Origin of the sequence: Nostoc sp. FACHB-892, assembly GCF_014698795.1 — a bacterium.
Taxonomy (GTDB): Bacteria; Cyanobacteriota; Cyanobacteriia; order Cyanobacteriales; family Nostocaceae; genus Nostoc.
In genome coordinates this window covers 230,687-346,029 of the sequence record NZ_JACJTR010000001.1, presented here as the reverse complement: position 1 = coordinate 346,029, position 115,343 = coordinate 230,687, and the positions used below count along the sequence as shown (strand labels likewise).

The window sequence follows — 115,343 nt, the reverse complement described above, 5'->3', positions numbered from 1 at the left end:
CGTCAATAATTAAATGACCTAATTCAGCAATTGTGGCGTTTAGCTTGTAGGCTTGCATACTTTTGCTCCTTTTTGTTTCTAGGATAGAATACTGCGTAAATTAAGTCCTAGTTGGGTTTCGTCCCTCAACCCAACCTACATTCTATTTACCAGAATCGATATCTCGTAGAAAATTACCTAGAGAGAATTTATTAGTTCTTGAATCAACGATCGCAGTTATAAGTGAATGTCTTGTCGTCACCAACATTACAACATTAAGTCTTAACGCTATAACTTTAAGGCTTAACGTTACGACATTAAGGCTTGACTGGTCTAATCATGTTACTAAAGCTCGCACTCGTACTAGTTCTTTTGCTAGATTGCTTGTTCATTGTGCTTAACTAACAAGTCCTAAATTCATGAGCATTTGTTCTTTAGGGACAGTTCAAACTGCCTTGGTCACAAATTTTCATGCTCAAAAAGTTGCGCTGATTTGAAGCGCACCTTTTTGAGAGGACTTATTGATTGTTCAAAACCAACCACAGTTGCTCCTTGTGGGGTAATACCTCCTATTCGCCAGATGTATCCTTAAAGAAGCCGGGAATCTAAGTAGGCGCGATTTCCAGTATTATAATCACTGGTCTGTTCGCAACTCGTCGGGGCCAAAGACCTCGGATGTACCCCTATCTTAATATCCCCCAGCACCGCGATCGCCTTGACCCAAGATCCTGGCGGTTGAATTGGTACATTCTCGCTAGGATGAGGGACGGACATTGGATATACGCCAGAACCGCCTCTACGAGAGGCTGCCGCCAACCGGCAGCATGAACGCAGAGAAAGCGCAGAGAGAAGAAAAAGATGCTTAACTTAACTGTATTGCCTTATAAAAATACTCAGTCTGCTTTATCTAGTCGGCATAGTGATTTCCCAAATTCCTTGATTTCCACCATATTCCAGAACATAAATCTTATTGCCGATAATCTCACTGTCAATGGGATTACTAAAACCTTCAACAATACGGGTAGCGTTAAGTTTATAGTTTGTATTTCCTACTTTAGTTAAGTTTAAATGCAGTAAATCTTGGCCGGAATCTTTAAAAGGGCCTGCTAGTGTTTCGCCAGTAGGGTCGCCTGTTGTAAAACTCAGCATGAATCCATCTCTGTTGAATTCTGGACTCAGTACTCCTTGTGTATCAAAAACTAAGCCCAAAGGAGAACGGTGCGATGTAAAACTGCTAAAAGGTTGCCCAAGAACACTAGCGTCTTTAACTTTGCCATCTACAGGATCACGGAAATTGTCTGCGTCCGGCCCGAAATTAGGAATTGGTTCAATCAAGTTTCCAGTAGGCCGAGCAGGAAAGGTTGGATCGTTACGAAAGTAGCCCCTTTGGACGGCATTAAATTTGGGGCTTAACAAAAGGTCTTTGGCAGGATCATAATTGGGAAATTGTTGTGGGTTGTCTGTCCCGCCAATCCGCCAGGGAAAGCCGTAATTACCACCTCGACGGAGCCAATTTAATTCTTCTGACATGTCGCGATCGGGGCCATTTTCTGTGCCAAATAAATCCCCATTGGGTGCAAAGGCCATATCGAAAGTATTACGTATTCCTTCTGCAAAAATATAGCCAGCTGTCTTTAAAGTTGCTCGATTATTTGCAAGAAAAAGATTTTTGCCTTGACTAGGAAGACGGAGTATACAGGCGGTTAATCCTACTTCGCGAGTATCAGGATATAGCCCATTAGCAGACTGAACCTCACCATGATCGGTACGAGAACCGCTATTCACATAAATAAAGTTACCATTCGGGCTAACAACCACGCCGTTGAAGCGATGATCATAGGCTGTTCTGCTTTTGGGATAGCCTGCACTCTTAGCTAAGGTAGACCAGATGCGCTGTTCTGTACCCGACTTAATTTCGCCTTTAACAATAATTCCTTTGGTCTGGTTATTCACAAGGTCTGCATTGCCAACTAAATAAATTGTGCCGTTAGGTCCAATGGCCATACCTTGAGTCTCACCGACATTATGATTATTAGAGTTGTACACAAGTGTACTATTAGATGAGCCTAAATTGACTCGATAAATATCACCATTCTGTTTGAGGTAATAAAGAGTATTATTTCGTGGATCTTTTGCAATCCGAACAGAAGGAGAAACCGATAATGTATTCATAATATTGCGAATCTGAATATCAGGACGCAAAGCTTTAGGTGCAGCATTTACTCCAGTAGCGCCATATGTTAATAGAAATATTGTAAATAACAGCGTTTTCGCGGCGAAAAAGCAATTTTTGAGAGCTAACTTACCGATAAATCTGCGTTGCTCTTGGTTAGATGAGTTAATGTTATTCATTATTATGTTCATAAAATAATCAGATGATTTTTTTGCTAAATCTTCTTGAGAAAGGAAACAGTTTTAGAGATTATGGGGTGAAATGATCAATGGGTACTAGCTTATAAATATTCTGTTTTTAGGCAAGGTGGGCACAGAATTGTCTCCCTTTAACTAGCACTAAAAGTATACTTAAATCAGCTTTACAATGCAGTACTATCTTAAGTTGCCAAACTGATTTTTAGCGTATAAGGAGCAGGGTTACTATCACTAGAGCCAGAGAAAGTTCCGCCATTTTCAGGGAAGAAAGCATATTTACTCATTGATATTGAGTAAGTTCCAGCACCCAGTGAAGCGGTGATTAATGACCCAAAGTCAGTGCCACTATCGTCGTCACTTTGTAGTAAAATCCCAGTATTGTTAAACAGTCCAATAACTGTATCATCGGTTGTAGCCGCACTAATAGTGATAGTTCCTTGATTTGCTAAAGAGAATGTAAAAAAGTCGAAATCGGGATTGTCCTCCGGTTGAGCTGTTACTAACTCACCTGAAAGATTAACGTCTGAACCTGATGATAAAGGACCCAATCCTTGAGCGCTGGCTAGTGTATTGTTTGTAGCTTGTCCAACGTTTTCTTGCTCATAGAAAAGGAAATCGTCACTATCAAGTCTGAGGTTTACTACCCTCTGCACAATACCAATGATCTCGTTTGGCTCTGCTCCAGGTTTGTCTAAAAATATTTGTGTAGTGGTTCCAGCAGATTGCAAGCGGTAGTTTTTTGGGGAGCCTTTGAGTTCTATTCGATCTTCACTAGTGTTGAAGTCAGTAATAGTAGCCAAGTCCCCAAAACCAGCATTGGTAGTGTTTTTATCGTCGTAGTAGACATTTATAGCGTCCCCAAGGATAAATCTATCTAGCCCAACACCACCGATTAAGGTGTCAGTCTCTCCTAATCCAGGTGAGAGTGGACTACCGGGCCAAACACCGATGAGGATATCGTTTCCAGACCCCCCATTGAGTCTGTCATTGCCGGGCCCGCCCTGTAAACTATCATTACCGTCGTCACCATTGAGGGTATCATTGCCCAAATTACCATCTAGGGTGTCATTGCCTGCTCTGCCATTCAAAGTGTTGTTAACAGTATTACCAAAGACTATGTTATTAAAACTGTTACCTGTCCCGTTGATAGGGCTAGTTCCGGTCAGTATCAGGTTCTCCAGATTGGCACCTAGTGTGTAGGCAACAGAAGACCGGACGGTATCTGTGCCTGAATTAGTAGCCTCTGTAATGGTGTCGGTAGCACTGTCAATGGTGTAAGTGTCGTCGCCTACTCCCCCATTTAAGCTGTCGACACCCAAGCCGCCATTAAGTGTGTCATTGCCAAGACCACCGATTAAACTGTCGTTTCCCGTCCCGCCAAACAGATTATCATTACCATCTGCACCATTGAGGGTATCGTTACCAGACAAACTATTGGCATTACCACTATTAGCCCAACCATATATTGTGTCATCTCCCGAAGTCCCATTTCTTGTGTCAGGAGATGTAGTGCCGTAAATAACTGCCATATTATTTTTCTTGAATTTCTAATTAATGCCTAACTTCGGCCCCAGTCAAATAACTTTTTATAAGTTCAATGCAGATTATTTAAAACTTCGAGTTTAAATACAGGTGCATTTGTTAACCTAATTAATACCAATACTACTTAGAAAATATTAATTTTGATTTGGTTAATTGATTATGCAAATGCTAAGTAGGTTTGTAAAAAATCATTTATTTTAATTATTTTTCTACTTACTTGTAACTACTTAATTATCATTAACGCTTAGGGTTACGTCAACTTCTTTAGCAAATCTTAAAAATGTAAAATTTTTAATTTCTAACTTTATATGCTTTTTTTAAGTACTAAAGCTTATTTTGGCAAAGAATGCCCCAAAATGCATAGTGCTAAATTTAAGCTTAATTAACCTAATTAAATCAACAGTGCCGAGTGATTTTACACTGCTAACTAGTTTAAACTCCAGCAAATGAATCTAAATGTTAATTAATTTTTCTAGTTAATTAATCGTGCCTTAAAGCGTCAGGCATAATTGCCTCCTGAAGATTTACGCCGCTGAGGTTAGCTCCCCTAATATCGGCTCCTCTTAGGTTAGCTCCTCTAAGATTCGCCCCTGCCAAATTCGCGCCTCTAAGGTTAGTCCAACTCAAATCAGCTTGACTCAAATCAGCTTCACTTAAGTTAGCCCGGAAAAGGTAAGCACCACTAAGGTGAGCTTTGTTCAGATTAGCTTTGTACAGTTCAGTTTTATAAAGATAAGCCCCCAACACTTCCGCCTCGTACAAACTAGCTTCGCTGAGGTCAGCCGCAATCAAGTTAGCTTCAATCAGGTTGGCAAAGGAAAGATTAGTCCGAATTAGTTTTGCTGCACCTAAATCGGCATATCTTAGGTTAGCGCCTCTTAAGTCAGTTCCAATTAGATTAGCATGAGCGATCGCAGCGCCTCTAAGATTCGCTTCACTCAAGTCAGCACCAATCAAATTGGCATGACTCAAATCTGCTTGCGTAAGTATAGCACCACTCAAGTTAGCCACACTGAAGTTAGCATCACTCAAGTTAGCTTCAACGAGCAAGGCTTTGTAGAGGTTGGCACTACTGAGGTCAGCACCACTGAGGTTTGCTCGCACGAGTAAAGCATTACCTAAATCCACCTTTCTCAAATTTACCCGCTGGAGATTTGCGCCTCTGAGGTTATCCCCTTGCAGATTTGCGGCGCTGAGGTCTGGTTCAATCTGAGGATGTTTGTTTCTCCACTCAATCCATGTAACTGCACCTGCTTTGAGTAAAGTTAGATGCTCTCGATTTGCCATTTTCTCTCCTTTACTCCTTACGCATACCTAGAGGATTTGCCCGACCAGCTACACTTTCAATTGCCGTTAATGCTCCCGCCGCACCTGCTAGAATATCTCGTTCATGTCCACCTAAGTAAAGCCTTCCAAAGCTACCTACAGCTTGAACCTCAAGGATGTTTATCGATGCTGCTTTTTCAGCTTCATTTGCAGCCAGTGCGGCGTAAGCAGCAGGCTCTACTTCTAATACATACAGCGTTTGCCCTGCTAGTAGTAGCTGCCCCCGTCGCGTTCGATTAATAAGTTGTGTTTGGTAAGCATCGATGTTGCGGATAATTTGGCTAGAAACAACACGCGGTTTGAGACATTCGTCTTTTCGGACTCCCAATGCAGCCAAAATGGCTTGCCCAGCAGCTCGCGTTTCCCCTTGGGAGCTAGAATGAACTTCCAATAGTCCGTACAGTCGTTCAACTACCTGAACTCCCGGACGGACAGAAGCAGCTTTAAGGGCTACATCCGTAATTTTATTAATTTCGATACCAGGAGAGATTTCAATCCACAGTGATGTATCCCCTGGTAATGGTAAGAAGCCTTGGGCTACTGTTCCCATATATGCTGCATGTTGAGGTTGCAGGCTGTCGAGAAATACGAAACTGCGTAGTTCTATTCCCAAGATTTTGCTCTCCAGTCATAAGGGTAAAAGTTATCTATTGCAAGATATGAGCTACTAACTTGGGGCATTTTTGCCACAAGTGAAGGATGGAAAAACACAAAGTATAAAAATTTTGCTGTCGATAAATCTTACACCTAAGAAGTATTCTGGCAGGAAAAACCGCCTTGACAATTGTACAAGCTTTATTACACACAAATCACTGCCTGCAATGCCTAACTGGTCTTGATTTACTAAAGTTGGTGTTACTAAAAAGCATTTAGCTAAACTGAAGCGGAAAAAGTTCACTGGATTCGTAAAATAAGATTGTTTTTTCTCAGCGCTCTCTTTGCTTGGAACGCTGAGAAAGTAATTTATTGAACCACAGAGACGCAGAGGGCACAGAGAGAAGAGAGACAAAAGAGCTTTTTGGAGTCACCTTGAAAGGGTTGGGTAATCACAAACTCAGTGTCTTCACCTGAGATTGAGTGAATTGCGATCGCTCCATCATGCTTGCTTTTTTACCACAATTTGATGAGCGATGGCTGATGACATTTAGCTTGTTTACAACAAAAGTAACCTAAATGGTAACAGTAAGAGTGTTTTAATCTTTCAAAGTGCAGTGTCTTTAAAAAAATGATGGATACATTCAAATAGTCACATATCTTTGAAAATTCCCATTGCAAAAAAATCTTTTAAAGAATCCGAAAAGCAGCAACTTTGGTTTGGAAATTAATGATACACCTACCAAAATGAAACGCACTCATTGCTAAGTCATGGTAAAAGTTCTACTCTCTTTTCCGTATGCTTAACGCTCTTTCATAACAATCCCAACTCTTCTGGAAAGCCTAGCATGATGTTTAAGTTTTGGATTGCAGCTCCTGATGCGCCTTTGCCTAAGTTGTCGAGACGAGCAACTAGCAACGCTTCTTTGGTAGTGTCATTGGCGAATACAAAAACCTGAACAATATTGGTGCCGTTCATTGCGATCGCATCCAAAAATATTCCGTCTCGCAGCAGAGTAAAATCTTGGTATGGAGCAACCTGGACAAATTTTTCACTTTGGTAGTAGTTAACAATTGTTTGATGAATAACCTCACCTGATGGTGGATTATCCAAACTCCCCAGAGGCAAAGGCACCTGAACCAGCATTCCTTGTTCAAAATCCCCTACAGCCGGTACGAATAACGGCGGCGATGCTAACTCTGAGTAATAATGCATTTCCTTGACGTGCTTATGTCCAAACTGCAAACCGTAGATGCCATAAGGATAGAGTGACTCTGTTCCAGCTTCCTGTTCGTGGAAGGTGTGGTATTGTTTGATCAGATTCTTTCCGCCACCAGAATAACCTGACACTGCGTTAACGGTGATCGGAAAATTACTCTTTAAAAGTCCCTTGGCAATCAACGGACGGATACAGGCTAAAAATCCTGTGGGATAACAGCCTGGATTGCTGACAAACTGCGCGCTGGCAATTTTCTTTCGCTGTTCTGGATTTAGTTCAGGAAAACCATATACCCAGCCATTAGCTGTGCGATGGGCACTACTAGCATCAAGGATTTTAACCGTAGTACTACTTACTAAGCTAACAGCTTCGTGGGCTGCATCATCAGGTAGACAGAGAATAACAACATCGACGGCATTGATTAGTTTAGCTCGCTCACTTGCATCCTTACGTTTAGATGCCTCAATGCTAACTAACTCGATATCATCCCGTTGATTGAGACGTGAGTAAATTTGTAAACCTGTGGTTCCTGATTCGCCATCAATGAAAATCTTAGGTTTAGCAATCATGCGTTCAGCATCCTTAGATGTCAGTGGTATTTAAAACAGCTATCAGTTATCAAACTTTAAGATGGGAATTTACACTCCAAATCAAACTTACCACGCAATAGTTGTGGGTAACTCTGACTCGCAACTGTTTACACCTTCTGAAAGATTTTCAAAAAGGCTTGAAATGACTCTTGCCCTATGCAGAAAAAGGATGGCTTCAATCCCTTAATTTCTGGAGCGAGAAAAAAGAAGATAATTACCTATTAAAAAACTCCGCAGATTTAACACTGAGGAGTCACACTTTCTAAGCATACCTAAGTTTATACACCAGTATCTTATCGCTTTCTATGTTTTGCGATCGCTTGCATAAGTGCTGCGTCAACATTAAATCTCTCCTCTCTCACTTCTGAGAGGCTTTGATTCTTGCTACCCTTCCGCTGGCGCAGTCTCTCGTAGAAAAGGTAGGGGTTGGGGTTGGGTTTGAGGCAAAGTTACACACGGCATAGAATTTGTTCCAAGTTGTTGGAGCGTAAATTACCAAAAATATTGCAAACGCATAGTTTAGGCTTTTTTTATAAAAATATTCTCTAATGATAATTTAAGTGTCACATCTGGGAACTATCTATGGAAGCAACTCAGGTTTTTGTTCGGTACTTACCACTTAACTAAGCGCCTAAAAAAGAATATAAATCGGTTTAAAATGCTGCCCAAACTTTCTCAAATCACCAGTGAGTAAAAAAATAGAAAATCTAAAAGTATAAAGCTATGTAAATCTGCGTATGTGGGTGGTAATAAGCGCTATTTGCTTGGCGATGTCAAGCTCTCGCTCAATTAAGGTTTATCACGGTCATTCTCCTATTCTAGGGAAACACGATTCCGACAGAGTCTGACGAAGAAGGGCAATAAATTACAGAAGCATTTATCGCTCGTCAGACTAGGGGATTGATTCCTCACAGCGTTATTTTTCAAATTTTGAATTATCTGAATGTGGCTTGAAAAAAGCCAGATTTTGACGTGCAAAAAATTACTTATTTACATTTGCAATATCTATAAAAAATGCTTAATTCTCAAATTCCAAAAGACCTTCGCCATAACTTGACTGTCAATATTACTGAAAGTGCATTTTTTGGTTTGGCAACTGGTTTTGCCTCCTATATCACAATTATTCCTCTATTTGTTAGCGGTTTTACCCATTCTGCATTGCTCATCGGTTTGATCCCAGCTATTCCGCGTTTAGGCTGGCAACTACCTCAGCTATTAACAGCTGAAAAAATAGCTCGACTACAGTATTACAAACCAACTGTAATGTGGTTGACAATTCACCAGAGATTTCCTTTTTTCGGTTTAGCACTGGTTGCTTTGTTACAGCTACAACTCAATAGCCAAATTCTTTTATATCTAACATTTGCCATACTCATTTGGCAGGGACTAGGTGGCGGATTAAGTGCTACTGCTTGGCAAAGCATGGTTGGTAAAATTATTCCCCCCGGAAGGCTTGGTATTTTTTACGGTGCTTTATCGGCGGCTGCTAATCTGATGAGCATTTTTGGTGCTTTGATAGCTGGTTTACTGCTTAAGCAAATTGCCCAGCCATTTAACTTTGCTCTCTGTTTTTTGTGTGCTAGCGTTGCGATGGCTCTATCTTGGTTTTTTATGTCTAGAACGCGAGAGCCAGTAAGCAACTCATTATCTACCATTGGAACTAGAAGTGAATTTTGGGCCAGTCTTAGTGTGATTCTCCGGTGCGATAAGAATTTCCGTTGCTTTGTGATTACACGTATGCTTTCACAATTAGCATTAATGCCACTTCCCTTTTATACACTTTATGCCGTACACAAACATGGGATGGGAGAAGAATCTATTGGATTAATTACTGGTCTGCTGATGTTAACGCAAACTATTGCTGGATTGGTTTTGGGTTGGGTAGGCGATCGCTGGGGTAATAAGTTAGTTTTGGAGGCTGGTTCTATTATTTGTGCGTTCAGTTCGGTTCTAGCTGGGCTAGCACCCAATGTAAACTCTTTTTACTTGGTGTTTATAGGAGCGGGTATAGGTATGAGCGCTCTGCAAAATATTGCTGCGGTAATGACCTTAGAGTTTGGTAACCAGCGCCAACGACCAGCTTATATTGGTCTTGGCAATACTCTTGTCGCCCCTGCCACGATCCTGGCTCCCCTTTTAGGTGGATGGATAGTGGACAATATTGACTATAAAACTGCTTTCTTAGTAGCAGCTATAGGTGGATTAATTACAGCACTTGTTTTGCACTTAGGAGTAACCGATCCACGCTATCTGGAACAAAATTTTACTAACCATTCAGTTAAAGCCTTGCCTGAGCAGTAAGCATTTAGGGAACTCCGAAAAATAAATTATCCAATTTCTGAACTTCACTATGACTTTCCCTCCCCCCTGCACTTAAAGCGATAGGATATTTTTTTATTTACAATTCCCTTACTCCCCCCAAGCGAGAGTGCGTTTCACTGCCTTTTGCCAAGTAGCAAAGTTGGACAATGGGTGATCGCTCCTCGGCTCAAACACACGTTCAATTTGCCGTTGTTGCACGAGCGCTTCATAGTTCTCCCAAAATCCTATAGCTAAACCTGCTGCAAATGCTGCCCCCTGAACGGTCGTATCGCGCATTATCGGCCGTTCAACTGGAATACCTAATACATCAGCTTGGAACTGCATTAGAAAATTATTCTCGCAAGCACCACCATCTACGGTTAATCGACCAACTGGAGTACTGCTAGATGCATTAATTGCTTGCACCACTTCCACAACTTGATAAGCGATCGCTTCCAATACGGCGCGTACTAGATGCTCTGGTTGTACACTGGCGGTAATGCCGAAAAAGGCTCCCCTAGCACTCATATCCCAATAGGGTGCGCCTAGCCCACTAAATGCAGGCACAAAGTAGACTCCGCCATTATCTGTTACTTGATTTGCCATCGTTTCACTTTCAGCAGCAGTTTTAATCAGCTTCAGGCGATCGCGTAACCATTGAATACAAGCTCCACTAGTAAACATACTCCCTTCTAAGGCATAGCCTATATCTAAAGTTCCCCTGGAATTTGCTTGTGTCCATGCCACCGTGGATATAAGTTGATGGTGCGAACGCACAATTTGCTCGCCTGTGTGAGCTACTAAAAAGCTACCAGTTCCGTAAGTACATTTAATCAAACCGGGGCGATCGCAGCCATGACCTAATAGAGCAGCTTGTTGATCTCCCAAGATGGCAGTAATGGGAATTTCAGCGCCCAACAAAGTAGTATCAGTAACTCCAAATACTCCTAAACTAGGCTGAATGTGGGGCAAAATATGCGCCGGAATCTGAAATAGTTCCAGTAATTTCTCATCCCACTCACAGGTTTTGAGATTCATCAACATTGTCCGGCTGGCGTTGCTGTGGTCAGTAGCATGGACTTTCCCACCTGTGAGGTTCCACAGCACCCAGGTATCAATAGTACCTACTAAAATATTGTTCAGGTCAACATCTGGAAACTTGTCTAATAGCCACCTGAGCTTGGTAGCAGAAAAGTAGGCATCAATGATTAATCCGGTGCGATCGTAAATTTCATTAGCATAGCCTTGCTCTTGTAATTGGTGGCAAAGGGGAGCAGTGCGGCGATCTTGCCAGACAATCGCTCTATGGAGTGGTTTACCAGTGGTTTTGTCCCAAATCAAACAGGTTTCACGCTGTACAGTTAGCCCCAAGGCTGCGATCGCTGATTGAGCAATCTGGGCATTCTTAATGGCGGTTTGCATCACCCAAGACGTATCTTCCCAGATTTGTTGAGGATCATGTTCCAACCATCCGGGCTGAGGATAATACTGAGTTAGTTCTTTGTACGCCTGACCAACAATCTTGCCGTCTGCGTTAAACACAAAAGCGCGGTTGCCTGTCGTCCCTAAGTCCAGCGCTAAGATGTAGCTTGATGATGGAGTTGTGTTGCCAAGTGTGTGCATAGCTGCTTTGACATGCTGCGATCGCGATTTTAGCAATACACGTCAAATTTAGATATACATTATTTTGGGTACATTTTTGAATACTGCGATGCCTCTCTGCGAGATAAGAAGATAAGAATAAGGTCACATTTTCTCATGGGATACCCATAAGTAATTAATCAAAATCTCTTAATATCATGTGTTTATTTAAGTCAAAACTGATTTTACCTTCCTCTTGTAATTTTCCGAGCAATCGTGTAATTGTTACTCTGGTAGTGCAGCAAGCGCTAGCAATATCTTCGTGAGTAAAGCGAACATTTAGGCGAGTTCCCCCCGGCACACTTTCACCAACTTCCTGTTTCAAAAGTTGTAATAGATGGTGTAAGCGCTCTTGTACTCGTCGTCTTCCACAAATGACTAAAAAAGATTCTGTTTGCCGTAAGCGTTGATTAATTTTTGGTAAAAGGATATGGCTCAGGTTAGGGGAAGCAGCTATCTCTGCTGCGTAAATTGACACTAGTTCAACATCAGAGAGGGCTGTGGCTTGGTAAATGTTTAGAGATGTCAAACTAGAGCCAAAAACCATTCCTGCTGTTGCCAATCCTATTAAAACTTCTTCACCCGTTTCACAATAGGTACTAAGTTTGACCAAACCCTGACAAACATATAAAATTACTAATGGGTTAAGGAGGATAGTTTCTCCTTTAGAATATTTTTGCACGGGACGATCATGAGAGAAGTCGCTATCATTTTTGACTACTGCCGATTCTACTCGCTTCCGTTCACTAATATTGCGTAATACCCAGCGTAGAGAAGTTGCTTTACCCTGTGGATTGCGGGCAACTGCCACTGTCAAAGCTGCATCAAAGAAATCACCATGACGTTGTTGCAAACGTATCAATAGCTCTTTAACTCTATCTGATTGAGACAGTTGGATGAGTTCGCTACGAAGGTGCTGACGTTCTTCTAGAGGGACGAAGCTAATTATGGGTTTGCCCACCAACAATTGCTTTGAAACATTGAGCAATTTAGCTGCGGTAAAGTTAGCATCTTGAATGATTCCTTCTATATTAGTCACTAAATAGGCTTCAGGCGCAAACTCGAATAATTCTTGATAGTATTGGCGTTCTGTTTCTAAGCAATTCCGTGTTTGTATTAGTTCCTCATTTTGCTGATGGAGTTCTTCTGCTGCTAACTGCACTACCTTTGAGGTGTTATAAAGTTCCTTAAAAGCATGCGGCAGAAGATCCGGTGAAATCCAAGGTAATACGCTAGCAGTTTGGTATAAATCTGCTAAACGATTGTGCAATGTTTCTGAGTGTTGGATAAATTTTTCTATGTTCACCTTAAATTCCTGCTACTTACTTGCAGAGTTTAAGCAAAAAATCTACTAGGTAAATTACTGAATAATAATTGCAGCATTTCTTGCATTGCTAAGTTCTAATTTTAACTAAATATATACTGGAATTATTATTCAATAAAACCTATAAGAGTACGTTTATTCTAGATTTTGGACAATTTATTATGTCCCATAACGCTACACGTGGTCTAGTTTTGTAATTGACACGTATTGCATTTAACCTAGATGCTCAAAGCAGATTGAATCTAGGGAATTAGAGAGTGTATATTGCACTCAGATGCTTTTTGTAAAAAAGCCTACGGCATTTTACTAAATATTACTTCTACCTTCAGTGGGAAGATTCGGTAAACTCAACTAAATACGAATGCAAAATCCGCTAACCTCAAATTATGCTAATTTGTAACTTAACTTACAAATCAGTCACAATTATATCTGGCAGAGAAATTAGATAAAACACCTCAGTCAGAAAACCCTGGATCTAAACCTTAAACCCCTATTTTTGTTTAAATTACTTTGCCATTATCCCAATGAATGATTTAGCTGCTAATAATCATTGTTTCCATAATTACTTAGCATAACTTATAATTTTTTCCCTAACTTCCATCACAGGCATCAAGCTAATACTACCAAAGATATATAATATAAGTTAAGTTTTTTTGTGCTTATGAATACATATTATAGTAACAAAAATATCTCAACTTGTTGGAAAAGTCGGTAATCTGAGCTTTTCGATTTCCACAATAAATCCATTAAGTAACTATCTGGCATAAACAAGAATAAGACTAATGGATATTATAAGTTAAAAGCATTTGTATATAAAATCACATAATAAACTTAATAATTATTCGCCTCTTTAGTTAGAGGATAAATCAAGTAGTAAGCTGTTGTAATTTAAAAATGCGTAACAGCTTATCAACGCGCAAACTATAAGGAGTGATGGGTGAGATGTAAATACTATAGAATCTCATCTCGTCACTTCTTTTTACTTACGTCAGTTAACAGCGCTTTTAAATAATTGGACTATACAACTCCCTGTTCTCTGTCTCAGTTGTAGTTTAAATACCTGAAAACTGCTGTATCAACTTAACGGATGCCAGTATACTTGCTCATTGAGCGCGTTTATACTGTTTGCTTACCCTGTGTGAACCATTAATGAATTTGGCTAGCCTGCCTCCTTCAAGAAAGCCACTGTATAAAAATCACGTTTTATTAAAACTTTATATATTGTTGGTTGTAGTTCATTAAATATGCGATTTAGCGGATGATTTGCTGAAAATTAGTTTTTTCACAAAGTTCAGTGTAATTCCTCATTTAAGAATAAGACAAATACAACTAAATTATTAATAGTTGTGCTGGCTTAATTGATGAATAAACGTCAATTATTCCAAGTGGATCTATTTGCAGACTCTCTATAATATTGATTCCGTAATTATACAATAAACTTTTTCTTAAAAGGAGAGTAGAGTTTAGCTTCTCCTTACCTTCTGAAAAAGGTAGCTGAAGGAGTTAGCTTTCATGAGTGAATCAATGTACTAAGCTGCATTCAAATCCAAAGTATACGTTACTAGTCTATTCATCTGCAAATCGCTGTAATCAGGTTTTCTCTAACAGCGAGGTGATTTATCTTGGAAAATCAAGATTTTATTTCCAACTGAGAACGAATACAACTTCTTGAAGCTTTAAACACTTATTAACCAATTTGAAAAATTCCCATGCGACAATATATTTTTAATCTGCTCATACTGGCATTAGGAACAAGCTCGGCTTTCATCATTACTCCATCTCAAGCTGAAACTCCGGTAAAATCTAACAGCCAAAATCTTGATAATATTACTTCCATATCTTCAAGTTCACCTTCGGCTATCCAATTGAGCGATTTTGCCAATTCTACTAATAGCAAACCACCTATCCTCTCTGAGGCAGCCAATAATTCTTCTGGTGCTAATGCCAATTTAGCTGATAATGCCAATATAACTGCAACTAAGCCGCAGCCACGGGTTCCTATATTCAGCAGAATTTTTCCCACACCTTCGATGCAGCAATAATCACGGGCTAAATATTTAGTTTATTTGTTTGGGCTAATTAAAGATGTACATTGACATATAAGATACATCAGTAACTGGTAAAAATGCTACCACAGTGAGAGAGAAAAATTAGAATCTCTCTCACTGGTGTGGGTTGTTCTTGTTAAGTCAATATTGGACTCAACTGAGAACCTCTATCCTCTATATATATGAAGTATACTCTGATTTGCTTTATGCTTGCAGTTGACAGAGTAATAAACCAAACCATTGATTTGGATCTGTCCATACATGAAGAGGTGATAAACCCTGTGCAGCGAGTTGCTGCTTGAGAGTATTGAGGTCAAATTTGCGGGAAATTTCGGTGAGGATAGTCTCACCTAATGCAAAATTAACCTTGAGATTAAGAGCGCGTAATTCTACAATTTGCGATCGCAGGCTGCGTAAATGCATTTCTATTTGATGCTCACTTTCATTGTAAAACGCCCAGTGTTCAAACTGGGTAGTGTCAAAATTCCCCTCAAACCGTTGATTTAAATGCTCTAGCATATTGACGTTAAATGCTGCCGTCACTCCCTGACTGTCGCTATAAGCTGGTTCTAAAATCTGTTTTGGCTTTCGTAAATCTACTCCCAGCAAGAAATACTCACCTACTTGTAGGGCTTCTGTAATTTGAGAGAAGAAAACATCACACTCACTAGGTGTAAGATTACCTAAACTGCTACCAATAAAACAAACCATTCGGCTGGGTAATTGCGTCGGTAGGAGTTTTGCAAGGGCTAATTCATAGGTTCCCGCTAAAGCATAAACTTGCAGTGAGGGATAATCTCTTAATAACTGCTTGGCGCTACTTTCTAACATACCTGCACATACATCAATTGGTAGGTAGTGCAGGGGATAGCCTAGCTGCTGGTAGGCATTTAGTAAAATGCGGGTTTTGGTAGAACTGCCACTGCCAAGTTCTACTAATTCACAAGCGCCAGTTATCTCGGCAATTTCGCCAGCATACTGCTGTAAAATCGTTGTTTCTGTGCGTGTGAGATAATATTCTGGTAAATCACAGATTTGCTCAAATAGCTCAGAACCACGGTCATCATAAAAGTAACAGGGGGGTAGAGATTTAGATGTTTGAGTTAATCCCTTTACTACATCACTCCCAGTACTAGGTGCAATTATTTGAGTCGCAGCTAGCAAACGCTGTATCTGCAAGCGTTTTTCAACGCTGCTTTGAGAAGTAACGTTCCTATTGGCAGCTTTAGATATCGACATTAAACCTCCGTATGCTTGGCGTAATAGATTACCTGTGATGGGACCTTTACCCTAATTAGTGAAACATATAGCCATAGCTAATAAAATCATGCTTGAGCCATATTGCTCAAGTTCTAAAGTTATTTTTAGGGATTTAGCGATTTAAATGACAATATGCCCCAATTACCAGCCAACAGCGGCTTAAGTCAGGATGAGGCTAACTATAGAATGTGGCTTCATCCATATCTTGGAATAGCGCAAAATTTTTCGGGCAATATTCATAGAAGGTTTGAAAAATAAACTTTTCTACACTAAATTTGCTCAATTTGGATCTCACCGTCTGTTCCCACAGTAATGATGCTATTTTCTGGGAAAGCTATCCAATTACCTATAAATAGTGGTTCGGATGCGATAATTACAGATTTTGAAAAAGCCAGAGAATCTCGTATCCAATAAAGAGATGGAGCTGGGGAGATGGTAGCAAAGCGAGAAGCTATCAGGCGATGTCCGTCACTAAAGATTACATTAATTGAGGCTTCTACTTGATAGCGCTTTGCCATCTCTAAGAGTGTTAATAATGTGGTACGTAAAGCATACTCTAGAGGTCGATGTTTGTTAATTTTACTTTGTGAAAGTAACAATGCAAAAATGTGTTCTGAGTCAGTACTACCATTAATTTTTTCATAAAAATCTTGAGTTAAAGTGCTGCGGATTTTTCTGTGTAATGTTTTGCGAAAATTTTGGATTTTTCCATCATGAATAAATAGCTGTTGTTGATGCTTAAAGGGCTGACAATTAGCAAAATCTACGGCTTGTTCGGATGTAGCACTGCGGACATAAGCAAGTACACACTTTGATTCAATGTAACGGCTGAGACTGGGTAAGTTTATGTCATTCCAAATAGGTAGGGTATTTTTGTAGGTAAAGGGTTCGATATCTTTTTGGTTATGATACCAACCCACACCAAAACCATCTGCATTTACTACCCCAGAGGGCATTTCGTGGGGTTGATAACTCTGGACTATCAATGAGTGCTCTGGTTTATACAGAAGATGCTCTAAAGAAACAGGCAAACCGAGGTAAGCAAGTAAACGGGACATGATGAATATTCCACCTTTAATTAACACAATTATTAGGCAACAGCCTTACCCGCTTTTATTCGCCATCATTAGTGGCTCTCACTTATATGGATTTCCGTCACCTGATTCTGATTATGACTTGCGTGGGGTGCATATTTTACCAGTTGAAGAAGTGGTGGGATTAGAAACTGGGGATGAAACTATTGAAGTTTCAGAAGTTTGTGAATCTTTGGAAATTGATTTAGTAACTCAGGATGTCAAAAAATTCTTTTTAATGCTACTTAAAAAGAACGGTTACGTGTTAGAACAACTATATTCACCTTTAGTATTAACAACTTCACCAGAACATGAAGAATTAAAATTTATTGCCAAAGATTGCATTACTTGTCACCATTATTACCATTATATTGGTTTTGCGGCAACACAATGGAAACTTTTTAATAAAGAACAGACGTATCGGCTCAAGGCATTACTTTATGTTTATCGAGTTCTCTTGACTGGCATTCATCTGATGCAAACAGGTGTAGTTGAAGCTAATTTAATTAAGCTGGATGAGGTTTTTAATTTACCATATATTCATGATTTAATCGTTCAAAAGTTAGCAGGTACAGAAAGGTCTATTTTGTCAAATGCTAATCTAGCTTTTCATCAAATAGAATATGAACGTCTGCGTAATAAGTTGCATGAGGCATATAAATCTAGCCCATTACCCGAAACACCTTCGGCGAATGCGGCTTTGCATAATTTGCTAGTACGCCTGAGAGTTAATACTAATTTTATGTGAGGCTGCGTTTTATTCACGCAGTGGCACTAGTTTAGTTGTGTTTTTATTGGTAATAAGATTATAAATTCTGTACCTTGTTCAAATTCTGAGATTACTTCTATTTTACCGTTATGTTTGTCAATTATCTGATAACAAATACTTAAACCTAACCCAGTTCCTTTACCAACTGGTTTAGTTGTAAAAAAAGGATCAAACAGTTTATTTTTAATCTCTTGTCGAATTCCAGAGCCGTTATCTTTGATACCTATTTTAATGTAAACATCATCTATATTGAATGTATTTATAATAATTTTTTTATTTTTATCTAAATCAGCTTTGTGATCTAGCAAAGCATCTATGGCATTATTTAGAATATTCATAAATACCTGATTTAGTTGTGCTGGATAACACTCAACTAAGGGTAAAATTCTATAGTTTTTAATTACTTCAATTTCTGAGTGAAGTTTGTGATTCAGAATTAACAACGTATTCTCAATTCCTTCATGAATATCTACCTCTTTCATATCAGCTTCATCTAATCGGGAAAAGTTTCGCAAAGATAATACGATTTCTCGGATGCGCTGAGTTCCAGTTTTCATGGAAGAAAGCAAGAGTGGCAAATCTTTATGAATAAACTTTAAATCAATTTCTTCGATTTTTTCTTCAATCAACCAGATGGGATCTGGATATTCTTGCTGATATAAACTCACTAAATTAAGCAAGTCTTGAGTATAGTCACTGGCACATTGAATATTACCATAAATAAAATTAGCAGGATTGTTAATTTCATGAGCTATACCTGCTACCATCTGCCCAAGAGAAGACATTTTTTCTGTTTGAATTAATTGCCCTTGAGTTTCTTTTAAGTCTTGCAAGGTTTTTTGAAGTTCTTGGGTTCGTTCTTCTACCCGTTTTTCTAAACTTTGGCGAGCTAGTTCTAGTTCTTGGGTTCGTTCTTCTACCCGTTGCTCTAAACTTTGGCGAGCTAGTTCTAGTTCTTGGGTGTAATCTCCTACCCATTCCACCAATTGATTCAGAGAATTAGCTAATATCCCTACTTCATCGTTGCTGGTGACATTAGCTCTGAGTTGGAAATTGGATTCTTGTGTGATTTTTATAGCAACGTTAGTAACTATTTGTAGGGGACGAGCAATTAACTTACTGGTATATATTGCTAGTATAGCTGCGATCGCAGCTGATAACAGCATACTTCCAAGGATAACTTTAATTCGCAGTTTTTGTGCCCTATCAAAACTAGCATATGCTTGCTTTTCTTGAATTTCAGCATATCCAATTATCCGAATCAACTCGTCTGAAAGTTTCTCAAATTCAATCGAAATATTAACTTGTTTTTTGAAAAAAAATAATAGCTCTTGCTGATCAACTTTTGTTTTTTTTGCTAACAATTGGTTTTGTTCAATCTGCTGCCAAAAGCTTTTTACTATCAAAGTATAGACTTTTGTAGTTTTTTTATAATTATCCAATAAATTTAATAAGTCTGTATTCTTTACTTTTGAATCATGAGCATAAATATTTACAAAAGTTTCGATTCTTGACAATTGCTGCTCAACTTGACTAATCTCATCTAAAAATCTATTTTTTTCAAATTCTAACCAAATAGAACTTTCTAATACGGTAACTAACCTTTGTGGGTGTAGCCGCACTCTAGTTATTGCATTTTCTAAATCTTTTAATAGAGATTGTTGTTGATAAGATAAATTTAATTTTTTCTGAGCAATTGTTTCATAATGGTATGCAAGTAACAAACCGCAGGTTGTACCGATAAAAGTAATACTAACTGCCAAAGCATAGCCATAACTAATTTTTTTAGATATATTCCAATTATGACTTAAGTGACTAAGTAAGATAAAAATCCTTTTTAAATAGTGTTTTCCATTAGCTATCATTTATTTATCAACTATATTGTTATAAAAAACTTCCTTGCCCAATTTTTTGATAGACTTCACGAATCATATTATAATCAGCATCATTTGCTATAACTAATTTACTTCCTTTATATTTTTGGTTTGCTTTAGTAGCCACTAAACTTTTAATTAGTTTATCCTGATGGTTCATCATGCGCGATCGCATATCTACTATAAAGCTAGATGCCAACTGATTACTAGCAACAAATACATCATGAGGAAGTAATGGCCCTTTAAAAATTACAACAAAATCTTCTTCAGATAAGCCCTCAGACTCTAGAATATTTTTGTATCTGTCAGATGCAGTTGCCCAAGCATCTACCTCACCTTTTTTTAAAGCTTGTACTCCCTTATCATCTAACATGACAGTTTTGAAGTCAGTTGTTGGATCTAATCCAGCATCTATCAGTAGCTTTGTAGGAGCAAGATGTCCAGACGTGGAGCCAATTTTCCTCATGGCTATTGTTTTGCCTTTCAATTGAGCTAATAATTTAATTGGACTATCAGCACGAACTACAATAATCGAATGGTAGTTCGTGCGCTCAATAGCAATTATAGGAATAGCCTTTGCCCTAGAATTTAAAATCAAGTATTCTGAAGGCCCTGCAAATACAATATCCACTTCCCTAGATAACAGTGCTGGTGCTGCTGCTGTGGTATTCTCTACAGGAAAAAACTCAATTTTTATGCCTAATATCTCTTCTAATGTGGTGCGAAAAAGTTCATAATCTTCTTGTAAGCCTTTAATTCCAATAACGTCTGTAACTGCAAATTTGAGATTTTTGGGTGGAGCTATTGTCATCGGTTCTGAACTATTAGTAGGAGAATTTACTCCTGTCGTGCAGCCAGCAGCAAACACGAGCGAATACCAAAGCAAGTTACGCCGTTTCATAAGTGCAAACGATATTACAAATGTAAAATTTTTAGCTGCTATTTAGTAATATACTTATGCAGTTTATTGCTTCTTTATATTAATGACTTCTGTAAATTTACGTAAATAATTTTTATTTGTAAATCCTATTTGAAAATATTTTTATTGCTTTCAAGACTGACTTCCAATGAAAAAAATATCCAATTTGTAGGATGCTTTCGATAGAAGGAGGTAATACACAGTAATACGTGAAATAAAGATGGAGCATTACACTTCATTAACGTATCCTACAAATATCGGATAATTAATTTTTTGGTATTCCTTTAACTCTTAATTTCTAACTTCTTACAACTTTAAAGTCCAAGCGGCAAAAGCCAAAGTACCCCAACCAGCAAGAAAGGCTGCGCCGCCTAGCGGTGCGATCGCTCCTAAAGATTTAATACCGGTTAAGCTAAGGGCGTACAAGCTACCTGAGAAAATAGCAATGCCAATGACAAACAGCCATCCACTGGCGACAAGAGTAGGTTGAGGAATTTCGGTGCGACTAATTAGTATTGCTACTAGAAAAAGTGCCAGAGCATGATACATTTGGTAACGAGCGCCAGTTTCAAAAATTTCTAGCGATCGCTCACTAATTTTTTCCCGCAAGGCATGGGAACCAAAAGCACCAGCAGCAACTGACAAACCGCCTAAAATAGCAGCTACGCTCAAAAAAATCTGCGTCATTAGACCTAGCCGTAAGTTGATTATCAGTCATTAGTCATTGGTCATTAGTCATTAGTTAATAACAAAGGACAAAGACTAATGACAAATGACGATTAGACATCAAAATGATATGATACAGCCCCTTCTTCGTTCACCTTAAAGTTTGCATTGAAGTCTTTAGCTTTTTCATCTAAATATTGTCTGGCATCGGCTGCGGATAGTTGTGACTGCATTGCAAAGCCTAAAACAGTAACGCGGCCATGATTTTTTTGTAGCATCTCATAAAAAATCGATTGTAGGCGATCGCTAACTTGTTGATTAAGCGCTTTTTTCTCCTGTCGGCTTTGACGGTACAATCCCAATGCTAACCATGTACCCAATGTTAGAGTAGGAACACCAAAAATTAGACCACCAACAGCATTATCATCTTTATAAGTAGTACTTGGTGCAGTAAAATCATACTCATCTGTAGGTATTATGATGGCTTTACGTGTAGCACATTTTTCAAATACGGCTGTTACTGATAGAGTTACAAACATGAATCCGAGTGTCAATAGCCAACCAGCAGCCAATTTTTCAGCAGTTTTCATAGTTCCACTTCAGATTTTAACTTTGCTAGCGATTTTAACCTGACTTTCGTAAAGGTTCTAGTATATCAATCTATTACTGCAAATTTAATACATTTATTAGAATAGACTATGGTTCTGGCTACCGCATATACTTTGGACAGGAAGGGCCAACAATTATTATTTTTTGGTGTGGTGTCAACTTTCCAAGCCATCGAACCAATGCCAAAAGGCAGACTTACAGATACAGTCTCTAAGGAAACGCGATGCCTACGGCGGGCTACGCCTACGCGCATATTCATAGTAGCAAATTTAACTAATTTATTTGTGTATTGGATAGTAAATAATGTTACCAACCTAAAAGTTGTTCAGAATTGTTTGCTATAATTATCAATCTTTTACCTAAACTTTTATAGTAATATCTGGATATTTTCAACTAATTCAGATAAACTAATACATTTGTCCGTTGCATCACGCTTCTTTTGTATATGTCCAAAACTTACACCGTAGAAATTGATCACCAAGGCAAAATTCATACCTTGCAAGTTCCTGAAAATGAAACGATATTATCATCTGCCGATGCTGCTGGTTTAGAACTGCCGAGTTCTTGCAATGCAGGTGTCTGCACAACTTGCGCCGGTCAAATAAGCGACGGAACTGTGGATCAAACTGATGGTATGGGCGTTAGCCCAGATTTGCAAAAGCAAGGTTACGTATTGCTTTGTATTGCCAAACCCCTTTCTGATTTGAAAATTCAGACGGAAAAAGAAGATGAACTTTATCAGTTACAATTTGGCAAAGGCAAATAATCAATGAACAGTTATCAGTATATCGGATGATTATTCATAACTGAATAACTGTTCACAGAGATTACCAAACTTGATAAATTACACAAGTATTTCATTAAAGATGAAATCAGCTATTCTAGAAACTACAAATCAACAGGATTTACCAAAATGACAACTCATTTTATTACCGCAGAAATTGATTTACAAGAAACTCCCGCAGAGTTACTAGAAGTAATTGAAACAGAGTTGAAGAAACAAGGCGAACCTCTGCGTTGGGCAGTTACTTCTGTGGATGCTGACGAACAAAAAGCTACAGTTGAAGCTGTGGTAACTACAGTTAAGAGTTAAAAGTTAGGAGTTAGGAGTTAGGAGTTAGTATTTGATGGCTTGTGATTCATAACTCATAACTCATAACTCAGCACTCAGCACTCATAACTTAAGATGAATCGTCCATATACCGCTATTTTAATTGTACCGACAGGCGTTGGGGCTGCCATTGGGGGTTATGCAGGAGATGCTTTACCTGTTGCCAAAGTTATAGCACAGGTTTGCGATCGCCTAATTACTCACCCCAATGTCCTGAATGGCGCAAGTTTGTACTGGAATCTCCCTAATGCTTTCTATGTTGAAGGTTATGGGCTTGACAAATTCGCTTCTGGATGTTGGGGTTTGCGTCCAGTCCGCAACAACAAAGTGGGTTTGCTTTTAGACCAAGCTATTGAGCCAGAGTTACGGCTACGACATATACAAGCCGCCGATGCAGTCAGAGCAACTCTCGGATTGACTTTAACAGATTATGTAATTACTGATGCTCCATTAAATGTAGAATTACGCACTACAGCATCGGGAGCTAGTTGGGGGACAATTGGCAACCCAGATAGTCTATTACGGGCGGCCGAGATATTAATTAAAAAAGCGGGGGCAGAAGCGATCGCAGTTGTTGCCCGTTTCCCCGATGATATGGATGAGGAAGCAGTACAAAAATATCGCCAGGGTGAAGGCGTTGATTCTTTAGCGGGTGCAGAAGCCGTAATTAGCCATTTGTTAGTGCGAACCTTTCAAATTCCTTGCGCCCATTCTCCTGCCCTTTTGAACGAACCTCCGCAGCCTGATTTATCTCCCCGTTCCGCCGCCGAAGAATTAGGCTATACCTTTTTGCCCTGCGTGCTTGTAGGATTAAGTCGTGCCCCACAATTTATAATAGAGAGAGGAGCAATCGGATCACAGCAAGGAGATATTTGGGCAAATGAAGTGGATGCTGCGATCTTACCTGCAACTGCTTGTGGTAGCAGTGCCTTACTGAGTTTAAGCCAAATACAATGCCAAATAATTACAGTAGAAGAAAATAAAACTCTGATAAAAGTTCCTCCCCAACCCTTGGGGATCAAAACTATACAGGTAAACTCATATTTAGAAGCAGTGGGTGTATTGGTAGCACATAAAGCAGGCATCAATCCTTCCGCTCTCCGTCCCAAATTATTACCTTTGCAGTCAGTAGTTAGGAGGCAGGAGGCAGAGGATCACTGAGCGCAGCCGTAAAGCCTGTGCGGCATAGCTACGCTTTGGGCGCAGCCTCTTGTAGAAAAGTGAGGCAGTAGTTAGGAGTTATATCATGTCCGCCAAATTACCCATAATAAAAGAACCCCACCCCCAACCTCTCCCCGCAAGCGAGGAGGGTAGACAAAGCACAGCTTTGGCAGGATGGGGTTCTTCGGGTTTAAGGAATCCAGCGGACATAATAAGCTAATCGTCATTTAAATTGCACCATTTTCATGGTGATAAAAGCTGCAAACCCTTTCCCTTGCTCCCAGCAAGAACTGCCCCCCTGCGATCCGAATGTGCTTTCTTATATGCTTAACAGCTTATTACTCCCCCCTGCTCCCCCTGCTTCCCCTGCCCCTTCCCCTTAAAAATCCGTGATTGAACAACAAAAGAAAGAGCCACAAATTCCATACTTGACGCGCATCCAAATACTTGGGGCGATGGGAGCGACTGCAATTATTTTGTTGATAGTCGCCAAACTTTCCTTATACTTAGGCAACTTTTCTCTACTTTCTTGGAAGTTGAACCAAAGAGAGTTGCTGTTGGGTGTAGGGTTAGGATTCGCCATTACCGCCTTAAGTGGCGTAGCTTATCGCGTTTGGATTCCCTACCGTAAAAGTGCAGATTATTATTTAGAAATGGTACTGAAGCCCTTAGCTTTACCAGACTTAATTTGGCTGGGGTTACTACCAGGGTTGAGTGAAGAATTGTTATTTCGGGGCGTAATGCTGCCAGCATTAGGCTTGGATCATTTGGCTGTCATTGTATCAAGTCTTTGCTTTGGCATCTTGCATTTTAGCGGTTCTCAACAATGGCCTTATGTGATTTGGGCAACAATTGTGGGGATGATATTCGCATATAGTGCCCTGCTTACTGGCAACTTATTAGTGCCAATTGTCGCTCACATTATTACCAATTGGATTTCTAGCTATTTCTGGAAAATGTCGCAATTACGACAATTAAAAAATAAATTTTGAGCTTGTAGGAATTAGTACGTAGGCGTAGTCCGCACTTCTCTACAAACGCGAACAGCGTGTCTAAGACAGACGCTGCGCGAATGATTTGGCAGTCTTCCCTATGGGACGCTACGTGAACAATTAATGGTGAGTTCAGAGCTAACACAAATTGTCTTTAATTTTTAATTTTTAATTGGAGCGTACTCTTTCAGAGAAGCAAGCTACGCGCAGCGTCTCGTAGAGAAGCGACTTGACAAGCTCAGTACAAGTTAGTGACTACCACAGGCATCGCACACTATCAACCATAGAGTAAATTACATGGTTTAAGCGCTCTGGCTAGATGCTTTTCGTGCAACACTTGTAAAGTGTGTTATGTAATTGCAGCTACAGAGATTTTTAGTCAAGTAAGCTACAATAATATTCATCTAATACCAATTCACGAAAATTCTGATATATAAATTTCTTGTAGGGGCATGGCAATGCCTATTGGTGTCAACTTAAGCATGAAACTCCTTTAAACCTCTTTTCCAGCCTCTGGCTGTAAATGAGATAATTTCTAAAAGCATATTTTAGGCTGGTTTTACATTAAGTTGACACCAATGGATAATGGTACACCCCTATCGGCATATTTGTGTAATTACTAAACCGAAATTGTATAAAGCCCAACTCATTCTCGCACTTCCTGCTACGTGAACGTAAAAAAGCGAGTAATAAGCTTCTCTTTTGTCAAGAGGCTTAAAAGGCAACAAAAGCGTTGTGGGGCATGATGTAAAAGGTTAGTGCCTCAAAATACTCCCAAAAGCCAGTCCTTGTTTAATAAGTTTTGTGTAGAATCTTGGTGGTGAGGCTATTTACTTGATTCTCAATTGCAGCAATTCAGGTTTCATTTATGAATCAGTCTTTTTCTCAAAACCAAGCAAGACGAAATCGTCAACAAAGGCTGTGGCAACAAAAATGGAATTTAAAGACTAAAGCAGTTGTTTGGGCACTAAGTATCAGTATTCTGCCTGTGGTTGCAATTGGAACAGCTACTTACTACTACGGCATTAATTTAATCACCAAACAAATTCCGCAAGCCAGACTTGAGAGTGCGGAAAGTTCAATGGAAACTGAACTTGCTCTACAGAGACAATTGTCACTGTTGTTAAGTGGTATGGGAGTAACAGCGATTTTGGCAGCTGCGATCGCTGTTTTTGTGACTAATCGAGCTATGAGTCGAGTCAGCAAGGCTGCTGCAACTTCTAATCTTATCAAAAACAAGCTACGTCCAGACAGTGAGTTTACTCAATATTTCATCGCTAACGAAGATGAATTAGTGATGTTAGAGAGAAACATAAACTTATTCACAGAACTACTTTCAGTTTTGATAAAGGAAAAAGAAGCCGAAGCTGATTACTCTCAACTATTGATGAAAATTACCCGGTGGGTTCGAGAATCATTCAATGAAGAAGACGTTCTCAAAACTACCTCAGAAGAAATTCGTAAAGCTTTAAGCATTGATCGCATAACCATCTTTTGCTTCAACTCCAACTGTAATGGAACCTTTATCGCCGAATCAGTAGCACCTGGTTTACCTAAAACATTAGGAATTACAGTCTCTGACCCTGATTTTGAAGCTGGGTATATAGAAAAATACCAAAATGGTTGCATCCGTGCTATTGATAATATTTATCAAGCTGATCTTAGTGATGCTGATATTGACTTACTGGAGCAGTTTGCTGTCAAATCTAATTTAGTAGCACCTATTATTAAAGGCAAACAACTATTCGGTTTATTGATTGCACATCAGTGTTCTAGAATTCGCTTTTGGCAGCAGTCTGAGATTGATTTGTTCGCTCAGATAGCTATACAAGTAGGATTTGCTCTTGACTATACTAAGCTTCTAGAACAGGTTGATACGAAGGCAGATATAGCTGAGGTATTTATTGAAATTACCCGCAGCATTCGGCAATCGCTCAACGAAGAGGATGTCATCAAAACCACCGTAGAAGAGGTTCGCAAAGCACTAAGTACTGACCGCGTGTTGGTTTACAGCTTTAACGCTGATTGGTCTGGAACTGTGATTGCAGAATCAGTGGTTCCAGGTTATCCAAAAGTTTTGCGGTCTGAAATCCAAGACCCATGTTTTGCTCACGACTATGTAGAAAAGTATCAGTCTGGTCGCGTTCAAGCCACAAACAATATTTATGAAGCAGGTTTGCGGGATTGTCATATTAACCTGCTCGAATCCTTTGCTGTTAAAGCAAATTTGGTCGCACCCATTCTCAAAGATGAACAGTTGTTTGGCTTATTAGTTGCACATCAATGCTCCAGGCCCCGTGATTGGCAACAGTCTGAGATTGATTTATGTGCCCAAATAGCTATGGAAGTGGGATTTGCTCTCGACCATGCAAGGCTCGTGCAACGAATCGAGGCTGAAGGTGTGCAGAGTCAGTTGCTAGCGGATACTATCGGTAGCATTCGTCAATCGCTCAACGAAGAGGATGTCCTGAAAACGACTGTAGAAGAGGTTCGTAAAGTACTGAGTACTGACCGAGTGATGGTTTATAGCTTCAATGCTAATTACTCTGGAACTGTGATTGCCGAATCAGTTGTTCTCACCTACCCAAAAGTTCTGCGATCTGAAATCCAAGACCTATATTTTGGTCAAGGCTATGTAGAAGACTATCAGTCTGGTCGTGTTCTAGCAATAAACAACATTTATGAAGCGGGTTTGGCTGATTATCAGATTAGTTTACTCGAATCCTTTGCTGTAAAAGCAAATTTAGTAGCCCCCATTCTTAAAGATGAACAGCTATTTGGCTTATTAATTGCACATCAGTGTTCCAAACCTCGTGATTGGCAACAATCTGAGATTGATTTATTTGGCCAAATAGCGATGCAAGTGGGATTTGCTCTCGACCATGCAAGACTTCTGCAACGAATCGAAGCTGAAAGTAGGCGAAGTCAGTTACTGGTGGATATTACCCGCAGCATTCGCCAATCGCTTAACGAAGAGGATGTCATCAAAACCACTGTGGAAGAGGTTCGCAAAGCACTGAGTGTTGATCGAGTATTGGTTTATACCTTTTACGCTAATTGGTTCGGAATTATAATTGCTGAATCAGTAGTTCCAGGTTATCCCAAAGTTTTGCGGTCTAAAATTTACGACCCTTGTTTCACAGAAAACTATATAGAAAAGTATCAGTCTGGTCGTGTTCTAGCAACAAACAACATTTATGAGGCCGGTTTAGCTGATTGTCACATTAACCTGCTCGAATCCTTTGGTGTTAAAGCAAATTTAGTAGCACCCATTATCAAAGATGACCAGCTATTTGGTTTGTTAATTGCACATCAGTGTTCTGGTCCCCGTGATTGGCAACAGCCTGAGATTGATTTATTTACCCAGATAGCGATGCAAGTAGGATTTACTCTCGATCATGCAAGGCTCCTACAAGCGTATCAAACTACTGAAGCGAACTCTAGTGTATAGCTTTGTAGAAGAAGCAAGAAGAAGCAAGGGGCAGGGGGCAGGAAGCAGGGTGTAAGGGTAAGTAAAAGGCTTGATGCAGGTTCTTTTTCCCCTTTTCTCGCTGCCCCTACCCCTTGTCCTCTTTCTCCCTGCCCCCTGCTTCTTGTCCTCTTTTAACCCAAGTGTATTGGCTTTAGTATAGTTTTTGACGAAGAAGCTGCTAGAGCGATCGCTAATGGTAAAATTCGATGTTCCTGAATTTGAATCCGGGCATGGAGTGTTTCTGGTGTATCATCCGGCAATACTGGTACTGCGGCTTGCATCAATATTGGGCCACTGTCCATTTCTAAACAAGCTATATGCGCTGTACAACCAGTGATTTTTACGCCTGATGCTAAGGCTTGTTCAACAGCATGGATTCCCTTGAAACTAGGTAACAAACTAGGATGGATATTAATAATTTTATCAGGAAAGGCATCCATGAAAACTGATGTTAACAATCGCATCCAACCTGCCAAAATTACCCATTCCACATCGTAGTGCTGCAATGTCTGCACAATTTCCTCATCAAACTCTTCTCGACTTTTATAGTTGCGGTGATTCAATAAAACAGCTTCTACACCTCTATCGGCTGCTCTGACGGCTGCTTTAGCCGAGGGGTTATTGTAAATTAAAACTTGAATTTGGGCATTTAGCTGCCCATCTTGGATAGCTTGGGCAACTACATCAAAATTGCTGCCATTCCCAGAAGCCATAATTCCCAGTTTTAAAGGGGCGACTAGTTGACAATCGCTAATACTGGGAGAAACCAAGCTAGGGGTAGAATCAGGGCGGAGGGTCATAAACAGCTAAGAGGAAAAATTATAGATGCCAAAAAAATATACTAAATCGTGGTTGGATAATGATACAGTAGCTGCCTGGGTTTTTCTCACACCAGCATTAATTTTACTAAGCGTTTTTATAATTTGGCCGATCGCCTATTTGTTTTACCTCAGTTTCACTGCTGGTAGCTTTACTCTAAAAGGTACTTATTGGATAGGTTTAAAAAACTACTGGCGCTTGTTAGCCAACCATGATTTCTGGCAAGTTCTGGGTAACACCTTTTATTTTACGGTTGCCACCATCATTCCCAGTTTAGTTATTTCCTTGGGACTAGCAGTGCTATTAAACCGCTCTATTCCCTTGCGAGGAATGCTGCGAAGTGCTTATTTTCTGCCTTCAATTATCTCACTTGTGGCAGCCGGTTTGGGATTTCGCTGGCTGTTTCAAACATCAGGGCCAGTTAACGAACTTTTAGCTTTTTTTAGCATTCCAGACATACCCTGGCTAGGAAACACATTTTGGGCAATGCCAGTACTTATTTTAATGAGTATTTGGAAACAATTAGGTTTCAATATGGTGGTTTTTTTAGCAGGGTTGCAAGCAATTCCTCCCAGCCGTTATGAAGCAGCAGATTTAGATGGAGCAAATGCTTGGCAACAATTTTGGTATGTTACTTTGCCCGGATTGCGCCCTACTATGATATTTGCAATCATCACTACCGCGATTTTTACATTGCGGAGTTTTGAGCAAGTTTATGTGATCACTGGTGGTGGCCCACTAAATTCAACTAACTTGCTGGTTTACTATATTTACCAAGAGGCTTTTGCTCAATTTGATTTTGGTTATGCAGCAGCAGCAGCAACGGTGTTGCTAGCAGTGACGCTGGTATTAGTTTATTTTCAACTGCAAACTTGGGGAGAGGAGTAGGAGAGGCGGGGGGCAGGGGAGGCAGGGGGAGGAGGGGGGAATTTTGGAAGTTGCTGAATCATTGCTTAGGCAAATATGCAACACCGAGTTTACAAGTTTTACTTCTTATATAAGCTCCGGTATTCCCAAGGATTAATAAATTTAGTATCGCTCCAAATACCAAGGCGTTGTTCCTTGGCTTTAGCTTCGGCTTGTTGAACTAAGTCTTTGCTAGGACACTTGTTTAAATAAGGACGATAGACTTTTGCCAATCCTTCTTGCAACAATACCTGTTGTACAAATGTGCCATTTTTTAAACGAACTTCAGCAATTTTGCGTCCATAGCGATCGCTATCGGTAATATTCAAAGTCACGCGATCGCCTGCTTGTTGCACCAGTTCTTGCACCCGTTCTTGAGCTTTCACACCCCAATTAAATTGATTGCGATCGCTAGTGCGTTTACTCTGTTTTTCTTTGTTAGTATGAGCTATCTCTGGCGCATCTACACAGGCAAAGCGGACTGTAAGATTTTTGCCATTAGCATCTTTTACTACTAAAGTATCGCCATCACTGACTCGCTCAACTGGTTCTCCAGAAGTACCGATACGGTCGCAGCCAATCAAACCTAAAATTAGGATAGTTGCACAAAGCCAAAATCGCACTGGTTTAATTAATCTCTCCATCCAAAGTTACCTGCATTACCGCATTACCTATGTGGGATGATACTAGCAAAATGCAAAGATATATTTGTTAAGCTTCGACATACTGCCACAGGCAATTCCAAATGGTAAGAGCCTCTGGCGGCACACTATAGAAAATGCGGATTAGTATAAGAATTGTAACCTTCCAATTGTCGGCGGGAATTTTTGATGAACTTCTTGACTCACGTTCTGCATCTAGCTGGTTCAGGTGCTTTTGCCTATTACTCTGCTGCTCAAATTCGTGATTCTAAAACCCGCCCTAACATCCTTGCGGGGTTTCAGTTGGCCGAATCTGGTTCTGTGCCGTTTTTATCTGCACTTAGCGATCGCGCCGCAGCCGAAGGTGATACATGGCTAGCCGAAAAACTAGCAAAACATGCATCAGATGAAACTAGGCATGGTAAAATTTTTGCCCACGCCTTACAACAGTTGAATAAACAAGTTATAGATTTCAAGGCTCAACCCCAAACTACATCTACAAAAAAATCGCAACAGCGTAGTCCGTTTTTCGCAGCATTCTTTGAAGGCTATACCCAAGAACAGCTAAAACCGGCCGTCATTGACTGGGATGTGTTTATGGCTAGCACATACATTCTTGAGTTAGATGCTAGTAAAGACTTTGCGCGAATGGCGAAAGCATTACCTGATAACGAGTCAACCGCTCGTAACTTGAAGTTAGGAATGCTTTGTATTGCCCAGGATGAAACTGGACATGCTGCTTATCTCTACGAAGCAATGATGCGACGGATGTCTGCGACTGAAGTGCAAAAACTTGTAGATATGTGGCGAACCCGCAAGGTAAACGCCTTGTTGGCAATGGTTGGCGGTATTCTCCAGCGTAATGGTGAAACGCGATCGCTAGTCCAAGATAGTGCGCCCTCAGAAATCGATTCTGAGTTGGTAGCTACGTAATTATAGAGCAAGCCTGAAAAAGGAAAGATTAAGCCTCCCTTAAAAAGGGGGGTTGGGGGTATCTTCCGGGGCAAAATATCACTATCCCAAGTGTATTGAATTATAGATATCCTTGAGTATCTAATGTTAAAAACTAACTATGAAAGCTGAAGCAGAAAATAATCTCAGACTGACTTGTGAAGTAGAAACTACCCTAAAGGTGATTGGCGGACGCTGGAAAGTTTTGATTATTAGGGAATTAATGACTGGCGTTAAACGTTTTGGTGAGCTGCAACGGGCTTTACCTGGAGTTACGCAAAAGATGCTGACTCAGCAACTTAGAGAAATGGAGGAAGATGGCATTATTCATCGAGAAGTTTATCCTCAAATTCCGCCCAAGGTAGAATATTCCCTGACACCTTTAGGAGAAACTTTACAACCAATTCTTTATGCTATGCATGAATGGGCTGTGCAACATTTAGCTATAACAAATCACCATCAACATTAATTATAGTTGGATTGTACTACTCCCTTTTGCAATAGGATTATCTTGACTCTACTAAACTTGTTAAGACTTGATTTTGGATCATATCTACAACTTCTTGAAGTGTTTTTTCAGAAGTATTTATAATCGGAATATTTTTTAACTGTGCCTGTTGGTATAGGAATTAGCCCAGTTTTGCATATTTACTGTTAACTAAGTCTGGTTGCTGGCGATTGTTAATTAAGCGATCGCGCATTAATTTTAAGCCTCAGATGCATCTGATAAAAAAGAATGCTTGGGTGGTAAAGCAAGATGAGTCTTTCTTGCATCCAAATCAATACACTTGGTTTAAAGATTGTTTGTGCAGATTTTATCCGGTTTTATAGCAAAATAAAAATGCGTTTTTATTTTGATTTTATTCCTTATTTATTAATCATTATTTTTTAAATATTCAATCGCCGCCTCTAATTTTGAAGAGTAACTTTCAGCAAACCTTTCAAACCAAAGCCCTTCAGACGAAAGTGGATCTACTTTGGCTAACCATTCTTTTGCCTGTACTTTTAAAACCTCTAATTGTTTGGCTTTGAGTTGTTCTTGTCGAATTCGTTCCTGTTCTAATTCTTGCTGTCTTTTTAACTCAATAGCAGCATCCTCTTCTTCAAAATTAGCCTTAACTTCTGCCAAAAGATTATCCATCAAAGACGCAGACTTTGGCGATAATGGAATAAACGATTTGGCTGTGGCTGATTTTGACTGTTGCTGTTGTGGTTTTACTTCTTTATATTCGGTTTGGAGTTCAGCTAACAGCTTATCAATGGAATCCATTTTTGTAATTCCTAATAAATGGTCTAGCTAGTCATTAATGGCATTCAGTAGCACTTCCGATAGACTCAAATCTTCCATATCTTCCATAGTAATGGTGTCACAGATATCAAACTTAGCACCAGCACTTTGAAGTTCATCGTCTAAGACTTTGAGAAAGCGGGTAGCTTGTGGATCTGTGCCGACTTGAATGAAAGAAATAGCTAATTCTTCATCTCTATCGATACGGCGAGAAGCTTCAATAATTACCTTCATGACTGCTTTGCGATCGTCTGGTTCACCATCAGTAACCACTAAAATTGTTTCACCATTTGGCTTTGTTTGACCAGCAGCTTTGCGTTGTAAGTAATCATCAGTTGCGTGTTTTAACACACTTGCCAAATCAGTTGTACCAGAGGGATCATTTTCTCTGAAAATTTGTCCTACTATACTGGATGTCACATTTTCGTATCGCTTAAATTTACCAGAGAATAAATAAATAGTAATGCCATCTGGATCAAATTGCTCACACTTACTAGCTAAAGCTAAAGTAGATTCCTGTGCTGCAAACCATCTACTTCTACCACCTTTTTGATCTTGGGTTGCCATGCTGCCGCTTTTGTCAATAATCAAGGTATAGTCACGATTTTCTAGCATTATTCATTTCTCCGTTTAAGAGCCAATATTTATTAGACTTTGGGCTGATAGATGCATTAGTCAGTTATTGCGTTTGTTAATACATCTACAAGGCTCATTTCTTCTAAGTCGTCTAAAGTAACTGTGTCGCAAATATCAAATTTAGCGCCGACACTTTGCAACTGGTCATCCAAAGCTTTCAGGAACTTAGTTGCTTGGGCATCTGAACCTACTTGAATGATTGAAATTGCTAGTTCTTCATCACGTTCCATCTGGCGAGTCGCATGAATAATTACTTCAAACACAGCTTTGCGATCGTCTGGTTCACCGTCGGTGATGACTAAAATCGTCTCTCCGTTTGGCTTGGTTTTACCAGCAGCTTTGCGTTGAAAGTAGTTATTAAGCGCATCTTGAAGTACACTTGCTAAGTTTGTTGTCCCAGCAGGGTCATTTTCGAGAAATATCTGTGCGACTTTGGCTGAGGTGACATCATCGTAGCGTTTAAATCTACCAGAAAACACATAAACAGTGATGCCATCGGGGTCAAACTGTTCGGCCTTTCTTGCCAAAGCGAGAGTAGACTCTTGAGCAATTTCCCATCTACTTCTACCACCCACTTGGTCAGGTGTGGACATACTACCACTTTTGTCAATGATTAATGTGTAGTCGCGATCGCTCATCATAATATTCCTATGATTGTTACCCTGTGATTCTAGTCTAGTCTACGAATTTGACGATACAGCAAGCCTTTTAAGGTTTCGTATCAATTCTATTAGTCAAAAAAACTACGCCACAAATGATGAATGCGTTGGCGTAGCCCGCCGCAGGCATCGCCTACCCTCTTTCTTCCCGCAGAGAACAAAAAAACAACTATTTGACCCCTTCTTTACCACTAAAGGTCAACATAATTCATAATTATTTCGTTAGCTAAATACCTCCACTTCTTCAGGAACCTTCATTTGGTCGAGAATTTTCCAAATTTCCTGTAACATCGGCTCTAACCCGGTGCGGGTAACTGCTGAAATCACAAAAACTGGCGCATAGGAGAGATGATTAAGTTGAGTGGCTAACGCCTCCAAATCGACAGTTTCCCGATCAACTGCATCAATTTTGTTCAGCGCTAAAATTTGCGGGCGTTCTGCTAAACCCCGTCCATAAGCTTTTAATTCTTCTTTAATTGTGTTGTAGTCTCTAACCACATCATCACTAGTGGCATCAATCAAGTGAAGTAGCACTCGCGTACGCTCGATATGGCGCAGAAAGTCATGTCCTAGCCCAGCTCCATGAGCCGCGCCCTCAATTAGTCCGGGAATGTCAGCGAAAACAGTACCATCACCAGTAGGTTTCCGCACTACACCCAAATTCGGGATCAAGGTAGTGAAAGGGTAGTCTGCGATTTTGGGACGTGCAGCTGATAAAGATGAAATTAAAGTAGATTTACCAGCATTTGGTAAACCAATAATTCCAACTTCTGCCAAAAGTTTTAACTCCAGGCGCAGCTGCTTTATTTCCCCTGGTAATCCTGGGAGGGCGTATTCTGGAGCGCGGTTACGGTTACTCAAGAAATGCTGATTTCCTAGTCCGCCTTTACCACCTTGAGCAATCAACAAAGTCTGCTTTGGCTCAATTAAATCCCCCAGCACTTCGCCAGTTTCAGCATCATAAATGGTTGTACCACAGGGAACTTCGATAATTAAATCCTTTCCTGCTGCTCCAGTGCAGTTATTTGGCCCGCCACGAGTCCCTTTTTCTGCCTGAAATCGATGGTTATATCTGAAGTCCAACAAGGTTTGTAGGTTTTCATCGGCAACGAAAAATACCGAACCGCCTCTTCCCCCATTACCACCAGAAGGGCCACCAGTCGGCACATATTTCTCTCGCCGGAAGGCGACAATACCATCGCCGCCCTTACCAGCTTCAACTTCAATTTTTGCTTGGTCGATAAATTGCATATTTAAGTAATAGTGAGAAGTGAGGAGTTAGGAGTTAAAAATTATAGCTCCTCACTCTCCACTTTAACTAAATATATGGTGAAACATCTTCACCGCATTTATCTGCCAGATAAGAGAGAGCGCGGAAACGTAAGCCCACTAGTTGCTCATACAAGGGGTTAATTTTACACATCGGCGGTATGTGGACAATTTTGCGCCCAAATAGGGTGACATCCCGCTCAAAGGGACACTGGGAAGGAATCATTTTACACAAAAAGCGGGCTACTCTTGGGTCTTGGATATCTAGCCCATCCAGCCAGTCTCGTAGGGGATGTAGTGCATCAATTTGACGTTTTGTAAGTGCAGGGCTGGGAATAGTAGAGGTGGTAACTTGCTGTGGATGTTCTAGGGTGTGGCGAAGGGCTTCTAGTAAATCCTCTGGCTGTCCTAAGACTTGGCAGAACTGATGCAGAACCTGATCTTCGCTGGGAGAGTAAGTACCATCTGCGATCGCTACCATCACTGCTGTCCTTAAAAAATTTTCCGCAGCTGGCGTACCTTTACCCAAGACTGCGGCTAATTCTTCTGGCGTAATTACCTCTAGTGAATCCCATTTAATCTTAGGAGCTAATTCATTTTTGGTGATGCTGGCAATTAATTCTTGTTCTTGGGCATCAAAATTACCATCTGCCCAAGCAATGGTGAGCAGCCCACGCAACCAAGCGGCAATCTGTTCGTTGCTGTAGGGGGATTGAACGGTACTTGTCATAAACTCACGTCTCAAGCTTTCCTCAGTCACTACTAAGCTACCCTACCCAGCGACTATGAAGATAGTGGGGGCAATACAGAATAATCAAGAAAGTGCTTAGGCGTAGTCAGTCGTAGGTATCGCTGCCTTAAGAAATAAACCAGAGAAGTTTTCAAATCGCAATAGTCGGTCTTGGGGTAAAATCCATCTAAGAGTAGTCTTGAGAATTTTTTCTACTTATGCTGAAAAAGAATATTTAATCTTGATTGTGGAGATATTTATGAATAAAACCAAAGTTCACCTCAGCATCATTCAAGAAACACTACCAATTCACTCTAGGCTAAAGTTTGTGAGTTTCAGGCAGAGTATATCCAAATTTTTATAGTAGATCCTAAATCATCTGAGATGATTGCAGCATTCCCGCTTCTCCTGTAGGAGGCGCTACGCGTAGCTTGCTTCCCTGTAGGGGTACGGGTTGCCCTAGGCATCGATTACTAATTTGATTAATTTACTACTGCAAAATCTTCTCAGATAAGCTGTTATAAGTAATTATCGTCCACAACTGGTTACGCATCTACACAATTAAGGTATACATAATGTTTTTATTTGGCATTGAGCATGAAGTCGCTTTTCTAAATAAAGAAGGAAAGTTTGCTGATTTTTCCCACACCAAATTTGCTGATTTCAATCAAATTATTGAAAGACTACCTACATACCTTAGCGATTATCCTCAACTGCGCGTTGGGGACGCTGGTATCAAAGAGAAGAGATGGTATATTGAGGGATTTGAAAGATTTACAGATTCTGACAAACCGATTGATTGTCTACCCAAAGGCATCGAAATTAGAACAACTATACACTCTAATATCGAAACTGTTATTACCGAATTATCAGAAAGTTTTCGCCTGCTACGCGAGGTTGCTGCTGACTTCGGTTTCTCACCGAGTTTAACCAGTTTTAATCCTTACAACACTATTTTTGAGCCTCAACCTTCATTAAATGATTATGAAATAATACGAAGACAAGCTTCCCCTGAAAAACAAACTGCCCACATTCCCATGCTTACTTATGGCCCGGATTTAAATATTTCAGTGGCAGATTTTTCTATTGAACGTGTGATTGATATAGGTAAAAAGTTAACTTTTTACAGTCCTTATATCGTACCTTTTAGTTATAGTTCCCCTTTTTATAAAGGAGGTTTATGGGATGGGTTATCAGTAAGGACATTTGTGAGAACAGGGAAAAGACCAGCTGCCCTAGTTTTTGTTCAAAAACAAGAACAATTGATTGATAGCACACCTTCCTTAACAAAAATTGCCCGCATTCCGGCGGAAGTGGGACGCATTGAATTTAAAGCTTGTGATAGCTGTGATGACTTTTCTATCTATGCAGCTTTGCTAACATTATTGAAAGGTTTGGTGTTAGATGAAACTTTGCTGGGTAGAGCAACTGTACCCGATGCAATGTTACACCAAGTTTCTGCAAAAGAAGGGTTTGACAATGAGGATATTTTTGGTAATGCGACAAAAGTTTTGCAAGCAGCCGAAATTGCTTTAGGAGATGACCCAGATGTTAATTATTTAACACCTTTAAAAGTAATGCTGACGAAGCGAAAAACAAGATCCCATGAATTAATAGAAATGTTCCATCGCCTAAGTTCCATAGAAGAAGTAATAAGACAGACTTATCAAGCTTAAAATAAATTGGCAATGAGGACTCTTAAGGGATGTTTAAAAAGTTATTCAGGTTGTCTGCACTTGGTAAAAGTTGCGTCAAGGGCAGTGGCAATTTTTACAAAACCTCACTTGTAAGCGGAATATAATGCATATGTGGGCTACACCTGTGCTGATTGCTTCACATTTTATAACAGGCATTGGCTCTCCTTGTCTCAAAAGGTCAATTTCTACCAAATTGGTTGCAGAAACCAAACTATATTTATTAAGTCGATATACCTGGAGACTGATTTTATTATAACTAAAGATATAGTAAATTTCATTCTAGAGATTGATGCATGCGTTAGCATTTTCAAAGTACAAGTAGAAACAGGGAACCTTGAAAGAAGATTGTCGATATAAAAACGTAATGATTTTGCTAAAGAATTAAGGTGGTATTTGCTTATTATCCCTTAACTAGTTTAATGCAGAAATCCTAAGACAATTTCTTCGTCAGGTTCGCTTAGAAAGAACTTTCAGATTGAAGGGTAGCTGGCTATTTTTATTATTGCTCTTTACTAAGTAAAATGCGATCTGCCGCTATTTGAGTGAAAGTTCTGCGTTGTTAAAGCTGTTATCGAGGATTTCAAATGAAAATTATTGCTTCTGTCTTAAGTCCAGTACGCTTCCTAGTTGTGGCTTTTACTTGCGCCTTACTATTATTATCTAGTGCTTTTCCTGCTTTTGCGATCGATAGTTACCAAAGTGACCCTACCGAAGCTACTACACAACTGCTTGACATTCAAGCCAAAACTGATGAAGCCGGTAAAGCACCACCAATAGGATTGAGAAAGACTCAAAAGGAAACTAACGAAGGACTTAATGAAGTTCAGGGAGCTGCTGATATTGACAAGCAGAAGCGTCCAGAAAATTCCCAGAGTTCAACCTCAGTGGAAGAAAATATAAAGAATGTGTTGGAGAAGGTTACAGGTAAGAACTAAATTAATAGTTCTGGCAAATTTTTTGTAATAATGGGTGATTGCCTAAAAGCAATCACCCATTACTAATTAGTACTGTTAACCTGGCAATTACAATTTAATTATAAAAATATATTCACTTTGAGCATCTATAGTGAAACTGGGTTTGCATAGTTTTAATTAAATATATTTTTTAAATTAATAATTATATTTAGAATATCTTATTATTGTAGCTAAAAATGGTAGCCAAAAAAATAAATGAAGTTCGCTAACTGCTAGAATATTGGCTTAATACTACCTATTAAGGCATAGAAATAGGAAGGAATGCAGTAATTAATTTCAGCCGACAATGTTACCTTTGGTTGATGTGGAATCTGTCTGAAATTTGAGAAATTAGTGAATAAGTTTGCTTAGGGATGGAAAACAATGCGTTCGATAAACATTGGTTTGACTGAAGAACAGCGTCAAGGTGTAATTAATCTGTTAAACCAAGATTTGGCAGATGCCTATCTACTGTTGGTGAAAACCAAAAAGTATCACTGGGATGTCGTTGGGCCTCAGTTCCGCTCTTTGCACCAGCTTTGGGAAGAACACTACCAAACGCTGACTCTAAATATTGATGCTTTGGCAGAACGGGTTCGTGCTTTGGGCGGTTACCCAGTTGGGTCAATGGAAGGATTTCTCAAGATTGCTAGCCTCAAAGAACATGCTGGTAATGTCCCCACAGCAACGGGGATGGTATCTAATCTAGTGAATGATCACGAGCAGGTTATTCGTAACTTAAGAGATCATGTGGATCAGTCTGGTGATCAGTTCCACGATCAAGGAACTGCTGACTTTTTGACTGGATTGATGGAACAGCATGAGGAAATGGCTTGGATGTTGCGTTCATTTATTGAAGGCGAGGCATTGGGTCCAGATGGTAGACAGCCAACAGAAGGGGCTAAGACTCCTGTAGGTGTATAGCTCATAACGTCTGAATAGAGGGTGGTTGTTTGTGAAACCGATTAGAAGGAGGATTGATTCTTCCTTCTAAATGGCGTGAAAGAATTTATCTATCTGCATCTACCTATTCAGCTGATTGCAAAAATAACATAATACAAACGAAACAAGGAGTTTTTAAGTGCCAGAAGTATATAAAGCAGAACGGACTATCTCTAGTGTATTTAAAGATCAGAAGCAAATTGATGATGTGATTCGACGTTTATTAGACAGGGGTGTACCTAGAGATCATATTTCGGTCATGGGTAGAAATTTCCAGTCCGAAACCAGAATCGCTGGCTTTATTAGTAAGAAGGATGTGATTCTGGGAGGTTTGAGAACAGGAGCAGTTTTTGGTTCCTTGTTTGGTTCCTTTCTCAGCTTGCTCACGGGTGTAGGCGTACTGTTTATTCCCTTTGTTGGCCCAATCGTGGCAGCCGGGCCTATTGGTGCAGTGCTGTTGGGGGCTGCTAGTGGAGCGATCGCAGGTAGTGCAGGTGCTGGTCTAGTATCGGTTCTAACTACCTTGGGGATGCCAGAAGAGAAAGCTGCTATCTACCAAACCCGCTTACAAGCTGGTGAATTTTTAGTGATGGCAGAAGTTCCGAGCGATCGCACTGGCGAATTTCAATTGTTGCTCGAAAGCACTGGTGGCGAAGAAATTCACACAATTGAAAAAACCTTTGCTCGTCCTTGTCCTGGACAGTGCAACAGCCCACAAGATTTGTCTCCTGAAGTTCGCGCTCATCTTTCCGATGAAGCTCAACGCACATTCATTGAGCGCTATAACACTGTACTCAATGAGAAAAATGACGAGTTCACTGCTGAACAAGCCGCTTGGGAGTCTGTTCATCAGCAATATGATGAAGATGAAAACGGCGTTTGGTCAAAAGCTAAAGTCAAAGCTTAAAGATTTTCAAAAAATAGATTATCCAATTTTAGAAGCTGGATAATCCTACTAGTACAAGACGGCGGAAATAAGCAGACCATTGAAAAGTCCTAAACAGCTTATTCCATAATATTTTTGAATTTTGACTTCTGCCTTGCAGTACTAGGCTTTACTTAAGGGCGGGTGAGATGCCCGTCTTAAAAACATTTGTGTTAGTCCGCGTTTATAGCGGTTCCTGCATAGGTAAGGTACAGAAAAATTAATTAACCACAGATCAATACAGATACTTATAGGGACACGGCATTGCCGTGTCCCTACCCGTAATACCAATTCACGAAAATCCTGATACATATAGATTTCTCGTGAGGGCATGGCATTGCCATGCCCCTACCAACGTATTTGTATCGTCATGAAAGTGAAATGGTATAAGAATCACTATATCTACGTTTTAAAATCTTCATTAGGGCAATTTATAGCTACTAACACGCAGATTTAACTGACCTTGACGCGGGTTCTGGGTGAATATAAATGCACCTTCTTCACTTTCACCACTAGATAAAAAGTCGATCTGTTGCTCTCCTGTTTCTGTAACTTTGCCGTTAATTAGTAACTCAGCCATAATTTGAACTGACTCGGCTGTGTCTCCTCCATCATTCTCGACTTCAAAGGGAACATAAAATTGACCATCAACTTCCCGAATTGTTTGTTTTTTAGTGACAGAAAGGATGGGAGGTTGATTCTTTTCGTTCAGCCAAGTGTAGCCTACCAGACTCACAATGATTGCTAAGATAAGTAAGGCGATGCTGAATGTTACCCACTCAGCTATTGAGCGTGGTGGTTGTTCTGTTTTATTCATATTGCTAACCTTCCGGCTGCACCGCCAATAGTTGCAGGTAAACCCAGCATCAAGGTGTGATCTAACCACATTGTCCAAGGGTCACTAAAAGTTAACTTTTGAAAGAACCACAGCATAAAAGCGGTTGCTAGCAGTGATACTAAGTAGGACATAATGGTTTCGCTCGATGGTCTTTGGAAAAGTCCTTTTTGCTGTCTTCGCTTTTGTTGGTCAGAAAAGCCTGCCTGAAATACAATGCCATAAGAAATTAGCAAAGATGTAGCGATCATTGCCAACTGCCAAGGTGGCGAGGCTGCGGCCGCAAGCATGGGAATTTCATCTGTCGGAGCAATGTTAAATGCAATTATGGTTGCACCAATCAGGGTTCCACTTATATCGGCAAAGGTGGCGTGTAACTCAACATTTTTGTTCTTGGTTGTACTGTTTACCGGATCGTTTGCTTGTCCTTCTGCATTGCTGTTGCCATTATCTCCCAAAAGCTGGTTAGCTAATGCTACACCGAGAGCGAAGGGTACACTTTCAAAGATGATTTTACCTAAAGATTCCTTTAGGGAAGTTTCTGGTGTCAATTCTCGCAACAGTAGCAGCATGAAAGCAGAGCAAGCTAATCCGATCGCGATCGCTTCTACGGTATCGATTGCCGCTTGATGAGTTCGCCCGGTATATCTGCGTTTCCGAAAGCCTTCTATTTGATTGAGTAAGTAAACTACAATAAACATGAATGCGATCGCTATCATCATCAGTTGTGGTTTTGCCAACGATCCAATCCACCAAACCTCCATTGTGTACAGTAAGGGTATACCAAATAAAAATCCTCCACAAGCGCCCCGAATAATGTCATTAATTTCACTCCTCCATACATTTTTTTGATGTTTTCTTGCCACTCCTTTACTTCCCTTTTGTTGAAAATTGCTTTGACTTATACTAATTCTCCATGAAAATGCATATTGCAGTCCTAAATCCTTCCTGAAAAGTTAGATCCCCGACTTCTCAAAGAAATCAGGGATCTCGACACTGCGAATTTTCACAAATCAGATAGGATTGCTATATACTCATATTTTTTAGGTTGTGCTTACCCTGGTAGCACCTCATACATATCTTAAGATAATATAATTTACCAAATTATTCTATCTGTTGATGGAAGTCAAAAATAATACGCTATTGTTAGTTTATGTAATAGCTTAATCAAGTATAAGCTGGAAATAAAACCATGAGCGCTGAAAAAAGAGTAGAAGCTACTGCAAAAAATATTGAAGGGAAAATTCAAGAGGTTGTGGGTGAAATAACGGGTAATCCACAAGATAAAGCTGAAGGACAAACAAAGCAAGCCCAAGCCCAAGCTACTCACACCGTAGAAAACATTAAAGACGAACTTAAGAAAGCTTTAGACTAATTTAGTTTTTGCATTGCAAATAGCAATACTAATGATGATTTATTACTGATAGTCTAAAATTAATTACTCCACTAACTTTTAGAAAGTGGAGTTTTTCTGTTATTAGCGTAAAATTTGAAAGGGTAATTACTAACAAACTGGTTGTTACCATGATTTTCCTAGCAATTTGATTCACCTAAGAACTGGCACGATTAGCTAATAAGTTCCAGATAAAGATAGCAATTATCGCCCCAATGATGGCAATAATTACACCAGGAATACTCAGGGTTGCAGCAGTTAATTGAAATCTTCCTGTCTCAAAAAGAGTAACTAAAACCCCCCCAATCACAGCACCTATAATACCTAAAACCATCGTTGAAACAATTCCACCACCCTGACGACCGGGATAAATAGCTTTTGCGATCGCTCCAGCAATTAAACCTAGAATGATCCAAGCAATAATGTTCAGCATAATGTCATCTATTAAAAAACTTAATAACTAGCTTAGAAATTACAATAGTGTTTTCCTTCTACCCAAAGATATAAGTAATAAACTTAAATAAAATTAATAAGCTGTCGCCTATCTAACTTGCACATTTTTTTGTGCTGAGTGCTAACTGTTAACAGTCAACAGTCAACAGTCAGCAGTCAACGAACCTCATAAGTTATTGTGTAATTTAAAGGCGTATGCCAATTATGATTGCACCTTTGTGATCAATAGCTTGCAAGTCTTGGCTACACGGATACAACCGCACTAGCGGCTTCTCTTGAAGTGCATTTAAGATAGGAAAATATCAATAATCATTGGGAGGAATCAATCGTCATGACTGTTATTGTTGCTAAGTGGACGATTGACGAATATCACCGCATGATTGATGCTGGCATTTTGAGCGATCGCAAAGTTGAACTACTTAAAGGAGAAATCGTCGAAATGTCGCCGGAAGGGGAACCCCATGCTTATTGTAGCGATGAAGCTGGTGAGTATCTAGCAAAGTTATTGGCTGAACGCGCCAAAATTCGCCAAGCCAAGCCTATCACCTTACCTAACAACTCGGAACCAGAACCAGATATTGCCATTGTCCAACGTTTAGGACGCGAGTATCGAGAGCATCATCCTTATCCAGAAAATATTTTCTGGTTGATTGAGTATGCTAACTCAAGTTTAGAAAAAGATTTAGAGACAAAAAGTAAAATCTACGCAGAAGCAAATATTTTAGAGTATTGGGTTGTAAATCTCAAAAAGCTACACTTAGTAGTGTTTAGAGAAATTTTAGACGGAGAGTATGCGACAAAATTGACATTCATTGCGGGAACAATTCAACCGCTAGCATTTCCAGATATTTCTGTTGCGGTGGAACAGATTATTAACAGTTAAGGTAATTTAAATAAAAACTTATATAGCGGTTCTCGTTTACATGAGGTACATCCGTAAGGGCACGGCACTGACCATGCCCCTACACCTTGCAATATAATCTTATACCGCATCTGAATGGGAACCGCTATAATCCAATAAAAAATTTTAATTTAATGTGAGTTAGACAAACCTCTCCCTTTTTGTCCAAGTTTGTTCCTCTCTAGGTCAAACACATCTAATTTTATAACTAGACTTGAGCCTAACAACAAATTAATTTCTCTGTGCGTAGTTGTACGCTAAGGCGACATCTCTATCAGATTTGATTGCAGAACACTCTTCATAATAAATCCCAAACTAGATTATCAGTCTGCTTTTACTTTTTTTATAAACACTTACTTGTATGTAAAAATTTATGAATTATTAAATTAATATCCGTTGATTCCTGTAGATTTATGATTATTGAATGGCTAGTCAAAGTAACTATTTAGTCCTTAAAGCCGGAGGGCAAATGATTAAAAGTTTATATACTGTATGGTTGTTCGGTGTAGCTTTAACATTAATCGGTTTTGGGTCTAGCACCACAAAGGCGATCGCACAAACCAGTTATCCATTTCAAGCTACCTACAACTCAGAAATTACCAATAAAGAAACAAACATACCGTTGGTTTTAGATACAACTGTCATCGGCGAAACTCTTGATGCACCATATGGTTTAACTGATCTGATAATCAGGAACTATAGTCAGGTTGATCCTAATACTGGTGTAGTTACATACAATTCCGATCCAGCAACGTTTGGTTTACAAAACGTACCATTTGGGACTCTTACTTTGTCTGGTCAGGGAAATGATAAACTGTTTGGAACTAATAGAGGTACTGCTTCACTTGAGAGTGGTTTTGGTACAATCAGTATCACTGGTGGTGAAGGTAGATTTAGAGGTGCTACTGGCACCTTGGATGTATTCCAGACTATTACATCTAATCCAGATCCAACTGGGCTAACTGCACCTATAATATCGCCGGCAACATTAAGTGGCTCGTTTCTGGTATCCCAAGCAGTTCCGGAACCGAAAACTGACGCAATGCTAGTCGGGATAGGTCTAATTGGAGGCTGTTTGATGCTGCGCCGACACCGCCGATCTTCTACTGTGTAGAAGTAAAGTATATTAATCAGATTCGTTAAGAGACTTCCGACAGAAATTAGATTAAAGATGTCTCACCGAAAACATCAAATTCCATGACTTTTACCAATTACCCAATTACGCCGAAAAAATCGGGCTAAAGCTGATTCTTCTAAAGATAAATAAATTGGTCGTCCGTGGGGACAGGTGCGAGGGTTGCGAGTGCGTTGCCAATTATCTAAAAGTGTCTGCATTTCTTGCTGATTCATAGGTGTACCATTGCGAATGGCACTGCGACAGGCGACGGCTACTTGGGCTGTTTGTAAATCGCCTCCCCAACTAAGTTCTAAAATTGCTTCTGCACAGTCGTCTCGCTGTTGCAAAGGTGCAGGTATGTTTCGCACTGCCCAAAGTTGTTCGCCAAAGGGGTCTATTTCTAAACCGATGCGTTGCAGTTGCGATACTTGCGCTGGCGATAATTGATAAAGAATAATTGGCGGTTCGACGGGAATAAGTTGCCAATCATCACACAATTGCTCATACAAAACTCGCTCGTGGGCAATGTGCTGTTCTACTAACCACATACCACCTGAATGTTCGGCCACAATATAGGTATTGCTAACTTGAGCAACAGCTTTTAAGGAGTTAGGAGTTTTGGGATTTTCGTTAGGATTTTGAGGATTGAAATTGTAGCCGCCTTTTGCTTCTGCAACTTTGAGTAGTTTACTAACTCGTGTTGTGTGAACAGCTTCTTTAAGATTGTTAGAAGAGATGCTGAGTGCTTGGTTAATTGCTTGGGTAATTTGCTCTTGCCAATAAATGATTTCGTTGAGATAAATTTCTGTTTTTGCTGGATTGCGATTCCAGTTAATTTGATCAGGGGAAATGGCAAGATGTAAGAAACAAATTGGATAGCGATCGCGTGGTAATGTTCTGTGAAATGCTGATAATATTGTTTGCTCTAATTCCGGTGTCTTAACCATCCGTCCGTTAATGGCTACACGCACCCAATCTGGACGATGACGATGGCAGCGATCGGGTAATCCTACCACTAAATTAAGTGCTGAGTGGGGAGTGGGGAGTAGGGAGTGGGGAGTGGGGAGTGGGGAGTTAGGAGTTAGGAGTTCTGAGTTTAGTGGGTTGGGTATTTCGAGTTTTATTTCTTGCAAATCACCTTGTCGCACCTGGGGTAAAATCTGCGGTAGCAGCTGCCCAGTTGTCGCAGCTGGAGAGATGGTAAACCATTGACGGTCATTTTGGCAAACTTGCCAGGTGACGCGGGGATGACATAAAGCAATTTGCTGAATTGTGGCTTGCACAGCTTTCATTTGCTGTGCGACTGTGGGCAATCCTTGACGACGAGATAAGCAATTACCGAAAAGATGAGAAACTGTCACCACTGTACCAGGTGCGATCGCAGTTACTTCAACTTGCACAACTTCCCCGCCATTGCCATAGCTAATCCGCCATCCTAATTTTCCATCCACAGGACGACTCAAAATTTCTAAATCTGCTAGAGTTGTTAAGCTGTGTAACGCTTCACCGCGAAACCCCAAACTGTTAATTTTCCATAAATCGGCACTAGAGCGAATTTTACTCGTGCTGTGGGCTGTGGCTGCTTGTTGCAAATCATCTAGGTTCATTCCACAACCATTATCTGCCACACGAATTCGCCATTGCTGTGGCCATATAGAAATTACAATGCGCGTTGCACCTGCGTCTAGGGAATTTTCTACCAATTCCCGCACCACGGAAGCGAAACAGTCGATTACCTCACCAGATGTAATGAGATATACGACTTCTGTTGGTAGAGCTTGAATAGTAGATGCCATAAATTATAGTTTATAGCTTCTGGGTGCAAGGTAAGTAGGGGGACTGAGGAAGTTGAGCCAGATGAGGAAACAAATTTACAAGAAATTTTTCTCGCTGACATGGTAGCATTTATGGCGACCACAAATCAGTGCTACATCTTCGTGCAGCGATGGTGTCGGCGTAGTAACAAAACCGCTCCAATTGCACCTCGTTTGCTGCCCAGAAGAAACGCATCTAATTTGTTTTGACAAAATGTAACTTATATGGATGGAGAAGAAGGGAAGTATTGTTAGGTTGATATCAACGTATGTGCATCTGTGGTTTAATACCTAAAAAATTGACTTTTGCAACATATCTACTGTGCATTACAGCTTTCTCTACGGCATCATCAAAACTAACTGATTGCAACATTAATTAACATTGAATTATCTTACTTTCTGCTTACCTCTATATAGTGGTTAATTACTATCGCTTATTGTCAGAACTTTAGGTGGTTCAGGTTTCAGTAAACCGTTCAGCAGGGATGCGGGACGTTGACTGTAAGGCCAAGCAAAAGCATGACGGAAAGCTGCATCCTGACAAGCTTGTAGTTGTTCAAAATTGATAATGTTGTAAGTCAAAAGATTTTCATACTCAAATGGCAGACGCACATTGTGCAACCCAGCATTATCGGTACAAATAGCGATATCTACCCCAGCATCAAAACAACGGTCAAAAACTAATTTGAGTTGACGGATATCCTGCAAAGTACCAGTTTTCAGGTAAGTTGTGGGGCAAACCTCTAAACACTGTCCGCGTTTAGCTACATCATTAAGTAACTCTGGATATAGTAGGGGAATTTGGATACCATGACCGATTCGCATGAGATATGGTAGCAGTTCAGGGTAACAGCCAGCAGTGGTTTCATATAGATGTCCGGTGGTCTTAACGCCCTGCGATCGCGCATAATCATATAAGCTAATCCATTCTTCTAAGCGATCGGCATAATAGCTATCACCCCCCGCTACATCTACTGCACAGACATACTGCTTATTTTGCGCCGCCAAATCAACAATCGCCTTGTTCACCTCATAAGGTAGGCGCGTGTGCATACAGAGAATTTGACTAGTAACAATCGGATATTCTGGCTGGTGGCTGGCAAGCCCTACTACTTGTACAATTTCTGCCATCTTGTCAATTCTCTGTGATTGATTTAGATGCTCAGGTGTCCGCAAATAAGGAGTATAGCGCAGTTCCAGATAAGCCAAATTTTCAAAAATGTAAGCACCCCGCACCAAGCGATAGATAAAGTAAGGTAAAGTCTCAACAGTTTGCACACTTTCTACCAAGGTGTGTAATTCTAGATACTCATCCAGGGTGTTGCGTGGACGGGTGTAAAAATCTTCAAATTGTGAATAGTCATCAAAGCGGGAAATCAACTCCGAAGAATGTCGCTCGAAATATCGCCATAGAACTCTTGGTACGACCGAGCCGCCCAGATGTCTATGTAATTCAGCATATAAAGCCATAGTGGTATTTTTATGTAAAAATTTCATCGATTGTAACAAAAACATAGAAGGAAAAAATCTAGACTCGAAAAAAATTAGCTCTAAAGAAATTGGAGCGGAGGTTTCCCACCATCTGGATTTTTCAGATGGGGCTTACGGGCTAGAGGCTGCACCAATGTCGGGATTTTATCCTTATTTTCTGAAAATCCAGAATTTATATAGCGTTTTGAGCATAAATAAACTTGACATTATCAAGATGAAATTGATACGATTAAAAACTTTAATTTTTATGCTATACTTAAATAAACATTGCTATTGTTAAAAAAGTGGAATATAACAATATATTTTTCCTTTAACGAAGCAAATTCCTTGCAAGGTTGGTATTAATTGAAAATTCAAGCGTTGGAAGTCAAAGCTGGCGATCGCATTATTGCTTACTGCAACAACAAAATGCAAACCTGCAAGGTAAAACGCATTTTAGATCCCGGTCAAGCTAATATCACACTATCAGTATTCACATCTGAGAATTATCGCGGTTGCTCAGTTTCATCTATAGTCCGCTTTCAGAGCAACGCCTTAGTTGATTTGGTAAGTTAAAAATCAAGTAAACATTCAATTTCAAAAATATCTTTAGCTATTGTCCAGCCTCAAGCTGGATATAGTTATTTTAAAAGTGTTGGGTCAATACCCTTTTTGATGTCGATTTTAGCTTTGGTTAGTAGTTCTATTAGACCACGGGCACGAGAGCGATCGCCTCTGGCAGTGATTCTGCTGTACCTTGTTGATAAAGCTTTTTTAGGGGCTAGGGCGTGTTTTCAAAGTCTTAGATCCCCCCAACTCCTGTTAAAAAGCAGGGTGGTTTCATACAAACAGAGAAAAAACCTTTTGGAGTTGGTTGGATAAGGCACGTTGTGCTTGAAGAATAGTTCGGAAACCAAAAAATCTGGCGATCGTATCGTAATGAAAAAGCTGTGCAAAATTGCCCAATTAACAGGAGCATTGCCACCACGACGCAGTGGAAAATCTTCGGAAAAAGTAACATCTTTGACCCAGTGTAGTCGATTTTCAATTCCCCAGTGTCCTTGAGTATCAGCAAGCAATTGTTGAGCTTCGAGATTCTGGACAACAACACCACGTTGGTGACTAAATACTGACACAACCGAGATAAAGTTCTGATATGACTGACTATAATCTGTCAGTGTGCAACGAATGCTCTTAGCATCAACTGCCAATCTTCCTCTGGTTTTGGTGAGGCGAGCGCCAATGCCCAAGTATTAAATAAGTCTGTTAATGGCTGAAAATTGATGGTTTTTAGTACCCGTCGGAATGTCGAGTATGAAGGAAACTTCATATCAGGTGTCAGTTCTAACATTTGAATCAAGCTTTGCCGATGTACGTTAGTAAAGTCCTCTAGTGGTCGATAACCCCAATACCCCGTCATTGCTCCTAGTAATGTCAGTAACAAAACTAACTATAGTTCGTGTCTTCCTCCTCGGATATGCCGATAGTCTGGAACTTGTTGCAACTGCTCGATCAGATTCATACTTCGCCTGTTGTAAATGTTTCATTACCCCCTATAAATCATTATTATTTTTCTCTGTTTGTATGAAACCACCCTGCTTTTTAACAGGAGTTGGGGGCATCTAAAACTTTGAAAACACGCCCTACGCCTATGTATTGTTTTAGGTTCGTTCTATCAGCGATCTGAAAATCGTGATCTTTAATGAAAATGACTAGCATTTATTTTTTAGATTTAAATTACTCAGAAAATATCAATTTATTACTTCACAATCGGTTACAAAACATCTCTTAACCTCAGATGTTAAGTTACTAAAATTCAGTTGATAAAATAAAAATTATGTTGCATCATTCAATTATCCATATTGCTGGGGATCATCTATGTTTATGAGGTAAATCAAAAGCAAGATAGATCCAAAATTTAAAAGATTGCTATACTTGCTGCAAGTTTTTGCTGCTTGTAATTTTGCACTGATTTTATTATCAAACTCATAGATTTTAGAGACCATTAATAAATTAAATATTAAATTCAGGTGATCGAAGGCAGGATAAATGGCGACTTCTGAAAATTCTGAAATAAGGGCAGAATCTTCATACTCAGATGCCTCAACGCCTTTCAAAATAAGGTTTTAAATTTCACCCTCCATTTTTGGTAGTCCGTAGAGTCGGGGTTTCAGGCTTCAATGTGCAAATCCTAAAGGCTTCTTTAGTTTAGAACTTCGATAGTCGCTAATAACTGTCGTTGTTTAGGCAGAATTAAAGGTGTAATGTTTTGACTAATTTACAAATTTTTACGCCGTAACACAGTTTTTAGGGCTAGGTATGACACTATGTTAATCTTCCCCTAAAAACTTAAGATTTACTTTATAAAGTAAGTCTGAAAAATATGGTTGAAATTCAATCCTTTTGTTATTTTGTTCTAGGCATACTCAAAAAAATCTTTCACATCAAATAACCTTAATATCTAAGGTTGACGAAATTTGAAATCTTTGCCAGGAGATGAAAATAATGTTTGGAATTCCGTGGCATAAATTGCCGACTCCCTTTGGACTTTTAAAATTAGTTCAATTTCGTAGAAAGCTACGGCAGAACAATCTCCACGATACATCGCAACTATCGAATACCGACAAGCTGCCTAAGCCCGTTCCCAGTGCGGATGGCCGCCATTTGAAGGTTCGTACCGCAGATGGCAGCTACAATGACCTTGAGCATCCAGAAATGGGCATGGCTGGAACTCGGCTTGGGCGCAATGTGCCGCTGCAAGATGCCAAATTTGATGAAAAAAACTTACTAACTCCAAATCCCCGCACTGTCAGCCGAGTGTTATTGGCACGAGATGAATTTCAACCTGCCACAATCTTGAATCTACTTGCGGCCTCATGGATTCAATTTCAAACACATGATTGGTTCAGTCATGGCAGTAATCAGCGCAATAACAAATTTGAAATTCCTGTAGAGCAGGATGATCCGTGGTTGCCAGAACACGGAGCTATGTCGGTCAACAAAACTTTAGAAGACACAACCCGGACTGGAGATACTAAAAACCCTCCTACTTTTATTAACGAAGTGACTCACTGGTGGGATGCTTCACAAATTTATGGCAGTAATCAAGAAACCATTGATAAACTGCGCTCTCATGTTGATGGAAAAATGGTGATTGGCGAAGACGGCTTATTACCAACTCACCCAGAAAATGGCATTGACAAGGTAGGCTTTGCAGGTGCTTGGTGGGTAGGACTGAGTATGTTGCACACCCTATTTGTTAAAGAACACAATACTATCTGCGACCATTTAAAGAAAATATACCCTGAGTGGACAGATAACGAACTCTTCGACCACGCTCGACTGATCAACGCAGCTTTGACAGCTAAAATTCATACTGTCGAATGGACTCCTGCTATTCTTCCACATCCTGTTACAGAAATTGCCTTGAATTCCAACTGGTGGGGATTACTCGGAGAAGATTTTAAAAAGCGTTGGGGTCGCGTTGGCGAGAGCGAATTGTTGAGTGGAATTGTTGGCTCACCAACCGACCACCATACTGCTCCTTATTACCTCACCCAAGAATTCGTATCTGTATATCGGATGCATCCTTTGATTCCAGATGAATTCGAGTTCCATGCAGTTAGTAATGGGAAATTATTACAGAAAAAACAATTTCCAGAAGTGGCTGGTAAGAATACTCGTGGAATTTTAGAAGAAATTTCCATGAAAGATTTATTTTACTCTTTTGGAACTTCTTATCCTGGAGCTGTCAGATTGCATAATTATCCCCGCTTTTTGCGACAACTGACGGGAGAGCTTTTGGGAGACGACTCGCCAGCATTTGATTTGGCTGCTGTTGATATTTTACGGGATAGGGAACGAGGCGTTCCTCGTTATAACCGTTTTCGTGAGTTATTGGGTCGGGGTAAAGTTAAATCTTTTGAAGAAATTACCAGTAATAAACAATGGGCTAAAGAATTACGCGAAGTCTATAACAACGATATTGACAGCGTAGATTTGATGGTCGGTTTATTTGCAGAGGATCTTCCAGACGGTTTTGGTTTTAGTGATACTGCTTTTCGTGTATTTATTCTGATGGCATCTCGAAGACTGAAAAGCGATCGCTTCTTTACCAAAGACTACACTGCCGAAGTTTACACTCAATTTGGATTGGATTGGATTGATAATAACACCTTCTTAACAATCCTGCGTCGTCATCACCCCGAACTGGCACCTGCTTTCTTTGGTGTCAGCAATGGCTTTGCACCTTGGACAAAGGTGGGTTAAAAGACCTAAGTAGTCAGAATTATAAATTCATAATTCTGACTACTTGATATATGCAAAGGAGTAATAAAATGCAACATTTAGAAGAAATTCGGAAATTTTGGCATAATGCTCAAGATTTGGGTTCATTGCCTGAAGATTATCAGTCCTGGAAAGCTGCTCAAAAACAAGATTTTTTGTGGAACTCTAGAATTATTAAGTCTAAATATGATCAACTTCCTCCTCTAAGGAAAATTGATATCGTAAGTTTGTTTTTGACTGCTTTGAAAACTAAGATGGATCGTCAATTAGATGAAGCACCTAGTAACTGGAAAAAAGCAATTCATGCCCACGGTAGTGTTGCTAAAATAAAGTTTGTCCCAACGATTAATACTTCTTTTTCTGGTTTGTTTAAGGGAGCAAACTACGGACTTTTACGGTTATCTGTCACTGGAGAGCCAAGCGATCGCGGATTTGCTCCAGGTCTTGCCATCAAGTTATTTGTGGATGATAATGCATCGGAAAATTTCTCTGCTTTAGTATCTTTAGTCGGACAAGATAAAAACTATAATTTCTTCGCTAATGAATTATCAAATATCGTTCCGGTAGCTAAGAGCTTTGGGCCTATTGTCACCAACTTAATCTTTAGTCGAGTTACTAAATATCCGACAAAACTCTATTTAGAGAATTTGGGAGAGATTGACCAACACGGGCAGAAAGAAAGTAAAGCTTATTATCCCGCCCAGGTTTTTCTTGTTCCTAATCCAAATATCAAGTTTCCTGAAAGTCCGCCACATGATTTTAGGAATGACTTGGCTACAATACCAGCCGGAACATCATTATATTCTGTCTATGGCGTCAGTCCTGAAGACGCTACAGATAAAAGTGATAACCGTCAAAATGCTAAGGTCATCGGACATATTGAAACCACGTCGGAATTTGTATCCTCATTTTATGGTGATAGTCAGCTATTTTTTAGACATCAACGATTTCGGAATCGGTAGATAAAATATTGGGCATTAAATATTTACCTCAGGTAGAGGCGCAGAGAAAAATTTCAATAAACAAAAATTATGAATAAAGAAGCTGAGTACGACTATATCGTTGTTGGTTCAGGCGCTGGAGGAGGCCCAGTAGCTGCAAATTTAGCCAAAGCAGGATACAAAGTTTTGTTGCTAGAAGCAGGTGGCGATCCGTTACGCGATGAAAAAGGCAAAGATAGAGAACGCTACACTTACTCAGTACCAGCATTTCATGCACGGGCGACAGAAGATGAGGATCTGAGGTGGGATTTTTTTGTTAAACATTACTCCAGTGAAGAGCAACAGCGGCGTGATTCTAAGTTTAGCCCAGAGCATAAGGGTATTCTATATCCGCGAGCCGGGATGTTGGGAGGATGCACTGGTCATAATGCGATGATTACGGTGTATCCTCACAACAGTGACTGGGACAAAATTGCGGCAATTACAGGAGATGCTTCCTGGAACAGCGATAATATGCGGAAATATTTTGAAAGGCTAGAGCGCTGCAATTATCTTGATCGCCCCATTGACCCAAATCATAATCCTACTCGCCACGGCTTTGATGGCTGGCTAACAACCAACTTAGCAGATCCTAAGTTAGTTGTGCGCGATCGCCAACTCCTAAAAGTTATCGTCAAATCTGCTGTTCAAGCTTTAGGAGAACAGGGTAAAAGTCTACCCCAAGTAATTAAGGTAGTTTTTAAGAGTTTCTTAGCTAACATATTAGCTTTTCTCAAACTACGGCAAAAAGATCCTCTGGAGTTTTTAGACACACTTTTAGACCCCAATGACTGGAAAATTACCAAAGCCAGTGGTGAAGGTGTTTTTTCCATTCCACTCGCTGTCAAGGATGGAAAACGTACTGGTACAAGGGAATATATTCGCCAAACCGAACGCCAGTTTCCCGACCGATTGATTGTAAAAACTCATGCATTGGTAACTAAGGTTTTGTTTGATGAAAACAACACTGCGATCGGTGTAGAGTATCTTGAAGGTAAACACATATATCGTGCAGATCCTCTAGCAGATAAGACAGAAAACAACTCCCAAGACAGGCAGACAGTTTTTATGAAAAAAGAAGTCATCTTGTCTGGAGGTGCTTTTAATACTCCCCAAATACTTAAGCTATCTGGAATTGGCCCGAAAGAAGAATTAACTAATTTAGGAATAGAAGTCCGAGTGGATCTTCCAGGAGTTGGTACAAATTTACAGGATCGTTACGAAGTAGGTGTGGTGAGTGAGATGAATCAAGACTTTAGCATCCTGGATAATTGTACATTTACCGAACCCCAACCCAAACAGAAAATTAGCGATACTTGTTTATTAGAATGGAATCGTTCTAAATCAGGTGTATATGTAACTAATGGAGCTGTCTTGGGAATTATCAAGAAATCGCACAGAGATAGACCAGAACCTGACTTATTTATTTTTGGACTACCAGCTTTTTTTAAAGGTTACTTTCTCAAATACTCTGAAGACATTGGTAAGTATAAAAATCTTTTTACCTGGGCCATACTCAAGGCTCATACCAACAACACAGCCGGGTCAGTAACACTCAGAACAACTGATCCTAGAGATATTCCAGAAATTAATTTTAAATACTTCGATGAAGGTAATGATCCCAACCAAGAAGACTTACTATCTGTTGTCGAAGGAGTAGAATTTGTCAGACGATTGACAGAACGTACTCAGCTGTTCACAAAAGCCGAAATGCTACCAGGGAAAAGTATAGATGAACAACATGAAATTAAGAAGTTTATCAAAGATGAAGCTTGGGGACACCACGCTTGTGGGACTTGTAAAATTGGACATAAAGATGACAGAATGGCAGTCTTAGATGGTGACTTCCGAGTATATGGAACACAGAATTTGCGCGTGGTAGATGCATCGGTATTTCCTTTTATTCCTGGATTTTTTATTGTAACGCCTATATATATGATTAGTGAAAAAGCAAGTGATGTTATTCTCCAACACGCTGCAATTAACTTCTGAAAAGTTTGTTGTATGGGCTGAACGCTTAGAAACCCCCCTTAAAAAGGGGGACTTTGAGTCTCTTATTCCCTCTTTTTTAAGGGGGTTAGGGGGGATCAACAAATCTTTGATACTTCTCAGACATCCTCTAAGGATTTGACATAGTAAATAGAGCGGCGTGTTAGCCTTTAGCGTAATGCATTCTACTTAAACTACTATATTGACTCTTAATCCAACATTCAAAATCTAAAATCCAAAATTGATATAACCCTTATTTTTGATCACCATTTTGCAAAACATCCTCCAGCAGAGAAGCAAGTTCTTTATTTAACCGACCAGACCTGACAAATTCTGCATAAGTATCTGCCTCAATGGCCAACAGTTCTCCTCGGAACTGTTCTGTCGTAAAACTCTGAAGATTGGGATATTCACCCTGTAATTTGTCAATTTCTATCCGTAAATCTGCAAGTTCACCTTTGATTAGTGTCTCTTGATAACGACGAAATTCTGGGTCAATACCTGGGCGTTTGTCTGCCTGGAGATGTTCTAGAACGCGTTCTAAGGCAACATGACGGGCAACAAATTCTAAATATTGCTCACGTAAGGGTGCATCACCTAGCAAATTGAGTTTTTCTAGCAAAGGTTTGATAGTCAATCCCTGAACAAGTAGAGTAAATAAAACTACCCCAAACACTGTAGCAATAATTTTTTCTCGCTCTGGCAGCATTGTCGATACACTCAATGCCAGGGCAATGGAAACGGAACCTCGTAACCCACCCCACCAGAGGATAGTTTGTTCTGGTAAAGAAATGTCTGATTTAGTGATGCTAACGCTCAATTTGCTGAGAATGTAAATAGCAACTGCCCGCATTAAAATCATTGCTGCCACTGTCACCATAATGATTTGCAAGTTTTCGCCTAAACTCGCAAAGCGTATTTGGTCGCCAATTAGTAGGAAGACGATAGAGTTAACAAAGAACGCCAAAAATTCCCAAAATTCGGAGACAATAACCCGAGTGCGGGGATTCATGCCGATACGAGAGCCAAAGTTGCCTAAAATTAAACCTGTGGTGACAACTCCAATTACCCCAGAACCGCCTAAGTCTTCAATAATCAGGTAAGTGCCGTAAGCGGAAACCAAGGTTAAAGATTGTTCCACTAAGGGCAAATCGAAACGCTGGGTGAGGTAGGAAATACCAAATCCAATAAAAGCTCCCACCCCTACACCGATGCCAACAACTGTAAATAACTGCAATAAAATTGGCTGGAATTCCAATTCCACAGTTCCCAAAGATAAGGCTACCAAAAAACCAAAGGCAACTACAGCCATGCCATCATTGAACAAGCTTTCGCCCTCCATTAAGGTGACAAGACGAGTACCTACGCCGAGTTGCCGAAACAAAGCGGTGACAGAAACAGGGTCAGTGGCAGATAGACTGGCGGCGATGAGTAAAGCTGTAGTGAGAGAAATACCAACGAGTTGATTGAGAGCGATCGCCACCCCTGCGATCGCAATTACCACCCCGAACACTGCATATAGGCAAATTGGTACTAAATCCCGCTTCAAGTCTGACCATTTCAAATTCCAGGCGGCTTCAAATAACAAGGGTGGTAAAAAAATGAACAAAATTAATTCCGGGGAAAGCGTTACTAAACGGACATCAACCAACGCCAACCCTAATCCGACAATTACCAGTAGCAAGGTGTATGGTATATTGCGAAACCAGCTAAATATCTGCGGTAGTGTCGCCACGCCTAGAGACACCGAAAGTACCAATAGAAACTGCTTGAGATTGTCGGTAATAACTTCCTCGGCGATCGCGGATTCAAGTACCATAAAAAAATTCCTGGTATAATTTTGCACCAATAATTATCTGACTATTTTCAGATGACATCAATTCAATGTCAGACTTTAAATTAGCAAAGAATGAAGATTTGACGATTAACCGAGTATTTAGGAGGAAGGTCTTGGGTAATAACATTCGAGACCGCTTTAAAAATTTCCGCCGCCGGGGTTCGCAGCCAGAACAACTCCAACAGCTACAAACAGACCTGCTGGCAGAATCAACCCTAGACTCAGCTTACATAATTTTAATTATTAGCTCCTGTGCGATCGCTACTTTAGGTTTATTGTCCAACAGTGCGGCCGTGATTATTGGTGCGATGATCATTGCACCCCTAATGTTGCCGATTCGCGGGTTAGCTTTTGGTGCTTTGCAAGCAGATATTACTTTGTTTCGCAAGGGTGTGATTGCTGTAGTAGTGGGCACAGTTTTAGCGGTAGCGATCGCTTTTACTCTGGGTTGGTTGGTGGGTTTGCCCAGATATGGTAGCGAGATACTGGCTCGTTCAAAACCAACATTGCTGGATTTAGGGATTGCGGTAGCAGCTGGTGGTATCAGTGGCTATGCGAAAGTTGAGACGAAAATATCTACTAGTTTAGCGGGAACTGCGATCGCTGTTGCCCTCATGCCTCCCATCTGTGTGATTGGCTTAGGCTTGGCACAAGCAAATTGGTCACTAAGTTTCGGGGCAACCCTACTTTATCTCACCAACTTATTAGGTATTGCCCTCTCCTGTATGGTGACATTCTTAGTCGCAGGTTACACTTCTATGGCACGGGCACATAGGCCCCTAATTTGGACTATGGCTTTGACAGCTGTCCTGCTAATTCCTTTGGGAGTCAGCTTTGCCCGACTTGTACGACAAGCGCAACTAGAAACTAGCTTACGACGGGCATTATTAAACCGAACTGTCACCTTTGGGCGATTGCAGTTGCTTAACAGTAATACCAATTGGTTGACAAATCCGCCAGAAATCCGTTTGAGCGTCCGGGCAAGAGAACCTGTCACACCTCGGCAAGTAGAGTTATTAGAAGAATTTGTCAAGCGAGAGATGGGGCAACCATTCACTCTAATTTTTGAAGTTGGTCAAGTGGAGGAAATTAGAAGTTCTGAACCTAAACGCTAAAGTTGCTAATTTGGCATGAATGAGGAGAGAATCTATCAGTCAAGTCAAACTAGCTTTTCAAAACCTAATAGTGGATGTTACAGAATTAGTCAAAGTTTCAATTATTCTCTTGCTCCTTGCTACAGGTGTAGCTCTGCTGTCCCGGCGGTTGCGAATCCCCTATGTTACAGGTTTAGTATTAGCAGGTTTACCAATCACTGAGCTATTATCTCGCCCGATTGGTTTAAATCCAACCCTTGTTTTAAATCTTTTCCTGCCAATTCTTATCTTTGAAGCTGGTATTAATACAGATGTCAGCCGCCTACGCAGCACTTTTAAACCAATTGCGCTATTAGCTGGGCCAGGGGCTGTGCTGTCTGGCGCTATTATTGCCGTCCTGTTGAAATTTGGGTTGGGACTGAGTTGGATACCTGCCTTATTTGTCGGAGTAATTCTGGCAAACACTGATACTGTTTCCATGATCGCTGTGTTTAAGGATATACCAGTGCCTTCCCGGCTTTCAACCATAGTTGAAGGAGAAACCCTATTCAACGATGCTGCTGCCCTAGTTTCGTTCAACTTGATTTTGCAAGTATATTCGACAGGTTCACTCACGTTACTAGAGGGAATCCAACAACTGCTATTTATCTCTCTAGGAGGCTGCGTAGTGGGGTTAGTCTTGGGCTATTTGAGTATCCCTGTATTCGCCCGTTTAGATGATCCCCTTAGCAGTTTGTTACTGACAGTTGCAGTTGCATTAGGAACTTTTCAGGTAGGGCAATTTCTCGGTGTATCGGGTGCTGTGGCTGTAGTTGTCGCTGGATTAATTTTCGGTAATTTAGGGCTTTATCGCAATACTTCTGCTTCTAGCCGCATCACCTTGTTGAGTTTCTGGGAATATGCCAGCTTTACTGTCAACACCTTTATTTTTCTGCTAATTGGTGTAGAAATAGACCTGATAACGCTCTGGAGAACTTTACCTGCAATTCTATTTGCAGTTTTGGCTTATCAAATCGGACGAATTCTTACGGTCTATCCATTGCTAGCAGGAATTCGTTGGATTGACCGCCCAATTCCGTTGCGCTGGCAACATTTACTGTTTTTAGGCAATATCAAAGGTTCACTTTCGATGGCTTTGGCGTTGAGCTTACCCAGTACACTGCCAGGGCGAGAAGTCCTCATTGCTATAGTCTTCGGTAGTGTGCTGGTGTCGTTAGTGGGACAGGGTTTAAGTTTGCCTTGGGTGGTAAAACGCTTAAAATTATCTAATTTTTCAGAAGCTCAACAACAGGTTGAAGAATTACAAGCCCAGCTAATGACTGGTAAGGCAGCACAAGATGAATTAGATAGCCTGTTGAAATCAGGTGTATTACCAAAAGCCGTTTATGAAGAGATGCGTTCAGCTTATCAGGTACGAATTGCTGGTGCAGAAAAGACACTGCGAGAACTTTATAATCGTCGCCCTGATGAGGTGGAAGGTAGAAGTGGCAACAGCAGTAAACTTGAAGCCATTCGCCGACGTTTACTGTTGGCAGAAAAAGGAGCGCTCAATGAGGCAATGCGGAAGCGAATTCTTTCAGAAGAAATTGTGCGCGGACGGATACAAACTCTTGATGAACAATTGTTGAAACTTGAAGATGATTAGGGATTGGGGATTGGGGATAATCTGAGCTTTGTGAGTGAACCTTTGAGCTTTGTCGATGAACCTCTAAGCTTTGTGAGTGAACCTTTGAGCTTTGTCGATGAACCTCTAAGCTTTGTGAGTGAACCTTTGAGCTTTTGCTGATTGATTAAAATCTCCTGTCTCCTGTTAAACATGAAGTCAGAGACTCAATGGATGCATTTTCATGGGAACGAGGAAAAACTTAATTACGAATTACGTTAGCGTAGCGTAAAGCCTTCTCTTTCAGAGACGCTAACGCGAACGGCATGGCTTCTCTACGAGACGCTACCGCGAACGCTGAGAGCGAGTCTTTGAGCATCATTACAAATTACAAAGGCGATCGCTTATCGTTATTTTGATTTTTAATCACTCTACCAGGACTGATAAAAGAAATTCCTTGCTGAAAGTCAGTACCAATCATGACTGCTTCCACTATAGGTTGGGATATTTCTGTTTGGGCTACCCACTCTACAATAAAATTTGCGCCTAAGCCTCCACTGCTATCATTTCTATTGACAAAAAAAGCTGTGGAAGCTAGTGCATCAATTTGAATGGGGCGCTCCAAATACTGTTTAACTAATTTACCATCTGAGTTATAGTAGCGCACAGAAGTAATGATAATGGGATTGCTCAAATCTGTATTCCGAATACTTAGGGTAACTGCTAACTCGAAAATCTCCTGGCGATTGTGATGATAAATATGTGAATAGACAGGAACATAAACAGTTTGACCGCTTGCTATCTTAAAATTCTTATCCAGCGTGACTATTTTTTGAGGTGGGGTTGCTTGAATGGCATCGGGTTTTGAGTTGGGTGGAATATTTGTTGATTGACAAGATGCAAGAAAAATAAGAGCGATCGCTAAATAAATATATGGATACGGTTTCATCAAAACTATTTACACCCATTTTTTATACCTGTGTAGCTAATCTCACCTAATAAAGAGTTTCGGTAGGCATTGCGCTCAACATCTTTGTTCAATAAAATCAATGACTTGATGTAAAGATCCTGGTTTAGTCACAATCAATACTGTTGAATGAGGTTCCAGTATTGTACTGCCGTTAGGAATCATCAAATCTTCATGGGGATGGGATTGATAGCCAATAATTAGCGAACCAGTAGGAAATCGGGCATCCTGAGCGATTTCGGCAACGCTACGCCCAACAACATAGCAATTGTTTGGGATGGCAAGTTTCAGAACCTCAATCTGTCCTTGCTCAAAATGCATCATTGATTCCACTTGCGGATACTCAATGGCATTCACCATTGTAGAAACTGATAGTTCAACAGTGCTAATGATATGGTTAGCTCCAGCTATCCGCAGTGGTTCAGCAAAATCGGGGTGGCGCATCCGACTTAAAATATGGGTGACACCGTAGTGTTTAGCAAGAGTCACCATTGCCAAGTTTAAGGCATCACTTCTCAGAACAGCTGCCAAGGAACCGGCTTTGCGAATCCCAGCTTCTAACAATACTTCTGTACTTACAGCGCTGCCTTCAAAAGCCATCGCTCCTACTTGTTCACGGGCATAGCGGCAAGCAATAGGGTCAATATCAATTACGGCAACAGTATGCCCTAGTTCTACCAGTTTTTGCGCCAAACTTAAGCCTACTAAACCGGCTCCACCAATTAATACGTACATGAATGTTCTTGATGCTCTTTTCCAATTCCTATTCCACTTTACAGTTAGCAAAGGAATGTAGCTTGACGAAAGATACTTTCAACTTTTGGGAATGTTATGAACCCGCCACTCCTGAATACCCCAACGCTTAAGAATAGGTTCGGCTTGACGGATATCGTATTCTGTGCTTTCTATCGTCACTAAATAATCGCCTTGGAATACTCGGTCATTATAGAGTTGGGCGGCTTCTTCAGGAAGAAACCAACCCCGTAGTGCGCCAATAAGACCGCCAGCAGCTGCACTAGCTCCACTTCCTAAAAGGGTAGCTAAAACAGACTCTGCTGCTAGGACTGGGCCAAAACCAGGAATAAGCAAAATACCCAAACCCGCAACTAAAGTAAGTAAACCTCCCGTCCTAGCGCCTGCTAATCCACCCGCCTTAGCACCTTCTGCATGAGTGATAGTACTTTCACCCGTGTCAAAACTGTCAAGTTGCTCATTGAGCTTGGGTTTTTTAGTGATTACAGAAATCTTATTCATTGGAAAGCCACTACTTCTAAGTTCGTCGAGCGCTTGTAGTGCAATTTGGCGATCGCTAAATATACCAATAGCGTGTTGAAGTTGTCCAGAAGCCATTTGTTTGCCTCCCAAAAGCATTGATGGATCTGCAAAGCTTTTGCTGGTGATTGATTTGTCTACAGTATTACAAACAAATATGACCAGAAAGTGATAGCACCTGTAAGCAAGATGAGCACATAACATTTATGGGTCGAGTACGTTTGTCAGGTAATAGTACCAAGTTGAACACCACAAAACAGAAACCAAACGCACTTGCCGCTTCTTGGGTTAGAGCAACATTCCCCCATCAGCGTATTTGTATCATTATTGAAGTGAAATGGTATGATTAGGGGTTAACTGGCTCTCAAAACGGCTGTAAACAACTTGTGTTGGATACCAAGGAGAAAACCAGTACAAATCTTGATAAACTTTACAAGAACTACTCGTGTCTCCTAACTTAAAGTGAACCAGAGCTAAATTATTCAATCCAATTACTTCTCGCCCGTCCTGAAACCAACGAAATTTCCAAAACATCAGGGGTTGTAGCCATTTCCATTTGGCATTTTCGGCTCGTTTCCAGGGAGCTATCAGCGATGACATATCTGCTTTGAAGCGAGAAGTTTGAACACTGTTTCGAGGTATCCACTCCAACACACAATGCCAGTCAGAGTTAGCCAACATCTGGCGATTATGGTGTAATTGTTTGTCTGAAATTTCTACCATATTGGGTGGATTGATCCACCCTATCCAATGACGCACTTTTTCTGGTAGCAGCCAATCTTTTAATCGTGTATGAATCAGCCGCGTTAAAACCTCTTCATTTTTCAATGCACTAGCGGTTAACTGCACTAAAACAGACTGTAACTTGGAATGAGTGCGTGCATAAGATAAGTGAGCAACAGAACTGTAGTGGATATCCCCGGATAAAATAATGACTTGTTGACGTTCCTCAAACAACGTGGTTAAGAATGTTGCCAATGCTTCAGTATTAATGTTCCAGGCATCTCCAACATCCGTTGAAAAAACCTTCTCCTGTTGTAAGTGCCAATGATGAATCCAATCAATCACTTGTAATCCAAATACATTTGTGGGCGCAATCACAAATGTAGTTTGAATCTGAGTTTCTTCAACTACTTGTTGTAAAGGTAAAACTAGTTGTTGCTCAAAGGCTTTTGGACACAGCAGCATCGGTGGCGCGATTGGTTTTTGATCGGCTGGATAACCCCGCCAAGTCCGTGTATCCAGCACAATTACTTCATGGCAATCGCTCCTGACTATATAGTTCCAAGTGAGTGCTTCAGGATGTCGATCCAGAATGAACACTGCACCGTCTCGGACTAAAATAGGTAAACCTGTGTGGGGATTGTTGGCTGGCATACCTATATAACGAGCGATCGCCTCCTCAGCTTTTGCATCTTTTCCTTGGGAAGCTGACCAAGCTTGTGCAGCTACCAACAGCTTTTCACCGGATTGACCTTCTGCAAATTGCCCTGGTGTATTGCCCCACCCTTGAAATACTGTGTAGGCTAACAATGCATTTTGAACTATTCTTCGCCCTAAAGGATGCCCCAGTACTCGCAAACACCAAGCTTGGTTTAGGTTCCAGTCATCAGTAACATCATGGTCATCAAAAATGGTGTACATGGGAATATTGGCAAGGGCGCGGCGCACTTTCCAAAGGGTATAAATGAATTGGCGCAAATGCTGCACTTCTTGGTTCCACTTCTTGATAGCTTTGCGATCGCGCATTACTTGGTGTCCTTTGGGAAATGCGGCCGGCCAGCACACTGGCGACCAAGCTAGTAAATAAGTAGCGTAGTATTCACCGAGGCTGAAAAGATGACTGTTAACTTTCTCAGGTTTATTATGTAATCCTGCGGTCAACCCAGCTTGATTTGTCGCAACTTCAGCCCGTTCTCCAGGGGGTAGCTGCTGGGGAGTGCAATACATTCCATTTACAGGAAGTTGTTCTTCCCAATCCAAGAGGGCATCGCCAAGAGTGCTGGCAACCCACAGGGATGGTTCTGCTACATCGTCGCCGTAAATTTGATCTCCGGTAAGGAATAGCTGGTGAGGGCGATGTTGGGGTTGATTCGCTGATACCTCAATCAAACTGTCAAGAATTGGCAATGCATCAAACCCATGACCATGAGGTTTACGACAGGAAGCATGGAAAATTTGCAAATCTTGAAGACGGTTTGGCGGCAGAACAAAGGTTGGTTTTTGATGATCAAAGTAGCTGATGCTAACCGTAGAAGAGGAGTTTGAGCATAATGCTTGTTGCATTTGCAGGGTTTGGTCAGCAACAGTAAACTGGAGGTCGTATGCATAGATATGACCTCCAGTTAGGCGATGTCCATCCGTAGACCGAGCCGTAATGGCAGCTACATGAAGATACTTACCCAAAGCAAAGGTAGAGTATTCCCCCTCCAATAAGCAATTTCCTACTACTTTGCCATCATTTGTTGTGTCATAAACCTTGAGTTCTACCTGAAAAGCCTGTTTTAGTGCAACCCATACCGTCACTGACTCTGGTTCAGTATGTTTGAGGATTGGCCCCGCTAAAATCAGTGGCAGTTCTTGTAAAAACTCGTCCCCAACTTGATACTTCATTAAATTCAGACATCAATATCCCATCTGTTTAACTTTATAAGAAAAATGGCTTTCATCCTTGTGGCTTCAGCCACAAGGATGAAAGCTTTAAGCAGGGTTTACACTGCCTTCAAGGGATTAATTAACCTAGTTTAGGGGTTTAATTCCCCTGTTTCTATCAAGCAGCCCGTTTTGTGTCGGGGTCTAAATCCCCGTCACAAAACGTAATTGCGTTAGCGTAGCGGGGCGTAGCCCATTGCGAATTGCGTTAGCGCAGCGTTAGCGAGTCTTCTCCCAAAGGGAGACGCTAAGAGCGAACGAGCGTCATTGCGAATTAGCAAATTGGTTTAATTCCCAGCAATACCTTCTTGACGCGCTGCTTGTTGCACAGCAGCAGCAACAGCGTTAGCGACTCGCTCATCAAAGACTGAAGGGACAATATGTTCCCGATTTAAATCTGAAGGCTTGACTAAGGAGGCGATCGCATTTGCGGCTTCTAGGTACATTGTGGTGGTAATTGTCTTTGCCCGACAATCTAAAGCACCACGGAATACTCCAGGGAAAGCTAGGACATTATTAATTTGATTTGGGTAATCACTGCGACCGGTAGCAATCACAGCTACATCTTTACTGATTAATTCTGGCTGAATCTCTGGAATCGGATTTGCCATTGCAAACACAATTGCATCTTTCGCCATCGAATGCACCATTTCTGGTGTCAAAACTCCCGGTGCGCTGACACCGATAAAGACATCTGCTCCTTGCATTGCACCTGCTAATGTACCCTGAGCTTTTACAGCAAATTCGAGTTTTTCTTCTGTTAAATCGGTGCGACTAGTAGAGATAATCCCTTTAGAGTCGCACATCCAGATTTTTTCTGCCCCAGCTTTCCTCAGTAACCGAGCGATCGCTACTCCAGCCGCCCCAGCACCATTAATCACGATGCGGATTTCCGCCATTGACTTATGTACCAGTTTTAAGGAATTAAACAATGCTGCCAAGGTGACAATTGCTGTACCGTGCTGGTCATCGTGAAAAACGGGGATATCTAACTCCTGGCGTAATCTCTTTTCAATTTCAAAGCAGCGAGGTGCAGCGATATCCTCTAAATTCACACCCCCAAAAACTGGCGCGATATTCTTGACTGTCTGGATAATTTCTTCTGTATTTTGGGTAGCCAGACAAATGGGAAAAGCATCTAGCCCCGCAAATTCTTTGAACAGCATTGCTTTGCCTTCCATGACTGGGAGAGCAGCAGCTGGGCCAAGATTTCCTAATCCCAATACGGCACTACCATCGGTAACAATGGCAACAGTGTTTTGTTTGATAGTTAACTTGTATACTTCCTCTGGATCTTGAGCGATCGCAGTACAAATTCGACCGACTCCGGGCGTGTAAGCCATTGCTAGATCGGAAACACTCTTCAGGGGGATTCTGCTAGTAATGCTGATTTTGCCACCACGATGCAAATTAAAGGTGCGATCGTAGACACTGAGTAACTTAATGTCTGGCAAAGCTTTCACTGCCTGCACAATGGTTTCAGCGTGTTCCGTACTAGCAGCATCAACGGTAATATCACGGGTGGACTCTTTGCGAGTTTGCTCGATTAAATCAATTTGACCAAGATTACCACCAGTAGTTGCGATCGCCTGGGTTACCGATGCTAACATCCCTACACGATTGGGAATCTGCAAGCGTAGTGTCAAACTAAAACTAGAATTAGGAGTTAGGTCTGTCATGTTGATTTTGGATTTTAAGTTTTAGATTTTATATTGAATTGAGACAAAAACTAAAATCTGAGATTTGTAGTCAGTAGAAATACAATATACCTCTTACAAAAGTCCCTAAACCCCAATCCAACACCTCTCGAAAAGCAAAGAGGGAAGACAAAGCGTAGCTTTGGCGGGGTGGGGTTCTTATTTACTACTCACAGTTTTAATAATTATTTTTATACCAATGCATTTACTAGTATAAATGAGTAATAATTTAGTAATTGTACCCAAATACACCAGATATTTTTTTAAAACTTTATTTGTGTAAATATTTGTATTAAGTATAAATTCATGAAAAAAGCGCCCTCTAGATAGATAGAGAGCGCGGTGAATTTTAATTTACAATTAACCGTGAATTACAGGTGCGACCGTTGCCACAGGTACTGCATCACCAGCAGCCAAATCCAGGGGGAAATTGTGAGCATTGCGTTCGTGCATCACTTCTATACCTAAATTGGCGCGGTTTAGCACATCTGCCCATGTATTAATTACATGACCTTTAGAGTCAAGAATTGATTGGTTAAAGTTGAACCCGTTAAGGTTGAACGCCATCGTACTGATGCCCAATGCCGTCAACCAGATACCAACTACAGGCCAAGCTGCCAAGAAAAAGTGCAAGGAACGCGAGTTATTAAAGCTGGCATATTGCCAGATTAACCGCCCAAAGTAACCATGAGCAGCTACAATGCTATAGGTTTCTTGTTCTTGACCAAACTTGTAACCGTAGTTTTGAGATTCACTTTCAGTAGTCTCCCTAACTAGAGAGGAAGTCACCAAAGAACCGTGCATCGCACAGAAAAACGCACCACCGAACACCGCCGCTACGCCCAGTTGATGGAATGGGTGCATGAGGATGTTATGCTCGGCTTGGAACACGAACATGAAGTTAAATGTGCCGCTAATTCCTAGAGGCATCCCGTCAGAAAAGCTACCTTGACCAATTGGGTAAATTAAAAAGACAGAAGTCGCAGCAGCTACAGGAGCAGAGTAAGCAACGCAAATCCAAGGACGCATCCCTAAACGATAGCTTAACTCCCATTGCCGACCGAGCCAGCAGAAAATACCAATCAAAAAGTGCAAGACAATGAGTTGATAAGGCCCGCCGTTGTAAAGCCATTCATCCATTGAAGCAGCTTCCCAAATGGGGTAGAAGTGCAAACCAATAGCGTTGGATGTGGGTACAACAGCACCAGTGATGATATTATTGCCATATAATAAGGAACCAGAAACTGGCTCCCGAATGCCGTCAATATCAACGGGTGGTGCAGCAATAAAGGCAATAATGAAACAGATGGTAGCGGTTAATAGGGTAGGAATCATTAAAACCCCGAACCAACCGATATAAAGCCGATTGTCGGTGCTAGTAATCCATTGACAGAAACGATCCCACAAGTTGCCGCTTTCGCTTCTTCCTAGAGTTGTGGTCATAACTGTGTTGTTTATAAATCGTTGACAACAAAGGTTCCCAATTTTTCAGAATTGAGAATTAAGCTGTTTTTAAAGACTTTTGCCAAATACCTTCTCCCCAATAGCCGGGATTCTCTGCAATTACCTCACACCAAAATGCTGTTAACTAACTTTCCCAGGGAGACTGTGTGAAAAAAGGGAAAACTTTCCCGGCTCTTAATATCACGTTTTACATTAATAATTTGTATTTTTCAAGACATTATTTTTAAGTTTTGCTAAGTTAAACGCTTAACAAACTCAAAGTGTTTGCAATACGGTTCGGTTAAGATCCCCCCGCGTGTGGCGACCCTCTTAAAAAGGGGGTAAAAGAAGGTTATAAGCAAGCCTTTTTAAGGGGGGTTGGGGGGATCTTCAAGGGCAAAATATCACTAACCGAACCGTATTGAGAGTGTTTGACGAAGCAAATAAAAACAAAGCCAATTTTGGTATAGTAAAAATACGGTAAAAAGTTGTACAACGCAGGGTATTGACTCGTGGCCAAGCCTTCGCTAGTAACGGAGTTGAGCAACGAGTGCCAACGAAAAATGAGTTCTTAGGGTGAGGGGGCGAGTACACCCTCTGGTTAAGCGTAACCTCGCCCGTAAGTTCCGCAAACAGCATGAGTAAGCAATTGTTAGTAGTGTTGGGAGGGGGACAAAGCTCCGTACCTGTGATTGTCGGGAATGGTTACAAGAATTTATCCCAGCGGTTGATTTTCATCATATTGACGTGAATACTGGAATTCAAACTCATCATTTTCCCGTTCCCTACCTCCTCTATACACAACTGGACAAAACTTAGTATTAGCACTCATACAATCCATGTGTGGCGTTTTAGCACACACCACGAGTAGTCCACCTAAAACAAATAACAAACCACAAATTGCAAGCGTATTAATCCAAGATATTTCTAGCGCTCCGTGAACTACTACCTCTCGCAGTAGAGATACAATTGTTACCTCAACTGCTACTCCTACAGAGATACTATGTTCTTGCAAATAGACCATTAATAGTCGGAATAACTCGACTAAAATCAACACAAATAGTATTTTTGCAGTCACATATTTATAATCTAGTGGCTGCATGAGAGCGATAAATAACCCCCACAATTGGATCAGCATAACGGCAAACAAACCCAAACACAAAACAATCACAATTAAGTCTTGAAAGGCTTCCATATTGCGGACAATGGAGTGCCGATCAAGCCAGCGATCGCTAAATAAAAATCGACTTTTCTGGCGCTTTTGCATGTACATTTTTCCAATCGGGACAAGTTCAGACAACACCAGCGAGTCAACCCAATAGTTTTATGTTATGCAATATTAAGTTTTTTTGCCTCAGCGAGGTTGGTAATTTAAATTTTGTGCCTGTTGCAACAATTGTTCAGCATTTTTTGCCCACTGGGGATTTTTCTGAGCATTATATAAATCTCTAGCAAATTGCAATACTTGCACTGCATCTCCATATTGTTGTAACTGCATAAAAACTAACCCTGCACCATAATAAGCATTAGGATAGTTAGAGTTAGCTTCGGCTGATTTTCTAAAAGCCTCTAACGCCTCTTGTAATTTGCGTTGCTGAAACCAAATTGAGCCGAGATTGTAGTAAGCTTCTGGATATTTCGGATTAATTTTCACTGCCTGATTAAAGGCATCTCTTGCTTGATCGAGTTTACCTTGTTGGAGATAACACATCCCAATGTGGTAAGGAGGTTCTGGTGCATTTTTGCTATATTCTATGGCTTTTCTAAAAGATGCAATCGCTCGCTCACAATTTCGTTGCTGTCCTTGTACTAATCCCAAATTATAGTGGGCAAATCCTAGTTTAGGGTCAAGTTCTAAGGAGCGTTGCAAGTAATCGTTAGCTAACTGTAAATTATTGCCTTCTAATAATGCCCCACCTAAATTAGCAAAAGCTGGAGCAAATTTAGGATCGGCTTGCGTCGCTCGATAAAATGCATCCGCAGAGGGTTGTAATTGTCCAGTTTGTCGAAATGCTAATCCTAAATTATAGTGTGCTGGTGCTAATGTCGGATCTAATTGAGTTGCTTGTTTAAAGGCTGCGATCGCATCTTGTACCTTTCCCGCCTGAATTGCCTGTAAGCCTTGGTTTAACCAGTCTATAGCAGTTTTACCATTAGATTGTGCCAGCTTTGAAGCGACAGGAGCAGATAGAGAAACAGAGGGGGAGGAAATGCTAACAAGCAGCATCAAACTTACTAACCCGGCTATGCGATATTTAAAGAATGATTTTCCCATTGATTTTTTGACTTGCAACACTTTCAGTTAAATTTACTTTATAAAAAGTTTTTTACAAAAATTTTTATTTTGCTATGAAAGTTTGTGATAGTTAACTTTTCTTAAGCTGAATCTTACGACAGGCTACAATTTTTTTAAATTTAGATTAAAAGGAGCATAATAACAAATTAAAGAAGGGGTAATTTTGACTCCAGAGAAGCATTTTTTATCCCTGATACATACAGAATCATGCGGTTAGGAAACACTTACCGCAAGGGAGGTTTTATGAACGAAAAAGTAAAATCGGGTTCGCGGAATGTTGCAATTGTCGGGCCTTATTTAAGTGGAAAAACCACTTTACTAGAAAGCTTGTTATTTGTCACAGGGGCAATTTCTCGCAAAGGGAGTGTTAAGGATAGCAATACAGTCGGAGACAGTTCTGCCGAGTCGCGCGATCGCCACATGAGTGTAGAAGTCAGCGCCGCTAACACTGAGTATAACGACATCCGCTTTACCTTTATTGACTGTCCGGGAAGTGTAGAATTTGCCCAAGAAACGTACAATGCTTTAATGGGAGTTGATGCGGCAATTGTAGTTTGCGAACCCATCCGCGATGCCTTCGGCGGGCAAAGCCTACGCGTCCTCACCCTCGCTCCTCTATTTAAATTCCTCGACGATTGGGAAATTCCCCACCTCGTCTTCGTCAACAAAATGGATCGGGCAAATATTCACGTTTTGGAAACGTTGCACGCCCTGAAAGCAGTATCTAGCCGTCCCCTGGTAGCGCATCAATATCCCATCATGAACGGGGAACAACTCACCGGCTTTATCGATATGGTGAGCGAACAGGCATATCAATACCATCCAGGCGCACCTGCTGACCCCATTCCCTTCCCCGAAAGTTTAAAAGAAGAAGAACATATAGCGCGGGTAGAAATGCTCGAAGCCTTAGCAAATTTTGACGACCATTTACTCGAAGAACTTTTAGAAGACATCGAACCTCCTCAAGAAGAAATCCTCAAAGATTTAAAAATGGAATTAGGGGCAGATTTAGTAGTGCCCGTTTTCTTTGGTGTAGCAGAACAAGATTATGGTGTTAGACCTTTATTAGAAGCCTTGTTACGGGAAGCCCCCGAACCAGAAACCACAGCAGAACGTCGTTTAAAAAACATAAAAGGTGATACACCTCTAGCGCAGGTATTAAAAACTTACTACACTCCTCAAGGTGGCAAACTCTCCCTCGTGCGTGTTTGGCGGGGCAAATTAACTGATGGTATTGTCCTCAATGGCATTCGCACTGGTGGAATTTACCGCCTTATGGGACAACAACAGCAGTCAGTTAACCAAGTTAATGCTGGTGAAATTGTCGCATTGAGCCGTTTAGAAGGAATCAAGACAGGCGATACAATCTCCACAGAACAGCAGTCGGCAATAAAATTACCCAAAGCTGTAGAGTTGGAACCAGTGTATGCCCTCGCCATTACACCAGAAAAGCGCAACGATGAAGTCAAACTTAGCGGTGCCATCACCAAGTTATTAGAAGAAGACTGTTCACTTGCTTGGGAACAACACGGCGATACTCACGAAGTTATCTTGTGGGGACAAGGCGAGATTCATTTACAAGTCGCCCTAGATAGACTGCGCCGCAAATATAACTTGCCGATGACAACTCATTTACCGCAAGTGCCTTACAAAGAAACCATCCGTAAAACAGTGGCTTCAATTCATGGGCGCTACAAGCACCAAAGCGGTGGTCATGGACAGTTTGGTGATGTTTTTCTCGACATCAAACCCCTACCACGCGGTACAGGTTTCAACTTTAATGAAACTATTGTCGGCGGTGTGGTTCCCAAACAGTATATTCCTGGGGTGGAAATGGGCGTGCGGGAATTTCTGACACATGGGCCTTTGGGCTTTCCAATGGTGGATTTGGCGGTAACTCTGACTAATGGTTCTTATCATAACGTTGACAGTTCCGAACAAGCCTTTAAACAAGCTGCCCGATTGGCAATGCAAACGGGAATACCCCAAGCAGAACCTACCCTGTTAGAACCAATTCTGCGGGTGGAAGTGACTACACCTAGCGAATTTACTTCCAAAGTGCTGCAACTATTGAGTGGTAGACGGGGGCAAATTTTAGGCTATGAAGGCAGAAACGATTGGCAAGGCTGGGATAATATCTCTGCATACTTGCCACAAGCAGAGATGCAAAACTTTATTGTAGAGCTGCGATCGCTCACCTTGGGCGTTGGTTCTTTCCATTGGGAATATGACCATCTCCAGGAAGTACCAGAAAAACTCGCCGAACGCGTCATTCACAGCAATGGTAATGGCGGTAACGGCAACGGCAAGTAATTTTGAATTTTTGGATTAATTGTAGAGTAGCGTAGGCAATGCCTGTCGTAGGCATCGCTCCAAAGCTAAGATTCCCGACTTGTTAGAGAAGTTGGGAATCTTTTTCAATTTATAAAAGGATTCGTAAACCGCACCCCCTCAATCGTCGCACCTGATGCGAAGTCCTCAGTATAAACTTCTTCAATTTGGTTGAGTCGCGCCGTTGCCCAAATTTGCGCGTCCCAAAACCCGAAGTGATGGGTTTCCACGCCGCGAATTGCTTCTAAAGAAATGAGCCGTGTAATATCAACGGCATGGCAAGCAGCTAAATAGTTACGCATTCGCACCAGCGCCTCAGCAGGAGTTAAAAGCGAATGCCGAGTCGAGATTCCCAACTTCTTTCAGAACTCGGAAATCTTTATTTAATCTGTAAAATGATTCGTAAACCGCTAACTTGCGTGAAATGGTATTAGTTTCATAAAAGTATTTGGGAATTATGTGATTAAGTATATTCCTCTTAATTACACAGAAAAAACTTATGGGCTTTATAGTCTCGCTTTTAACTAGCCTAATTGCAATTCTCGTTTATCTCAATACAAGTAAGATATCCGGTGAAAAGTCACGTTTAGCAATACGCACAATTATGATATTGATTAGCAGTATTGCAGTCCTGAATTCTATTTCTAGGCTTTTGGTGATTGTCCCACCAGGCAATGTCGGTGTCGTCAACTTGTTTGGCGAAGTTTCCGAAACTACTCTTAATCCTGGTGTTCACTTGCTTAATCCCTTTAACAAAGTGCTGAATTTTTCCACTCGCATTAAGGATGTAAAGGAAAATGTAGATGTAACATCCCAAGAAGGTTTGAGCCTAAATCTTGATGTCAGTCTTCAGTACAAGCTCGATCCGCAAAAGGCAGCTACAGTATATAAAACAATTGGAACTGATGAAACACAACTGGTAATTTCCAGATTCCGCTCTACTGTCCGCGCCATCACGGCAAACTACCCAGCCAGTGCTATTTACTCTACCAAACGCCAAGAAATCGCCCAAAAAATTGACCAACAGCTCACCCAAGAGATACCAGTTTTGGGTTTCATCGTTGAGGAAGCTCTTTTACGAAACGTCAAAATGCCTGATACTCTACAAGCTGCAATTCAAAACAAACTCAAGACAGAGCAAGAAAACCAGCAGATGAAATTTGTTTTAGAAAAAGAGCGTCAAGAGGCAGAACGAAAGCGTATTGAAGCGCGAGGTATAGCTGATTCCCAAAAAATTATTTCTGGTGGACTTAGCAACCAAGTGCTACAATTGCGAGCGATTGAAGCCACAGAAAAGCTAGCTCAATCTAATAATTCTAAGCTTGTAATTATTGGTTCTGAAAAAAGCAGTTTGCCTATTATGATCCAGCCAGAAACAGGAACCTCAAAACCGTAAAATTTTCTTATCAGGTCAATGCTCTTGACGTGGTTCAATATAAATCTGCTTAGGAATTTTACTTGACAGAATTTTAATTCTATGAAAAAGATGCTTAACACCATACATTATTTGTAGTAGCGATCGCTCATTCTTGGCATTGCTTCCTTCGACTGGGAATATAACCATCTCCAAGAAGTACCGGAAAAACTGCTGAACATGTCATTCACAGCAACGGCAAGTAATCTTGCATCTATATTAAAATCAAAGTCCTGCAACTTTAAATGCAGGGCTTTTTGTTTGTTAATGAATATTCAATTCTTTTTGAACGTGCTGTTGAAACGTTAATCCTTCTGCGTTCCACCGTTCTTGGAATGCGTGTATATTTTCCAATTTGATTGCTTTTACATTGGGAGGAAATTTAATATCATAACCAAATACTGTATTCTTATCTGGAGGATGATTCTAATTATCCGTCATCCAAACCACCTGAACGATACGATAAATATTAAATTCATCTTTAAGTTTCTTCAATGTAAAGCAAAAATCTTTAAGTCTGTATATATAGTATCTATGTTTTCATAAGCTCAAATTTCATCATCTATAGGTTTTACGTTTTTAGTCCAAATTCATCTATTTAAATCCATAAATATTTCTCAATTTTGTTCTAATACAGAAGCTATATTTATAGTTTTCCCTGAAATATAGCTCAAGTAACAGCACTTCTTTTTTGTATATCTTGTTACAAGTTTGGTAGCGCAACATTATTCCTTGCTACAATAGTCTTATATTGGCTTTTGCAAGCTTCAACGTGAAATTTCAATGGTAAATAATGGTAACACTTCAATTACGACAATTAAGTGTTCCGCCGGGACATAGAGTAATAGTCCACGATGTTAAGTGGCAAGAATTTGAGGCAATTTTAGAAGAACTTGGCGAGCATCGAACCTCTCGATTGGCTTACAGCCACGGAACTTTGGAGATGAGAATGCCATTACCGAAGCATGAGAAAGCCAAAGTCATCATTGGGGATTTGGTGAAAATTCTGCTGGAGGAGTTAGAAATTAACTGTGAAACATTTGGCTCAACCACCTTTAAACGTGAAGATATGGCTTTTGGTGTAGAGCCTGATGATTCTTTCTACATTCAAAATCATGCTCAAATGATTGGTAAAGAGCGAATAGACTTGACGATTGATCCGCCACCCGACTTAGCAATTGAAGTTGATGTTACTTCCAAAACTCAACTGGATGCTTACGAAGCTTTGCAAGTTCCTGAACTATGGCGATATGAAGATGGCAAACTACAAATTAATATTCTTCAGGATGGCAAATACATTGAGTCTAAAATTAGTTCTACTTTTCCCAACTTGTTCATTATTGAAGTAATTCCCCGGTTTGTCGAACAGAGCCAAACTTTAGGTAGAAGTCCAACGCTTAGAGCATTTCGTCAATGGATAAGAAAGCAAATTAATCTAACTTAATGTAATTGTTGCTCCATCCGCCCAAAATCTCATACCCAATAGTCGAGTTGTCTTATTCGCACCTTGCTGCTGGCTGAATGATACAGTATGAGCGTTGCTAAAAACTGATGACTATGAACGACGAGATTGTCGAAAAACTAAAGGAAGCTAGTACTGGCTTGTTAATGATGAGCGAGTCAGATTACCCTTTCGATGTTGTTCAGTGGGAAGGTGCTGCACCTGCAACACAAGAAAAAATATTACAGCTAACAGGTTCTCAAGACCAGCCAGTTGAAGTAGTAGACTTGGACTACCTCTTTCGTAATTGTGCATTTGAGCAAGAGTGGCACAATGAATTACAGAAAAAAGATGTTAAAAAATTTCAAACACTTGTCCAGACGCTTAAAGATAATCTTAGTGACATCAGCGTTTATCGTGTTGGACAAATAAATATTGATGCTTACATCATAGGACAAACTAAAGATGGTGACTTAGCTGGAGTAGTAACAAAACTGGTTGAAACCTAGTAAGCAGGTTGGAAATTTCTCTAAATAAAAGCCTAGCCGTATAGATGGCTAGGCTTTCTCATTTTTGAAATCATCTAAACTTATAAATTATCGATTCGCGCTTCTATTACAGACTGAATAGATGTAGAGACTTGTGAGAGAAAATTGTATCCAGTTAAGGATTCTAATGAGTCAACGCTAACCCGATAGTTTCTCCAATTCGCTGTTCGCACCCCTTGTATATTGGGAATATTTACAGCAATGACTCTCGTACTGTTTGTCACGCCAGCAAGGGCTGAACCTGGAGTATCGAGGACAACAATAATTTTCCAGGTTCTATTAGGGACTTGAACCCGTCCATTAGCTATTGTATAGAACCTTCCATTAGAACCAGTACCGCCCATCCCATATCCACCAGATATGATGTAGAGTTCTTTACCCTGTCCTACTAAAGTTCTGGCATATTCCTCTAGGTTTGCCCAAATCCCCTGATTGTTATCTGGGGCTTGAGCAATCATGTTGCTCATCAAAAAGGTGGCAGAATTATTGTTAACACTACTAGTCCTGTCACCACTAGGTGTCATGTGACCACGATCAAACCCACTTCCACTAAAATCGGTAGATTGAACTTGATAGCACCCAGAAGGAAGGGTTGTATCAGCCCGGAAATTATCTTGCCTTGATGTGCTACCTAACCAACTACTATTCAATTGCCAAGACACCCAATTTGCTCTACCTGTTCCGCAGTTGTAACCAATTACATACTGTGGTTTGACTAGCAAGTAGTTATTTAGGTTGAAAGTTCCAGCATTGCTTGGGTTGCCAAGGGTTAGGTGAACACTTTCTGATGACTGGGCTGGTACAATCTCTGCCAACCCAATTATGAATAAAACTACCGCCACAAATGGTAGTAAAAACTTGAAAATCTTGATTTTTTTCACATTTTTGCACTTTTGATGACAAAAACAGTGTCTGAGTTCTTCACTTGAATATCAAGCATCCAGTGATACAAAAATCATTATTTTTGTAATGGTAAATATGTAGTGATCGGCAAGAGTTAACAATCAATAAATCACTACTTTAGCAGTATCTTCATGAGGGGCGATGCCTACGGCAGGCTACGCCTAGGCTCCAAATTTCCCATCTCTACACCAACATTTATACATCTAATCGGCAACGACAATCTTTTTTTTAGAGAAAATTTAATTTATGGGATAAATTAAGGCGATGCCTGCGGAAGCAAGGTACGCAGGTATCGCCTTTTCATTTGAGACGTTCGTACAGGGGCAGATAGAAACTTGAACGTCAGCAGTTAATAGACCTCTTACAAAAGTCAAAAAATCAGGAATGTCATTCTGATCGGAATGCAGTGGAAAAAAGAATCTTACCAGATGTTTCACTCCGCTCAACATGACAATTTAAGCATTTATGCAAAATGTCTAATAATGAAGGTGAGCATACCTATTGCCTTAATGTCTAACTTTCTGATTACAGCGGCGGCTATTTAATTACCTTAAAATTCTCAATAGTGAGATATTTTTCTTCATCAGCTATCTGACTGTTGTAATCAATATTAATTTGAGTTGGATAGCCGAATCTAGCACTATATTGCACATCCAGGCTGAAGGCTTGACGGTTGATAGCATCTTGAATCACATCAAACAGCTTAGGAATTGTGTTGTAATTTTGGAAAAATTCTGGATTAACTGGTTGACCTGTAGCTACAGAAGTGACGGAAGTTGTTTTACCATTACGTACTTCAATTACTACTGGGCCCCTAGCATCGCTTATACAAAAGCAACTATTGCTAGCTGTATAACGATAGTTGGAAATATTTTGCTGATTCCACAAATTGCGATTAAAAGTTAATCGCCTTAGATTCAAATTCTTACTCGCTGACGATTGTGCTATCTCTACGGGAGATTTGGACATTACTGGTAAGTTCAGTCCAAAAGATAGCAATAACCCGGCACTGATAATGATAGGTAAACGCATATCCATCTATGAAGTTTCAAAAGTATTATATATGTATTATATATATGAATTTATCTATTTGTTTAAGTACACTTTATATTTTTATTAAAATTATTCAGTGGTTAGTCAAGAGCAAATAGCAAATTTATGACTGTACAAAACTGGTTGGTGAGTGTAGTCTTAAGTCTATAGCTAAATCAGATCCGGCGCGTTGGCGCAGATCGCCTTCACCGCGAGACGCTTTGCATAGCTTGCTTCCACGTTCGCGTAGCGTCCCGCAGGAAAGTGGTACGTCACGCATATGTGCGAAAATATTTTCTCTATGTCGTAAAATTTTTACTGTAAAAAACAAATTTTTTATTTTAAGCATGAATGATTCACAAGTTTGGTATATTGTCAAGCATTCTGCTGGTAATTGCAAAATTGTCCCCAGCGACAAAGTTGGAGACGATAATCTAGAGATTGTAGAACAATGGGGGCCTTTTAGTTCGCAAGAAGAAGCGATCGCTCGGCGTGTAGGACTTATTAGGGCTGGAAAGTGCCAACCAGTTTAAGTTAGGAGTTAAAAGTTAGGAGTTAAAAGTTGACAATGGTTACCTTAAACGTTTGTAGAGACGTTGCAATGCAACGTCTCTACATTCTGTTTCAGAAGTGTCTAATGATGATTTTTATTCCTAACTCCTCACTATTCACTCCTAACTTTATTCCTAACTTTTCATTTTTCTGCCGTGGCTGCGCCCTGAGCAGCAATTTTTTTACCTATAACCTCCACTGCTTTAGCAAATTGAGGGTCTTTTAGGGTAGCAAGTTTGTCACGTTCGTTGAGCCACAAATCCTGTCGCTGGGCATCTGTCAAATCCACTTTTATATCTGGATCAATACCATGCTTATTAATATCTCTATCATTAGGCGTATGGTATTTAGCAATTGTCACCGCTAATCCTGAGCCATCTTCTAGTGGACGTACAGATTGCACTAATCCCTTACCAAAGGTTTGAGTTCCTACCAACGTTGCACGTTTGTTGTCCTGCAACGCTCCTGAAAGGATTTCGCTAGCACTGGCTGAACCTTTATCTACTAATATTACCAACGGTTTGTTTGTCAGAGCGCGTCCGTTTGCCACTTCTCGCTCTCGCTCACCTTGGCGGTCAATGGTGGAAACAATTGTGCCTTTATTCAGCCACATCCGGGCAATATCTATACTAGAGAAGAGCAAGCCACCTGGATTACTGCGCAGATCAAGGATATATCCAGCTACCCGTTTGCTTTCTAAATCTCTGATAGCGGTTTGCATTTCTTTACTAGCATTGGCACTGAACTGATTCAAACGAATGTAGCCAAGGTTACCTGCTGGAGTTTTCTTTTGGGAGTATTTAACTGGATGGATTTCAATCCGCGCTCTTTTGATGTCAAACTGTTTTGTCTGACCATTGCGCTGAATCGTTAAGGTGACTTTCGATCCTGCTTCACCTCTAATCAGGGATACTGCCTGATTAGTATCCATCCCCTTGGTACTTTTATTGTCGATTTTGAGAATGATATCTTTTGCCAAAACACCAGCTTTAAAAGCTGGTGTATCTTCGATTGGCGCAATTACAACCAATTGCTTGGTTTTTTCATCCTGGCTGATCGTGATCCCAATCCCTGTCAGTTCTCCAGAGGTATCCACTTGCATATTCTTGAATTCCGCTGGGTCCATAAACCGGGTGTACGGGTCTTCTAGCTTTTTGAGCATTTCCCGAATGGACTTATACGCTTCCTGCGGATTACTGTAGGACTTGCTTAAGTATTCCTTACGAACAGCCTGCCAATCTACCTGATTAAAAGTACCGTCTACATATTGGCGTTGAACAATTTGCCAAACTTCATCTACTAATTCTTTGGGACTTGCTTTAAATAAAGCCTGACCTCGCGAGTGAATGCCAAGGCTAGTAACAGCGATCGTTGAGAGTGTCACTACCGTAGCACCCAAAACAAGCCTACTTTTTGTAATCACCATAATGACAGCTGCGTCAGAGGGAAAATATATAGTCAGTATGCTCAATCTAACACAGGCCACCACTGTACAGACCGAGTATGTATCCCTAATTTAAACAAAATACTTGACAATCCGGCGAACTTAATGGTCTAAAGATACAAAACTTTTGGACACAGGGCATGGAAAAGAGGCAGAGGGGCGGGGTGCGGGGGGCAGAGGGGAAAACTCTTCTCCCTTGCTCCCTGCTTCCTGCTCCCTCATCTCCCTCATCTCCCCCTGCTCTCTTACGGTTCTACCCAGCGTTCATCGGCTTTAATCAGGTTAATTAATTCCTCTACACCTTTATCTTCTGGGACTTTTTTGATTTCCTCTCTGCCACGATACAAAGAAATATAACCAGGTGTCTTGCCAACATAACCATAGTCGGCATCTGCCATTTCTCCAGGGCCATTGACAATACAACCCATAACTGCAATGTCTAAACCAGTTAGGTGTTTAGTGGCTTCCCGGACTTTGTGTAGCACTTCTTCTAGGTTAAACAAAGTGCGTCCACAGGAAGGGCAAGCGACGTATTCCACCATCGTTTTTCGCAATCCCAAAGCCTGGAGAATGCTGTAACAGACGGGAATTTCTTTTTCTGGTGCTTCTGTAAGTGAGACGCGAATTGTATCGCCAATGCCATCAGCAAGTAAGGTAGCAATACCAGCCGTGGATTTAATTCGCCCGTATTCGCCATCACCGGCTTCCGTAACGCCTAAATGTAGCGGATAATCCATACCCAGTTCATCCATGCGCTTGGCTATCAGGCGATAGGCGGCTAGCATCACCGGTACTCGTGAGGCTTTCATAGAAATTACCAAGTTGCGGAAATCCAAGGATTCACAGATGCGAATAAATTCTATGGCAGATTCCACCATGCCTTCTGGGGTGTCACCGTAGGTAAATAGCATCCTTTCAGCGAGGGAACCGTGATTTACCCCAATCCGCATCGATTTACCTTGATCGCGCAAAGAAACTACTAGAGGTTCTAGGGTTTCGCGGATTTTTTCGCCAATTTCGTCAAATTCGGCTTTAGTATACTCGGTTCGATTGACGTTGGGCTTTTCAAAGACATATAACCCCGGATTAATCCGCACTTTTTCTATGTGCTTGGCAACTTCCACGGCGATTTTTAGTCCGTTGTGATGGACATCAGCCACAATTGGCACGTCTTGGTAAGTTTTTATTAATTTTTGTTTAATTTCTGCTAAAGCTTTCGCATGAGCCATACTTGGCACTGTGACACGGACAATTTCGCAGCCAATTTCGTGCAGACGACGAATACCAGCCACGGAACCATCAATATCAAGGGTATCTTCGTTAATCATCGACTGCACTACAACGGGGTAGCCGCCGCCAATGGTGACATTTCCCACCTTTACGGGACGAGTTTTACGCCGCTTAATAGTTGTGTCAAAGGTAGGTTGGCTGGATGTAGTATTTGAAGTATCTACTATGGGGAGAGTTTGCATAACCTGATTAGGTAAATTTGCTGTCGTTAAAATATCAGATTTGATAAATCTCTGTTTCTCAGATTGCCACAGGTGGTGGCTCTTTGGGACGATTAATATAGAAAAAAAAGGAAAATAACACAGGCAAAGAAAGAAAGAGCAATTCAACGGTTTTGCTCATTTATAAAGATATATTGCTGAAAAATTCTTTTAACTGAGTAGCTTGAGTAGCGATCGCGCAGGTTTGACAGAAAAGCTTAAGGAAGCGATCGCTTTATTGCTGAGTCATAAATATTACTAATACTATCATAATTCTATGAACTAACCTGTAATATCACGGTTCATAAGAGCGATAACTTCTCTGCGAGACGCTGCGCGAACGCTAAAATTATGTTCTAATAATACAAATATACTATTTAGTGTGGGCTTGAGAAAATTTCGGGATTGAAATTATAGATGTTATTACAGAATAAAAGCGGCTGTAATTATGAACACCCAAATAAGCCCTCAACTATTAATTCCCCCACACTTTAACCCTGAAGAAGTGGGCGAAGTCTGGCGCGTACCTTACCAAGAACGTGCCGCCGAAGCTGAAATCTGGGCAAAACAACACGATATCAAACCTGCATCTTTAGATAAAAGCCGGATTTGCTTACTATTAATTGATGTCCAAAACACCTTCTGCATCCCTGGATTTGAATTATTTGTAGGTGGAAAATCTGGAAATGGGGCAGTGGATGATAACGTCAGATTGTGTGAGTTTATCTATCGCAACTTGGGAGAAATTACAAAAATTGTACCCACCCTAGATACCCACACGGTAACGCAAATCTTCCATCCCATCTTTTGGGTGAATGCCGCCGGAGAACATCCTACCCCAGCAGCGACTAACATCACTCCAATAGACATTGAACAAGGTATCTGGAAAGTTAACCCAGCAGTTGCTGACAGTGTTACTAATGGAGATTATGAATTACTAGAAAAACACGCTTATCATTACATTAGAAAACTCAGCCAAGACGGTAAATATCCCCTCACCGTTTGGCCTTATCATTCTATGTTGGGCGGTATCGGTCATGCTTTAGTTTCATCAGTAGAAGAAGCCATATTTTTCCACAGCATTGCTCGTCAGAGTCAGACACAATTTGAAATTAAAGGTGAAAACCCTTTAACAGAGAACTATTCTATTTTACGTCCAGAAGTGTTGGAAGATTTTGAGCAACGTCCACTTGCCCAAAAGAACACGCGCCTGATAAAGCAACTTTTAGAATATGATGCAGTAATTATTGGTGGCCAAGCTAAAAGTCACTGTGTTGCCTGGACAATTGACGATTTATTAACAGAAATTAAACAGGTAGATGCTTCCCTTGCTCAAAAAATTTATCTTTTAGAAGATTGCACTTCCCCCGTTGTCGTTCCAGATGTTGTGGACTATACAGAACAGGCAAATACTGCATTTGCAAGATTTGCAGAGGCAGGAATGCATATCATAAAATCTAGCGAATTTGGGAGTTGGGCATAGGGCATGGGGCATTGGAAATGGGTAAACAATCATAAATAATGGTTCTTCCTCTGCTTACCCTGCTTACCCTGCTCCCTTGTCTCCTACTCCTCATTTCTTCAAATAACCCTTTGGATCTTCTGCTACCCAACCCAGAGATGAGCTAGAACGCACTTCAAAATGGAGGTGCGGTTGACTGGAGGTTAGTTGTCCACTAGTACCTACTGTTCCCAGTAAGTCGCCTTTGTTTATTTGCTCACCAACAGTAACCTTAATGCTGTCAAGCTGGGCGTAGCGGCTTTGGAGTCCGCCAGCGTGATTAATAATGACCAACTTGCCATATGAACCTTGCTCATTAGCAAAGGCTACGGTTCCAGGCGCGATCGCTTGCACATTTGTACCAATTGGTGCTAATAAATCAACACCACTATGGAAAAAAACTTCATTTGTAACAGGATTAATTTGCCAGCCATAAGCTAATCCCACATTTGCAGCTTCCCCCAAAGGATATCCAGCCAAGGATGCGCGGTTTGGCGTACTTCCACCAGTAGGCAAAGGGGACTTAGTTACAACACCATTGGGCGACCAATTTACCCCCGGAACAAACACAATTCTAGGGTCTTGTTGGCAGCCATTCACTTCAAAAAGGCTATCAGCACGAACTTTATATTGTGCCGCCACTTGTCGCCAAGTTTGATCACTAGGCACTTCGACTACAATCCCATTGTAGGGAGGAATTTGAAGTACACTACCAACTGCTGCAATTGCACCGCTCTGCAAAGCTGGATTCATGCCGATAATAGTTGTAGGTAGGAGATTATAACGCTGCGCTATCCTCTCCAAAGTTTCGCCACGAACAACTTTATGGCGTTGGAAGCGAGATAGGGCTGGAGTTGGACAACCATCTACAGCAGCGTTGGCGCTGTTAGTGTTTGGCAACATGGATACTAGGCTTAAGGCGCTAACTAAGCTACAGAGAAACAGTTGACGAAAGGGTAAAATCATGTATACATATCAAAAGCGCATTAACTTTAAATTTTAGATGGAGAGTCTGGAAAGTGGGGAGTGGGGAGCAGGGAGCAGGGAGCAGAGGGGAAAGAGGTAATTTTAATTTTCCCCCTTGCTCCCTGCCCCCTACCCCTCTGCTTCTTTTGCCCCATGCCCAATACCCAATACTTAATTCCTCATAAATTGATCTATCCACTTATCGTTAGCTTGACTACACTTAGAAGTTAGCAACTGCATTTCTGTCCTTAAGCAGAATGATTATGAAGTTATCCTTAAAGCAACTGTCGGTTTATTTATTTTTATTGGTGTTCGGCTGTGGTGTAGGTATATTTGGCAGTCGCTATCTCCTGCTAAAAAACCCCTCGTTTCAACAGTTAAAAAATGTAACAATGGCTTCGCCTCCAGAATCTGTAGTGCCAAATTCTTCTAATGGAGGGATTGGTTCTACTGGGGGCGATAATGTGAATTTTATTGCGACGGCAGTGCAAAAAGTTGGCCCGGCTGTGGTGCGAATTAATGCCACTCGCAAAGTCGCCAATCCTATCTCTGATGCTTTGAAAAATCCCCTCTTACGACGATTCTTTGGAGAGGATGAGCAACCAATTCCCCAAGAACGCATTGAACGCGGTACAGGATCGGGATTTATTTTGAGCGAAGATGGAGAATTACTCACTAACGCTCATGTGGTAGCAGATACAGATACAGTACAAGTCACCCTCAAGGATGGTCGGAGTTTAGAGGGGAAAGTGGTAGGAGTTGACTCGGTGACAGATGTTGCAGTAGTGAAAATAAAAGCTGATCATTTACCGACTGTGAAACTGGGCAATTCGCAAAACTTAATCCCAGGACAATGGGCGATCGCTATTGGCAATCCTCTAGGTTTAGATAATACTGTGACTATCGGCATCATTAGCGCTACAGACCGCACCAGCACTCAAGTCGGTGTCCCCGATAAGCGAGTCAGCTTTATTCAAACTGATGCCGCAATTAACCCTGGTAATTCTGGTGGCCCCTTGTTAAACGCCCAAGGCGAAGTGATTGGCGTTAACACTGCCATCCGTGCTGATGCTCAAGGACTTGGTTTCGCCATTCCCATTGAAACTGCCGCTCGCATAGCAAATCAACTTTTTACCAAAGGGCGTGTGGAACATCCTTTCTTGGGTATTGAAATGGCAGACCTTTCTCCCATCAAAAAACAGCAGATTAATCAAGAAAACCAACTGAACATTGAGCAGGAAGCCGGGATTGTGATTAAAGGAGTCACAGATGATTCCCCAGCCAAGCGTGGAGGGCTGCTTCCTGGAGACGTGATTCAAAAAGTTAATGATAAAGTAGTCAAAACCTCAGCCCAAGTTCAGAAGCTGGTAGAGTCTAGCCAAGTTGGGGACATAATAGCTATCGAAGTCAACCGCAACGGTAAAATTCAAACTTTCAAAGTACAATCAGGAGCTTATCCTGAAAGGAAGTAGCCAAAATAATTCATAATTCATAATTGATAATTCGTAGTTGCAATTAGTATAGCGGTTCTCGTTTACGTGAGGTACACCCGTAAGGGCACGGCACTCCCGTGCCCCTACACCTTGCAATATAATCCTGTACCGCATCTGAATGGGAACCGCTATAAAAGCTTGAACTCTCCACTGTTTTGTTGACCACTAAATTTTTAATTTAGTGTGGGCTGCTATACCCTTTTTAATTACGAATTACGAATTAGTAATTATTTGGTCAATAGTCTTAGAATGTTTGACTACTGACTATTGATTATTGACCATTAGACAAATGCTCTAACTGCATTCTTTGTTCCATCTGGCGCAGAAAATACCCTGTCATCATGGCCGACGCTAGAAGCCCAGCTAAGTTCTCCCGATCTGTTGTGATTTGCACGTTGAAACTTTCAGCCGGGAGCATTCCCACAAGCCCTTGGACATTTTGCGAGATGATTTGTTTAATTTCAGGGCTGGCAGACTGAGCAATCCTCGCTAAAACATCAGGAGACTGATGCTGTAAATATTTGAGTAACTGATTGGGGTATTGCTCAGAGTGATCGGAGAGAAGTTGATTAGGGTGTTCCTCAGAGTTGTCATTCAAAAAGTCAGGATTAAACACCATTGGCAGTTTTATTTAGCTTAATTGCTAACTCTACTCTAAACCATAGTACAAGGGTAGCGCATTGACCATAGGTATAAGTCAAGAGGAGGGGAGTGGGGCACTGTTTATTTTGTTTGTCTCCCTCATCCGCCTCACTCCCCACTCCCTAGTTCCCACTCCCCACTCCCTTTAGTTCTAGTTCTAGTTCTAGTTGTTCTTCCTTCTGGCTATTGGAAAGTATTTGCGGGAGTTGTTCGATTTGGAAATACTGATGAAATTTCGGGGTTACCTGGAGTGAATAGGAGCGAGAATCGCTGTCTCGACGCTTTCGGATGAAACCAAGTTCGACGAGTTCTGGAACGTGTTGATATACTCCTGAACCGCGTAGATTAATCAAATCGCTTTGGAGTATGGGACTATTAAGGGCGATCGCAGCTAAAGTCCGCAATGCACCTACACCCAACTCTACTGGTATCATCGTTTGCACCAAATCATGAAAGTCAGACCGGAGTTGCAAACTGTAACCATCTGGGGTTTCTATTACCTCTAAGGCGCTATCTCGGTGGGCATAGTTGTCCATTAGTTCAATTATCCCTTCCTTGACAGCAGCGCGATCGCACGCGGCATACTCGGCAATTTCGCCGAGCGACAAGGGTTTACCCTTTAAATACAGAATTGCTTCTATCTTCGTCGCTATGGCTGTAATCATTTAGTCATTAGTCATTGGTCATTGGTCATTGGTCATTAGTACATGACAACTAACAATCAACAAGTGTGTGGCATTATATCGTAAATTGTCAAAATATTGTTTGAAACTTTCAATTGGGGCATTGGGAAGAGGCAGAGGGGAAAAAGATAATTTTTATTCTCCCCCTACCTCCCCTGCCTGCCCTGCTCTCCCTGTCCCCCACTCCCTCAAAAACCTCTAGTTGTGAGAATAAATTCTGCGATCGCTAAATCTTGGGGAGTTGTCACTTTTAAATTTGTCTCTTCTCCCTGGACAATTCGCACTTCAATACCACATTTTTCAAATAAAGCCGCGTCATCAGTTACTTCCCAGCCTTGACGCACACCTTCAGCATGGCACTGTTTCAACAACTTGACATTAAATCCTTGGGGAGTTTGTGCTGCCCATAATTGTCGTCTGTCGGGTGTTTTTTGAATTATGCCTTGTTCATCGACAACTTTGATGGTGTCTTTGACGGGTACACCAGCAATTAAACCGGGGCAGTGGCGAATGGCTTCGGCACAAGAGTTAAATAAATCTGGTGTGACAAGGCATCTGGCCCCATCATGAATCAATACTTGTTCTGCGGTCACTGGTAGCGCCTGCAAGCCGTTGTAAACAGATTCTTGGCGGGTGGAACCACCTGTAATCAATTCCACTGGTTTAGTTAGCTTGAGATCGGCGAGAATTGCTTTGAAGTCTGGCCAATCAGTAGGCTGAGAAATAATCCCGATCCAACTGATGGTATTGGCGGCTTCTGCGGCTAATAGAGTCCAAGCAATAATTGGTTGCGATCGCACGAGCAGCAGGAGTTTATTGCGGTTACTCCCCATTCTTTTTCCGATTCCCGCAGATGGAATTAGTAAATACACAGAATTCCTCAATCTTTAAGCTATATATTTTCCCCTAAAATAGGGAGCGAGTAAGCGTCAATAAATATTATGCGAGTAGTAGCCCTTGTACCTGGCGGAATTGGCGACCAAATTCTCTTCTTTCCGACTCTAGATGACCTGAAGCGTAATTATCCTAACGCTCAGATAGATGTCGTTGTTGAACCCCGGTCAAAGGCTGCCTACCGAGTGAGCAAGTCAGTTCACGAGGTACTGACCTTTGATTTTCAAGACCGTAATAGTCTGGCAGATTGGGGTAACCTAGTGGGCACAATTCGCGATCGCGAATACGATATTGCCATTGCTGTTAAGCAAAATTGGTTGGTGGGTCTGATACTCTGGTTGACAGGAATCACCACACGCATTGGCTACCAAGGCAAAGGGGCGGTTTTTCTCACCAACGCTGTCCCATTCAAACCATCCCAGTATGCGGCGGCAGTATATCATGATTTGCTGCAACCATTAAGCATAAAAACCCCTGTCCCAGAGTTAGCTGTAAATGTGCCAAAACCAGATATTGAGTGGGCACAAAAGGAACAAAAACGCTTAGGGGTAAATGAAACAGGCTATATCTTGATTCATGGCGGTTCTGGCCAGTTACTCCAGGCTAAAGAGCTGGATAAAATTTACCCTGTCGAGAAGTGGCAGCAAATTATTCAAAACTTCCAAGACAAGCAGCCGGATATGCCTGTGGTGGTGATTAAGGGAATTGACGATGAGCAGTTTGTGCGATCGCTTCTGGGGTCTTCTCCAGATATCAAGGTGACTGCCCCAGATGATATTGGCAAGTTAACTGCTATAATTGCCGGGGCAAATCTGATGTTGTCTACTGATAGTGCGGCACTACAACTGAGTGTTGCAGTCAAAACCTATACCATCGCCCTATTTGGGCCCACTAATCCAGCTAGGTTGTTGCCGAAAAACGATAAATTCCTGGCCATTGAATCCCCCACGGGAAAAACGGCGGATGTTTCACCAAACGCAGTTTTGGAGAAAATTTGGGGCGGCTAAACCAACAGTTTGCCCCAATTTCTGCAATCAGTCTATTGGATATCCAATATAGTTATGCGTTTGTTGAATGACCGCAAAACCTGGTCGTGACAGCTAGATTTTGCGGTTATTTCAGTATTTACTCTACGAAACGCTATTCTATCCCCCAGTAGCACAGAATTCATCTTGGATTCTGGCTCCTAAGTCCCGAATTCTTTTTTATTAAAATATCTCAAAAAAAGCATCCTCTAATTCATAACCCAGCATTTGGGCCATAGACTTCAGCCGCGAGAGACTGGGAATATCCTGCTGTTTGAGCCAATCACCTAAAATAAAGATTTTGTGCATCAAAAATATTTCTAAGGCTTCAGGGTTATACTGAATGCCTTCTTTGGAACTAAACTGGTGTGGTACTAGCATGGCGGCATAACGAGCAAATTCTCCAGCTTTCCAATCTAGTAAAAATGGTAACCAAGGGTATTTGGCATCTAGGCGCACAAACCACAGCCGCACCTCTGGAATTTCTGAGAGTTCCCGTGGATCGTCAGCTTTGAGTTCATAATTGATATCAAAGCGTAACTGCTGTTCATGGGATGCGACCCCATCTTGCAGCAGTTGTTCAATCACCGTAGACGCAGGCGATAGATCCAGATTGTTAATGAAGTCATTATTCAGTGCGATCGCAATTGTCTTTGATTCAGCAGCCACTTTCTTGATGCTCAACTGTAGGATCGAGAATATACAGTAGCAGCTTTCAGGACTTGACGCTACATTGACCTTTACTAGCACAAAGTCTTCTTCACAAAGCAATTAGTATTTAGTGATACCAATTCTCCCTCAACTTCTATTTAATACTTACTTTTTAGGTACTTCCAACAAATAAATTATCTAATCTTGTGAGTGAGCGTCTCGCCTGCCCCAAAGTGGACATTTACAGCAATTTTAAGTTAAAGTTGTAATGAGTTTGTTTTAGATTAAGGTCTGACAAAGTAGCCATCAACAAGCAAAAAAATCATTATCGCAACCTGTAACTTTCGCAGCATCAAAAGCCAAAACACAAGTACAGGGAAAAAAGCTGCGTGCAATATCATTGCATATATTAAATAAGCAATAAACATTGAAATGGGAAAATTCCCTCACCTCAACAGTTAACAAGCTGTAATATGCCAAAACAAACAATTTCTACAAAACCAATTCGTTCTCTAGAAGATGCGCTAGATCGCTGTCAAATCCTGGGTATGCGCGTCAGCCGCCAGCGTCGTTTTATTCTGGAATTACTTTGGCAAGCAAATGAACATCTTTCTGCTAGAGAGATTTATGATCGCTTGAATCAACAAGGTAAAGATATCGGTCATACCTCTGTTTATCAAAATTTAGAAGCATTATCCAGTCAAGGTATCATTGAGTGTATTGAACGCTGTGATGGGCGTTTGTACGGCAATATCAGTGACTCTCACAGTCATGTCAACTGTATAGATACAAATCAAATTCTTGATGTTCATGTGGAACTTCCAGAAGATTTGATCCGCAAAATTGAAGAAGAAACAGGAGTGCGGATTACTGACTACAGTATTAACTTTGTTGGCTACCGCAACCCGCAAGAAAGCTAACAGTTATTGCATTGGGCATTGGGAATTGAATTATTTTCCTCATCCTCCCACTCCCTCTCCCTATTCCCCAATGGAGTTATTGCCAAAAACTGTCTCATCATCGACATCATCATATAAATCTACTGGTACAATTGTGCCTTCAGAGCTTTCAATTAGTCCGTTTGCGGGGAGTTTGTTCCAATTATTATCTGTGTTTGCCGTAATTTGGACGGTATTTAAGAAGGGTTGCTGCGACCGCAAATGTTTCAGTCCTTGAAACGATTCTTTGGAGAACAAGGCACCATTATCAGCAGCTAATTTTTTGTCAGCCTCAATGAGAATTGCATCCAATAAGCAGGCGTTGGTAAGATCGGCTGAATTAAGATTTGTTCCCATCAGGTTAGCTTGTTGGAGGTTTGCGCCTGTAAGATTAGTCTGTTGGAGGTTTGCTCCTGCGAGATTAGCTAGTTGGAGGTTTGCACCTGCGAGGTTCGCCTGTTGGAGGTTGGCTCCAGCTAAATTCGCTCCGATTAACTCCGCATTGGATAAGTTTGTCTGCTCAAGATTTACCCCAGTTAACATTACTTGCCACAAAGAGGCTCCCGATAAATTGAGTCCAGCCAGAGACTTAATTCGGGTTGCGAAGGTATTTTTATGCAAAAGGGTTGTTCTCGCAATTAGCGCACTTAAAGCCTCTGGATTGAATTCTGTTAAATTGAGTGGATTGCCACAAGGCCAAAAAGGAATTTTTGTTTCTCGGTAGCAAGCACAAAGCAATATAAACACATTCAGTCCCACCGCAGCATTCACTTGCTCAACATTCACTGGGTTTTGCAGTGCGTGAAAATGAGTCAAAGCTTGGTGAGCTATTCCTTCATCCAACCAATAGCCTTGACAGTAAGCACGCCAGAAAGACAAAAGCCGTTGAAACAAAACTTCAAAGGAAAACTTGTGCTTTTGCTCGCGGCGCAAAATTGCGATCGCCAGTTCTTCAATTTCTTGGCTAAGTATCCCATAACCCAGTAAATTGTAGAGATGCTGGGCAACGCTACTCGGAGAATCAAGCACAAAGGTGAGTGTGCCATAAGCCTCATTTTGGTACTGAGTTAATAATTTCAACTCAGCAGTCACAGCTTTAGCACAAAGAAATTCTCCTAACTTGACATGAGAAAACTCAATTAGACTACTTTGGGCGGCAGTCGCTACAACTTGCGTTGGGCGGCTTTGCCGACTTGTACCCCTGCGGGGAAGCAAGCTAGCATCTTTGACAGGAGAAGCAAGTGATATGGAAACCCCCGCAACGCGCTGTCTTGCTTCTACACCTCTGCGTGAGATTTCTAAATCTTGAATTTTAAAGTAAAATCCTGGCAAAGTGTGAGGTTTCTCAGCCAAATTAATTTGATGACGTTGTGAGTGTAGAATTTTCAGAGCGATCGCTTGCATCTGCTCAAGTAAATCTTGGGGACGACGATTAGCGAGTAAATTAGCGATCGCTTCTGGAGTCCGGTGGATATGAGCCGATCCTGAGCGCAGTAGCATCGTTTTGATCCCACCAGTTAGTGGATAGCCCAACAACCATCGGCTCAGGCGATGATAAATTTCCCATAACAGAAAAGACTTTGGGGTATTAGCAGCTAATTGCAATACCTCATCATCTAGCAGTCCGTCGCGGTGTAAAATGCCCAATAAATGCAGCATTAGGGGTTGACGGACAAGGGCAGATAGTTCTGTTAACTTTGATTGACTGGTAAATAAGCCTGCCTGTTTTAAGAATGTAAAGAAATTTTGAGCGATCGCCAACGATTGAACCTTTGCCCACTGCTGAAACCATTGTTTGAGTTCCTCGACATCCAAGGGCTGAATGATAATTCGCTTCAATGGTAGGGGTATCTCTGGGGCGATTTCCTGTAATGTTGTTGACCGACTCGTTAACACGATTTTGTGTCTATGCTGAGACTGAAAGTTCAGTAATTGCTGAATAAAAATTGCTTTTGCCCTTATACCATGAGCAGAAGGGGGCAGTTCATCCAAACCATCTAGCAGCAACAGACAAGGGAGATTTTCTTGCTCTAACCAAGTTGAAAGATTAATCGGAAAAGCAGAATTGAGGGTTTCGATTAAAGTTTTGCTATATTTTACATCCCGTAACCTAATTACTATAGGCATCCAAACAGGGTAAAATTCTTGTGCTATCTGTGCTGCCCAGAGTTGGCAAAAACTGGTTTTTCCATAGCCAGGTTCCGACTCAATCACAGCGATCGTTTCTAAATCAGCTAGCTGTTGCTGTGCCCATGTTTTTAAATCAACTGGTTTAACAGTTTTTTTATCCTGCTCAGAAATACTTTCCTCTATTGGTAAGCCTTTTTGTCCAACATAGATATCCTTAAGGGAAAAAGATTCTGTAAGTAAAGGCATACTGAGGTTTTTAATCAAACTTGCACGGTAATGTTCTCGATGCAAGTCAATTTTCTCAGCGACTGTAGAACCAACTTCTGGAGCAATCAAACTGGGAGATAACGAAATCCCCAAACGGAAAAATTTTTGTAGTTGGGCTAAAGAAGCAGCATTCTCAGTAACGACTACCAGTAAGTTACCAGGAAGTGAGTTGACCAAACGTTCTGTTAAGAGTTTAGCTTCAGGTTCCTCTGCACCATTGGCAACTAACCAAGCTATGGCAGCATTATTTATTTGTTGCACCAGTAAAGAATCTGCAACCAGAGACAGTGCTTGCTCCGCTTGAGTGTCAGTCAATTTACCTGGGCTGAGAGTTTTTAGTAATCCTTGCAGTTGTGAGTCTTGGAGGATAAGTTTACCCACATCTTCTTTAGGTATTTGTGCTTGGATTGGTATACTTGCCCGATCTAGCCACGGTCTTTGCAGCCTTGCTTCCTGCTCTATAATTGCTTGCAAGGCTTGGAGATAGGCGATTTGGAACGCTAGCCATGTGCCTTCGTTACGTTTTAATGGTTTTTTTTGGCTGAGACTACGCAACAGGTTTTCTGTCAAATGGGAAATGACACTGATTTCTTCCCAAACAATTCCTAAAGGCAGTTCTAAAACCTCTACCAAGGTACAGATATCAAAAGGCATGAGGCTTTTGACTTCCATATCCTGAACAATTCGGTAGGCAATACCTGCCAATTGCCCCTCCGAAAATTCTTTGATTTGATTGATTGCGAGATAGCGTTCTGCCAACCAGTGCCGAATACTCAAGTTCATTTAATTACACAGTGACGGCTGCATAAGGCAATTATGATCGATTTATTCAGTTTGCCAAAACAGGTGACAATAGGGAAGACAAAGTTTTGTATCAAAGCTGTTTTCTGATTGGCAAAAAACAGTGCTTGTCTAATCGAGTAAACTATGAGCGATCGCCATCTCAAATTATTGTTAATCGACCAAGACCCAATTTTTCGTCTGGGATTACGGGTAGCTCTAGAAGCAATTCCTAGTCTAGAAGTAACAGGAGTAGTAGAAACTGACACTGCTGCCTTGCAGATTTTAGCAGAAATTGCCCAAGAAGACCCTAAACAGGTAAATTTGGTTGTTTTAGAATTCGGTAATGGTCGCTCTACCACCAGTCAGCAGCTAGGTTTACAATTCTGTCGGCAACTCAGAGCTTTGTACCCTAACTTGCCAATTTTGCTCCTCAGTTCTATTCAAGAACAAGGATTGCTATTGGCTGCAAAATCTGTTGGTGTAAATGGCTATTGTCCCAAAGGCACACCACTTACTGAGTTAGTCGCCGCTATGCAAGAAGTTGCAGATGGTGGTTCTTATTGGTTTTGGGAGATAGAAACAATCACAACTCCTAACTCCCCACTCCCCACTCCCCACTCCCCACTCCCTTTTTCTAAACTACGAAATAATTTACGTTTGTCAGGAATTGGTTACATCAATACTACCCTAGCCGCAGTAACAGCACAATTACAAGTTCCCGGATTACCAGTATTAGATCGGGCAGTTCTAGCTGGAAAGAGGCGAGAACTGCTAGCGGCTCGTTGGTTGTTAAATCGGTTGTTGGTTTCATCACAAGAAAGGCAAGAGGAAGATATTCCGGTTGCTGATCAGCCACCCCTGCCTTCTTCGTTGAGTAGTGCCATTCAGCAAAGGCAAATGGTGTCACCTCTACTTAGTCCAGGAGCGCTACAATCTGCCTTATTTGCATCTTGCATTACTAAACTTCAATTCCCTTTACAAAATGTCACAGATGTCCCTTTAGAAATTGACATCTTTCGTGAAGATAAAAAACGAGAATTACTTTATCTTATCTTGCAAAAATTGGCTAAACAGTTAGATGAACTGCGTGCTTCTGAAATCGAGATGAATCAATTATATGAGGTGAAACTTACCTTATTGCGCGATTTATGGCAATCAGCAATTACAGATTTTTTTGGAAGGTTCTCTCGAATACAAATAGGAAATCAAAATATAGAAATTATTAATTTATTGCTGCAAAGTACAAAAGTTGTGCAGAGAGATATTCTCAATAACATTCCGCTAGTTTGTGAATTGTATTCTTATCTACTATTTCAAACAGAATTGAACATTGATAATACCTCCTATCCGGTAGTGAGCGCTGAAGCGAAGTATCAAGCATTAATGATTTTAGAAAACTTGTTAATTCAGGTAGCGAATGGGGTAGTGCAACCACTGTTAAATTCTTTAGCAGATGTAGAAGTGATTAAGCAAAATTTATATGGATGCCAATTTATTTCTACAAGAGATATTGAACGGTTTAGAAATGATTTATCGTGGAAATATAGGTTAAGAAATTATATAAGTGAGCCAAAAGCAGTTTTTGAAAGCCGTTATGATCTATTTGTAATTGCGCCTCGTGGTATTGCCAATAGTTCAGTTTATGCTCCTCGAAATCAGGAGTTAGTAAGACTTTCTAATATTCCTTTAGTAGTGACATTATTTTTAGAACTTAGTGATGCGATCGCACCGCGTTTAAAATCATTATTAGCTTTTGCAGGTAGCGGTATAGTTTTTATTCTTACCCAAATAATTGGTCGTGGTTTAGGTTTAATCGGTCGTGGTATTCTTCAAGGTATTGGTAGTGTTTCGTTAATAGAAAAAAACTTGAGACGAAATAGCGATCGGACTAAGTGAAGGAGCAGGGAGTAGGGGAGGCAGGGGGCAGGGAGCAGGGAGCAGGGGGAGATGAGGGAGATGAGGGAGCAGGGGAAGAAGAATTATTGACAAATGACAAATGACAAATGATTTTATCGGGCTTGCAATTTCTTATGTTTATGCTATTGGTCTGCTTGTCATTGGCGAGGGACTGCGTAGGCTTTTTGATATGAAGCCGGATTTTACCCGCAAAGTGATCCATGTTGGTGCAGGGATGTGGGTTTTCGGTGTCTTGCTGCTATTTAATCGGTGGGAAATCGGAATTATACCTTTTGCTACCTTTATCGGACTCAACTACCTTTTCTACCGCTACCGATTCATTGGCGCAATGGATACTCAGGATAGCTCCCCTGGTACGGTTTATTTCGCTATCTCAGTGACGCTGCTTTTCGGGCTACTGTGGCGACCAGATGGGCCAGTAGACAGCGCCCCAATCGCTGTTGCTGGGATAATGGCGATGACCTGGGGGGATGCACTAGCAGCATTAATTGGTAGGCGCTTCGGGCAGCATAAATACCAAGTGGGAAATTCTGTGCGTTCTTGGGAAGGTTCGGCAGCAATGTTTGTGGCGAGTACAGTAGCTATTTTCTTGGTGCTGTTACTGCTACCTGGCTCGTTACTAAGTCCCCTAGCAAAACCTTTTAGTTTGGCATGGGCTTTGTTCACTGCGGTAATAACTGCTACTTTCGCCACTCTAGCAGAGGCAGTCTCACCCCACGGTACGGATAACCTCAGCGTGCCTCTAGTAGCTGCGGGGGTAGTTTGGATTATCATGCAAGGATTTTAACGACATCGCGTAATTCCCCTTCCTCCGCGTTCGCGCAGCGTGTCGCAGATAAGTAGGGTGGGATAGTTCATAAATTCCAATTTCGGCGAAAGTGGAAGAAGCCTTCTAAAAATTCTTGCAAAGCAATATTGCTATTTAACCTCTCCTTACTCCACTCTCTTGCTGTTTGTTCCAGAATTTCTGAGAAACTCGGATATACAGGAGATAGATTTGCTAAATCTTTGACTTTAATTTTTTGGGACAGTGCTAAGGCAATCAAATTAATCAACTCTCCAGCTTCTGCCCCGCATATCGAAGCTCCTAAAATTTCGCCATTACGTAGCACAATTAATTTACACATACCAGTGGTTTCGCTTCGGAGTTGGGCTGCTGCCACCGTTTTAAAATAATGTCGTAAAACTAAAATTTTGTCTCGACTAAATAGGCGTTTTGCCTGTGCCTCTGTCAAACCTACTTGCGCCACCATCGGCATAGAAAATATTGCCCAAGGAATGGAGCGATAATCTACTTTTAACCTGGGGAAAAAAAGCGCATTGTTCAGAGCAATTTTTGCTTCATAATTAGCGATATTAGCAAAGTCGTAACCACCAATTACATCACCACAGGCGTAAATGCGGTGGTTAGTGGTTTGCAGCTTATCATTCACTACTAAGCTACGCCGATGCCATTTCACACCTACCGTTGCCAAATTTAGGGATTCAAGATTCGGCTGTTGTCCAGTCGCCACTAAAATTTCATCAGTTTCAATGGCTTTCTCTCCTGCTTGAATCCACTTTTTACCGTCAATTAGCCTTACCTGAGTTACTCGTTTATCGGTGAGGACGCGCACACCCTCGACTTCCAACTGTGCTTGAAGCAATATGCCTATCTCAGGGTCAATATTGGGTAAAACATAGGGATGCTTGACTACCAGCGTCACAGTACAACCAAACCGTGCTAAAGTTTGAGCGATTTCAATGCTTTGGGGAATTCCGCCGATAATGACCCAATTTTTGGGTAATGTCGGCCCCTGCAAGGATTGCCAAATATTAGAGAGGGTTAGGTAGCCAGTAATTTGCAATCCTTCAATTTCTGGAATTTCTGGACGTGAACCACTAGCTAGCAAATAGGTACGGGCGCGTAGTAGGCGATTATTAACGGCAAAAGCCAGTTGGGGTGAAGATTGAAATTGACCACTGCCAACAATGACATCTACTCCCAATGCAGCTAGGATGCCTGGAGAATGCTGTTCTTTAAGATTTGAGGCAACGCATTGAGCATACAGCATGGCTTCTTGCCATGCCATAGATATGTGGCATTCTTCTGAGGTATCCGTGTGTGTGGCATGAATACCAAAACTAGCGGCATCATTCAACTTCTGCCCCAGTTTACCGATTTCGGTAAGAGCATGGTGATGAGTAAATCCGTAGTCTACTTTGGGTTCCACCAGGGCAACTGTAGCATGTAGTTGGGTTGCAGCAAGAGCAGCGTAGTATCCAGCAAGACTGCTGCCAATAATTACAACATCGTAGTCAATAGTCATTTGTCATTTGTCATTTGTCATTGGGTATGGGGCATGGGGCATTGGACATTGGGCATGGCTGAAGAATCAATAGTTCTTCTTCCCCTGCTCCCCCTGCCTCCCGTGCCTCCTTTACTCCCTATTCCCCACTCCCCACTCCCCACTCAACGCTGTTAGTAAGCGTTGGTTATCAGACTCTTCACGTACAGCAACTCTGAAAAAGCGATCGCCTAGTTCTTTAAAACTAAGGCAATCGCGGATTAAAATCTGGTGATGCTTGAGTAATTGTTGCTGTAACTGCAAAGTAGACTCTTGGGACTCAACCAATAAAAAGTTAGCAGCACTTACTTGGGGTTGTAATCCTGGTATTTCAGCTAAACCCTGAAAGAGTTGGTTTCGTGCAGGTGGTAGCCATGCCCAGGTTTGCTGCTGAAACTCCGTATCTTGGAGTGCCGCAATTGCCGCCGCCGCCGCTAGCGTGTTTACGGGCCAGGGGTCACGCCATAGCTGCCATTTAGCTAGGCAGTCGGGGTGGGCGATCGCATATCCTAATCGCAGTCCTGGGAGACTGTAAAATTTGGTTAGCGATCGCAATATTACTAAATTTGTATATTCTTGTACCACCGGAATCAGGCTTTGTTCATCATTGAACGGCACAAAATCCATAAATGCTTCATCCACCACTACCAAAGCAAATTGCTCTAGGTAGGGCAAAATAGAGTCCCGTGAAAATATTTTTCCGGTTGGGTTGTGAGGATTATTGAGCAATAATCCGCAGTCAGTATTACCAAGCTCTGAGTGCTGGATACTGAGCAAAGCTTTTAACTCAGCATCCAGCATTCGTTGCTTAGAACCAATCAGGAAACACTCCAGCACATTAGCGTTATATGCAGCCAAGGTTCGGTAATAGTCACCAAAGGCTGGAGTGATTAAAATTGTCGCGGCTAATTGAGCTAATTCTCTACCTACTAAAGTAAGTAATTCTGCGGAGCCGTTACCCGGCAGAATCCACTCAGGCGGCAGTTGATGGAAGTGACTGAGAGCTAGTCTCAGTTCACTATAGTTGGGGTCTGGATAGTGCTTAAGATTACCAAGTTGGGACTTAATAGCAGCGATCGCGCTGTTTGGAGGTCCCAACGGGCTGATGCTAGCAGAAAAATCCAGAATAGCATCAGGGGGACAGCCAGCCAGTGCTGCTGCCCAGGCTAAGTTTCCCCCGTGTGCAGGTTGCCGCATTAAAAAAGGGTTCCCGAAGACAGAACCTATGCTTTTGGGGGTGCTACCTTTTCTCTAAACAGTTTCCCTGCCGAGAAGGCAGGAACTCTTGTTGCGGGAATTTCCATTTTTTCATTTGTTTTCGGGTTGCGACCTTCACGGGCTTTGCGTTCCCGTGATTCAAATGAGCCAAATCCCACTAATGTTACCTTATCACCAGAGGAAACCGCTTCAATAATCGTTTCCAAAGCGGCAGTTAAGACTGCATCCGCTTGTTTCTTGGTAACACTAGCTTTTTCAGCTACGGCATCAACTAATTCACCTTTGTTCATGTCAAACTCCTGAAGGTTTACTTGAGATTCTTTACGGATGCACCCTGGCGCATCTGTACTAAAATCTTTGTTCGCGGAAACACAAAAATCATCCTTTGGGAGTATTTTTACTCAAAACGGCTGTACATCCCATCGGCTCGACTTTTCAATGAATCATTCTAAGGTGTTGTAGCCTGATGTGGATAGATGAAACCATTAATTTATATAGATTTCGGGATTTTTTGTAATTTTAGGGTACTTGTTTCACTAAAAACTACCCTAAAAGTAGGAAAAAGTACCTAGTAAAAACCGATATTGCGAAGGTAACAGGGGAGTGGAGAGGTGGGGCATGGTTAATATTTGTTGGGATTAATTACCAATGTTGAAGAGTTATGAAGTCCCTTACAAACGTCGTGCGATCCTCCTAAATCTGACTGATGACTGATGACCGATGACCGTTAACCGTTAACAGTTAACAGTTAACGACCGTAAAGAATGTTTATACAATTTAGGCGCGCATCAGCTTAATCTATATCTCCAGAAGCGATCGCATCCAATTTCTCAGCATCAAGTATGATAATCGTTCCACCCCGACGATAGGCAATTACTGGCTTGAGACTTTTAATTAACCGCACACATTCTTCGTAAGTAATGCCGCTACTGCGAGCCATGCGGTAATAAGATAATTTAACTTTTAAACACTCGCCTTGTGAAGTAGCTTCAGTTCCCGCTTCAGCAGCAAAATATTGAATTAATCTGGCAAGGCGAACAATAGCTCTTTCAGAAACCAATCCGTGGACTATTTCATGTAATTGCTGAATCCGACTGTTAAAAACCATCAGCATTCGTAATGCGATTTCAGGATTTTGCCCAATAGCTTTTAATAAAGCATCTCGCTCTACAGTGAGAATCTCACAATCAGATTCAGCAGTCACAGTTGCCGGGGAAATTCCATTTCCTAATAAAGCAGGAGCCGCAAAAATTTCCCCAGCAGCTAAAGCGCGAAGAATTGTTTCTTTCCCCGTCATTGCTGTTTTGGTAACTTGAATTGCTCCACTGACAACAGCATAGAGTTTTGCTGGTAAGCGTAGACGCGCAGCGGCTTGTCGTGAGACATCGCCCTCATGCAGAATAATCTCTCCCTTGCGATGGCGTTGCACCTGAGTGTAAGGCTGCAAAGTTACTTTGTCTGCTGTTTCTAAACCTGCAAACACAGTAATTTGCGAAAGTTGTTCTAGGGATGCCTGCATGATTAGCCCTATATTGCAAAGGCTGGACGATGATGAATCCAAGGGTTAGCTGCTTCTAATTGGGCTGCTAGGCTGATAAGTGTGGCTTCAGCAGCAGGCTTACCAATTAGCTGCACACTCATGGGCAAACCATTACTATCAAAACCTACAGGAATTGCGATCGCAGGTTGTCCAGTTGCATTTGCAGGCGGACAAGGGGCAACCCATTCAATAATGTTTTGGAATGTCTCTTCTGGACTCAGCGAAGCCCATTCCCCAACGCGGATAGGTGAATGTAGATAAACTGGCAATACCAGCACATCCACGGTATCGAAAAAAGCTACAATTTGTCGTGCCACAATCTGCATTTGAGAAACTGCTTGCAGGTATTGGGCAACAGAACCTGTGCGGGCAAATAGCCAGCGATTCAATGGCTGCAAGGCTTCAACTGGAAGTCCTGACGCAGCTACTCCAGCTTGCCAAACGATTTGAAATGGTTCAACTAAACCGCTAAAATCTGGGCATTTCTGTTCAACGTGGTGACCAAGTTGTTCTAATAACTGAACTGTTTGCCGAACACCTTGCTGACAGTTGGCATCAGCTTCTCCCAAAGGAGGAATGTTAACGTCAAAGGCAATTCGCAAAGCACCGAGTTTTGTCTGAGTGGCGGCGAGAAATGATGGTTCAGGATCTGGTAACCAGTAAGGATCGCCTGTAACATAGCCAGATATGGTATCCAAAAGGGCGGCAGCATCAGCCACAGTCCGGGCGATTGGCCCGTTGGCGGCAATTCCAGCGAGGCGTTCACCTACGGGTGCTTTACTTACCCTGCCCCTGGATGGTTTGAGTCCCACCAAACCACAACAAGCCGCAGGCCCCCGAATTGAGCCACCGCCATCAGAACCCTGAGCGATCGCACACAATCCTGCTGCTACCGCCGCCGCCGCGCCACCACTGGAACCGCCAGGGGTGTATTCTAGATTCCACGGATTTCTAGCTGGGGGAAAACCCGTAGGTTCACTGTAAGGTAATGAACCTAATTCAGAAGTGGCTGTTTTACCGAGAATAGTAAATCCAGCTTGCTTAAGCCTTGCCACAACTCCATCATCATAGTTAGGAATATTGTTTAGTAATGCTGGATTTCCATAAGTACAGGTAACACCTGCTACAGCATTTAGGTCTTTAATGGAAATCGGCACCCCAAAAAATGGCGGTAATTCTGAGGTAGTTGTCAATAATTCTGTTTTAGCTTTGGCATCTGCGATCGCTAATTCTGCCGTCACCGTAAAATAACTTCCTAATTGGGGATTCAACTGCCCAATCCGTTCTAAATATATTTCCACTAACTCTAGCGGTGATACTTCCCGGCGATGAATTAACTGCGCCAACTCTAGTGCTGGGGTAAATGCTAAATCAACTTCATTCATAAGTTAGTGAATGGGTAGTTTTGGCTTTCTCTGGGATTTTTAAACTAAATTGTTACTTTAGCAGGATTTTTGGGAACTATATATTTTATAGCTCCTGGCATTTGTCACTCAACTAGGATGCTCAGATGCAACAGGCGTGCTTACGTTCTTACTCAAGCGATTTTAATTGTTTTGCAAAAACCTTCGACAAATCCCTAAGAGGTATTTATGGCTAACTTAGAAATACTTGTTAGTGAATTGCCAACACTGATTCAGAGTCTAAAACTGACTATTGGTGATTCCAATGAAATCACGGAACAAATTGTCCTGATCAATAATGCTCAGGAACAACTACGGAATATTCAAAAATTAATTGCTCAAGAATCTAAATTTCAGAATATCAAAAGTTCTGCGATCGCTACACTTCCTCGAATAGATACAGTAGCTAGTTTGCTCATACCTAGTGTTGGATTTATACATCCAGCGATCGCAAAAAAATTTGGCAACTCAGAAACTAAATTTTCATTAACTGAACTACAATCAAAAATTGATGACTGGATTGAATGGGGTTATTTTTTACAGGCAATAGCTACTGATATTCTCAGTGATGTTAAGTTGATCAATAAACTAAATGATATTAATCATCTTAGCTTATACGGTGAATTTCAAATTCTTGCTGAACGCTTACAAATTGACTTAGTCTTTGAAAATTCTCATATATTAGAGGGTCAAATTCAAAAAATAACTAATTCTCAAAATGAATTATTCCAGTTCCAGCAAAAGTTAAATTACATTTTTAATGCCATTAAAAATAGCCGTAGCTTGTTAAATATTTTATTAGGAGCGTCTGCTTTCTATGGTAAATCTGGCTTTGCTTTAGAGTGGTTAGATGAGAACCACGAATTAATTATATCAAGTGATGGTAAATTTAAAGAGTTGACAGATATTCTTAATGAGCGTGATTTTTTTCAAGAACAAATTCATGCTTTAATTATTCAGTCTGACACTTTAAGGGAACAGGCCGAAGAAGCCTTAAAAAAGATTGGACAGAAAATTAGTCAAGAACCAATTATTAGCCAGCAGGTAGAAATATTACCAAAGTTTTCGACACAAAAAATAGTGCGTTCGGCTTTGATCATAGCCTCAAGTATATTAATATTAGGTTTTGGTAGTTGGAAAATTAGAGAGCATCTAAGTTCAACTCAAGAAAGAAGCGCGATCGCGATCGCTAATTTTAAATCTGCTCAAAAACTTGGTATGGAGGCTGCTTCTCTAGTTCAAAGTCCACCGCATCTTCTAAAAACCTGGCAACAAGCAGAAACCAAATGGAATCAGGCAATAAACTTGTTAGATAGTATTCCTCATGAAACATCACTTTCTGATCGAGCAGAAGAAAAATTAGCTTACTATCGGATTAACTATAAATCTATCAGTCAAAGAATCTTAATTGAAAAGCAAGCTTTAGCAAACTTAGAATCAGCCCAAAAGTTAGCAATAGAAGCTAATTTATTTGTACAAAACCCACCTAATTCGCTACTAATTCAGCAACAAGCGAAAGATAAATGGCAACAGGCAATCGATTTATTAGAAGCGATTCCAAAAAGTACGTTTGTCTATATACAAGCTAAAGAAATGCTTCCTAGTTATAAAACTAGCTATGCGGCTATCAGATAAACTAGATCCCCGGCAACTTTTACGAAGTCGTTTTCTAATAGTACATCACACATCATAGCCCCCTCCTCGCTTGCGGGGAGGGGGTTGGGGGTGGGGTTCTTCTACATCACTCAACCGAGAACCGTTATATGTCTTCTCAACACAGATAATTACCTAATAATTACACCTTAGAACGGTCAGTCAAAATCTCATAACCGGTCTCTGTAACTAGCACTGTATGCTCAAACTGAGCCGATAAAGAATTATCCACAGTCACTGCTGTCCAACGGTCAGCTAATGTCCGGGTGTGTCTAGAACCCGCATTTAAAATTGGCTCAATTGCCAGAGTCATCCCCGCACGGAGTTTAACATTTGGCATCTCGCGGGTACGGTAGTTGAATACTGAAGGTTCTTCATGCAGGTTACGACCAACACCGTGTCCAGTGAATTCTTCGACTATACTAAAGCCGTTAGATTTCACATGATCTTCAATTGCTCCAGCTAGGTCAAGCAGGTATACACCAGCCTTAACTTGTTCAATGCCTTTATATAAAGCTTCTTCTGCTACGCGAATTAATTTAGCAGCTTCTTGCGTCACTTCACCCACAGCAATTGAAATACAAGAATCGCCATGAAAGCCTTGGTAATAAGCACCCGTATCTACTTTTAATACATCTCCCACCCGAATCACTTTCTTAGGACTAGGAATGCCATGCACTGCTTCATTGTTAATGCTAGAGCAGATAGAGCCTGGAAACCCATGATATCCTTTAAAACTCGGTGTTGCACCCATTTCGCGGATGCGTTTTTCTGCATAAGCATCCAAATCAGCCGTGGTCATTCCTGGCTTTACTAGCTCGGAAATTTCTTTTAGGACAGTTGCCACAATTGCTGATGATTGCCGCATGATTTCAATTTCACGCGGCGATTTAATTTCAATCCCTCGGCGTTGTTTTTTCGCAGGTGCAGGCTGAGTCGCTTGAGAAAGTAAGTTACTGAAGATGTTCATGGGAAATTAATAATTACTGGTGGCTCTGGCGCTGAAGTATTAATGCTTTCTCTAGATTACTTGAGAAATAATATCTATAATTAATTTAAGTTATTTTAATCTCTGATAGGGGTTCTTTAAGTTAGCCGCTAACGTATATATAATAACATATTCGCCTATTCATGATGTGTTGGACTTGAACCAAAATCGCCCTAACATATTTTTCGCCGCCACATTATAGGACTTCGCTCAATTATCTTTAATTGAAAGATTAGAATGCTACCAGATACTGAGTCGAATAATTTTTAATTCTTGATGACAATTTCTCCAGTCATACCTGCTTCTGTATGTCCCAGTATTGGACAACGTAAGCCATAAGTGCCAGATTTTAGGGGCACAAATACCCATTCTGCCTCAGCACCCGGCTTGAGTTCCAATTCATGAATAGCTCCTTTGATTTCTACTTTGCCTGCTTGGACTTTTTGTGTCCAGATGCCATCGGCAAAATCTTTCGCAGTAAAATAGTGCTTCAGTTGGCTGGGATTGGTAAGCCGTAGTTGATAGCGTTTGCCAGCCTCGAATTCCAAATGATTTGGCTCAAACTTGAGTTCGTTAGCCGAATTACCCAAACTAATTGTAATTTCTGTAGCTGGTTGTTTGAGTAAATCATTAGACAAATTAGCCGCCATTGCTGGAGTAGCAGCGATAAAATTTAGGCTGAAGAATAACGTTAATATCACGTATTTCCGCCGTAATATTTGCATCCAAGTATGAGTTAAGTAAGTAAAAGATTTAATTACAATTTCGTAAAAATGATTGTAAATTTTCATCACTATTTCTCAAAAAGCACTGCTGATGAGTGGGAAAAGCCACTTTACCCATTCTTTATATTATCCATCCCCAGTGCCCATCTCTACTTAATGCTTTTCTCTGCTAACACAGATGGGCCAGCAGTAACGACTACAATTTGATCTGGGTGGAGTAACTCACGAGCCGCTTGATTAACTTGGGTAAGGGTGACTTTCTGGATTTTGTCAGTGAAGGAGTGCAATTCTCCTTTATCGAGTCCGTACACCTCATTCATCAGAATTCTATCTGTTAATTCCTCTGGGTTTGCCAAGGAAACGTTGTAGTTGCTGATGAGAGTGCGTTTAGCTGTTTCGACTTCCAGTGGGGTAACGCCTTGTTGATGGATTTGCTGTAGCATTTGGCGGGTGCTAGCGATCGCTTTTCTGCTATCTTCAGGACTAGTTTGCATTTCTATCAAAAATGTACCTGCATTTTTCCCGGCTTGGAAGGAGCTATAAATTCCATAAGTTAACCCTTGGCGATCGCGCACTTCTGCACCCAGTCTACTAGATAGGGTATCGCCTCCCAAAATCTGGTTCAGTACTAAAGCTGCGTGAAACCGAGGATCATAACGGTTAATAGTTGTGTAACCCATATAGGTAACGGCTTGGGCTTTACCAGGTAAAGCAGGGTTGATACTGACTATTTTCTCCGGCATTGGCACCGTGGGATATTTTAATGTTGGTGCTTGGCCGCTAACTTCCCAGTTACCAAACTCATTTTTAATCAGCGATCGCACTTTGTCCAGATCAAAATCTCCCACTAACGCTAGCACTGTCGTGTCTGGACGATAATGTTTGGTTTTGAAATCAATCACATCCTGACGCCGAATCTGCTGTAAACTCTCCTCTGTGGGAAAAGTATGTAAGGGATGTTTTTTCGGGTAAATTGACTGAACAAATATTCTTCTAGCTACTTCTGATGGCTCATCTAATTCGAGTTGTACATCAGTTAAAGCTTGTTGACGATATAATTCCAACTCTTTGACTGGAAAGGTACTATTTTTAATAACATCTGCCAATATCTCAACGAGTATCGGCAAATCCTTTGCTAAACTATCACCCTCAATCCGCACACCTTCACGGTAGGCTTCAAAGTCTAAACTCGCCCCTCGCTCTGCCAAAACTTTGGCAATAGTTAATACATCTTTGCTCTTAGTACCATTTAGCAAATTCTCTGCCACAAAAGCAGCCAGTCCAGCTTTCTCATCTAAATCAAATTCCTTTCCAGCTTGAATATGACCACTCAAGGTAACAGTGGGAGTACTATGATCCGGTAACAGTAATAACCGCAGCCCATTGGTAAATTTAAATTGCTGTGGTAATACTTGTGTGATTGCATCTGTAGCTAAATCCACAGGCGGTAAGTACTTCACTACTTCAGACAGAAGCATAGGAGCTACATTAGAGAAACTCTCTGTTGTTTGGGCTGAGTCTGGTTTGTCGCCAATCTCTGCTACTCGCTTCTGAGTCGGTTCAAAAAAGCCTACTGTCCGGGTTTCTTTGGTGAGGTATTTGTTGATGACAGCAACGACATCTGCCGGTTTCACCAAACGAACAGCAGCCAAATAGCGATCTGTGTAGCGATAATCACCAGCAGTTGTCTCATCATTGCCCAATTGCATTCCTTGAGAAGTGATATCACGGTTACTCAAAATTACATCTGCTGTTAATTGGGTTTTGGCTCGTTCAACTTCTTCTAATGTCACGCCTTTTTTTGCTACATTAGCGATCGCGCTACTCAACACTGAGTCAATTTTTTTCAAATCTTGTTTAGAATCAGCCGTTATGAACATCTCATACCAGCCAGATTCTCGCAAACTGGTAACCGATGCTGTTAATTCACTAGCTAAACCTGATTCCACCAATACCTGATACAGTCTAGAATTCCGTCCTTCTGTCAAGATGTAATCCATCACATCCAGCGCAGGCACATCCGGTTGATTTACATCTGGTAGCGGATACACCGCCTGCAAAAGCCTCCCTGCTCCCGGTTCTCGCAATACTATCGGCGATGAGAGAGATGAGGTAAAAGTATTTTTACTCCTAACTCCTAACTCTTCACTCCTCACTTTCTTTGGTAGTTTACCAAATACCTCTTTAACTATTTCCAGGGTATTTGCAGTTTGAAAATCTCCAACAATTACTAAGACAGCATTATCGGGACTGTAAAAATTGCGGTAATATTTTTCTACCTGCTCAACTTCAAATTTCTCGACATCAGCTTTGGTACCACCTACAGGCAACCCATAAGCGTGATTAGGAAACACCGCCTGCATTACAGCACGGTTGAGGCGATATTCTGGACTATTTTCGTAACCTTGCAACTCGGAAATTACTACTCGTTTTTCACTCGCTAGTTGTTCTGGCTCAATTTGGGAATTTTGCATTCTGTCTGCTTCCAGTGCTAAAAGCGCTTTCAGCTTGTTTCGTTCCACAGTACCGTAATATGCAGTTTGGTCATAGCTAGTAAAAGCATTGGAATCACTACCTAAAGCACTAAACAAACGTCCAAATTGAATTGGACGATTTTTTGTGCCTTTAAACATCATGTGTTCCAACTGGTGGGCAATGCCATTCACGCCCGGTTCTTCGTTGCGTGAGCCAACCTTATACCACACCTGCACCGTCACTACTGGCGCAGTATGCACTTCCTTTGTCAAGATAGTTAGACCATTCTCCAGCACTGTCTTGCGGACATTTTCTGTTAGTGTTGAGGGCATTATTCTTTTTGCTAACAAGATTGATTGATATTTTTCTTTGTTAGATATAGTTGCATATTGGCTATAAACAGGTTGATCGCTCAATAAAAAAACCGCTACTAGCCATAAGCTTAAAAGTAATAACGGCACAGGATATTTATAAAATCTGGAAGCTCCATACATATATTTAGCAAATATTCTGTAAATTAAGTTACATAATTTTTTTGAAGAGTGGTCACAGTTTAATCTGGCAAAAAAATCTGTTGCCTCGGTAACAATACAGAAAAACAATATATTAGCAATAAAGCTAATAAAAAAGCTAAATTATGGGAGTTTTGCTAAAACCCGAATAAATTCCAGAGGTAAGCCATCGGTATCGGCGATGAAAGCCACTTCGTAAATGCGATCGCCTATTTGTTGTTGTGTCGGTTCTAAAAGTACCTTCAACGGTTGTAATTCTTCGGTTTGACTCTCAGCCGCAAGTAATACACGTTCTTGTAAATTTATCAACCAGCTAGGTAAATCTGGTGTAATCTCTGTTAAATCGAACGAGAGATGATAGTAGCCCACATAATGTTCGTCAGCAAAGGCATCTGGGGCTGGCTTTGGTTCGGGAATTTGGATCAGTTCAATTCTGCCGCCCAATCCTTCCATCCAGCAAGCTAGAGTGTAGCCTGTGGTAAAGCGTTCTGAGATTGTAAACCCTAAATGTTCGTAGAAAGCGATCGCTCGATGAATATTCGCAGTCCGGATAGAAGCGTGGTGCATAAGAAAAGTTAGGAGTTAAGAGTTATGAGTTAAGAGTTTATGAATTGAATTTAACTCTTAATACCAATTCTTTGTGAAATTGCACAAAATCAAGCTTAGTGAGACAAGGTGCTTGAGCAAATTGTTAGGGAGCAACCTCAGATGTAATCGGTATAACTCCTAACTCCAACCTCCAACCTCTTAACTCCTAACTCTTAACTCTTAACTCTTAACTCTTAACTCTTAACTCCTAACTCTTAACTCCTAACTCTTAACTCCTAACTCCTAACTCCAACCTCCAACCTCCAACCTCTTAACTCTTAACTCCTAACTCCTAACTTCACTCAAACAACCTGAAATAGGGGTAGCGTACAGGGACGCCAGGCTCTTTTTCCAAGTCAAAATTAATCACTTCCCAACAGGCATCTTCTGAGGTATCAGGGCTAAATTCCACGGGTAAGCCATACAAACGCGTAGCAGTAGCTTCTGGTTGTCCAGAACGCCAAGGCGTGCTGCGTTCTAAGTAGCCGCTCATCAATTCCTGATAGCGTCGAGCAATAATCACTCTTGTTGCTCGATAGCCTTGGGTATAGAGCTTGTCTAATGCTTCGTGAATTTCAAACCGAATACCATCGGGATGAGTATGCTGTCTATACCATTCATTATTCCACCTTCGCCAATGACGCCCCGATTGCAAATGGATTAACTCTCCATTTTTAGGATTAGCTTCAAACGCGCCATGACGCGAACACAAATAGGTATCTGTTAATGTCAGCGCCGGAATAGTCTGGCGACAATGGGGACACTGTATTTCAGGCCCAAACATTGGGTACTGCAAGGCTGGATTCATCATGAAGTGCGTACAAACATAATTTTGTCTTCACTAGCACTAGTGTATTTTATTATACACCTTGGCTCCACCACTTTGGGTTACTTGCTTGCTGCTGCACAGACACGTAGTTGCGCCAGGAACATTCTTCACTAGTGTTTTCCTCACTGTAGAGGCTTGACGCTGTGATATCCTAGTTGTGCAACCAGCCTCAAAGGTTGGAGTTTCTCCAGTGTTCCTGGGTACCATATTCATATTCTATCGTGTCTACCGCTTCTTACTGGCCATCTGTCGATTTTTCTCAAGCTGCCTTTATCGCAGCCAATGCCGTTGTTATAGGTTCGGTAAATATAGCAGCAGGGGTGAGCATTTGGTATGGAGCTGTGGTTAGAGGAGATGTGGAACGGATTGAAATTGGCGAATGCACAAATATTCAGGATGGTGCAATTTTACATGGCGATCCTGGTTTTCCGACAATTTTAGAAGATTATGTTACCGTAGGGCATCGCGCTGTGATACATTCTGCTTACATTGAGCGTGGAAGTTTGATTGGCATTGGCGCAGTAATTTTAGATGGGGTACGAGTAGGTGCTGGTAGCATTATTGGCGCTGGTGCAGTCGTAACCAAAGATGTACCTGCCTTATCCCTAGTTGTTGGCATTCCTGGCAAAGTGTTACGGCAAGTAACAGAGGCTGAAGCCGCAGAACTGATTGAACACGCCCAACGTTACCAAAAGTTAGCTTTAGTTCATGCTGGTAAGGGTACTGATATCGGGTTTAAGAAGTCTTAGGGACTGAGGGGACAAGGGGACAAGGGGAATAACCATGCTCAATGCCCAATGCCCAATGCCCAATGCCCCATGCCCAATTCCCAATAATTTAAACATTCTTTACATATCTAGTTGGAAAAATTGCCCACTTCAGCTAAAAATAAAAATGAGAGCAGTTGACAAAACTTTAATTTCTACTTAAGAGAGGGGTTCTAGATATGGATATCGATTACCGTATAGCGATCGTTTTAGCACCAGTTGTCATTGCTGCTAGCTGGGCAGTGTTTAATATTGGCGCTGCGGCTTTAAGACAAATTCAAGGCTTTTTGGATAGAGAAGCTTAAATACGGCTTAATAACCATCGATCTTCAACCGACTGTTCCTCTTCACAGAGGCAGTCGGTTTTGTTCATAATGAGTAGGGCATTGGGCATGGGGCATTGGGCATTGGGCATTGGGCATGGGACATTGGGCATTGAACATGGTTATTCTCCTTGTCCCCTCATCTCCCTCATCTCCCCCTGCCTCCCCTGCTCCCCCTGCTCCCCCTGCTCCCCCTGCTCCTCCTCATCCCCACTCCCCACTCTCCCTGACTTGGATATCGATTCTCTAATACAACCCCTACAACGCTTTGGTGTCCATCTGGGACTCGATCGCATTGTCAACCTATTGGCAAATCTCGGCAATCCCCATCATCAAGTCCCGGTAATTCACGTTGCTGGCACAAATGGCAAAGGTTCAGTCTGTGCCTATCTTTCCTCGGTACTGACTGAGGCTGGTTATCGTACAGGACGTTATACTTCCCCGCATTTAGTTGATTGGACGGAACGTATTTGTTTGAATGAACAGCCAATTTCCTCTGAAGAATTGAGCCAATTATTAGAAAAAGTCCAAGCGGTTATTCGTGCTGGTGACGAATCGCCAACTCAATTTGAAGTAATTACCGCAGCTGCTTGGTTGTATTTTGCCCAGCAGCAAGTCGATGTGGCTGTGGTAGAAGTCGGACTAGGAGGGCGCTTAGATGCAACAAATGTCTGCTTAGAACCGTTGGTTACGATCATCACTTCCATCAGCCGGGAACACTGGCAGCAACTTGGCCCTACCGTCGCTCATATTGCTAGAGAAAAAGCAGGTATCCTTAAGCCTGGATGTCCTGTTGTAGTTGGCGCATTGCCACCAGAGGCAGAGAAAGTTGTGCGATCGCGTGCTTTAGAATTACAATGCCCCATTTTTACTCCTCAACCCGCCCGTCAAATCGCTACACAATGGGCAGAATATGAAACACTTCAAAATTCAAAGTTTATTAAATATCCCTTGCCATTAGCGGGACAAATTCAATTAGCAAATTCAGCTTTGGCTTTAGCTACTTTAGAAATTCTCCAACAACAGAGTTGGCAGATTTCTGAAGAAGCCATAATTAACGGCATGGCAAAAACTAAATGGCCAGGGCGGATGCAATGGACTACCTGGAAAAACCATAAATTATTACTTGATGGCGCTCATAATACCGCCGCCGCCGAAGTTCTTCGCCAGTATGTCGACAGCTTAAACGCAGTTAACCCCAAGCCAGTCAATTGGGTTATCGGAATGTTTTCCGATAAGGATCATGCTGATATTTTTGCCGCCCTGCTGCGGCCAGGCGATCGCCTTTTTTTAGTACCAATACCAGTAGAATCTTGGCCAGGTAGAACTTCTGCTGATTTAGACTACTTAGCAAACCTAGCTTACAGCCTCTGCCCCAAATTAAGCGATCGCCAAATACATCCAGATTTATTCACAGCACTAGAAGCCGCAACTTCAACCACCACCACAGACGATTTAATCGTTGTATGTGGTTCCCTTTATCTAATAGGCGATTTTTTATCAACCACCAATATAATTCGTAAATCATAATTACAAATTACGAATTACGAATTACGAATTACGAATTTATCTATTGTTCCACTCTTGCTCCGCATCTTCTACAGCTTTATCTACAGTCTTCTGGTCTAACATTGCTGCTTGCAAGTTCTCATAAATTGCCTTTTGCAGTTTGTTGGAATCCTTCAAAGTAGGGGTTAATATTTCTGCTTGTTGTAGTTGTTGGGCAGTGATAACCCGCGCTTTTTCTACTGTTGAAGCATTAGCTGGAACCTCTTTAAAGTAACTATCAGATAATGCTTTAACTGTAGAAGGTAAGACATTTGCAGCTTTAGCAAAGGCTAACTGATTTTCGTCATTGGTAACAAATAAAGCAAATTTCACAGCACCATCGGGTTGTTTGCTATCGCGGGGAATAACCATATTCATAACCGCCACATTCTTCTTACCTGTGTCACCAGTGAGTTGAGGTGCGATCGCTGAAGCTTGAGCAATTTTCGGGGCATTATTAGCGATCGTTTTCAGAAACTCTGGCCCAGAGGCTAGAAACGCAGTCTCTCCAGATTGGTATAAATCGATCGCGTGGCGATGTCCTTGGGTCAAAGCTTCTTTAGGAAGCAGCCCTTTTTTATACAAGTCTACCCAATACTGAAACGCTGCCTTACCTTGTGCTGAATTAAACGCCGCTTTCCCCTCAGCATCTACTAGGGTGACTCCCATTTGCACGAAAGATTCCAACACTTCACCAGAATCTTGTGGTACGAAAGTCACAAAAAACGCATATTTGCCAGTCTTATCTTTAATTTGTTGCGCTGCTTGTGCCAATTCTGCGTAGGTTGTGGGTGTTTTATTGATACCTGCCTGTTTTAATAAATCGGTGTTATAAATGGTTAGCCGTGTGGTGAGATACCAGGGAATCCCAAAACTCTTGCCATTGAGCGTGCAAGATTCCCAGATATTCGGTAGATAGGAGGAACGTACATCGTTTGGGACTTTTGTATCTAAATCTAACCAGGCATTTCGTCCCGCAAGTTGGGAAGCAAAACCCGGATTGAGGTTAACTACATCAGGTGGCGTTTTTGCTGAGACAGCTGTTAAAATTTTGTTCTCCATCGCCGCCCAAGGTACATCAACCCAGTTAACCTTTATACCTGGATTTTGCGATTCAAAATTCGCAATTAGGCTTTTGAAGTAGTCGGTAAATTGAGGTTGGAGTTGCATCGTCCAAAACTCAACAGTTGCCGTTCCGGAAGTAGCCTGTTTTGTGCCTGTACTGACATTACCTGTGCCGCAGCTTACAACCCAACTGGTTAATAAGCCAAGCAGTACAAAAGCAACAAGTTGTTTAAATTTTCGTAATTGAATCATTTTCCCAGTATTTTTACGCTTGCTCAGTGTGAAAAGCTTAGATCAGAATTGTCAAGATTAAAGGTTAAATAAATTACCTAAGCGCCAAGTCCATTTCTTAGTATCATTTAAATTTTCAATTTAGCAGTCCAGCGGGCACAACTGTGGTAAAAAGCTTCAATAGTCTGTTTGGCAAATCGAAGAAGGGGGTCGGCATTGAACTTGCTCCCGAACGGGTCAATGTAGTTCAGCTACGCAAGCAACGTCAAGGCTTAAAACTAGAAACCTTTACATCGGTAGCAGTTCCAGAAGGCGTAGTTACCGATGGTCAAATCACCGACCCCGCAGCAATGGCGCAATTAATCCAACAGGCGCTAGCTGAGAGCAAAATCAAAACTTCTCGCGTTGCTACTGCTGTACCAGGGCGAGATTCCATCGTTCGGATAATACCAGTACCGGCAGAGTTAGATGATAAAGAACTGCGAGAAATGGTGCTGAACCATGAAGCAGGTTTGTATTTACCCTATCCTCGTGAAGAGGCTGATGTAGATTATCAGAAACTTGGGTACTTTGTAGATGAAGATGGCATTGAAAAAGTACACGTACTCCTAGTTGCCACCCGCAAGGAGATAACAGATACCTATATAAGTACATTCGAGCAGGCAGGATTACAAATTGATGTTTTAGAAATTAACAGCTTTGCTCTAATTCGGACTATTCGCGAGCAACTGCGGCAATTTGGGCCGCAA

The 115,343-nt window shown here is 41.2% G+C and carries 101 protein-coding genes and 1 pseudogene (1 of these 102 cut by a window edge); 40 read left to right on the top strand and 62 right to left on the bottom strand.

The window, feature by feature from the left end; translation table 11 throughout:
- Window positions 1–567: 567 nt before the first annotated feature.
- From H6G96_RS01450 to argC, 6 genes are all read right to left on the bottom strand, one after another.
- Window positions 568–753: a hypothetical protein gene (locus tag H6G96_RS01450; protein ID WP_190909587.1), complete on the bottom strand. Its 186-nt coding sequence runs from the start codon at window positions 751–753 to the stop codon at window positions 568–570.
- Window positions 754–882: 129 nt separating this feature from the next.
- Complete coding sequence (locus tag H6G96_RS01445; protein ID WP_190909586.1) at window positions 883–2,331, bottom strand: PQQ-dependent sugar dehydrogenase; 1,449 nt, start codon at window positions 2,329–2,331, stop codon at window positions 883–885.
- 200 nt (window positions 2,332–2,531) lie between these two features.
- A complete protein-coding gene (locus H6G96_RS01440) occupies window positions 2,532–3,878 on the bottom strand; it encodes a DVUA0089 family protein (protein ID WP_190909585.1) in 1,347 nt (448 codons plus the stop codon).
- 493 nt (window positions 3,879–4,371) lie between these two features.
- Entirely contained in the window at window positions 4,372–5,178 is an 807-nt protein-coding gene (locus H6G96_RS01435; protein ID WP_190909584.1) for a pentapeptide repeat-containing protein, read from the bottom strand.
- A gap of 10 nt (window positions 5,179–5,188) precedes the next feature.
- On the bottom strand, window positions 5,189–5,830 hold the full coding sequence (locus H6G96_RS01430) for a hypothetical protein (RefSeq protein ID WP_190909583.1): 642 nt from the start codon (window positions 5,828–5,830) through the stop codon (window positions 5,189–5,191).
- A 795-nt stretch (window positions 5,831–6,625) separates the two neighbouring features.
- Window positions 6,626–7,597, bottom strand: coding sequence for an N-acetyl-gamma-glutamyl-phosphate reductase (gene argC, locus H6G96_RS01425; protein ID WP_190909966.1), 972 nt, complete (start codon window positions 7,595–7,597; stop codon window positions 6,626–6,628).
- A 1,038-nt stretch (window positions 7,598–8,635) separates the two neighbouring features.
- Between argC and H6G96_RS01420 the strand changes: the two genes are divergently transcribed.
- A complete protein-coding gene (locus H6G96_RS01420) occupies window positions 8,636–9,922 on the top strand; it encodes an MFS transporter (protein ID WP_190909582.1) in 1,287 nt (428 codons plus the stop codon).
- 108 nt (window positions 9,923–10,030) lie between these two features.
- Here H6G96_RS01420 and glpK read toward each other — a convergent pair whose 3' ends face one another.
- Together glpK and H6G96_RS01410 are read right to left on the bottom strand one after the other, a co-directional pair.
- Window positions 10,031–11,545, bottom strand: a complete 1,515-nt coding sequence (gene glpK / locus H6G96_RS01415) for a glycerol kinase GlpK (RefSeq protein WP_190909581.1) — start codon at window positions 11,543–11,545, stop codon at window positions 10,031–10,033.
- Window positions 11,546–11,699: 154 nt separating this feature from the next.
- Complete coding sequence (locus tag H6G96_RS01410; protein ID WP_190909580.1) at window positions 11,700–12,869, bottom strand: PAS domain S-box protein; 1,170 nt, start codon at window positions 12,867–12,869, stop codon at window positions 11,700–11,702.
- 1,727 nt (window positions 12,870–14,596) lie between these two features.
- Here H6G96_RS01410 and H6G96_RS01405 point away from each other — a divergent pair.
- A complete protein-coding gene (locus tag H6G96_RS01405) occupies window positions 14,597–14,929 on the top strand; it encodes a hypothetical protein (RefSeq protein WP_190909579.1) in 333 nt (110 codons plus the stop codon).
- A gap of 210 nt (window positions 14,930–15,139) precedes the next feature.
- Here H6G96_RS01405 and egtD read toward each other — a convergent pair whose 3' ends face one another.
- Both egtD and egtC read right to left on the bottom strand, forming a co-directional pair.
- Window positions 15,140–16,174: an L-histidine N(alpha)-methyltransferase gene (gene egtD / locus H6G96_RS01400; RefSeq protein WP_190909578.1), complete on the bottom strand. Its 1,035-nt coding sequence runs from the start codon at window positions 16,172–16,174 to the stop codon at window positions 15,140–15,142.
- Window positions 16,175–16,464: 290 nt separating this feature from the next.
- On the bottom strand, window positions 16,465–17,253 hold the full coding sequence (gene egtC / locus H6G96_RS01395) for an ergothioneine biosynthesis protein EgtC (protein WP_190909577.1): 789 nt from the start codon (window positions 17,251–17,253) through the stop codon (window positions 16,465–16,467).
- Between egtC and H6G96_RS01390 the strand changes: the two genes are divergently transcribed.
- Window positions 17,252–18,016: a nucleotidyltransferase domain-containing protein gene (locus tag H6G96_RS01390; RefSeq protein ID WP_199339338.1), complete on the top strand. Its 765-nt coding sequence runs from the start codon at window positions 17,252–17,254 to the stop codon at window positions 18,014–18,016. The genes egtC and H6G96_RS01390 overlap by 2 nt on opposite strands.
- Window positions 18,017–18,042: 26 nt before the next feature.
- Here H6G96_RS01390 and H6G96_RS01385 read toward each other — a convergent pair whose 3' ends face one another.
- The 5 genes from H6G96_RS01385 to H6G96_RS01365 form a co-directional block, all read right to left on the bottom strand.
- On the bottom strand, window positions 18,043–19,902 hold the full coding sequence (locus tag H6G96_RS01385; protein WP_190909576.1) for an ATP-binding protein: 1,860 nt from the start codon (window positions 19,900–19,902) through the stop codon (window positions 18,043–18,045).
- A 19-nt stretch (window positions 19,903–19,921) separates the two neighbouring features.
- Window positions 19,922–20,812: a phosphate/phosphite/phosphonate ABC transporter substrate-binding protein gene (gene phnD, locus H6G96_RS01380; protein ID WP_190909575.1), complete on the bottom strand. Its 891-nt coding sequence runs from the start codon at window positions 20,810–20,812 to the stop codon at window positions 19,922–19,924.
- 324 nt (window positions 20,813–21,136) lie between these two features.
- On the bottom strand, window positions 21,137–21,517 hold the full coding sequence (locus tag H6G96_RS01375) for a DUF423 domain-containing protein (RefSeq protein ID WP_190909574.1): 381 nt from the start codon (window positions 21,515–21,517) through the stop codon (window positions 21,137–21,139).
- A 92-nt stretch (window positions 21,518–21,609) separates the two neighbouring features.
- Window positions 21,610–22,086, bottom strand: a complete 477-nt coding sequence (locus H6G96_RS01370; protein WP_190909573.1) for a hypothetical protein — start codon at window positions 22,084–22,086, stop codon at window positions 21,610–21,612.
- Window positions 22,087–22,151: 65 nt separating this feature from the next.
- Window positions 22,152–22,364 (bottom strand): hypothetical protein, encoded by a 213-nt coding sequence (locus H6G96_RS01365; protein WP_190909572.1) that lies wholly within the window; start codon window positions 22,362–22,364, stop codon window positions 22,152–22,154.
- A gap of 186 nt (window positions 22,365–22,550) precedes the next feature.
- Here H6G96_RS01365 and H6G96_RS01360 point away from each other — a divergent pair, with 186 nt between their 5' ends.
- From H6G96_RS01360 to H6G96_RS01340, 5 genes are all read left to right on the top strand, one after another.
- Entirely contained in the window at window positions 22,551–22,871 is a 321-nt protein-coding gene (locus tag H6G96_RS01360; protein ID WP_190909571.1) for a 2Fe-2S iron-sulfur cluster-binding protein, read from the top strand.
- A 147-nt stretch (window positions 22,872–23,018) separates the two neighbouring features.
- Complete coding sequence (locus tag H6G96_RS01355) at window positions 23,019–23,198, top strand: hypothetical protein (protein WP_094351499.1); 180 nt, start codon at window positions 23,019–23,021, stop codon at window positions 23,196–23,198.
- A gap of 93 nt (window positions 23,199–23,291) precedes the next feature.
- A complete protein-coding gene (locus tag H6G96_RS01350) occupies window positions 23,292–24,377 on the top strand; it encodes a DUF3326 domain-containing protein (RefSeq protein ID WP_190909570.1) in 1,086 nt (361 codons plus the stop codon).
- A 389-nt stretch (window positions 24,378–24,766) separates the two neighbouring features.
- Window positions 24,767–25,369 (top strand): CPBP family glutamic-type intramembrane protease, encoded by a 603-nt coding sequence (locus H6G96_RS01345; protein WP_190909569.1) that lies wholly within the window; start codon window positions 24,767–24,769, stop codon window positions 25,367–25,369.
- Between the two features lie 868 nt (window positions 25,370–26,237).
- Window positions 26,238–28,820, top strand: a complete 2,583-nt coding sequence (locus tag H6G96_RS01340) for a GAF domain-containing protein (protein ID WP_190909568.1) — start codon at window positions 26,238–26,240, stop codon at window positions 28,818–28,820.
- A 152-nt stretch (window positions 28,821–28,972) separates the two neighbouring features.
- Here the strand turns inward: H6G96_RS01340 and purN are convergent, their stop codons facing one another.
- Entirely contained in the window at window positions 28,973–29,641 is a 669-nt protein-coding gene (gene purN / locus H6G96_RS01335) for a phosphoribosylglycinamide formyltransferase (protein ID WP_190909567.1), read from the bottom strand.
- A gap of 25 nt (window positions 29,642–29,666) precedes the next feature.
- Between purN and H6G96_RS01330 the strand changes: the two genes are divergently transcribed.
- Window positions 29,667–30,548, top strand: coding sequence for a sugar ABC transporter permease (locus H6G96_RS01330; protein WP_190909566.1), 882 nt, complete (start codon window positions 29,667–29,669; stop codon window positions 30,546–30,548).
- Window positions 30,549–30,646: 98 nt separating this feature from the next.
- Here the strand turns inward: H6G96_RS01330 and H6G96_RS01325 are convergent, their stop codons facing one another.
- A complete protein-coding gene (locus H6G96_RS01325) occupies window positions 30,647–31,210 on the bottom strand; it encodes a thermonuclease family protein (protein WP_190909565.1) in 564 nt (187 codons plus the stop codon).
- 186 nt (window positions 31,211–31,396) lie between these two features.
- Here H6G96_RS01325 and H6G96_RS01320 point away from each other — a divergent pair, with 186 nt between their 5' ends.
- Together H6G96_RS01320 and H6G96_RS01315 are read left to right on the top strand one after the other, a co-directional pair.
- Entirely contained in the window at window positions 31,397–32,140 is a 744-nt protein-coding gene (locus tag H6G96_RS01320) for a ferritin-like domain-containing protein (protein WP_190909564.1), read from the top strand.
- A 139-nt stretch (window positions 32,141–32,279) separates the two neighbouring features.
- Window positions 32,280–32,627 carry a helix-turn-helix domain-containing protein gene (locus H6G96_RS01315; RefSeq protein ID WP_190728512.1) on the top strand — a complete coding sequence of 116 codons (348 nt, stop codon included), beginning with the start codon at window positions 32,280–32,282 and terminating at the stop codon, window positions 32,625–32,627.
- Window positions 32,628–33,032: 405 nt separating this feature from the next.
- Here H6G96_RS01315 and H6G96_RS01310 read toward each other — a convergent pair whose 3' ends face one another.
- From H6G96_RS01310 to H6G96_RS01290, 5 genes are all read right to left on the bottom strand, one after another.
- Window positions 33,033–33,428 (bottom strand): hypothetical protein, encoded by a 396-nt coding sequence (locus tag H6G96_RS01310; protein WP_190909563.1) that lies wholly within the window; start codon window positions 33,426–33,428, stop codon window positions 33,033–33,035.
- Between the two features lie 27 nt (window positions 33,429–33,455).
- Window positions 33,456–34,061 (bottom strand): VWA domain-containing protein, encoded by a 606-nt coding sequence (locus tag H6G96_RS01305; protein ID WP_190909562.1) that lies wholly within the window; start codon window positions 34,059–34,061, stop codon window positions 33,456–33,458.
- Between the two features lie 56 nt (window positions 34,062–34,117).
- On the bottom strand, window positions 34,118–34,723 hold the full coding sequence (locus H6G96_RS01300) for a VWA domain-containing protein (RefSeq protein ID WP_190728515.1): 606 nt from the start codon (window positions 34,721–34,723) through the stop codon (window positions 34,118–34,120).
- Between the two features lie 240 nt (window positions 34,724–34,963).
- Window positions 34,964–35,992, bottom strand: a complete 1,029-nt coding sequence (gene obgE / locus H6G96_RS01295; protein ID WP_190909561.1) for a GTPase ObgE — start codon at window positions 35,990–35,992, stop codon at window positions 34,964–34,966.
- Window positions 35,993–36,059: 67 nt separating this feature from the next.
- Complete coding sequence (locus tag H6G96_RS01290) at window positions 36,060–36,740, bottom strand: Mo-dependent nitrogenase C-terminal domain-containing protein (RefSeq protein ID WP_190909560.1); 681 nt, start codon at window positions 36,738–36,740, stop codon at window positions 36,060–36,062.
- A 575-nt stretch (window positions 36,741–37,315) separates the two neighbouring features.
- Between H6G96_RS01290 and H6G96_RS01285 the strand changes: the two genes are divergently transcribed.
- The 4 genes from H6G96_RS01285 to H6G96_RS01265 all read left to right on the top strand — a co-directional run bounded on the left by H6G96_RS01285 (window position 37,316) and on the right by H6G96_RS01265 (window position 41,239).
- A complete protein-coding gene (locus H6G96_RS01285) occupies window positions 37,316–38,416 on the top strand; it encodes a glutamate--cysteine ligase (protein ID WP_190909559.1) in 1,101 nt (366 codons plus the stop codon).
- A 605-nt stretch (window positions 38,417–39,021) separates the two neighbouring features.
- The gene (locus H6G96_RS01275) at window positions 39,022–39,372 is read left to right on the top strand and encodes a hypothetical protein (RefSeq protein ID WP_190909557.1); all 351 of its coding nucleotides are present in this window, start codon (window positions 39,022–39,024) and stop codon (window positions 39,370–39,372) included.
- A 402-nt stretch (window positions 39,373–39,774) separates the two neighbouring features.
- A complete protein-coding gene (locus tag H6G96_RS01270) occupies window positions 39,775–40,314 on the top strand; it encodes a Dps family protein (protein ID WP_190909556.1) in 540 nt (179 codons plus the stop codon).
- A gap of 157 nt (window positions 40,315–40,471) precedes the next feature.
- The gene (locus H6G96_RS01265; protein ID WP_190909555.1) at window positions 40,472–41,239 is read left to right on the top strand and encodes a ChaB family protein; all 768 of its coding nucleotides are present in this window, start codon (window positions 40,472–40,474) and stop codon (window positions 41,237–41,239) included.
- 439 nt (window positions 41,240–41,678) lie between these two features.
- Here the strand turns inward: H6G96_RS01265 and H6G96_RS01260 are convergent, their stop codons facing one another.
- Both H6G96_RS01260 and H6G96_RS01255 read right to left on the bottom strand, forming a co-directional pair.
- The gene (locus tag H6G96_RS01260; RefSeq protein WP_190909554.1) at window positions 41,679–42,074 is read right to left on the bottom strand and encodes a TIGR02588 family protein; all 396 of its coding nucleotides are present in this window, start codon (window positions 42,072–42,074) and stop codon (window positions 41,679–41,681) included.
- Window positions 42,071–42,958 (bottom strand): TIGR02587 family membrane protein, encoded by an 888-nt coding sequence (locus H6G96_RS01255; protein ID WP_190909553.1) that lies wholly within the window; start codon window positions 42,956–42,958, stop codon window positions 42,071–42,073. The genes H6G96_RS01260 and H6G96_RS01255 overlap by 4 nt, the downstream gene beginning before the upstream one ends.
- 326 nt (window positions 42,959–43,284) lie before the next feature.
- Here H6G96_RS01255 and H6G96_RS01250 point away from each other — a divergent pair, with 326 nt between their 5' ends.
- Window positions 43,285–43,467: a CsbD family protein gene (locus H6G96_RS01250; RefSeq protein WP_100901031.1), complete on the top strand. Its 183-nt coding sequence runs from the start codon at window positions 43,285–43,287 to the stop codon at window positions 43,465–43,467.
- Window positions 43,468–43,642: 175 nt separating this feature from the next.
- On the opposite strand, the gene H6G96_RS01245 is transcribed toward H6G96_RS01250, so the two are convergent.
- Window positions 43,643–43,915, bottom strand: coding sequence for a GlsB/YeaQ/YmgE family stress response membrane protein (locus tag H6G96_RS01245; RefSeq protein WP_190909962.1), 273 nt, complete (start codon window positions 43,913–43,915; stop codon window positions 43,643–43,645).
- A gap of 354 nt (window positions 43,916–44,269) precedes the next feature.
- Between H6G96_RS01245 and H6G96_RS01240 the strand changes: the two genes are divergently transcribed.
- Both H6G96_RS01240 and H6G96_RS01235 read left to right on the top strand, forming a co-directional pair.
- On the top strand, window positions 44,270–44,821 hold the full coding sequence (locus tag H6G96_RS01240; protein WP_190909552.1) for a Uma2 family endonuclease: 552 nt from the start codon (window positions 44,270–44,272) through the stop codon (window positions 44,819–44,821).
- 487 nt (window positions 44,822–45,308) lie between these two features.
- Window positions 45,309–45,953 carry a PEP-CTERM sorting domain-containing protein gene (locus H6G96_RS01235; RefSeq protein ID WP_190909551.1) on the top strand — a complete coding sequence of 215 codons (645 nt, stop codon included), beginning with the start codon at window positions 45,309–45,311 and terminating at the stop codon, window positions 45,951–45,953.
- A gap of 74 nt (window positions 45,954–46,027) precedes the next feature.
- On the opposite strand, the gene mutL is transcribed toward H6G96_RS01235, so the two are convergent.
- Entirely contained in the window at window positions 46,028–47,752 is a 1,725-nt protein-coding gene (gene mutL, locus H6G96_RS01230; protein ID WP_190909550.1) for a DNA mismatch repair endonuclease MutL, read from the bottom strand.
- 438 nt (window positions 47,753–48,190) lie between these two features.
- Window positions 48,191–49,240, bottom strand: coding sequence for an adenosine deaminase (locus H6G96_RS01225; protein ID WP_190909549.1), 1,050 nt, complete (start codon window positions 49,238–49,240; stop codon window positions 48,191–48,193).
- Window positions 49,241–49,606: 366 nt separating this feature from the next.
- Between H6G96_RS01225 and H6G96_RS01220 the strand changes: the two genes are divergently transcribed.
- Window positions 49,607–49,816 carry a hypothetical protein gene (locus H6G96_RS01220; RefSeq protein ID WP_094352741.1) on the top strand — a complete coding sequence of 70 codons (210 nt, stop codon included), beginning with the start codon at window positions 49,607–49,609 and terminating at the stop codon, window positions 49,814–49,816.
- 377 nt (window positions 49,817–50,193) lie between these two features.
- Here the strand turns inward: H6G96_RS01220 and H6G96_RS41045 are convergent.
- The 3 genes and pseudogenes from H6G96_RS41045 to H6G96_RS01205 form a co-directional block, all read right to left on the bottom strand.
- Window positions 50,194–50,340: pseudogene (locus H6G96_RS41045) on the bottom strand (ISAs1 family transposase); the annotation flags it as partial.
- Window positions 50,341–50,414: 74 nt separating this feature from the next.
- Window positions 50,415–50,684 (bottom strand): transposase family protein, encoded by a 270-nt coding sequence (locus H6G96_RS01210; RefSeq protein WP_277932888.1) that lies wholly within the window; start codon window positions 50,682–50,684, stop codon window positions 50,415–50,417.
- 409 nt (window positions 50,685–51,093) lie between these two features.
- A complete protein-coding gene (locus tag H6G96_RS01205) occupies window positions 51,094–51,357 on the bottom strand; it encodes a hypothetical protein (protein ID WP_190909546.1) in 264 nt (87 codons plus the stop codon).
- A 388-nt stretch (window positions 51,358–51,745) separates the two neighbouring features.
- Between H6G96_RS01205 and H6G96_RS01200 the strand changes: the two genes are divergently transcribed.
- The 3 genes from H6G96_RS01200 (at window position 51,746) to H6G96_RS01190 (ending at window position 56,499) form a co-directional block, all read left to right on the top strand.
- On the top strand, window positions 51,746–53,509 hold the full coding sequence (locus H6G96_RS01200; RefSeq protein WP_190909545.1) for a peroxidase family protein: 1,764 nt from the start codon (window positions 51,746–51,748) through the stop codon (window positions 53,507–53,509).
- A gap of 68 nt (window positions 53,510–53,577) precedes the next feature.
- Window positions 53,578–54,489, top strand: coding sequence for a hypothetical protein (locus H6G96_RS01195; protein ID WP_190909544.1), 912 nt, complete (start codon window positions 53,578–53,580; stop codon window positions 54,487–54,489).
- 69 nt (window positions 54,490–54,558) lie between these two features.
- Window positions 54,559–56,499 carry a GMC oxidoreductase gene (locus tag H6G96_RS01190; RefSeq protein WP_190909543.1) on the top strand — a complete coding sequence of 647 codons (1,941 nt, stop codon included), beginning with the start codon at window positions 54,559–54,561 and terminating at the stop codon, window positions 56,497–56,499.
- Between the two features lie 250 nt (window positions 56,500–56,749).
- Here the strand turns inward: H6G96_RS01190 and H6G96_RS01185 are convergent, their stop codons facing one another.
- On the bottom strand, window positions 56,750–58,315 hold the full coding sequence (locus tag H6G96_RS01185; protein ID WP_190909542.1) for a sodium:proton antiporter: 1,566 nt from the start codon (window positions 58,313–58,315) through the stop codon (window positions 56,750–56,752).
- 131 nt (window positions 58,316–58,446) lie between these two features.
- Here H6G96_RS01185 and H6G96_RS01180 point away from each other — a divergent pair, with 131 nt between their 5' ends.
- Both H6G96_RS01180 and H6G96_RS01175 read left to right on the top strand, forming a co-directional pair.
- Window positions 58,447–59,448, top strand: coding sequence for a DUF389 domain-containing protein (locus H6G96_RS01180; protein WP_190909960.1), 1,002 nt, complete (start codon window positions 58,447–58,449; stop codon window positions 59,446–59,448).
- A gap of 70 nt (window positions 59,449–59,518) precedes the next feature.
- Window positions 59,519–61,072 carry a cation:proton antiporter gene (locus tag H6G96_RS01175; RefSeq protein ID WP_190909958.1) on the top strand — a complete coding sequence of 518 codons (1,554 nt, stop codon included), beginning with the start codon at window positions 59,519–59,521 and terminating at the stop codon, window positions 61,070–61,072.
- A gap of 346 nt (window positions 61,073–61,418) precedes the next feature.
- Here the strand turns inward: H6G96_RS01175 and H6G96_RS01170 are convergent, their stop codons facing one another.
- The 8 genes from H6G96_RS01170 to H6G96_RS01135 form a co-directional block, all read right to left on the bottom strand.
- Window positions 61,419–61,979 (bottom strand): DUF3124 domain-containing protein, encoded by a 561-nt coding sequence (locus H6G96_RS01170; RefSeq protein WP_190909541.1) that lies wholly within the window; start codon window positions 61,977–61,979, stop codon window positions 61,419–61,421.
- 75 nt (window positions 61,980–62,054) lie between these two features.
- A complete protein-coding gene (locus H6G96_RS01165) occupies window positions 62,055–62,732 on the bottom strand; it encodes a TrkA family potassium uptake protein (RefSeq protein WP_190909540.1) in 678 nt (225 codons plus the stop codon).
- Between the two features lie 78 nt (window positions 62,733–62,810).
- Complete coding sequence (locus tag H6G96_RS01160; protein ID WP_190909539.1) at window positions 62,811–63,347, bottom strand: general stress protein; 537 nt, start codon at window positions 63,345–63,347, stop codon at window positions 62,811–62,813.
- A 246-nt stretch (window positions 63,348–63,593) separates the two neighbouring features.
- Window positions 63,594–65,882 carry a PhoD-like phosphatase gene (locus tag H6G96_RS01155; RefSeq protein WP_190909538.1) on the bottom strand — a complete coding sequence of 763 codons (2,289 nt, stop codon included), beginning with the start codon at window positions 65,880–65,882 and terminating at the stop codon, window positions 63,594–63,596.
- A 326-nt stretch (window positions 65,883–66,208) separates the two neighbouring features.
- Complete coding sequence (locus H6G96_RS01150) at window positions 66,209–67,600, bottom strand: malic enzyme-like NAD(P)-binding protein (RefSeq protein WP_190909537.1); 1,392 nt, start codon at window positions 67,598–67,600, stop codon at window positions 66,209–66,211.
- Between the two features lie 378 nt (window positions 67,601–67,978).
- Window positions 67,979–69,061, bottom strand: coding sequence for a photosystem II q(b) protein (gene psbA / locus H6G96_RS01145; protein WP_190909536.1), 1,083 nt, complete (start codon window positions 69,059–69,061; stop codon window positions 67,979–67,981).
- A gap of 715 nt (window positions 69,062–69,776) precedes the next feature.
- A complete protein-coding gene (locus H6G96_RS01140) occupies window positions 69,777–70,334 on the bottom strand; it encodes a phosphate-starvation-inducible PsiE family protein (protein ID WP_190909535.1) in 558 nt (185 codons plus the stop codon).
- A gap of 81 nt (window positions 70,335–70,415) precedes the next feature.
- Entirely contained in the window at window positions 70,416–71,336 is a 921-nt protein-coding gene (locus tag H6G96_RS01135) for a tetratricopeptide repeat protein (RefSeq protein WP_190909534.1), read from the bottom strand.
- Between the two features lie 264 nt (window positions 71,337–71,600).
- On the opposite strand from H6G96_RS01135, the gene H6G96_RS01130 reads away from it, so the two are divergent.
- Complete coding sequence (locus H6G96_RS01130) at window positions 71,601–73,670, top strand: elongation factor G (protein ID WP_190909533.1); 2,070 nt, start codon at window positions 71,601–71,603, stop codon at window positions 73,668–73,670.
- A gap of 104 nt (window positions 73,671–73,774) precedes the next feature.
- On the opposite strand, the gene H6G96_RS01125 is transcribed toward H6G96_RS01130, so the two are convergent.
- On the bottom strand, window positions 73,775–73,990 hold the full coding sequence (locus H6G96_RS01125) for a hypothetical protein (protein WP_242063133.1): 216 nt from the start codon (window positions 73,988–73,990) through the stop codon (window positions 73,775–73,777).
- A 197-nt stretch (window positions 73,991–74,187) separates the two neighbouring features.
- Here H6G96_RS01125 and H6G96_RS01120 point away from each other — a divergent pair, with 197 nt between their 5' ends.
- The 3 genes from H6G96_RS01120 to H6G96_RS01110 all read left to right on the top strand — a co-directional run bounded on the left by H6G96_RS01120 (window position 74,188) and on the right by H6G96_RS01110 (window position 77,052).
- The gene (locus H6G96_RS01120; RefSeq protein WP_190909532.1) at window positions 74,188–75,084 is read left to right on the top strand and encodes a prohibitin family protein; all 897 of its coding nucleotides are present in this window, start codon (window positions 74,188–74,190) and stop codon (window positions 75,082–75,084) included.
- A gap of 811 nt (window positions 75,085–75,895) precedes the next feature.
- Window positions 75,896–76,546, top strand: coding sequence for a Uma2 family endonuclease (locus H6G96_RS01115; protein ID WP_190909531.1), 651 nt, complete (start codon window positions 75,896–75,898; stop codon window positions 76,544–76,546).
- A 113-nt stretch (window positions 76,547–76,659) separates the two neighbouring features.
- Window positions 76,660–77,052: a nuclease A inhibitor family protein gene (locus H6G96_RS01110; protein WP_190909956.1), complete on the top strand. Its 393-nt coding sequence runs from the start codon at window positions 76,660–76,662 to the stop codon at window positions 77,050–77,052.
- Window positions 77,053–77,132: 80 nt separating this feature from the next.
- On the opposite strand, the gene H6G96_RS01105 is transcribed toward H6G96_RS01110, so the two are convergent.
- The 3 genes from H6G96_RS01105 to H6G96_RS01095 form a co-directional block, all read right to left on the bottom strand.
- A complete protein-coding gene (locus H6G96_RS01105) occupies window positions 77,133–77,972 on the bottom strand; it encodes a DNA/RNA non-specific endonuclease (protein WP_190909530.1) in 840 nt (279 codons plus the stop codon).
- Window positions 77,973–78,531: 559 nt separating this feature from the next.
- Entirely contained in the window at window positions 78,532–79,026 is a 495-nt protein-coding gene (locus H6G96_RS01100; protein WP_190909529.1) for a DUF6174 domain-containing protein, read from the bottom strand.
- Between the two features lie 124 nt (window positions 79,027–79,150).
- Window positions 79,151–79,306, bottom strand: coding sequence for a hypothetical protein (locus H6G96_RS01095; RefSeq protein ID WP_190909528.1), 156 nt, complete (start codon window positions 79,304–79,306; stop codon window positions 79,151–79,153).
- A 67-nt stretch (window positions 79,307–79,373) separates the two neighbouring features.
- On the opposite strand from H6G96_RS01095, the gene H6G96_RS01090 reads away from it, so the two are divergent.
- The gene (locus tag H6G96_RS01090; RefSeq protein WP_190909527.1) at window positions 79,374–79,559 is read left to right on the top strand and encodes a transposase; all 186 of its coding nucleotides are present in this window, start codon (window positions 79,374–79,376) and stop codon (window positions 79,557–79,559) included.
- A 161-nt stretch (window positions 79,560–79,720) separates the two neighbouring features.
- Here the strand turns inward: H6G96_RS01090 and ctpC are convergent, their stop codons facing one another.
- Window positions 79,721–81,004 (bottom strand): carboxyl-terminal processing protease CtpC, encoded by a 1,284-nt coding sequence (gene ctpC, locus H6G96_RS01085; RefSeq protein WP_190909526.1) that lies wholly within the window; start codon window positions 81,002–81,004, stop codon window positions 79,721–79,723.
- Between the two features lie 263 nt (window positions 81,005–81,267).
- Window positions 81,268–82,494 (bottom strand): (E)-4-hydroxy-3-methylbut-2-enyl-diphosphate synthase, encoded by a 1,227-nt coding sequence (gene ispG, locus H6G96_RS01080; RefSeq protein WP_190909525.1) that lies wholly within the window; start codon window positions 82,492–82,494, stop codon window positions 81,268–81,270.
- A 466-nt stretch (window positions 82,495–82,960) separates the two neighbouring features.
- On the opposite strand from ispG, the gene H6G96_RS01075 reads away from it, so the two are divergent.
- Window positions 82,961–83,995: an isochorismatase gene (locus H6G96_RS01075; RefSeq protein ID WP_190909524.1), complete on the top strand. Its 1,035-nt coding sequence runs from the start codon at window positions 82,961–82,963 to the stop codon at window positions 83,993–83,995.
- Between the two features lie 90 nt (window positions 83,996–84,085).
- On the opposite strand, the gene H6G96_RS01070 is transcribed toward H6G96_RS01075, so the two are convergent.
- Window positions 84,086–84,979, bottom strand: coding sequence for a M23 family metallopeptidase (locus H6G96_RS01070; RefSeq protein WP_190909523.1), 894 nt, complete (start codon window positions 84,977–84,979; stop codon window positions 84,086–84,088).
- A 263-nt stretch (window positions 84,980–85,242) separates the two neighbouring features.
- On the opposite strand from H6G96_RS01070, the gene H6G96_RS01065 reads away from it, so the two are divergent.
- The gene (locus tag H6G96_RS01065) at window positions 85,243–86,451 is read left to right on the top strand and encodes an HhoA/HhoB/HtrA family serine endopeptidase (protein WP_190909522.1); all 1,209 of its coding nucleotides are present in this window, start codon (window positions 85,243–85,245) and stop codon (window positions 86,449–86,451) included.
- A 292-nt stretch (window positions 86,452–86,743) separates the two neighbouring features.
- Here H6G96_RS01065 and H6G96_RS01060 read toward each other — a convergent pair whose 3' ends face one another.
- The 3 genes from H6G96_RS01060 to ispD all read right to left on the bottom strand — a co-directional run bounded on the left by H6G96_RS01060 (window position 86,744) and on the right by ispD (window position 88,669).
- A complete protein-coding gene (locus H6G96_RS01060; protein ID WP_190729448.1) occupies window positions 86,744–87,091 on the bottom strand; it encodes a DUF760 domain-containing protein in 348 nt (115 codons plus the stop codon).
- Window positions 87,092–87,236: 145 nt separating this feature from the next.
- Window positions 87,237–87,779 (bottom strand): SMC-Scp complex subunit ScpB, encoded by a 543-nt coding sequence (gene scpB, locus H6G96_RS01055; protein WP_190909521.1) that lies wholly within the window; start codon window positions 87,777–87,779, stop codon window positions 87,237–87,239.
- A gap of 206 nt (window positions 87,780–87,985) precedes the next feature.
- Entirely contained in the window at window positions 87,986–88,669 is a 684-nt protein-coding gene (ispD, locus tag H6G96_RS01050; RefSeq protein WP_190909520.1) for a 2-C-methyl-D-erythritol 4-phosphate cytidylyltransferase, read from the bottom strand.
- Between the two features lie 69 nt (window positions 88,670–88,738).
- Between ispD and H6G96_RS01045 the strand changes: the two genes are divergently transcribed.
- Window positions 88,739–89,698 carry a glycosyltransferase family 9 protein gene (locus tag H6G96_RS01045; RefSeq protein WP_190909519.1) on the top strand — a complete coding sequence of 320 codons (960 nt, stop codon included), beginning with the start codon at window positions 88,739–88,741 and terminating at the stop codon, window positions 89,696–89,698.
- A gap of 201 nt (window positions 89,699–89,899) precedes the next feature.
- Here the strand turns inward: H6G96_RS01045 and H6G96_RS01040 are convergent, their stop codons facing one another.
- The gene (locus H6G96_RS01040; RefSeq protein ID WP_190909518.1) at window positions 89,900–90,385 is read right to left on the bottom strand and encodes a CRR6 family NdhI maturation factor; all 486 of its coding nucleotides are present in this window, start codon (window positions 90,383–90,385) and stop codon (window positions 89,900–89,902) included.
- A 455-nt stretch (window positions 90,386–90,840) separates the two neighbouring features.
- Between H6G96_RS01040 and H6G96_RS01035 the strand changes: the two genes are divergently transcribed.
- Window positions 90,841–91,287 (top strand): Fur family transcriptional regulator, encoded by a 447-nt coding sequence (locus tag H6G96_RS01035; protein ID WP_190909517.1) that lies wholly within the window; start codon window positions 90,841–90,843, stop codon window positions 91,285–91,287.
- 60 nt (window positions 91,288–91,347) lie between these two features.
- Here the strand turns inward: H6G96_RS01035 and H6G96_RS01030 are convergent, their stop codons facing one another.
- Entirely contained in the window at window positions 91,348–94,485 is a 3,138-nt protein-coding gene (locus H6G96_RS01030; protein WP_190909516.1) for a pentapeptide repeat-containing protein, read from the bottom strand.
- Window positions 94,486–94,629: 144 nt separating this feature from the next.
- On the opposite strand from H6G96_RS01030, the gene H6G96_RS01025 reads away from it, so the two are divergent.
- On the top strand, window positions 94,630–96,381 hold the full coding sequence (locus H6G96_RS01025; RefSeq protein ID WP_190909515.1) for a DUF3685 domain-containing protein: 1,752 nt from the start codon (window positions 94,630–94,632) through the stop codon (window positions 96,379–96,381).
- A 100-nt stretch (window positions 96,382–96,481) separates the two neighbouring features.
- Window positions 96,482–97,189, top strand: a complete 708-nt coding sequence (locus H6G96_RS01020) for a phosphatidate cytidylyltransferase (RefSeq protein WP_190909514.1) — start codon at window positions 96,482–96,484, stop codon at window positions 97,187–97,189.
- Window positions 97,190–97,256: 67 nt separating this feature from the next.
- On the opposite strand, the gene H6G96_RS01015 is transcribed toward H6G96_RS01020, so the two are convergent.
- The 5 genes from H6G96_RS01015 to H6G96_RS00995 all read right to left on the bottom strand — a co-directional run bounded on the left by H6G96_RS01015 (window position 97,257) and on the right by H6G96_RS00995 (window position 102,872).
- Window positions 97,257–98,711 (bottom strand): NAD(P)/FAD-dependent oxidoreductase, encoded by a 1,455-nt coding sequence (locus tag H6G96_RS01015; protein WP_190909513.1) that lies wholly within the window; start codon window positions 98,709–98,711, stop codon window positions 97,257–97,259.
- Between the two features lie 111 nt (window positions 98,712–98,822).
- On the bottom strand, window positions 98,823–99,926 hold the full coding sequence (gene cobD, locus H6G96_RS01010) for a threonine-phosphate decarboxylase CobD (protein ID WP_190909512.1): 1,104 nt from the start codon (window positions 99,924–99,926) through the stop codon (window positions 98,823–98,825).
- 26 nt (window positions 99,927–99,952) lie between these two features.
- Window positions 99,953–100,237: an HU family DNA-binding protein gene (locus H6G96_RS01005; RefSeq protein WP_010998076.1), complete on the bottom strand. Its 285-nt coding sequence runs from the start codon at window positions 100,235–100,237 to the stop codon at window positions 99,953–99,955.
- 503 nt (window positions 100,238–100,740) lie between these two features.
- The gene (locus H6G96_RS01000; protein WP_190909511.1) at window positions 100,741–101,466 is read right to left on the bottom strand and encodes a Crp/Fnr family transcriptional regulator; all 726 of its coding nucleotides are present in this window, start codon (window positions 101,464–101,466) and stop codon (window positions 100,741–100,743) included.
- A gap of 8 nt (window positions 101,467–101,474) precedes the next feature.
- Window positions 101,475–102,872, bottom strand: coding sequence for an amidase (locus H6G96_RS00995; protein ID WP_190909510.1), 1,398 nt, complete (start codon window positions 102,870–102,872; stop codon window positions 101,475–101,477).
- Window positions 102,873–103,079: 207 nt separating this feature from the next.
- Here H6G96_RS00995 and H6G96_RS00990 point away from each other — a divergent pair, with 207 nt between their 5' ends.
- Entirely contained in the window at window positions 103,080–104,525 is a 1,446-nt protein-coding gene (locus tag H6G96_RS00990) for a hypothetical protein (protein ID WP_190909509.1), read from the top strand.
- A gap of 160 nt (window positions 104,526–104,685) precedes the next feature.
- Here H6G96_RS00990 and map read toward each other — a convergent pair whose 3' ends face one another.
- The 5 genes from map to H6G96_RS00965 form a co-directional block, all read right to left on the bottom strand.
- Window positions 104,686–105,513 (bottom strand): type I methionyl aminopeptidase, encoded by an 828-nt coding sequence (gene map / locus H6G96_RS00985; protein WP_190909508.1) that lies wholly within the window; start codon window positions 105,511–105,513, stop codon window positions 104,686–104,688.
- Window positions 105,514–105,797: 284 nt separating this feature from the next.
- On the bottom strand, window positions 105,798–106,322 hold the full coding sequence (locus H6G96_RS00980) for a cupredoxin domain-containing protein (RefSeq protein WP_190909507.1): 525 nt from the start codon (window positions 106,320–106,322) through the stop codon (window positions 105,798–105,800).
- An 83-nt stretch (window positions 106,323–106,405) separates the two neighbouring features.
- Entirely contained in the window at window positions 106,406–109,225 is a 2,820-nt protein-coding gene (locus H6G96_RS00975; protein WP_190909506.1) for a pitrilysin family protein, read from the bottom strand.
- Between the two features lie 141 nt (window positions 109,226–109,366).
- Window positions 109,367–109,810, bottom strand: a complete 444-nt coding sequence (locus H6G96_RS00970) for a VOC family protein (protein WP_190909505.1) — start codon at window positions 109,808–109,810, stop codon at window positions 109,367–109,369.
- A 319-nt stretch (window positions 109,811–110,129) separates the two neighbouring features.
- Window positions 110,130–110,642, bottom strand: coding sequence for a TIGR02652 family protein (locus H6G96_RS00965; RefSeq protein ID WP_190909504.1), 513 nt, complete (start codon window positions 110,640–110,642; stop codon window positions 110,130–110,132).
- A 239-nt stretch (window positions 110,643–110,881) separates the two neighbouring features.
- Here H6G96_RS00965 and H6G96_RS00960 point away from each other — a divergent pair, with 239 nt between their 5' ends.
- The 3 genes from H6G96_RS00960 (at window position 110,882) to H6G96_RS00950 (ending at window position 113,280) form a co-directional block, all read left to right on the top strand.
- The gene (locus tag H6G96_RS00960; RefSeq protein ID WP_190909503.1) at window positions 110,882–111,409 is read left to right on the top strand and encodes a gamma carbonic anhydrase family protein; all 528 of its coding nucleotides are present in this window, start codon (window positions 110,882–110,884) and stop codon (window positions 111,407–111,409) included.
- A 197-nt stretch (window positions 111,410–111,606) separates the two neighbouring features.
- Window positions 111,607–111,732 (top strand): photosystem II protein Y, encoded by a 126-nt coding sequence (locus H6G96_RS00955; protein ID WP_012411301.1) that lies wholly within the window; start codon window positions 111,607–111,609, stop codon window positions 111,730–111,732.
- A 249-nt stretch (window positions 111,733–111,981) separates the two neighbouring features.
- Window positions 111,982–113,280 carry a folylpolyglutamate synthase/dihydrofolate synthase family protein gene (locus H6G96_RS00950; RefSeq protein ID WP_190909502.1) on the top strand — a complete coding sequence of 433 codons (1,299 nt, stop codon included), beginning with the start codon at window positions 111,982–111,984 and terminating at the stop codon, window positions 113,278–113,280.
- Window positions 113,281–113,316: 36 nt separating this feature from the next.
- On the opposite strand, the gene H6G96_RS00945 is transcribed toward H6G96_RS00950, so the two are convergent.
- Window positions 113,317–114,615, bottom strand: coding sequence for a sugar ABC transporter substrate-binding protein (locus tag H6G96_RS00945; protein ID WP_190909501.1), 1,299 nt, complete (start codon window positions 114,613–114,615; stop codon window positions 113,317–113,319).
- Window positions 114,616–114,758: 143 nt separating this feature from the next.
- Between H6G96_RS00945 and H6G96_RS00940 the strand changes: the two genes are divergently transcribed.
- Window positions 114,759–115,343, top strand: partial view of a type IV pilus assembly protein PilM gene (locus tag H6G96_RS00940; protein WP_190909500.1) — the 5' portion only. 522 nt of this gene lie beyond the right edge of the window; 585 of the gene's 1,107 nt are visible here — the first part of the coding sequence; its start codon is at window positions 114,759–114,761; the stop codon falls past the right edge of the window.

What these genes read in the sequence shown, in the direction of transcription:
- map (WP_190909508.1), bottom strand. Translation starts at nt 105,513, where the DNA reads ATGAACATCTTCAGTAACTTACTTTCTCAAGCGACTCAGCCTGCACCT.
- H6G96_RS01405 (WP_190909579.1), top strand. Translation starts at nt 14,597, where the DNA reads ATGCGACAATATATTTTTAATCTGCTCATACTGGCATTAGGAACAAGC.
- H6G96_RS01075 (WP_190909524.1), top strand. Translation starts at nt 82,961, where the DNA reads ATGAACACCCAAATAAGCCCTCAACTATTAATTCCCCCACACTTTAAC.
- H6G96_RS01100 (WP_190909529.1), bottom strand. Translation starts at nt 79,026, where the DNA reads ATGCGTTTACCTATCATTATCAGTGCCGGGTTATTGCTATCTTTTGGA.
- H6G96_RS01370 (WP_190909573.1), bottom strand. Translation starts at nt 22,086, where the DNA reads ATGAAAACTGCTGAAAAATTGGCTGCTGGTTGGCTATTGACACTCGGA.
- H6G96_RS01155 (WP_190909538.1), bottom strand. Translation starts at nt 65,882, where the DNA reads ATGAAGTATCAAGTTGGGGACGAGTTTTTACAAGAACTGCCACTGATT.
- H6G96_RS00975 (WP_190909506.1), bottom strand. Translation starts at nt 109,225, where the DNA reads ATGTATGGAGCTTCCAGATTTTATAAATATCCTGTGCCGTTATTACTT.
- H6G96_RS01320 (WP_190909564.1), top strand. Translation starts at nt 31,397, where the DNA reads ATGAACTTCTTGACTCACGTTCTGCATCTAGCTGGTTCAGGTGCTTTT.
- H6G96_RS01115 (WP_190909531.1), top strand. Translation starts at nt 75,896, where the DNA reads ATGGTAACACTTCAATTACGACAATTAAGTGTTCCGCCGGGACATAGA.
- H6G96_RS01385 (WP_190909576.1), bottom strand. Translation starts at nt 19,902, where the DNA reads ATGATAGCTAATGGAAAACACTATTTAAAAAGGATTTTTATCTTACTT.
- H6G96_RS00945 (WP_190909501.1), bottom strand. Translation starts at nt 114,615, where the DNA reads ATGATTCAATTACGAAAATTTAAACAACTTGTTGCTTTTGTACTGCTT.
- glpK (WP_190909581.1), bottom strand. Translation starts at nt 11,545, where the DNA reads ATGCACACACTTGGCAACACAACTCCATCATCAAGCTACATCTTAGCG.
- H6G96_RS01190 (WP_190909543.1), top strand. Translation starts at nt 54,559, where the DNA reads ATGAATAAAGAAGCTGAGTACGACTATATCGTTGTTGGTTCAGGCGCT.
- H6G96_RS01420 (WP_190909582.1), top strand. Translation starts at nt 8,636, where the DNA reads ATGCTTAATTCTCAAATTCCAAAAGACCTTCGCCATAACTTGACTGTC.
- H6G96_RS01130 (WP_190909533.1), top strand. Translation starts at nt 71,601, where the DNA reads ATGAACGAAAAAGTAAAATCGGGTTCGCGGAATGTTGCAATTGTCGGG.
- H6G96_RS01315 (WP_190728512.1), top strand. Translation starts at nt 32,280, where the DNA reads ATGAAAGCTGAAGCAGAAAATAATCTCAGACTGACTTGTGAAGTAGAA.
- purN (WP_190909567.1), bottom strand. Translation starts at nt 29,641, where the DNA reads ATGACCCTCCGCCCTGATTCTACCCCTAGCTTGGTTTCTCCCAGTATT.
- H6G96_RS01195 (WP_190909544.1), top strand. Translation starts at nt 53,578, where the DNA reads ATGCAACATTTAGAAGAAATTCGGAAATTTTGGCATAATGCTCAAGAT.
- H6G96_RS00965 (WP_190909504.1), bottom strand. Translation starts at nt 110,642, where the DNA reads ATGATGAATCCAGCCTTGCAGTACCCAATGTTTGGGCCTGAAATACAG.
- H6G96_RS01110 (WP_190909956.1), top strand. Translation starts at nt 76,660, where the DNA reads ATGAACGACGAGATTGTCGAAAAACTAAAGGAAGCTAGTACTGGCTTG.
- H6G96_RS01160 (WP_190909539.1), bottom strand. Translation starts at nt 63,347, where the DNA reads ATGGCTTCTGGACAACTTCAACACGCTATTGGTATATTTAGCGATCGC.
- H6G96_RS01305 (WP_190909562.1), bottom strand. Translation starts at nt 34,061, where the DNA reads ATGCTAGAAAATCGTGACTATACCTTGATTATTGACAAAAGCGGCAGC.
- egtD (WP_190909578.1), bottom strand. Translation starts at nt 16,174, where the DNA reads ATGTCGATATCTAAAGCTGCCAATAGGAACGTTACTTCTCAAAGCAGC.
- H6G96_RS01000 (WP_190909511.1), bottom strand. Translation starts at nt 101,466, where the DNA reads ATGCAGGCATCCCTAGAACAACTTTCGCAAATTACTGTGTTTGCAGGT.
- H6G96_RS00980 (WP_190909507.1), bottom strand. Translation starts at nt 106,322, where the DNA reads ATGAAAATTTACAATCATTTTTACGAAATTGTAATTAAATCTTTTACT.
- H6G96_RS01005 (WP_010998076.1), bottom strand. Translation starts at nt 100,237, where the DNA reads ATGAACAAAGGTGAATTAGTTGATGCCGTAGCTGAAAAAGCTAGTGTT.
- H6G96_RS01235 (WP_190909551.1), top strand. Translation starts at nt 45,309, where the DNA reads ATGATTAAAAGTTTATATACTGTATGGTTGTTCGGTGTAGCTTTAACA.
- H6G96_RS01310 (WP_190909563.1), bottom strand. Translation starts at nt 33,428, where the DNA reads ATGGATTCCATTGATAAGCTGTTAGCTGAACTCCAAACCGAATATAAA.
- H6G96_RS01285 (WP_190909559.1), top strand. Translation starts at nt 37,316, where the DNA reads ATGTTTTTATTTGGCATTGAGCATGAAGTCGCTTTTCTAAATAAAGAA.
- obgE (WP_190909561.1), bottom strand. Translation starts at nt 35,992, where the DNA reads ATGCAATTTATCGACCAAGCAAAAATTGAAGTTGAAGCTGGTAAGGGC.
- H6G96_RS01200 (WP_190909545.1), top strand. Translation starts at nt 51,746, where the DNA reads ATGTTTGGAATTCCGTGGCATAAATTGCCGACTCCCTTTGGACTTTTA.
- H6G96_RS01070 (WP_190909523.1), bottom strand. Translation starts at nt 84,979, where the DNA reads ATGATTTTACCCTTTCGTCAACTGTTTCTCTGTAGCTTAGTTAGCGCC.
- H6G96_RS01300 (WP_190728515.1), bottom strand. Translation starts at nt 34,723, where the DNA reads ATGATGAGCGATCGCGACTACACATTAATCATTGACAAAAGTGGTAGT.
- H6G96_RS01165 (WP_190909540.1), bottom strand. Translation starts at nt 62,732, where the DNA reads ATGTACGTATTAATTGGTGGAGCCGGTTTAGTAGGCTTAAGTTTGGCG.
- H6G96_RS01060 (WP_190729448.1), bottom strand. Translation starts at nt 87,091, where the DNA reads ATGGTGTTTAATCCTGACTTTTTGAATGACAACTCTGAGGAACACCCT.
- H6G96_RS01225 (WP_190909549.1), bottom strand. Translation starts at nt 49,240, where the DNA reads ATGGCTTTATATGCTGAATTACATAGACATCTGGGCGGCTCGGTCGTA.
- H6G96_RS01015 (WP_190909513.1), bottom strand. Translation starts at nt 98,711, where the DNA reads ATGACTATTGACTACGATGTTGTAATTATTGGCAGCAGTCTTGCTGGA.
- H6G96_RS01025 (WP_190909515.1), top strand. Translation starts at nt 94,630, where the DNA reads ATGAGCGATCGCCATCTCAAATTATTGTTAATCGACCAAGACCCAATT.
- H6G96_RS00955 (WP_012411301.1), top strand. Translation starts at nt 111,607, where the DNA reads ATGGATATCGATTACCGTATAGCGATCGTTTTAGCACCAGTTGTCATT.
- H6G96_RS01390 (WP_199339338.1), top strand. Translation starts at nt 17,252, where the DNA reads ATGATGAATATTCCACCTTTAATTAACACAATTATTAGGCAACAGCCT.
- cobD (WP_190909512.1), bottom strand. Translation starts at nt 99,926, where the DNA reads ATGCGGCAACCTGCACACGGGGGAAACTTAGCCTGGGCAGCAGCACTG.
- psbA (WP_190909536.1), bottom strand. Translation starts at nt 69,061, where the DNA reads ATGACCACAACTCTAGGAAGAAGCGAAAGCGGCAACTTGTGGGATCGT.
- phnD (WP_190909575.1), bottom strand. Translation starts at nt 20,812, where the DNA reads ATGAAACGGCGTAACTTGCTTTGGTATTCGCTCGTGTTTGCTGCTGGC.
- scpB (WP_190909521.1), bottom strand. Translation starts at nt 87,779, where the DNA reads ATGATTACAGCCATAGCGACGAAGATAGAAGCAATTCTGTATTTAAAG.
- H6G96_RS01350 (WP_190909570.1), top strand. Translation starts at nt 23,292, where the DNA reads ATGAATCGTCCATATACCGCTATTTTAATTGTACCGACAGGCGTTGGG.
- H6G96_RS01240 (WP_190909552.1), top strand. Translation starts at nt 44,270, where the DNA reads ATGACTGTTATTGTTGCTAAGTGGACGATTGACGAATATCACCGCATG.
- H6G96_RS01095 (WP_190909528.1), bottom strand. Translation starts at nt 79,306, where the DNA reads ATGCGTGACGTACCACTTTCCTGCGGGACGCTACGCGAACGTGGAAGC.
- H6G96_RS01450 (WP_190909587.1), bottom strand. Translation starts at nt 753, where the DNA reads ATGTCCGTCCCTCATCCTAGCGAGAATGTACCAATTCAACCGCCAGGA.
- H6G96_RS01250 (WP_100901031.1), top strand. Translation starts at nt 43,285, where the DNA reads ATGAGCGCTGAAAAAAGAGTAGAAGCTACTGCAAAAAATATTGAAGGG.
- H6G96_RS01020 (WP_190909514.1), top strand. Translation starts at nt 96,482, where the DNA reads ATGACAAATGATTTTATCGGGCTTGCAATTTCTTATGTTTATGCTATT.
- H6G96_RS00990 (WP_190909509.1), top strand. Translation starts at nt 103,080, where the DNA reads ATGGCTAACTTAGAAATACTTGTTAGTGAATTGCCAACACTGATTCAG.
- H6G96_RS01360 (WP_190909571.1), top strand. Translation starts at nt 22,551, where the DNA reads ATGTCCAAAACTTACACCGTAGAAATTGATCACCAAGGCAAAATTCAT.
- H6G96_RS01035 (WP_190909517.1), top strand. Translation starts at nt 90,841, where the DNA reads ATGCCAAAACAAACAATTTCTACAAAACCAATTCGTTCTCTAGAAGAT.
- egtC (WP_190909577.1), bottom strand. Translation starts at nt 17,253, where the DNA reads ATGTCCCGTTTACTTGCTTACCTCGGTTTGCCTGTTTCTTTAGAGCAT.
- H6G96_RS01090 (WP_190909527.1), top strand. Translation starts at nt 79,374, where the DNA reads ATGAATGATTCACAAGTTTGGTATATTGTCAAGCATTCTGCTGGTAAT.
- H6G96_RS01275 (WP_190909557.1), top strand. Translation starts at nt 39,022, where the DNA reads ATGAAAATTATTGCTTCTGTCTTAAGTCCAGTACGCTTCCTAGTTGTG.
- H6G96_RS01270 (WP_190909556.1), top strand. Translation starts at nt 39,775, where the DNA reads ATGCGTTCGATAAACATTGGTTTGACTGAAGAACAGCGTCAAGGTGTA.
- H6G96_RS01330 (WP_190909566.1), top strand. Translation starts at nt 29,667, where the DNA reads ATGCCAAAAAAATATACTAAATCGTGGTTGGATAATGATACAGTAGCT.
- H6G96_RS01365 (WP_190909572.1), bottom strand. Translation starts at nt 22,364, where the DNA reads ATGAATATGCGCGTAGGCGTAGCCCGCCGTAGGCATCGCGTTTCCTTA.
- H6G96_RS01030 (WP_190909516.1), bottom strand. Translation starts at nt 94,485, where the DNA reads ATGAACTTGAGTATTCGGCACTGGTTGGCAGAACGCTATCTCGCAATC.
- H6G96_RS01290 (WP_190909560.1), bottom strand. Translation starts at nt 36,740, where the DNA reads ATGACAAGTACCGTTCAATCCCCCTACAGCAACGAACAGATTGCCGCT.
- H6G96_RS01170 (WP_190909541.1), bottom strand. Translation starts at nt 61,979, where the DNA reads ATGAAACCGTATCCATATATTTATTTAGCGATCGCTCTTATTTTTCTT.
- H6G96_RS01375 (WP_190909574.1), bottom strand. Translation starts at nt 21,517, where the DNA reads ATGACGCAGATTTTTTTGAGCGTAGCTGCTATTTTAGGCGGTTTGTCA.
- H6G96_RS01325 (WP_190909565.1), bottom strand. Translation starts at nt 31,210, where the DNA reads ATGGAGAGATTAATTAAACCAGTGCGATTTTGGCTTTGTGCAACTATC.
- H6G96_RS01045 (WP_190909519.1), top strand. Translation starts at nt 88,739, where the DNA reads ATGCGAGTAGTAGCCCTTGTACCTGGCGGAATTGGCGACCAAATTCTC.
- H6G96_RS01140 (WP_190909535.1), bottom strand. Translation starts at nt 70,334, where the DNA reads ATGTACATGCAAAAGCGCCAGAAAAGTCGATTTTTATTTAGCGATCGC.
- H6G96_RS01120 (WP_190909532.1), top strand. Translation starts at nt 74,188, where the DNA reads ATGGGCTTTATAGTCTCGCTTTTAACTAGCCTAATTGCAATTCTCGTT.
- ispG (WP_190909525.1), bottom strand. Translation starts at nt 82,494, where the DNA reads ATGCAAACTCTCCCCATAGTAGATACTTCAAATACTACATCCAGCCAA.
- H6G96_RS00970 (WP_190909505.1), bottom strand. Translation starts at nt 109,810, where the DNA reads ATGCACCACGCTTCTATCCGGACTGCGAATATTCATCGAGCGATCGCT.
- H6G96_RS00995 (WP_190909510.1), bottom strand. Translation starts at nt 102,872, where the DNA reads ATGAATGAAGTTGATTTAGCATTTACCCCAGCACTAGAGTTGGCGCAG.
- H6G96_RS01135 (WP_190909534.1), bottom strand. Translation starts at nt 71,336, where the DNA reads ATGGGAAAATCATTCTTTAAATATCGCATAGCCGGGTTAGTAAGTTTG.
- H6G96_RS01445 (WP_190909586.1), bottom strand. Translation starts at nt 2,331, where the DNA reads ATGAATAACATTAACTCATCTAACCAAGAGCAACGCAGATTTATCGGT.
- H6G96_RS01125 (WP_242063133.1), bottom strand. Translation starts at nt 73,990, where the DNA reads ATGCGTAACTATTTAGCTGCTTGCCATGCCGTTGATATTACACGGCTC.
- H6G96_RS01340 (WP_190909568.1), top strand. Translation starts at nt 26,238, where the DNA reads ATGAATCAGTCTTTTTCTCAAAACCAAGCAAGACGAAATCGTCAACAA.
- H6G96_RS01435 (WP_190909584.1), bottom strand. Translation starts at nt 5,178, where the DNA reads ATGGCAAATCGAGAGCATCTAACTTTACTCAAAGCAGGTGCAGTTACA.
- H6G96_RS01260 (WP_190909554.1), bottom strand. Translation starts at nt 42,074, where the DNA reads ATGAATAAAACAGAACAACCACCACGCTCAATAGCTGAGTGGGTAACA.
- H6G96_RS01355 (WP_094351499.1), top strand. Translation starts at nt 23,019, where the DNA reads ATGACAACTCATTTTATTACCGCAGAAATTGATTTACAAGAAACTCCC.
- mutL (WP_190909550.1), bottom strand. Translation starts at nt 47,752, where the DNA reads ATGGCATCTACTATTCAAGCTCTACCAACAGAAGTCGTATATCTCATT.
- H6G96_RS01150 (WP_190909537.1), bottom strand. Translation starts at nt 67,600, where the DNA reads ATGACAGACCTAACTCCTAATTCTAGTTTTAGTTTGACACTACGCTTG.
- H6G96_RS01185 (WP_190909542.1), bottom strand. Translation starts at nt 58,315, where the DNA reads ATGGTACTTGAATCCGCGATCGCCGAGGAAGTTATTACCGACAATCTC.
- ctpC (WP_190909526.1), bottom strand. Translation starts at nt 81,004, where the DNA reads ATGGTGATTACAAAAAGTAGGCTTGTTTTGGGTGCTACGGTAGTGACA.
- H6G96_RS01440 (WP_190909585.1), bottom strand. Translation starts at nt 3,878, where the DNA reads ATGGCAGTTATTTACGGCACTACATCTCCTGACACAAGAAATGGGACT.
- H6G96_RS01065 (WP_190909522.1), top strand. Translation starts at nt 85,243, where the DNA reads ATGAAGTTATCCTTAAAGCAACTGTCGGTTTATTTATTTTTATTGGTG.